At 45.0% G+C, this 115,343-nt stretch carries 86 protein-coding genes (2 of these 86 running past the window's edge); 45 read left to right on the top strand and 41 right to left on the bottom strand.

The annotated features are described in order from the left end of the window. The 4 genes from BLR32_RS25635 to BLR32_RS25620 form a co-directional block, all read right to left on the bottom strand. Nucleotides 1-243, bottom strand: the start of a protein-coding gene (locus BLR32_RS25635; protein ID WP_089835982.1) for a phosphatase PAP2 family protein. 426 nt of this gene lie to the left of the window's left edge; 243 of the gene's 669 nt are visible here — the first part of the coding sequence; it begins with the start codon at nt 241-243; its stop codon lies off the left edge, out of view. Between the two features lie 118 nt (nt 244-361). Then, nucleotides 362-748 (bottom strand): KGG domain-containing protein, encoded by a 387-nt coding sequence (locus tag BLR32_RS34250; protein WP_170117699.1) that lies wholly within the window; start codon nt 746-748, stop codon nt 362-364. 580 nt (nt 749-1,328) lie between these two features. Then, nucleotides 1,329-3,722: a glycoside hydrolase family 31 protein gene (locus BLR32_RS25625; RefSeq protein WP_089835980.1), complete on the bottom strand. Its 2,394-nt coding sequence runs from the start codon at nt 3,720-3,722 to the stop codon at nt 1,329-1,331. Between the two features lie 304 nt (nt 3,723-4,026). Next, nucleotides 4,027-4,932 (bottom strand): WD40/YVTN/BNR-like repeat-containing protein, encoded by a 906-nt coding sequence (locus BLR32_RS25620; RefSeq protein WP_143011588.1) that lies wholly within the window; start codon nt 4,930-4,932, stop codon nt 4,027-4,029. A 366-nt stretch (nt 4,933-5,298) separates the two neighbouring features. Between BLR32_RS25620 and BLR32_RS25615 the strand changes: the two genes are divergently transcribed. Continuing rightward, the gene (locus BLR32_RS25615) at nt 5,299-8,361 is read left to right on the top strand and encodes a sensor histidine kinase (protein WP_176842430.1); all 3,063 of its coding nucleotides are present in this window, start codon (nt 5,299-5,301) and stop codon (nt 8,359-8,361) included. Between the two features lie 105 nt (nt 8,362-8,466). Beyond that, entirely contained in the window at nt 8,467-9,099 is a 633-nt protein-coding gene (locus tag BLR32_RS25610) for a response regulator transcription factor (RefSeq protein ID WP_223233347.1), read from the top strand. Nucleotides 9,100-9,429: 330 nt separating this feature from the next. Here the strand turns inward: BLR32_RS25610 and BLR32_RS34140 are convergent, their stop codons facing one another. Next, nucleotides 9,430-9,585 carry a hypothetical protein gene (locus BLR32_RS34140; RefSeq protein WP_176842429.1) on the bottom strand — a complete coding sequence of 52 codons (156 nt, stop codon included), beginning with the start codon at nt 9,583-9,585 and terminating at the stop codon, nt 9,430-9,432. A 421-nt stretch (nt 9,586-10,006) separates the two neighbouring features. On the opposite strand from BLR32_RS34140, the gene BLR32_RS25605 reads away from it, so the two are divergent. The 5 genes from BLR32_RS25605 to BLR32_RS25585 all read left to right on the top strand — a co-directional run bounded on the left by BLR32_RS25605 (nt 10,007) and on the right by BLR32_RS25585 (nt 18,835). Further along, nucleotides 10,007-11,911 (top strand): DNA topoisomerase IV subunit B, encoded by a 1,905-nt coding sequence (locus BLR32_RS25605; RefSeq protein WP_089835972.1) that lies wholly within the window; start codon nt 10,007-10,009, stop codon nt 11,909-11,911. Between the two features lie 47 nt (nt 11,912-11,958). After that, nucleotides 11,959-12,828, top strand: a complete 870-nt coding sequence (locus BLR32_RS25600; RefSeq protein ID WP_089835971.1) for a DUF1835 domain-containing protein — start codon at nt 11,959-11,961, stop codon at nt 12,826-12,828. 164 nt (nt 12,829-12,992) lie between these two features. Continuing rightward, the gene (locus BLR32_RS25595) at nt 12,993-13,391 is read left to right on the top strand and encodes a cupin domain-containing protein (RefSeq protein WP_089835969.1); all 399 of its coding nucleotides are present in this window, start codon (nt 12,993-12,995) and stop codon (nt 13,389-13,391) included. 4 nt (nt 13,392-13,395) lie between these two features. Continuing rightward, entirely contained in the window at nt 13,396-15,930 is a 2,535-nt protein-coding gene (locus tag BLR32_RS25590) for a DNA gyrase/topoisomerase IV subunit A (protein ID WP_089835967.1), read from the top strand. Between the two features lie 280 nt (nt 15,931-16,210). Next, nucleotides 16,211-18,835 carry a carbohydrate binding domain-containing protein gene (locus BLR32_RS25585; protein WP_089835965.1) on the top strand — a complete coding sequence of 875 codons (2,625 nt, stop codon included), beginning with the start codon at nt 16,211-16,213 and terminating at the stop codon, nt 18,833-18,835. Between the two features lie 93 nt (nt 18,836-18,928). On the opposite strand, the gene BLR32_RS25580 is transcribed toward BLR32_RS25585, so the two are convergent. The 9 genes from BLR32_RS25580 to BLR32_RS25535 all read right to left on the bottom strand — a co-directional run bounded on the left by BLR32_RS25580 (nt 18,929) and on the right by BLR32_RS25535 (nt 27,323). Beyond that, on the bottom strand, nt 18,929-19,906 hold the full coding sequence (locus BLR32_RS25580; RefSeq protein WP_143011587.1) for a hypothetical protein: 978 nt from the start codon (nt 19,904-19,906) through the stop codon (nt 18,929-18,931). A gap of 52 nt (nt 19,907-19,958) precedes the next feature. Beyond that, nucleotides 19,959-20,501, bottom strand: coding sequence for a D-glycero-alpha-D-manno-heptose-1,7-bisphosphate 7-phosphatase (locus BLR32_RS25575; protein ID WP_245705519.1), 543 nt, complete (start codon nt 20,499-20,501; stop codon nt 19,959-19,961). Nucleotides 20,502-20,515: 14 nt separating this feature from the next. Beyond that, nucleotides 20,516-21,211: a nucleotidyltransferase family protein gene (locus tag BLR32_RS25570; protein ID WP_089835961.1), complete on the bottom strand. Its 696-nt coding sequence runs from the start codon at nt 21,209-21,211 to the stop codon at nt 20,516-20,518. Further along, entirely contained in the window at nt 21,208-21,783 is a 576-nt protein-coding gene (locus BLR32_RS25565) for a D-sedoheptulose-7-phosphate isomerase (RefSeq protein WP_089835959.1), read from the bottom strand. Before BLR32_RS25565 ends, BLR32_RS25570 begins: the two co-directional genes overlap by 4 nt. 27 nt (nt 21,784-21,810) lie before the next feature. Continuing rightward, on the bottom strand, nt 21,811-22,830 hold the full coding sequence (locus tag BLR32_RS25560) for a GHMP family kinase ATP-binding protein (RefSeq protein ID WP_089835957.1): 1,020 nt from the start codon (nt 22,828-22,830) through the stop codon (nt 21,811-21,813). Between the two features lie 539 nt (nt 22,831-23,369). Then, on the bottom strand, nt 23,370-24,503 hold the full coding sequence (locus BLR32_RS25550; RefSeq protein ID WP_089835953.1) for a glycosyltransferase: 1,134 nt from the start codon (nt 24,501-24,503) through the stop codon (nt 23,370-23,372). 6 nt (nt 24,504-24,509) lie between these two features. Further along, entirely contained in the window at nt 24,510-25,457 is a 948-nt protein-coding gene (locus BLR32_RS25545) for a glycosyltransferase family 2 protein (protein ID WP_089835951.1), read from the bottom strand. A 50-nt stretch (nt 25,458-25,507) separates the two neighbouring features. After that, a complete protein-coding gene (locus tag BLR32_RS25540; protein ID WP_089835949.1) occupies nt 25,508-26,047 on the bottom strand; it encodes a DUF4199 domain-containing protein in 540 nt (179 codons plus the stop codon). Nucleotides 26,048-26,063: 16 nt separating this feature from the next. Then, on the bottom strand, nt 26,064-27,323 hold the full coding sequence (locus BLR32_RS25535; RefSeq protein ID WP_089835947.1) for a dihydroorotase: 1,260 nt from the start codon (nt 27,321-27,323) through the stop codon (nt 26,064-26,066). Between the two features lie 492 nt (nt 27,324-27,815). On the opposite strand from BLR32_RS25535, the gene BLR32_RS25530 reads away from it, so the two are divergent. The 9 genes from BLR32_RS25530 (at nt 27,816) to BLR32_RS25490 (ending at nt 40,743) form a co-directional block, all read left to right on the top strand. Continuing rightward, nucleotides 27,816-28,472: a hypothetical protein gene (locus tag BLR32_RS25530; protein ID WP_089835945.1), complete on the top strand. Its 657-nt coding sequence runs from the start codon at nt 27,816-27,818 to the stop codon at nt 28,470-28,472. A gap of 160 nt (nt 28,473-28,632) precedes the next feature. Beyond that, nucleotides 28,633-29,028: a SprB repeat-containing protein gene (locus BLR32_RS25525; protein ID WP_089835944.1), complete on the top strand. Its 396-nt coding sequence runs from the start codon at nt 28,633-28,635 to the stop codon at nt 29,026-29,028. Beyond that, nucleotides 29,010-30,290 carry a SprB repeat-containing protein gene (locus tag BLR32_RS25520; RefSeq protein WP_317042848.1) on the top strand — a complete coding sequence of 427 codons (1,281 nt, stop codon included), beginning with the start codon at nt 29,010-29,012 and terminating at the stop codon, nt 30,288-30,290. The genes BLR32_RS25525 and BLR32_RS25520 overlap by 19 nt, the downstream gene beginning before the upstream one ends. 53 nt (nt 30,291-30,343) lie before the next feature. Further along, entirely contained in the window at nt 30,344-30,892 is a 549-nt protein-coding gene (locus BLR32_RS25515) for a sigma-70 family RNA polymerase sigma factor (RefSeq protein ID WP_089835940.1), read from the top strand. A 124-nt stretch (nt 30,893-31,016) separates the two neighbouring features. Then, nucleotides 31,017-31,967, top strand: a complete 951-nt coding sequence (locus BLR32_RS25510; RefSeq protein WP_089835938.1) for a FecR family protein — start codon at nt 31,017-31,019, stop codon at nt 31,965-31,967. Nucleotides 31,968-32,165: 198 nt separating this feature from the next. Further along, complete coding sequence (locus tag BLR32_RS25505) at nt 32,166-35,585, top strand: TonB-dependent receptor (RefSeq protein WP_089835935.1); 3,420 nt, start codon at nt 32,166-32,168, stop codon at nt 35,583-35,585. A 21-nt stretch (nt 35,586-35,606) separates the two neighbouring features. Continuing rightward, on the top strand, nt 35,607-37,076 hold the full coding sequence (locus BLR32_RS25500; RefSeq protein WP_089835933.1) for a RagB/SusD family nutrient uptake outer membrane protein: 1,470 nt from the start codon (nt 35,607-35,609) through the stop codon (nt 37,074-37,076). A gap of 70 nt (nt 37,077-37,146) precedes the next feature. After that, on the top strand, nt 37,147-39,333 hold the full coding sequence (locus BLR32_RS25495) for an alpha-N-acetylglucosaminidase (protein WP_089835931.1): 2,187 nt from the start codon (nt 37,147-37,149) through the stop codon (nt 39,331-39,333). A 564-nt stretch (nt 39,334-39,897) separates the two neighbouring features. After that, nucleotides 39,898-40,743 (top strand): retropepsin-like aspartic protease, encoded by an 846-nt coding sequence (locus tag BLR32_RS25490; RefSeq protein ID WP_089835929.1) that lies wholly within the window; start codon nt 39,898-39,900, stop codon nt 40,741-40,743. Between the two features lie 392 nt (nt 40,744-41,135). Here the strand turns inward: BLR32_RS25490 and BLR32_RS25485 are convergent, their stop codons facing one another. Next, the gene (locus BLR32_RS25485; RefSeq protein WP_218124251.1) at nt 41,136-41,999 is read right to left on the bottom strand and encodes a nuclear transport factor 2 family protein; all 864 of its coding nucleotides are present in this window, start codon (nt 41,997-41,999) and stop codon (nt 41,136-41,138) included. 125 nt (nt 42,000-42,124) lie between these two features. Next, on the bottom strand, nt 42,125-42,949 hold the full coding sequence (locus tag BLR32_RS25480; protein ID WP_245705518.1) for a helix-turn-helix domain-containing protein: 825 nt from the start codon (nt 42,947-42,949) through the stop codon (nt 42,125-42,127). Nucleotides 42,950-43,662: 713 nt separating this feature from the next. On the opposite strand from BLR32_RS25480, the gene BLR32_RS25475 reads away from it, so the two are divergent. From BLR32_RS25475 to BLR32_RS25465, 3 genes are all read left to right on the top strand, one after another. Continuing rightward, nucleotides 43,663-45,177, top strand: a complete 1,515-nt coding sequence (locus BLR32_RS25475) for a family 43 glycosylhydrolase (protein ID WP_176842428.1) — start codon at nt 43,663-43,665, stop codon at nt 45,175-45,177. Nucleotides 45,178-45,337: 160 nt separating this feature from the next. Next, complete coding sequence (locus BLR32_RS25470; protein WP_143011585.1) at nt 45,338-48,190, top strand: hypothetical protein; 2,853 nt, start codon at nt 45,338-45,340, stop codon at nt 48,188-48,190. Between the two features lie 10 nt (nt 48,191-48,200). Further along, nucleotides 48,201-48,992 (top strand): hypothetical protein, encoded by a 792-nt coding sequence (locus tag BLR32_RS25465; RefSeq protein ID WP_089835920.1) that lies wholly within the window; start codon nt 48,201-48,203, stop codon nt 48,990-48,992. 33 nt (nt 48,993-49,025) lie between these two features. On the opposite strand, the gene BLR32_RS25460 is transcribed toward BLR32_RS25465, so the two are convergent. Continuing rightward, nucleotides 49,026-49,772 carry an NUDIX hydrolase gene (locus tag BLR32_RS25460; protein ID WP_089835918.1) on the bottom strand — a complete coding sequence of 249 codons (747 nt, stop codon included), beginning with the start codon at nt 49,770-49,772 and terminating at the stop codon, nt 49,026-49,028. Between the two features lie 128 nt (nt 49,773-49,900). On the opposite strand from BLR32_RS25460, the gene BLR32_RS25455 reads away from it, so the two are divergent. Then, complete coding sequence (locus tag BLR32_RS25455) at nt 49,901-52,234, top strand: glycoside hydrolase family 3 protein (RefSeq protein WP_089835916.1); 2,334 nt, start codon at nt 49,901-49,903, stop codon at nt 52,232-52,234. 4 nt (nt 52,235-52,238) lie between these two features. On the opposite strand, the gene BLR32_RS25450 is transcribed toward BLR32_RS25455, so the two are convergent. Beyond that, on the bottom strand, nt 52,239-53,153 hold the full coding sequence (locus BLR32_RS25450; protein ID WP_089835914.1) for a helix-turn-helix domain-containing protein: 915 nt from the start codon (nt 53,151-53,153) through the stop codon (nt 52,239-52,241). A gap of 14 nt (nt 53,154-53,167) precedes the next feature. Beyond that, nucleotides 53,168-54,058 carry an SDR family oxidoreductase gene (locus BLR32_RS25445; protein WP_089835912.1) on the bottom strand — a complete coding sequence of 297 codons (891 nt, stop codon included), beginning with the start codon at nt 54,056-54,058 and terminating at the stop codon, nt 53,168-53,170. Nucleotides 54,059-54,229: 171 nt separating this feature from the next. Here BLR32_RS25445 and BLR32_RS25440 point away from each other — a divergent pair, with 171 nt between their 5' ends. After that, nucleotides 54,230-54,982: an SDR family NAD(P)-dependent oxidoreductase gene (locus tag BLR32_RS25440; RefSeq protein WP_089835910.1), complete on the top strand. Its 753-nt coding sequence runs from the start codon at nt 54,230-54,232 to the stop codon at nt 54,980-54,982. Here BLR32_RS25440 and BLR32_RS25435 read toward each other — a convergent pair. Together BLR32_RS25435 and BLR32_RS25430 are read right to left on the bottom strand one after the other, a co-directional pair. Continuing rightward, a complete protein-coding gene (locus tag BLR32_RS25435; protein WP_089835908.1) occupies nt 54,979-55,425 on the bottom strand; it encodes an SRPBCC family protein in 447 nt (148 codons plus the stop codon). The two genes, BLR32_RS25440 and BLR32_RS25435, sit on opposite strands and share 4 nt — an antisense overlap. Then, entirely contained in the window at nt 55,415-56,401 is a 987-nt protein-coding gene (locus BLR32_RS25430) for an SDR family oxidoreductase (RefSeq protein ID WP_089835907.1), read from the bottom strand. The genes BLR32_RS25435 and BLR32_RS25430 overlap by 11 nt, the downstream gene beginning before the upstream one ends. A 161-nt stretch (nt 56,402-56,562) precedes the next feature. Here BLR32_RS25430 and BLR32_RS25425 point away from each other — a divergent pair, with 161 nt between their 5' ends. After that, a complete protein-coding gene (locus BLR32_RS25425; protein ID WP_143011584.1) occupies nt 56,563-57,171 on the top strand; it encodes a hypothetical protein in 609 nt (202 codons plus the stop codon). A gap of 3 nt (nt 57,172-57,174) precedes the next feature. On the opposite strand, the gene BLR32_RS25420 is transcribed toward BLR32_RS25425, so the two are convergent. Next, entirely contained in the window at nt 57,175-58,152 is a 978-nt protein-coding gene (locus BLR32_RS25420; protein WP_089835903.1) for a DUF1573 domain-containing protein, read from the bottom strand. A gap of 180 nt (nt 58,153-58,332) precedes the next feature. Between BLR32_RS25420 and BLR32_RS25415 the strand changes: the two genes are divergently transcribed. The 3 genes from BLR32_RS25415 to BLR32_RS25405 all read left to right on the top strand — a co-directional run bounded on the left by BLR32_RS25415 (nt 58,333) and on the right by BLR32_RS25405 (nt 62,079). Continuing rightward, nucleotides 58,333-58,911: a Crp/Fnr family transcriptional regulator gene (locus tag BLR32_RS25415; protein ID WP_089835901.1), complete on the top strand. Its 579-nt coding sequence runs from the start codon at nt 58,333-58,335 to the stop codon at nt 58,909-58,911. 81 nt (nt 58,912-58,992) lie between these two features. Continuing rightward, nucleotides 58,993-59,397 (top strand): VOC family protein, encoded by a 405-nt coding sequence (locus BLR32_RS25410; RefSeq protein WP_089835899.1) that lies wholly within the window; start codon nt 58,993-58,995, stop codon nt 59,395-59,397. Nucleotides 59,398-59,703: 306 nt separating this feature from the next. After that, nucleotides 59,704-62,079 (top strand): ABC transporter permease, encoded by a 2,376-nt coding sequence (locus BLR32_RS25405; protein ID WP_176842427.1) that lies wholly within the window; start codon nt 59,704-59,706, stop codon nt 62,077-62,079. Between the two features lie 107 nt (nt 62,080-62,186). On the opposite strand, the gene BLR32_RS25400 is transcribed toward BLR32_RS25405, so the two are convergent. From BLR32_RS25400 to BLR32_RS25390, 3 genes are all read right to left on the bottom strand, one after another. Continuing rightward, a complete protein-coding gene (locus tag BLR32_RS25400; RefSeq protein ID WP_089835895.1) occupies nt 62,187-64,916 on the bottom strand; it encodes a glycoside hydrolase family 78 protein in 2,730 nt (909 codons plus the stop codon). 195 nt (nt 64,917-65,111) lie between these two features. Then, complete coding sequence (locus tag BLR32_RS25395) at nt 65,112-70,379, bottom strand: PKD domain-containing protein (RefSeq protein ID WP_089835892.1); 5,268 nt, start codon at nt 70,377-70,379, stop codon at nt 65,112-65,114. Nucleotides 70,380-70,851: 472 nt separating this feature from the next. Next, nucleotides 70,852-71,589: a hypothetical protein gene (locus tag BLR32_RS25390; protein ID WP_089835890.1), complete on the bottom strand. Its 738-nt coding sequence runs from the start codon at nt 71,587-71,589 to the stop codon at nt 70,852-70,854. Nucleotides 71,590-71,908: 319 nt separating this feature from the next. On the opposite strand from BLR32_RS25390, the gene BLR32_RS25385 reads away from it, so the two are divergent. Next, nucleotides 71,909-73,861, top strand: coding sequence for a M1 family metallopeptidase (locus tag BLR32_RS25385; protein ID WP_089835888.1), 1,953 nt, complete (start codon nt 71,909-71,911; stop codon nt 73,859-73,861). Between the two features lie 18 nt (nt 73,862-73,879). Here the strand turns inward: BLR32_RS25385 and BLR32_RS25380 are convergent, their stop codons facing one another. The 4 genes from BLR32_RS25380 to BLR32_RS25365 all read right to left on the bottom strand — a co-directional run bounded on the left by BLR32_RS25380 (nt 73,880) and on the right by BLR32_RS25365 (nt 78,288). After that, the gene (locus tag BLR32_RS25380; RefSeq protein WP_089835886.1) at nt 73,880-74,374 is read right to left on the bottom strand and encodes a hypothetical protein; all 495 of its coding nucleotides are present in this window, start codon (nt 74,372-74,374) and stop codon (nt 73,880-73,882) included. Between the two features lie 218 nt (nt 74,375-74,592). Further along, nucleotides 74,593-75,585, bottom strand: coding sequence for a hypothetical protein (locus BLR32_RS25375; RefSeq protein ID WP_089835885.1), 993 nt, complete (start codon nt 75,583-75,585; stop codon nt 74,593-74,595). A gap of 124 nt (nt 75,586-75,709) precedes the next feature. Beyond that, nucleotides 75,710-77,473, bottom strand: coding sequence for an alpha-amylase family glycosyl hydrolase (locus BLR32_RS25370; protein WP_089835882.1), 1,764 nt, complete (start codon nt 77,471-77,473; stop codon nt 75,710-75,712). Nucleotides 77,474-77,526: 53 nt separating this feature from the next. Beyond that, the gene (locus tag BLR32_RS25365; protein WP_089835880.1) at nt 77,527-78,288 is read right to left on the bottom strand and encodes an SDR family oxidoreductase; all 762 of its coding nucleotides are present in this window, start codon (nt 78,286-78,288) and stop codon (nt 77,527-77,529) included. 192 nt (nt 78,289-78,480) lie between these two features. On the opposite strand from BLR32_RS25365, the gene BLR32_RS25360 reads away from it, so the two are divergent. Next, the gene (locus BLR32_RS25360; RefSeq protein WP_089835878.1) at nt 78,481-79,290 is read left to right on the top strand and encodes a 3-keto-disaccharide hydrolase; all 810 of its coding nucleotides are present in this window, start codon (nt 78,481-78,483) and stop codon (nt 79,288-79,290) included. Between the two features lie 11 nt (nt 79,291-79,301). On the opposite strand, the gene BLR32_RS25355 is transcribed toward BLR32_RS25360, so the two are convergent. Beyond that, nucleotides 79,302-79,601, bottom strand: a complete 300-nt coding sequence (locus tag BLR32_RS25355; RefSeq protein WP_089835876.1) for a hypothetical protein — start codon at nt 79,599-79,601, stop codon at nt 79,302-79,304. 88 nt (nt 79,602-79,689) lie between these two features. Here BLR32_RS25355 and BLR32_RS25350 point away from each other — a divergent pair, with 88 nt between their 5' ends. After that, the gene (locus BLR32_RS25350; protein ID WP_143011583.1) at nt 79,690-80,925 is read left to right on the top strand and encodes a vWA domain-containing protein; all 1,236 of its coding nucleotides are present in this window, start codon (nt 79,690-79,692) and stop codon (nt 80,923-80,925) included. Nucleotides 80,926-81,030: 105 nt separating this feature from the next. Here BLR32_RS25350 and BLR32_RS25345 read toward each other — a convergent pair whose 3' ends face one another. Then, complete coding sequence (locus BLR32_RS25345) at nt 81,031-81,666, bottom strand: OmpW/AlkL family protein (RefSeq protein ID WP_089835871.1); 636 nt, start codon at nt 81,664-81,666, stop codon at nt 81,031-81,033. A gap of 332 nt (nt 81,667-81,998) precedes the next feature. Next, nucleotides 81,999-82,394 carry a hypothetical protein gene (locus BLR32_RS25340; protein ID WP_089835869.1) on the bottom strand — a complete coding sequence of 132 codons (396 nt, stop codon included), beginning with the start codon at nt 82,392-82,394 and terminating at the stop codon, nt 81,999-82,001. Between the two features lie 487 nt (nt 82,395-82,881). On the opposite strand from BLR32_RS25340, the gene BLR32_RS25335 reads away from it, so the two are divergent. Together BLR32_RS25335 and BLR32_RS25330 are read left to right on the top strand one after the other, a co-directional pair. Next, on the top strand, nt 82,882-83,694 hold the full coding sequence (locus BLR32_RS25335) for a class I SAM-dependent methyltransferase (RefSeq protein ID WP_089835867.1): 813 nt from the start codon (nt 82,882-82,884) through the stop codon (nt 83,692-83,694). 298 nt (nt 83,695-83,992) lie between these two features. Then, nucleotides 83,993-84,532: a lipid-binding SYLF domain-containing protein gene (locus tag BLR32_RS25330; RefSeq protein WP_089835865.1), complete on the top strand. Its 540-nt coding sequence runs from the start codon at nt 83,993-83,995 to the stop codon at nt 84,530-84,532. A 70-nt stretch (nt 84,533-84,602) separates the two neighbouring features. Here BLR32_RS25330 and BLR32_RS25325 read toward each other — a convergent pair whose 3' ends face one another. From BLR32_RS25325 to BLR32_RS25315, 3 genes are all read right to left on the bottom strand, one after another. Next, nucleotides 84,603-85,487, bottom strand: coding sequence for a right-handed parallel beta-helix repeat-containing protein (locus BLR32_RS25325; RefSeq protein ID WP_089835863.1), 885 nt, complete (start codon nt 85,485-85,487; stop codon nt 84,603-84,605). A gap of 393 nt (nt 85,488-85,880) precedes the next feature. Then, a complete protein-coding gene (locus tag BLR32_RS25320) occupies nt 85,881-86,639 on the bottom strand; it encodes an oxygenase MpaB family protein (protein ID WP_089835861.1) in 759 nt (252 codons plus the stop codon). A 13-nt stretch (nt 86,640-86,652) separates the two neighbouring features. After that, nucleotides 86,653-87,138: a hypothetical protein gene (locus BLR32_RS25315; RefSeq protein ID WP_089835859.1), complete on the bottom strand. Its 486-nt coding sequence runs from the start codon at nt 87,136-87,138 to the stop codon at nt 86,653-86,655. A 554-nt stretch (nt 87,139-87,692) separates the two neighbouring features. On the opposite strand from BLR32_RS25315, the gene BLR32_RS25310 reads away from it, so the two are divergent. Together BLR32_RS25310 and BLR32_RS25305 are read left to right on the top strand one after the other, a co-directional pair. Continuing rightward, nucleotides 87,693-88,667, top strand: a complete 975-nt coding sequence (locus BLR32_RS25310; RefSeq protein WP_089835857.1) for an NADP-dependent oxidoreductase — start codon at nt 87,693-87,695, stop codon at nt 88,665-88,667. 1 nt (nt 88,668) lies between these two features. Next, nucleotides 88,669-89,604: an AraC family transcriptional regulator gene (locus BLR32_RS25305; RefSeq protein ID WP_089835855.1), complete on the top strand. Its 936-nt coding sequence runs from the start codon at nt 88,669-88,671 to the stop codon at nt 89,602-89,604. A gap of 65 nt (nt 89,605-89,669) precedes the next feature. On the opposite strand, the gene BLR32_RS25300 is transcribed toward BLR32_RS25305, so the two are convergent. Together BLR32_RS25300 and BLR32_RS25295 are read right to left on the bottom strand one after the other, a co-directional pair. Then, complete coding sequence (locus BLR32_RS25300; RefSeq protein ID WP_089835853.1) at nt 89,670-91,619, bottom strand: sigma 54-interacting response regulator; 1,950 nt, start codon at nt 91,617-91,619, stop codon at nt 89,670-89,672. 12 nt (nt 91,620-91,631) lie between these two features. Then, nucleotides 91,632-94,106, bottom strand: a complete 2,475-nt coding sequence (locus tag BLR32_RS25295; protein ID WP_089835851.1) for a sensor histidine kinase — start codon at nt 94,104-94,106, stop codon at nt 91,632-91,634. A 214-nt stretch (nt 94,107-94,320) separates the two neighbouring features. On the opposite strand from BLR32_RS25295, the gene BLR32_RS25290 reads away from it, so the two are divergent. The 4 genes from BLR32_RS25290 to BLR32_RS25275 all read left to right on the top strand — a co-directional run bounded on the left by BLR32_RS25290 (nt 94,321) and on the right by BLR32_RS25275 (nt 99,259). Continuing rightward, a complete protein-coding gene (locus BLR32_RS25290; RefSeq protein WP_089835849.1) occupies nt 94,321-95,031 on the top strand; it encodes an antibiotic biosynthesis monooxygenase in 711 nt (236 codons plus the stop codon). A gap of 158 nt (nt 95,032-95,189) precedes the next feature. After that, nucleotides 95,190-97,568 carry an ABC transporter permease gene (locus BLR32_RS25285; protein ID WP_089835847.1) on the top strand — a complete coding sequence of 793 codons (2,379 nt, stop codon included), beginning with the start codon at nt 95,190-95,192 and terminating at the stop codon, nt 97,566-97,568. 104 nt (nt 97,569-97,672) lie between these two features. Next, a complete protein-coding gene (locus BLR32_RS25280) occupies nt 97,673-98,251 on the top strand; it encodes a Crp/Fnr family transcriptional regulator (protein WP_089835845.1) in 579 nt (192 codons plus the stop codon). A 150-nt stretch (nt 98,252-98,401) separates the two neighbouring features. Continuing rightward, a complete protein-coding gene (locus tag BLR32_RS25275) occupies nt 98,402-99,259 on the top strand; it encodes an SDR family oxidoreductase (protein ID WP_089835843.1) in 858 nt (285 codons plus the stop codon). Between the two features lie 119 nt (nt 99,260-99,378). Here BLR32_RS25275 and BLR32_RS25270 read toward each other — a convergent pair whose 3' ends face one another. Together BLR32_RS25270 and BLR32_RS25265 are read right to left on the bottom strand one after the other, a co-directional pair. Next, nucleotides 99,379-100,113, bottom strand: a complete 735-nt coding sequence (locus tag BLR32_RS25270; protein ID WP_089835842.1) for a LytR/AlgR family response regulator transcription factor — start codon at nt 100,111-100,113, stop codon at nt 99,379-99,381. 4 nt (nt 100,114-100,117) lie between these two features. Next, nucleotides 100,118-101,176 (bottom strand): sensor histidine kinase, encoded by a 1,059-nt coding sequence (locus BLR32_RS25265; RefSeq protein WP_089835840.1) that lies wholly within the window; start codon nt 101,174-101,176, stop codon nt 100,118-100,120. 331 nt (nt 101,177-101,507) lie between these two features. Here BLR32_RS25265 and BLR32_RS25260 point away from each other — a divergent pair, with 331 nt between their 5' ends. From BLR32_RS25260 to BLR32_RS25235, 6 genes are all read left to right on the top strand, one after another. Further along, nucleotides 101,508-103,916, top strand: coding sequence for a TonB-dependent receptor (locus BLR32_RS25260; RefSeq protein WP_176842426.1), 2,409 nt, complete (start codon nt 101,508-101,510; stop codon nt 103,914-103,916). A gap of 278 nt (nt 103,917-104,194) precedes the next feature. Next, entirely contained in the window at nt 104,195-104,878 is a 684-nt protein-coding gene (locus BLR32_RS25255; protein ID WP_089835836.1) for a hypothetical protein, read from the top strand. A 533-nt stretch (nt 104,879-105,411) separates the two neighbouring features. Next, nucleotides 105,412-106,080 (top strand): type 1 glutamine amidotransferase domain-containing protein, encoded by a 669-nt coding sequence (locus BLR32_RS25250; RefSeq protein WP_089835835.1) that lies wholly within the window; start codon nt 105,412-105,414, stop codon nt 106,078-106,080. 27 nt (nt 106,081-106,107) lie between these two features. After that, complete coding sequence (locus tag BLR32_RS25245) at nt 106,108-106,410, top strand: putative quinol monooxygenase (protein ID WP_089835833.1); 303 nt, start codon at nt 106,108-106,110, stop codon at nt 106,408-106,410. A gap of 6 nt (nt 106,411-106,416) precedes the next feature. Next, nucleotides 106,417-107,172, top strand: a complete 756-nt coding sequence (locus tag BLR32_RS25240) for an alpha/beta fold hydrolase (RefSeq protein ID WP_089835831.1) — start codon at nt 106,417-106,419, stop codon at nt 107,170-107,172. Between the two features lie 1,053 nt (nt 107,173-108,225). Continuing rightward, entirely contained in the window at nt 108,226-111,078 is a 2,853-nt protein-coding gene (locus BLR32_RS25235) for a LamG-like jellyroll fold domain-containing protein (protein ID WP_089835828.1), read from the top strand. A 303-nt stretch (nt 111,079-111,381) separates the two neighbouring features. Here BLR32_RS25235 and BLR32_RS25225 read toward each other — a convergent pair whose 3' ends face one another. Then, nucleotides 111,382-111,840, bottom strand: coding sequence for a hypothetical protein (locus BLR32_RS25225; protein ID WP_089835824.1), 459 nt, complete (start codon nt 111,838-111,840; stop codon nt 111,382-111,384). A gap of 215 nt (nt 111,841-112,055) precedes the next feature. Here BLR32_RS25225 and BLR32_RS25220 point away from each other — a divergent pair, with 215 nt between their 5' ends. The 3 genes from BLR32_RS25220 to BLR32_RS25210 all read left to right on the top strand — a co-directional run bounded on the left by BLR32_RS25220 (nt 112,056) and on the right by BLR32_RS25210 (nt 114,454). Beyond that, the gene (locus BLR32_RS25220) at nt 112,056-113,069 is read left to right on the top strand and encodes a hypothetical protein (protein ID WP_089835822.1); all 1,014 of its coding nucleotides are present in this window, start codon (nt 112,056-112,058) and stop codon (nt 113,067-113,069) included. Nucleotides 113,070-113,597: 528 nt separating this feature from the next. Beyond that, nucleotides 113,598-113,888: a type II toxin-antitoxin system RelE/ParE family toxin gene (locus BLR32_RS34655; RefSeq protein WP_089835820.1), complete on the top strand. Its 291-nt coding sequence runs from the start codon at nt 113,598-113,600 to the stop codon at nt 113,886-113,888. Nucleotides 113,889-114,157: 269 nt separating this feature from the next. Beyond that, complete coding sequence (locus tag BLR32_RS25210; RefSeq protein WP_089835818.1) at nt 114,158-114,454, top strand: HigA family addiction module antitoxin; 297 nt, start codon at nt 114,158-114,160, stop codon at nt 114,452-114,454. Between the two features lie 53 nt (nt 114,455-114,507). Here the strand turns inward: BLR32_RS25210 and BLR32_RS25205 are convergent, their stop codons facing one another. After that, nucleotides 114,508-115,343, bottom strand: partial view of a tyrosine-type recombinase/integrase gene (locus BLR32_RS25205; protein WP_089835816.1) — the 3' portion only. Its footprint extends 337 nt past the window's final position; the window shows 836 of its 1,173 coding nt (coding positions 338-1,173); its start codon lies beyond the right edge, outside the window; the stop codon is at nt 114,508-114,510.

Below are 115,343 nucleotides of genomic sequence, written 5' to 3'. Positions count from 1 at the left end.
TACACTGCTGCGGTAACTAACGAAAAGCAGGAGCAGACAGGCCACGACAGCGGTAACGGAACTGCCGAATTCAGTCATAAAAGGAAAGAAAACATCTCCTGCGGGGAAATGAAGTCCGTTAATGAAGAAATAAATCTCCTCCTTGGAATAGGTTATTTTGGCGATAAGCACCAGGAGAAGCAGGATGATATATGGAATGAGGAAGGAATAGAGCTGGCGGGTGTTAGCGGTTAGTTTTTGCAAGGATACCTGTTTTAACGATTGAAGTATTTAACAAATATAAAAAAAAGGAACGCCTGGTATACATGAAATGTATGCCAGGCATTCCTTTTTTAAAGGAAAGAGAAATGTGGAATAGCTTTTACACTGACGAATTGGAATTATCCTTCTTCCGCTTGTTGTGAGCAGCCTCACCACCTTTTTTACCTATTTCGGCCATGTGCTGCCTGTTTCTGCTGACAGCTACTCCACCTTTACGCCCGGCCTCCCGGGCTTCAGCAGAGTTAAATTCGTGCGCCACACCCTGAGCATGAGCTGCGCGACCGCCTTTACTGGCTATAGCGCGTTGCATCGCTGCATCCATGGATGCGAAACCACGTTTATCTTTGCGGTTTGTAGTACTCTTTTCTTCGGATGTAGTTGATTGTTTGTTCTCTGCATGTGCTCCTGAATCTCTTGTTTCGTGCTCTTGATCCCTTTCCAGTTTTTCCTGTTCTTGTGTGAATTGATTGCTTTGTTCTGCAGCCATAAGAATGAATTTTGAAAGGTTAAAAAATGGGTTCCATTTAACGGAGGAAATAGACTCGAATCGTGAGAGTAGGCACAACTATTATGCCGCGTATGCCAAATTTGATGTATAACCCATTGTATAACAGCTTTGGCCGGCTGAAATTCTCACAAAAATCATCATAAGCGTGGAGTACTGTTAACAAACTGTAGCATGACTACGACACTAATAAAGTAAGGGATATACAACAACAATAGAGCGGTGTGATATTAATTAAGTGGAATATAAAGTGAATGAGATGTTAAGAAATGAAATTATTAATCATCTGGAAATCATTTTGTAACCTGATATTAACAAAACTCATCTGTTCAGCGATTTTTACTCTGTTCATTTTGTTCATTTTGGCTATACGACGCTCATATGCTTTGTGTATCAGTTATAACATGTTAATTTTGGATAACTCTAAAGTTGGCATAGGTTATGAAAAGGCACTAAGATCTCAATCTAATGTGCCCTTTTTTTTTACGTAGGGTTTAAAACTACAAATCCCAAATTCTCTGAAGAATTTGGGATTTATAATCAGCAGTTAATTAGTGCAGTACTACCTGATGATGATATTATCAAATTTCCTGTCCACCACTATATTTACCACATTCCCCACAAAGTTAGCAGCAGTAAGCTTTACAGCCTTTCCATCAAGAATATATTCCTTTGCTTTGAACGGTAAACCATGTACGTGAATATTGTGTCTTCTGTACGCGGCATTATACTGACCGAAATATTTTTTACGTAGTGCGAAGCGATGTTTTTCTGAAGTCTGTTTAAAACGGATATCGTTATACTGACCGTTTTTATATCCGTAATGATCTCCTGCATCTTCATACAGGAAACTGCTTGTTTCCTGTGTGGAATAATATACATGTAAGATCATCTCTTCTGTGTTGCGTTCATCCACGTGCTGGATCTTCGGATAGTTCGGAATTACTGCCCCCGCTTTTACGAAGAGTGGCATTTCATCTAACGGAGTAGCTATCTTGATTACCTGTCCGCCGTTATACAACTGGTCATTCCAGTAATAGTACCACTGTCCTTCCGGCAGGTATATTTCCTTCTCTTTCATACCCTGTTCAGACACATGGCTGATCAGCAGGGAATCTCCCAGCATGAATTCATGTGAACGATCGTAGGTTTGTTTATCGTGCTGTGCAACGAATGCCAGGGGCCGGATCATCGGTGTGCCCCAGCGGCTGTATTGCCAGAAAGTAGTGTAGAGATAAGGAAGCAAATGATAACGGAGTTGAATAAATTTCCTCGCCACACTTTCATATTCTGTTCCGAAGCTCCATGGTTCCTGGTTAAAGCCGGTTTCATTACTGGCCGAGTGTGTACGCATCAGCGGATGGAATACGGCTAATTGTATCCAGCGTACATAGAGTTCGCCATCTGGTTCACCGATAAAACCACCGATATCACTTCCTGCGAAAGAGATGCCTGATACAGAGAGGCGCTGGCATTGGATAGAGGCCAGCCACAGGTGATCCCAGCTGGACACGTTATCGCCTGTCCAGAAGGAGGTCCACCGTTGTGCGCCTGCATAACAGGAGCGGGATATGACGAAGGGCCTGTTAGGCATGAGGTACTTTCTCATACCGGCGGCCGTTGCTTTACTCATCAGGTGTCCGTATACGTTGTGCGCCTTACGGTGACTCACGGCTTCTCCATCATAGTCGTGACGCACGTCTTCCGGGAAGGTGCCCATTTCAAACACGGCAGGTTCGTTCATGTCATTCCATACACCTCTCACGCCTGCGTCTACCAGTTCTTTGAAGAGGCTTGCCCACCATTTACGTACTTCCGGATTGGTATAGTCAGGGAACACACATTTGCCGGGCCATACATCGCCTTCCATCAGTGCGCCGTCCTGTCTTTTACAGAAGTAGTTATTCTGCATGCCCTGTTTATAGATGCTGTATTCAGGATCTACCTTGATACCCGGGTCAATGATCACTACCACTTTGAAACCCTGCGCAGACAGTTCTTTGATCAGTCCTACGGGATCCGGGAATCCTTCCTTGCTCCAGGTAAAACAGCGGAATCCTTCCATGTAATCAATATCGAGGTGGATCACATCACAGGGGATCTGACGTTTACGGAACTCTGTCGCTATTTCTTTTACTCTTTTATCAGGGTAGTAGCTCCAGCGGCATTGCTGGTAGCCTAAGGCCCATAAAGGCGGCAATTCTGCCGTGCCGGTGATGCTGGTATATCCTTCTGCCACTTTCAGCAATTCAGGGCCGTAAATGAAGTAATAATTCATTTCTCCGCCCCTTGCCCAGAAGCTGGTCACATTCTCTCTTTCCTTACCAAAATCGAAGATGGTGCGGAAGGTATTATCGAAGAAGATCCCATATGCTTTCCCGCGGTGCAGACCATAATAGAAAGGGATGTTACGGTACAGGGGATCGGTGTCTTTCTGGAAACCGTAGGCGTCAGTACCGAAGTTCTCCAGGCGTTTACCGTGCAGGTTCAGGTCGGTCGGTTTATCACCCATGCCGAAGAAGTATTCATCTTCCTGGATCTGTTTGCTGCAGTAGACGATCTTGCCGCCTTTCTGCAGATAATATTGCCAGTGAAAGCCGAGTTCGTCCTGATTGATGATAAAGCCATCGATATCGGTGATCGTAAGGCGCATATCATCCCTGGCGATATAAATGCGCAGTGCTTCAGTATATATTTCGAAATTCTCTTCGAATTCGTGTAATCCAAAGTTAACCGGCGATTCTTCCAGCCGGTCGCTGACAGCATAGGAGAAGTCTCTTTGAAAGTTACCGTCAGCTGCGTAACGGAAGCGAACGATCTTATCTGAAATGATTCTGACTTCCAGTATGGTTTCTGATGTATAAAAATAGAAGTAGTTGCCTTCTTTTTTCCATTCTTTAATAATATCCGGATAATGTTTGGCCGAATATTTACCCGATGAGGTTGTTACTTGCATAATTCGCTTTTAAATTTCCCGAATCAACGTTCCGGTGACAACAGCGGTTGTAACAGTTGTAGCACTGCTTTGAACACCTTGATTCCCATTCCCTTTCAGCAACCAAATTAGATAAAAATATTGTTATAAACTGGTTACGATGGATGCTGTTAATTAATCGTTTACTGGTAAAATTAACACATTCGCTAAAATACCAATGTAACATATTCGTGTATACCTTATCTTGAGAATCAATAATGTACTTTTTGTTTTAACCTATTTTTCTCCGGGGGTGCTTTAGCAGCACCCCTTTTATATGCGGGAACTATAATTTATAGGTGTTAAAGCTTGCCAGCTTCTTACTACCAGCCAGCCATACATATCTGCCTTTAAGGGCAAACCCAGCCACATGATATCCTTCTTTACTGATCTTATACCAGTTGAGACCGCCGTCTTCCGAGATATCCGTGCCCGATGTGCCTGTTGCAACGAATGTATTATAACCTACATATTGTACACAGGAGCGGTAACCGCCGGGAGGTGTGATAACGGGCTGCCAGCTGCGGCCGCCATCTTTCGTGATAAGGCAGTTATTGGCAGTGACCGTGTCTTTCGTATAATCGCCGCCAACAGCCACACCATGCTGTTTATCGGCAAAGGCAACAGAGAATGCGCCCGTACCGGCACTGCCGTGTGTGAAGTTCCATTCTACCGGTGTCCATTTTTCCCACCCGCTGATGAAACGGCTGATGTTTCCGCCGGTTACAAAACAGACTTCTCCATCAGGCCTGGTACGTACGCTGGTACCACTGGCTGCGAAGATGGCTTCACCTTCTTTAGCGATTGGCCGCGCATCAACAGGGTCTTCCTGCCAGGTACTACCACCATCCTTTGTACGGATCACCATAAACCTGCCATCGATGGGGTCGCCGATAGCAATACCTTCCTTTGCATTGCGGAAGGCCATGCCGTCAAAGAAGATACCCTTTGTACGATTGGTATATACTTCTTTCCAGGTAGCGCCTCCATCTGTAGTCTGCAGCAAATGGGCCGGTTCTCCTGCATTGAGCAGCAGCGCCCGCTTATCGCTGAAGGCTACCAGCGAACGCCAGTCGCAGGAATCGTAACCCGGTACTGTGATCCAGTCCCAATGGCCGCCGTAATCGGTACTACGGCCAACCTTTCCTTCTGTTCCTGATATCCAGATAACACCGTTATTGAGCACGCTCATACCCCGTATACTTTTAATGGGAGGGGCATCGTGCTGTTGGATGCTATACCCGGACTGAGCCGTTGTATGTAAAAAAAGCAACGGAAAAAACAGGGTCAAAATGAATGTTTTACAGCTTAAAGCCATGATTGTAGGAGGTGAAGTTTTTCCTGGCATATTGTTTTGTGAGTTTTAATGGGACATGTTGCGGGAAGAAAAATACAAAATCATTAGAAAGTGTGCGGTAGATTTATATATTTGCAAGCACTGCGTTATGGTGGACTCAGTATTTTAATAACCTCTATTACTTTAAAAGAATTGCAATCGCGGGCGCAGATGACGAGGACCTTATTATTTTTTTTCCTATGTACCCTATCCGTATCGGTGTTGAGCGCACAGGACAAGCCCTACATTTTCGATTCTTACGGCGTAAATGAGGGTCTATCCCAGAACTCGGTATACGATATACTGGAAGATAACCAGGGGTTTATGTGGATTGCCACGCATGATGGCATCAACAGATTCGATGGATATGGGTTCAATGAATACAGGTTTAGTCCAAGTTTACAGGAACGTGCTGGTCAGGGGAAGGGAAACCTGGTGGTCAGGAACAACAACGGGGGACGTGCATTGATTAACCGCTTTGCCCTGAAAGGGTACAAGGGGTACTCCCTTTACCGTAACCGCCGGCATCATCTGTTACTGACACATAACTACGGTATCAGCCTGTACGATGAGTATAGGAACTCCTTCGAAAGCGTGCTGGAAGATACTACCTATGAGAATAACGGCGAACGCGACAGCGGTATTAAATTCCGGATACTGGGTGAAGATTCCTTACAGCATAATCTCTGGATATGGCGACCCGCCAAAGGGCTATACGTACTCGACGATTCCACCTATGCCAAGAAGAAGGTGATATTATACCCTAAAGCGATGTTACAGAAGGGTATAGCAGCCAGTGCCGTTTACAAAGACGACAATACCATCTGGATGAACTTCGAACCGGGTGAGCTGCTGGCAATGAATACGCAGAATATGCGGTTGACCACTTACTGTCTGCCCGGTATCACCAGCCACGTCGTACTCCGCAATCTGAACAAGGATACCCTGATCATTGCCAGCAAAGGACATCTGATCATTTTCAATAAAAAACTGAATAAGTACAGTGATCTGTCGTTCGACCAGCGCGATCCTAAAGATGCGAACTTCGTTCCTTTATGTCTTGAGCTGGACCTTAACGGCAATATCTGGATAGGAGGCACTGACGGTGTGATGATCTATAACGTGAAACGTAATGAGATCGTAAACCGCATCGTTTCCTTCAACGGTTCTGAAACACGTTCCTGGAATGTCGTGACCTATCTCTACAGGGATGCTGCGGACAATATGTGGGTAGGCACAGATGGCGATGGTATCAAAAAATATTCTCCCAATAAGAAAGTCTTTAACCTGTACCGTTCTCCAGCCACCACACACAATATGGTAAGGGCCGTGTATAAGCATGATGATGGCAAACTCTATGTGGGTCTGCTGAACGACGGATTGGACATTTATGAGAAGGGAGGAAAGTTCATGGAACGTATTCCCGGTGATGAGGGAAAAAGCATATTTCCTGCGAAGAATCTGAATGCCATCTGCAGAGAAGATTTTGAACACCTCTGGTTCCATTTCTCGGATATGCATATTGGTCTTTTCAACGTACACACACGTAAGTTTGAGGACCTGACAAAGTACGTGAAAGCTATTGGTTTACCATCCTTGGAAGATATTTATCCTTTCGTGTTTAAACGTACGAGCGGAGAAGTATATTTCAACTATGGCAGCTATCTGTTGCAGATCGTAAGAGGAGAACGGGGAGGATATAAAGTGGCGATCGTACATGAGTTTCCTGATGAGATACTGACTACGTATTATGAAGATTTCCTGGGAAACAAATATGTAGGTACGAAAGTGGCGGCTTATGTAAAGAAAGTAGGTAGTACAAGCTGGGAGCTCATCACATTACCGCCGGGCACTATCGTAAAATCTATTGCTAAAAGAGCGGGTAAAGAACTGCTGCTGGCAACGTCTAAAGGCTTGTTTGTACTGGACGATAACAACCTGCGTAAGAAGCATTATAATAGCTATGATTATCCGGCATTGATCAATGATTACCTGTATGGTGTACTGCTGGATGACAAGGACAAGATCTGGGTGAGCCATAACAAGGGATTAACGCAGATCAATCCTGCTAATGATGAGATTACGACGTATAACTACGAAGATGGTTTGCAGTCGAATGAGTTCAATACCGGCGCCTTTTTCAAGTCGGTTGATGGTGAACTTTTCTTTGGCGGTATACGTGGTTCCAATGGTTTTTATCCGAAAGATTTCAGGAACAATCCATCAAAGCCGAAAGTGGTGATCATGCGTATGGAAGTGCTGGACAAACCGTATGAATCGGATACGGCGCTGTCACTGCTTCGCAGGATAGAATTACCGTACAATCATAACACCATTGCTATTGAATTCGTGCCGCTGGAATACACTAATCCGCTGAAGAACAAGGTACAGTACAAGCTGGATGGAGCAGACGAGGACTGGGTACAGGCCGGCGCATTCAGGATGGCGCGTTATACGAACCTGCGGCCGGGCACGTATACATTCAATGTACGTGCGTCCAATAACGATGATATCTGGAACTCAACGCCTACCACGCTGGAAATAACGATACGGATACCGTTCTGGCAGTCATTGTGGTTCAGGTTCCTGTTATTGTTACTACTATTGGGAGTAGCATATTATTTTTCAACGTTGTATCTTGACTATAAGATCCGTCATGAAAAGCTTAAACTGGAGAAAGAACAGGCGGTAGACCAGGAGCGGGCAAGGATTTCCAGTGATATGCATGATGACCTTGGATCGGGGCTGTCTACCATCCGCCTGTTGAGTGAGATTGCGAAGCGGAAGATAACGGACACTTCGCAGACGAAGGAGCTGGAACGCATATCGGAAGCGGCTGGTGAGCTGGTGGATAAGATGAGCGAAATCATCTGGGCGATGAATTCCTCGAATGATTCACTGGAGAACCTGATCGCTTACATGCGAAGCTTTGCAGCTGATTTTCTGGAACATGCGCATATTACCCATCAGTTTTATATCCCGGAATCGATCCCCAATATCAAACTAAGTGGTGGTACCAGGCGTAACATCTACCTTGCGGTAAAAGAATCATTACATAATGTGGTAAAACATGCACAGGCCTCCGAGGTAGTAATACAAATAGAGATGCATAAGAATATGACGATTATGATAAAAGACAATGGCAAAGGCTTTGATCAGGAGAAAGTGAGGTTGTTCGGAAATGGTCTGAAAAACATTCAGAAGAGAATGCAGGCGGTTGGGGGCCATGCTGATATTACATCGCATCACGGTACGATAGTTTTGTTAGATATCCCATTAATTTAGTCTAGATTTGTAAATAACATAAGTGCGGTATTACGTTGACCTCTGTCTAAACATAACAACTGATATTAAATGACTGTATACTCGAAAAAGAAATCTCAGGATAACATGGATATTATTTCTGTGGCGATTGTTGAAGACAACCATGATATCCGTACAGCCATGGAATTACTGATCAATGGCTCGGATGGGTATGCTTGTATAGGAGCGTTCAACAATGCGGAGACAGCGGTGGAGCAGATCCCGAATTTGTTACCGAATGTAGTGCTGATGGACTTTAATCTTCCCGGCGGTATGAATGGGATTGAGTGTATTGCCCGTTTAAAGGGAGAATACCCGGATATGCATTTCATGATGTTGACTGTATACGAGGACGACGATAAAATCTTCCAGGCGCTGGAAGCCGGCGCCAGCGGATATATTCTGAAGAAGACACCTCCGAGTGAGTTGTTGGGCGCTATCCGCGACCTGCATGAAGGCGGTTCTCCCATGAGCTCCCAGATAGCGCGCAGGGTGGTGGCTTACTTCCAGAAGCAGGCAAAACCTAATCCGGCATTAGAGGCATTGACTTCAAGGGAGAAAGAGATCCTGGATCAGTTATCGAAGGGTTTCCTTTACAAGGAGATTGCCAGCAATCTGTTTATCAGCATTGAAACTGTACGCAGGCACGTACACAATATCTACGAGAAGCTGCACGTGAGAAGCCGGACTGACGCAGTGAATAAATATTATAACAGGTAATTTTTGGTTCCCCGGAGCTAACGGAGGCAACAAACATGTAGCCTGTCTATAGCGTGGCTAAATGATGTTCACAGGTATTCAATTAAATCCATAATCGGCTAACTTATAACTTATTGCATAGAAAAGGGCGCAAAGACTGTCTTTTGCGCCCTTTTTAATTTTACTGGATAATGAGTAGTTTACTTTTGTTCATTGCTTGTCCCCAGTTTCCCCAGTGCTTTGCGCATAAAATGTATGGCAAGTGCTATTGAGGCAATCAGTAAACAGGCCAACTTAAATAAGAGACCGGCTTTCATAGGAAAATGTCTTATTAATAATGACGAAATATTGTTACCTCATCATTTGCCAGGAATTAAATCTTTCCAGCAATCTGATGAATTTGTTGCTTAAGCGGTTCATAGAGCTTTGCTCCTTTTTAACCAGGTAAGTAACGAGGAGTGCAATGGTAAGCACCAATAACGAGGTGATAAAGAATGTAGTTTTCATGGCTAGGACATAGGTTTGGTTTCAAAAAGACGATGTTGTAAATATAAAATATTTAATTATATAAATCGTCATTTCTGAGTAACTTTTGTGAATAAATTTTTTAGCCCTTTTGTACAATATCTGAAGAAATTATATTTGTTTTATCGTGGTGAACCGGAAAGCCCTGCCAGAAGTGAAGCCGCTTTTTGGCGCCGCCCTCAAATAATTGTTATTCATTTATTTAAGCATAGTGTATAACTAATACTTGGGATGATACGCTGAAACCTTTATTTTTGCCAGCAACCGGATTTTGCTAAAAGTTTTAGTAAATTTGCCTTCCGGCCAAAATGCCCCATTTGACTGATAGTGAGGAACCTGGCATAAATGGTGCATGGAAAGCCATGGGCATTGTAACAAAGTAAATTGGAATTTCTATATAATTATGGCTACTACGGATAAGAAAGATCTCCTGGGCTCCTATACCGAAGATTCGATACGGTCACTAGACTGGCGTGAGCACATCCGCCTTCGTCCGGGAATGTACATTGGTAAGTTAGGGGATGGTTCCAGCATGGACGATGGTATCTACATTCTGTTAAAGGAGGTAGCTGACAACTGTATTGACGAACATACCATGGGGTTCGGCAAGCAGATCGACATCAAGGTAACTGAGCATAGTGTTACCGTCCGTGATTATGGGCGTGGTATTCCACTGGGAAAAGTGGTGGATGTGGTGAGTAAGATCAATACCGGGGCCAAGTATGACAGCAAAGCTTTCCAGAAATCCGTGGGTTTGAACGGTGTGGGTACCAAGGCAGTGAACGCGTTGTCTAGCTATTTCAAGGTAGAATCAGTGCGCGAAGGCCGCTCTAAAGTAGCAGAATTCGAACGTGGCGTGCTCACAAAAGAACATAAGGAAACCGCCACCAAGGAGCCAAATGGTACCCTGGTGACTTTCACCCCTGATGATACAGTTTTCCGTAACTATAGGTTCATCCCTGAGTTCCTGGAAAACCAGATCTGGAACTATTGCTTCCTGAACGCCGGATTGACTATTAACTTCAACGGCACTAAATACGTCTCCAAAAATGGTTTGCTGGACCTGCTGCAGCGTAAAACCAATGAAGACGAACTGCGTTATCCCATCATCCACCTGAAAGCGGAAGATATAGAAGTGGCGATCACCCATGAGAATCAATATGGTGAGGAGTACTATTCCTTCGTGAATGGTCAGCACACCACTCAGGGCGGTACCCACCTGGCAGCCTTCCGTGAGGCATTTGTAAAGACCATCCGCGATTTCTATAAAAAGGACTATGATGCTACGGATATCCGTGCTTCTATCTGTGCCGCTATCTCAGTAAGGGTACAGGAGCCGGTATTCGAGTCCCAGACAAAGACCAAACTGGGCTCCCTCACCGTATATGAGAACGGTCCGTCAATGAAGGCGTTTGTACTGGACTTCCTGTCCAAACACCTGGATGACTTCCTGCATAAGAATCCAACCACTGCGGAATCCTTAAAGAAACGTATTGAGCAGAGTGAGCGTGAGCGTAAGGAGCTGGCGGGTATCAAGAAGCTGGCGAATGAAAGAGCGAAGAAAGCGAACCTGCACAACCGTAAGTTGCGCGACTGCCGTTTCCACCTGAACGAAGAGGTGAGCGGTAAGGATAAAAATGACCTGGAAACCAAACGTTTGAATACGACGATCTTCATTACGGAAGGTGACTCTGCGAGCGGTTCCATTACCAAGTCCCGTAACGTGGAAACCCAGGCAGTATTCAGTCTGAGAGGTAAACCGCTGAACTGTTTTGGTCTGACCAAAAAGATCGTATACGAAAACGAAGAATTCAACCTGCTGCAACACGCATTGAATATAGAGGAAGGCCTGGAAGGGCTGCGTTATAACAGAATTGTGATAGCTACCGATGCCGACGTGGACGGTATGCACATCCGCCTGTTACTGCTGACCTTCTTCCTGCAGTTCTTCCCCGACCTGGTAAAGAACGGTCACCTGTATATCCTGGAAACACCGTTGTTCCGCGTACGTAACAAACAGCAGACCTTCTATTGCTACAGTGATGAGGAAAGGCAGAAGGCTATCAAAAAGCTGGGTGGCAAGCCTGAAATTACCCGCTTTAAAGGTCTGGGTGAGATCTCTCCACAGGAATTTGGAGCGTTCATCAACGAAGATATGAGGGTGGAACCTGTGATCCTGTCGACAGACACACATATCCAGAAGCTGCTGGAATATTATATGGGTAAGAATACACAGACAAGACAGGAGTTCATTATCAGCAACCTGCGTTATGAGAAGGACCTGGTAGACGAACCGGCGGGGGAATAAACGACAGGTATTAAATCAGCTAAATCAGCATTATTTTAAAAAGATCAATGGCACTGTTACATATCGTTTTTGGTGAATCATCTGCCACAGCACTGAGTGGTGCTTTTGAGCTGGATGAGCAGCTGAAAGGAGACATTATTTATTTTGAAGATGACCTCTCGGTAGGTCCTCTTTTTATCCTTGACACCAAAGATGGTCAGGCTGCCCGCAAACAATGGTGGATGCAGCTGGCCGGCATACAGCCGCAACCTGTAGCTGAAGGAGCTGAAGCCCAGGCAGCAGCGCCAGGCGCCGTTACTGCCCCTGTTGTGGAAGAGGAAGCCGGCGACCAGGAGAAATTCCGGCAGCTGAAAGCCCTGCTGAAATCTGAACCGGAGCAGCAGGTATACTTATGGGCCGGACAGAACGCAAGGGATGTATGCGGATATTACTGGCTGATTAGCCAACTGTACGACTTTGCAGGGCGTATTCATATTATTTATCTCAATAACCTTCCCTTCCTCAACGAAAAGGGAAGCGTATTTTATCCTACCCACCTGCATCAGATCCTGGCAAAAGAATTCCTGAAAGCAAAGAAACTGGCAAGGCCTGTTTCCCTGGCAGAATTTGAAATAGACGGCGATGAATGGAGCAGGATGATGAACGAGAATGCCGGTGTGCGTTTACTGGAAGGCGGTAAAAAGATAAAAGGAGAACCTGCGGTCTTCTATGATAAGGAACTGGTGCAGCAAAGCACTGCAGAATTCCAGAAAGCATCGAAAGTTGTGGGGCTGGTGACCGGTAAACTGAAATATCCTGTGATGGACCAGTTCCTGGGATGGCGGCTGAAAGAACTGATCAAACAGGGGAAGCTGGAAAGCAAGGGAGAGCTGAAAACGATTAAGGATTTTGAAGTGAAACTGCTACCGGCGGAATAAGTGGGAATGCCAATGAAGGATCGGAACTTTGAAAAGAAGCAACTACCTGCAAGTAAGCAGGAATAATGCTACACGATAAAAGATCCTGAAGGGCAACCATCGCCGGGATAAGCGTGAGTGGGTAAGAATAAACAGGAAAGGTAACAACCGTTAATGATAGACACATGATAAAAGTAACGCCTGTACAGCTGGTGGGAGAAGATGAAAGAGGCAGCAACTACGAGTGGAATACCGACCGTAGCGGCGATTTCATCCTGTGTTACCGGAAGGCTGGCAGTAGCAGCGGACAGCATTATCATGAGGGAAAAGCGGATTACAAGAATCCGGAGGTACTGTACCTGGTAAGTGGTAAAGCAGCAATGGACTGGTGCCCACTGGACGGGAATAAGATTGAAAGAGTGGAGATGGAAGCACCGGCAAGAATAGAGGTGCCGGTCAAAGTGTGGCATCAGCTGATAGCCCTGACTGACTGCTGCTTTATAGAACTGAACTCCATGGCTGATGTACGGAAAGATTCCGTACGTATCTGGAGAGATGAATTTGAAAAGATGATCAATAAATAAGATTATGAGCGACATCGATAATACACAACCGACAGACGAATCATTGCATAACATCCTCCACCTGGGGGGCATGTATGAGAACTGGTTCCTGGATTACGCCTCTTACGTGATCCTGGAGCGTGCGGTACCCAGCGTGGAAGACGGTTTAAAGCCCGTACAACGCCGTATCCTGCACGCTATGAAGGAAATGGACGACGGCCGTTTTAATAAAGTGGCCAACGTCATCGGTTCTACCATGCAGTACCATCCGCATGGAGACGCCTCTATCGGGGATGCGATTGTTAACCTTGGACAAAAAGACCTCCTGATCGATACCCAGGGTAACTGGGGCGACGTGCGTACTGGCGATGATGCCGCGGCTGCACGTTATATTGAGGCCCGCCTGTCCAAATTTGCACTGGATGTAGCATTCAATCCCAAGACTACCCAATGGCAGCTGAGTTATGATGGCCGTAAGAACGAGCCATTGTCCCTGCCCATGAAGTTCCCGCTGCTGCTGGCACAGGGAGCGGAAGGTATTGCTGTAGGCTTGTCTACCAAAATATTACCACACAACTTTGTAGAACTGCTGGAAGCTTCCATCAAATTCCTGAGAGGAAAGAAGTTTGAACTGTATCCTGACTTCCCGACCGGAGGTATGATAGACATTGCCAACTATAATGACGGTAAACGTGGTGGTAAGGTACGCGTACGTGCGCATATTGAAGAGAAGGACAAGAAGACCCTGCTCATCAAAGACGTACCGTACGGCGTTACGACAACCGCCCTGATGGAGTCTATCGTAAAAGCGAATGATAACGGCAAGATCAAGGTCAAAAAAGTGGTGGACAACACCGCTAAAGACGTGGAAATAGAAGTGCAGCTGGCGCCGGGTATCTCTCCGGATATTACCATCGATGCCCTGTACGCTTTCACTGATTGTGAGATCTCTATTTCACCGAATGCCTGTGTGATCATCGACGATAAACCACGCTTCCTGACAGTAAGTGAGCTGCTGAAGTACTCTGTGGACTTTACGCAGGAATTGCTGAAGCGGGAGCTGGAAATAAGACTGCAGGAACTGCAGGATAAATGGCACTATACCTCCCTGGAAAAGATCTTCTTTGAAAAGGGGATCTATAAGGAGCTGGAGCAGAAGCACAAAGACTGGGAAGCTGTAATAGTAGCCATCGACAAAGGATTTGCTCCTTATAAGAAAAATCTGAAGAGAGAGATCACCCGTGAAGATATCCTCAAGCTGACAGAAAAGCCGGTACGCCGCATCTACAGGCTGGATATCAATGAATTGAATGAGCAGATCAAAGCGATTGAGGCTGACATGAAACAGGTGAAACATGACCTGGCTAACCTGGTGGATTTCACTGTTACCTATTACGAAGGACTGCTGAAGAAATACGGTAAAGGTCGTGAGCGAATTACCGAGATCAAGACTTTCGATACCATCCAGATACAGCAGGTGGCAATGGCCAATACCAAGATCTATGTGAACAGGGCAGAGGGTTTCATTGGTACATCACTGAAGAAGGATGAATTTGTAGCAGATTGTTCTGATCTGGATAATATCATTGTTTTCCGCAGGGATGGTAAGATGGTTGTTACCAAAGTAGCAGATAAGGTCTTCGTAGGTAAAGACATTATTCATATTGACGTATTCAGAAAGAATGATGAACGTACTACCTATAACATGATCTACGTGGATGGTAAGAGCGGTATGAGTTATGCCAAACGCTTCAATGTAACAGGTATTACGCGCGATAAGGAATATGATCTGACCATCAAGGGAGAAAAGAACTCCAAGGTGCACTATTTCTCCGCTAATCCAAACGGTGAGGCAGAAGTGGTAAGCATCCGCCTGAGTCCTAACTGTGCGGCAAGGAATAAGGAGTTTGACCTGTACTTCGAGACCATCGCCATCAAGGGACGTAACTCTCAGGGTAACCAGGTAACGAAATATCCGATCCGCAGTGTGAAGTTCAAGGAGAAAGGTGTATCTACCCTGTCGGGACAGAAGATCTGGTATGATACAGAAGTCGGTCGTCTGAATACAGAGGAAAGGGGTGTTTATATCGGATCATTTGAAGGAGAGGACAAGATCTTCGTTGCCTTTAAGAACGGTACTTACGAGCTGACCAACTTTGAGCTTACTAACCGTTATGATCCGAATGAGCTTGTTTATATTGAGAAATTCAATCCTGAAAAGATCGTTTCTGCTATCTATTTTGATGCAGACAAGAAACAGTTCAATGCCAAACGTTTCAAGGTTGAAACACAAACACTGAACAACAAGTTTTCGTTCATCAAAGAAGGCGCAGGTAATTACCTCGAGATGGTCACCACACATGCAGAACCTGTAGTACTGCTGAAGACAGGCAAGAAACGGAATCCGGATGAGGAGGAAGTAGACCTGGCTGAGTTTGTGGAAGTGACCAGTTACAGAACGGTAGGTACCCGTATTGCCGGGGAAGAACTGATCAGCGCCGAACTGGCTTCTGAAGAGGAAGAACCAGATGGGGATGGTGTTCAGGGAGAATTGTTCTGATAATATTTTATCAATCTATAGCAAAGGGGTGTATCAAGTCTGATGCATCCCTTTTTATTTGAGCACCTGATGGGCTCAGGCAGCCTTTTAAGCGATTCTCAGCGCCTATTTTACTTTTTACTTTTTAGTTTTCCTCTTTTATTTGGTACCTGATGAGGGCCGTCACCATTTAAACGCTTCCCGGTGCCTTCATGTATTTTTGGTGCATCGTTCTTCAAATTTATTAGGATTAACACCGTGGCTTGTATACCTTGGAAACAGGTCAATATTTACAGGTCCAATGAAACGAATCATGCTATGGCTGCTCCCGCTGTTGGGAGCATTGCCTTCACATGCGCAGGAGCGCAGCAATCACCTATTTAAAGTATTTAGCAGGTATGATTACTATCAGCCATCACAGGCAGGTATTGTTGTCTGCGTGATACCTGATAGTCTGCCGGCAGCGGATTATCAACTTGTGTTATTTCATAAGGCAAAGGAATTGGGACGTAGTACTGCGGCAAGCGGTCACTGGCTGGCAGCGCCGGTTGCATTACAGCAACTGCCGGCAGGGGAGTCTTCTCTGCAATACCGCTTACTGCGTGGTGGAGAACTGGCAGACAGTGGCAGCGTGAATTTCAAACAGTCGCCTGCAAAACGGAATGCTGTGCAGATAGACCGGCTGACGGGTGGCCTGATAGCCGACGGCTTACCATTCTTTCCTTTTGGCTTCTATTGTGTAGGTGTAGGAGATCTGGCAGAGAAAGAGGTTGCTCATAGCTTTAATATGATTGGCACTTATCAGAGCAACCTGGTAGCAACTTTCGGAGAGCGCAAAGCTTATATGGACCGTTGTGCGCAGTTGGGTGTAAAGGTAAATTATGGGGTGAACTCCCTGGTAGGAGGCGGCCATAATGGGGCTAAGGGACTGGACATGACAGAAGATGAGAAGCTTGCTATCCTAAAGAGTGAGGTACTGGCATTCAGGGATCATCCGGCTTTATTAGCCTGGTACATCAACGATGAACCCGATGGACAGGGAAGACCTCCCGCCGTATTGGAAAAGGCATACCAGCTGATTAAGGAACTGGATCCTTATCACCCGATCTCTGTAGTGTTTATGATGCCGCAGAAGATCGATGATTTCCGTAATACGATGGATATTGCTATGACTGATCCTTATCCAATACCGGGAAAGGCAGACAAGGTAGCGGAAGACGTACAGTATCTGAACGACAAGTTGCAATATGAGAAGTCGGTATGGCTGGTGCCACAGGCTTTCGGCGGACAGGAAATGTGGTCGCGGGAGCCGACAGCTAATGAAATACGTTTGATGACCTATATGGGGCTGGTACGTGGCGCAAAAGGCATCCAGTACTATGTACATGCTCCGGGTAATCTGAATCCGCAGTCTGTCTCTGCCTGGTCGGCCTGTAGTGATATGGCGGTAGAAACGGCACAGATGACGCCTTTCCTTTTGTCGGCAGACCCAGCGCCGACGGTGTACAGTGATGACCGCACTATTCTGACGAGGGCATTCCGGTATAAAGGTAACCTGCTGATCCTGGCGGTTAATAATGAGAATAAGCCTAAGACCTTGTCTTTACATGCTGATATCAAAGACGGAGGATTTTCTGCCGAAGCGGAGCTCTGGTTTGAAAACAGGACAGTGCCGTTTACAGAGGGGCATATCTCTGACATCATTGATGCCTATAGTACCCGTGTGTACCTGGTGCGTACATCGGCAGAAAAGCCATCTCCCTTATTATATCCGGGTAACCTGACGCTGAATCCCGGTTTCGAGAAAGTAGTCAGTCCCGGATTGTCAATAGGCTCCAATGTAAAGAGCACAGTGAGAGAGAAGGCTGACCCTGGCGCTACTTTCTTTGCAGATTCCAGGCTGAGTAAGGAAGGTATGTTCAGTCTGCGCCTGACTACGCCTACAGATAGTGGTGGTAATAAAATCAGGTTGGTGCCTATGGTGATCAATGCCGGTAACAGCTATACTGTTTCGGTATGGGCCAGGGCTAAAGAACAGGATAGGATGCCTTCTTTCCGTATGGGATTGGAAGTAGCAGAGCAGGAACATGTGTTCAAGTTGACCAATGACTGGCAGAAATACAGTTTCACTTTCCGGGCAGCCAGTTCTTCGACCAATGCTATCCTTACGCTGGAAGTACCGGATCAGGGTATGGCCTGGTTTGACTTGTTGCAGGTGTGCCCTGATCCGGTGATCCGTTATGAGATCAATGCAGACCATACAGCGACAGTCAATATCAGCAGCAGTAGTAACGACGCTGTATTGAAGTATGCTATAGATCGTCAGCCTGATGCCGGCGCAGCGGAATATCATTCACCGATAAAGATCAATACTGCCAGTATCGTATATGCGGCATTGTTTGACAAGGGAAAACTGATAGCGGGCAGCCAGGCATTCATACCGGTGAATAAGGCACTGGGCAAACCAGTAACGCTGGAAACGCCCTTTCATGCTTCCTATCCAGCGGCTGGAGCGATTACGCTGACAGATGGCATCATGGGTACAACTGCATTTAAAGATGGCCGTTGGCTGGGATTCCTGGGACACGATGTGAGCGCCGTGGTGGATATGCAGACAGTGAGTAGCATTGGCGATGTGAGCGTGAACTTCCTGGCAGATCCCAACAGTGGAATCTTCCTGCCAACGGAAGTATCGGTATATACCTCTGTGGATGGTAAGCAGTATGAACTGGCAGGCACCGAGCGCAATACAAAGGGATCGGTGAGGGGAGAACCTTACCTGCAATCTTTCCGGATCAATGTGAAAAAGAAGAAAGCACGATATATCCGGTTCGTTGCAAAGACAATGGGGACTATTCCGGATGGGTATCTGTTTAAGGGTAGTACTTCCTGGTTGTTTGTGGACGAGGTGCTGGTACAATTATAAATAAATGGGCCTCCTGAGAATTGCATAAAGGGCAGTCAGGTATCCGAATAACAAGAAGCCTGTATCTTACTTGATACAGGCTCCTTGTTTTATTTATTGCTTAGGCTTTTTCGGCTGTGGTTGTAACTCTTCGTTGATCTCTTCCGCCGTTCGCGGTTTTGTCATCTTCTTCTGTTTCTGATTCAACGGCGCCGCTAAAGGTACTTTACCCTGGGGCAGTGCATCATGGAATACTTTTTCGATGTGCACCCATTTGCCAGCTTTCCATTTGAATCCTTCATAATCCAGGTCAGGAACGAAGGTCGATGGTTTGGAAGGCTGGTTACTTTCTGAAATGAGGTGATCGTATACGATCATGTCCATGTCAGGATTGTAGCTCAAACTGATGGTAGCGTCTTTTTTGAATTCCAGTATAAAACGGTTGCGTGTCTTTTTAGGAATGGTATCTTCCATGTAGCTGAAGAATGGTCCACCGAATACAGGCTGACCATCTTTGAATGTCAGCATATCCAGCAGTTTCTTCTGGCTACGGAAATTGTTGGCATCCCAGCCGAAGAGCGTGTAATAATTCTGGTTAAAATAACGGCGCTGCAGGATCTTATAATAAAGGCAACCGTACCAGCCCTTGTTGTTGGCGATGGTGTCGGTATTGTTCATATAATCTGAATAGTCGAAAAGGGGGAACAGCTTTAATTCACCTCCTTCAGTTCTCATCTGGATGGCGCCATAGTGATGATAAAAGCTGGTTTCCTGTTCCAGTCCCCAGGAAAAGATCCGGAAGGTGCTGTCTGCCGGGTACTGGATGGAGATAGTAGTCAGGGAATCGAACTTAAAATCGAAGGAATAAGGCGTTTTCAGGGCTTGTACCAGTTTGGGAATAAAACGGTCATTTGCCTGTTGCCTGGTGGCTTCATCTTTACCTCTCAGGATGGCTTCGGAGAGGAGTTGCAGGGAATCCTGCTGTGAACGCATGGCAGTTTCGTTAGCGGGGCTTATTCTTGTACGCTGGGCCTGGAGGCCGGAATACAGGAAGAAAGTGCAGCATAACAATAGAAGACAGGCTCTGATCATAATTTTATTTGAAAACTTTTACTACAGGCTTATTACGTTATATGACACAAAATTATTGTATGATTTCCGAAAATTCCAGTAGTCCTTTACAGCGGTAGTCCATCAACGGGTGGGGGAACGGCAGATCCGGTTTGGTGGATGGGATGAATACGGTGATCATTCCCTTGTCCTTTCCGAACTTCATGTCGCTCAGCGTGTTACCCACCATTATCGACCGGGAGAAGTCAATATCAGGGAAGTCGGCCTTTGCCTGCAGGGCCATTCCTTCATTCGGTTTACGGCAGGGACTGTCGTTGTCGAGATCCGGGCAGTGGTAGATCTTATCGATCCTGCCGCCCTGATCCCTGATGATGTCCAGCATTTTAGCATGGATATCGTGAAGGCCCTGTTCTGTTAAAAGTCCTTTGCCGATACAGCGTTGATTGGTGACCATCACAATACGACCGAATTTGCCTGCTAAAGCGGGTAAGGCGGAAAGCACACCTTCTTCAAAGCGGAACATATCCCAGTTGAGCACATATCCGTCTTTAATCTCGTTGTTGATCACCCCGTCTCTGTCCAGGAATAATGTCCATGAAGCGTCAATATGTATCATCTTACATTGCAGGTTTATGAACGGAAATCTGTTTGTACCTGCTCGTAATCAGCCGGAATTCCGATATCGATAAAATAAGTGTCACTGATAAAGCCATATAACTGACCGTTCTTCACCTGTGGTTCCAGCACTTCCTTTTCGAAGGAGAACTGTGCAGGAAGCTGAAGGCTTTTCATGTACTGCCTGGAGGTGAGATAAACGCCTCCGTTGATCAGTCCCTCCTCGCAGTATTTCTTCTCCAGGAAGGCGGTGATACGCGCATCTCCATCCAGTTGTACGCTGCCATAGCGTTCAAACTGACGCATAGGTTTCAGTGCAAGTGTAAGCTTGCTATGTGCCTGCTGGTGGAAATTGTAAAATGCAGGAAGGGATACATCAAAGAAGGTGTCTCCGTTGACGATGAAACATTCGTCTTCTTTCAGGTGGGAAACGGCGTTCAGGATGGCGCCGCCGGTACCTAGTGGTTCCGCTTCAATAGCATAGGAGAACTGCAGGGGCAGATCTGCCTGTTCGCACCATTCGATGACCTGTTCTGATTTATATCCCAGCGACAGCACCACATGAGTAATGCCCTGTCTGATCAGGTATTGCAGCAGGTAATACAGGAAGGGCCTGTCATTCACAGGCGCCATACATTTCGGTTTATCGGCCACCACACTGCGTAGACGTGTACCCAGTCCGCCGGCCAGTACTATACATTCCCTGATCATGGGAAGAGATTATTTTCAACGATTTCACAAATGATATGTCCGATGGTAATATGTGATTCCTGGATACGTGGTGTATCGGAAGAAGGCACATTCAGCAGGTAATCGCTGCCATCTTTCATTTTGCCGCCGGAACGACCGGTCATACTTACGACGATCATGCCTTTCCCTTTGGCTACCTTGTAGGCCTCCAGGATGTTGGCGGAGTTGCCGGAAGTAGAGATACCTACCAATACATCGCCTGGCTGACCGATACCCCGCAGGATGCGGGCATATACCTGGTCATAGCCGTAGTCATTGCCTACCGCAGTGAGGTAAGAGCTATTGCAATGCAGGGCTTCTGCATACAGTGGCGTTCTGTCTTTATAAAAACGGCCGGAGAATTCTGCCGCCAGGTGTTGTGCATCTGCTGCACTGCCACCATTACCACAAAAGAGGATCTTATGTCCCTGTTGCAAACTGCCTGTGATAACAGTAGCTACCTGCTGGATAGTATTGATCAGCGTTTCATCCTCGCAGATGGCCTGCTTAACTGCAATGCTTTCCTGTATTGTTTTGATGATATTGTTCGCCATAGTTTGTAAGTCGTTTTGGTTAGAAGATCAGATGCACCAGGTATTGATCCCGTTATGCGTGAAATGATAACGTTTTACATCTCCGCCGAAAGCTTTGAGGGCTTCCACCACATTATAACGGGTGTTGCCCGGGCAGTAGAAGATCATAAAACCACCACCACCGGCGCCGGAGATCTTACCCCCGGAAGCACCAGCGCGTTTAGCTGCTTCGTAGATATCATCCAGCTGGGAGTTGGTAATGCCTTTCGCCATATTCTTTTTGTGCTGGAAACCAAAATCAAGGATCTCGCCAATTTTATCGATGCTGCCACGGAGCAGGGCTTCTTTCATCATTACCGCCTGTTGTTTCAGGTGGTGCATCGCCTCGATACTCGCTTCCTTTTTCTCGTGCACGTTCTTCTGCTGTTCGGAAATGATGCTGCTGGATAAGCGGCTGGTAGAAGTGTAGTATAACACCAGGTTATTCTCCAGTTCATCCAGGTATTTTTCTTTTATACGGAGGGGATTCACGATCACTTTGTCGCCGTCGTAAAATTCCATGAAGTTCACACCGCCGAAAGTAGCTGCGTACTGGTCCTGCTTACCGCCTGCCTGTTTCAGGTCTTCCCTTTCGATTACGTAGGCCAGATGTGCCAGATCATATTCTCCCAGGGGAAGTTTCAGCCATTCCGCAAACGCGCCTAATACCGCCACAACGAGGGTAGAGGAGGTACCTAAACCGGAACCCGCGGGAGCATCTACGAAAGTGGTCAGTTTAAAGCCGGAAGGAATGCCGTAATCTTTTGCCACGCGGTTGATCACCCCTTTGAGGATGTCCAGTTTACCGTCCAGTGGAAGGGGGAAAGTAGCGTCACATTCCAGTGTTTCGCTTCTGTCGGCACATTCGAACAGTACTTTTTTATCAGCGATCGGTTCTATGGCTGCACGCGCATAGAGCGAAATAGTGGCGTTCAGGATGGCGCCCCCATACATATCTGAGTAAGGGCTTACATCTGTTCCGCCGCCGGCCAGGCCAATACGTAAAGGTGCTTTGCTACGATAAATCACAGTATTTCCGTTTTTATAAGTGCTGCAAGATAAAACAATTGCACATGCATATGAGTCTATCTTGTTTAAAAGAAGTTAAAATATATGTATATGTCTTGTGGCGATGTTTTATAGCAAAAAAATAACCGGAATGATCTTTTTGAAGATTTATTCCGGTTATTTTTTTGGATAATGTTTCGTTGGTTTCTATTCCCCTCTGGGGGATCCGTATTGTTCCCGGGGCTGAAAACCCCGGGCTACAAACACAATCGCTCCTGACGGAGCTCAATGCCGTGGATGATCGCGTTATGTTTCATATTCGGACCATCCCCGTCGCAGGGGCGTTCGTTTCGGTCCGGGGATCCGTATTGTTCCCGGGGTTGAAAACCCGTTTCGTTTCCCCGGGGGTGGAAACCCCGGGCTACAAACAATGGACCCCTGACGGGGTCCTATTATGGTTTGTTAATGGCGTTGTTTATAAAAAGTACGCTTTTACTATGCCTTAACCATGCCTTTGATATGCCTTTGACGTGCCTTTAAGGTGGACCTATGCGGACCGTTTATTTCCCCGCCGCCAGTTTGTGGATTTCTCCCGCCAGGCGTTCCCATGAATATTGTTTCTTCTCTACGCGCACTGCTGCGGTCATATCGGCTTCCCGGTTATTGACGTAGTATTTCTCAATAGCGGCAGCAATATCAGCTGGTTCCGGTTCACACTGGAAACCAACGATATTATCAGGTACCATCTCTACCAGGCCGCCTACCCGGGTCACTACCATTGGCTTTTCGAAATGGTAAGCGATCTGGGAAATACCGCTCTGGGTAGCGCTCTTATAGGGCTGTACCACCAGGTCGGCTGCGCAGAAGTAGTTCTTGACAGCGTCGTTCGGGATGAAATCGGTATGCATGAGTACCCTGTCGCCCAGTTGCAGCTGTTCCAGCAACTGGTGGTAAGGCGCGGCATCCTCATAGAATTCTCCTGCTACGATCAGGTGTACATCCAGTTGTTTCATGCGTTCGTCAGCCATAGCGCGGAGCAGGAGGTCCAGGCCTTTGTACTGGCGGATGAAGCCGAAGAAGAGGATATATTTCTTGTCCTGTTGCAGTTTCAGTTGTTCCCTGGCCACGGATTTAGGTACGGAAGGCCCGTAGTTGTCGTAAATCGGGTGGGGGATCAGGGAAGCCGGTTTGCCGGGTTCGAACAGCCGGAGGTCGTCCAGTACAGACTGGCTCATGGCGATGAAGGCGTCTACTGGTTTCAGGAAGTACCGGGTAAAGGGTACGTCTCCGAACCTTTTTTCATGTGGTATTACGTTATCGAGGATAGATACCACACGGGTATTTTTGCCTTTCCCTAAACGAAGCAGACTGCCGAGGCAGGGCCCCATCAACGGTAACCAGTATTTGGTGACGATGAGGTCTGGCTGGTATTTACGGATCATGCGGCCAACTTTCAACCAGTTCAGCGGATTGACAGAGTTGATCAGCCTGCGTATTTTCAGGTGAGGAGGCGCTGGTTCCGTAGCATACTGGCTTTTGCCGGGAAACAGGAAGGAGGGATACTGTACGGTGAAGGTCCAGATCTCAATTTCTGCGTCCTTTTGCAGTTCTTCTGTCAGTCGTTCGTTATATGCGGCGAGGCCACCTCTATAGGGCCAGGCCGGTCCGAGAAAGAGGATTTTCTTTTTGCCCATCAGCGATTATTTGGTACGGTCCAGGATTGATTCCACAAGATATTCATTCCTTTCAGGAGCGTTCCGGGTGACCAGTTCGCCGATGAAGCCGGTAAGGAATAACTGCGACCCTATGATCATCGCCAGCAGGGCGAGAAAGAAAATAGGGCGTTCGGTCATTTTATACTGGGAGTAGATAATTTTCTCAATCGCCAGGTATAATGCAATCCCGAAACCAATGATGAAGGAAAGGGTACCCAAAGCCCCGAAAAGGTGCATAGGGCGTTTCCCGAACTTGCTGATAAACATGATGGAAGCCAGGTCCAGGAAGCCATTAATAAAGCGTTCCAGGCCAAACTTAGAGGTGCCATACTTACGCGCACGGTGTTCCACCACTTTTTCACCGATCTTCCTGAAACCGTTCCATTTGGCGATGACAGGAATATAGCGGTGCATTTCTCCATATACCTCAATGCTTTTGATCACTTTTCTGCGGTAGGATTTGAGTCCGCAGTTCATGTCATGGAGCCTGACCCCGCTCATGCGGGTAGTGGTATAGTTATATAATTTGGAAGGGAGATTCTTGGTAACGGCGTTGTCATGGCGTTTTTTCTTCCAGCCGCTCACGAGGTCATAGCCATCCTCTTTGATCATACGGAAGAGTTCCGGTATTTCGTCAGGGCTATCCTGCAGATCGGCGTCCATGGTTATGACCACATCGCCCTGGGCGGCCCGGAAGCCTTCGTTGAGGGCGGCAGATTTACCGTAGTTACGCTGGAATTTGATGCCTTTCACATTCGGGTTAGCTGCTGCCAGTTGCTGGATAACATCCCAGGAATTATCAGTGCTGCCGTCGTCTATCATCCATACCTCATATGAGTAGTGATGTTCCTGCATGACACGGTCAATCCAGGCGGCCAGTTCGGGCAGTGATTCTTCTTCGTTTTTTAAAGGAACGATAACGGAAATATCCATGTTATATAGCAATGTGTTTAGGATGCTTTTCTATCTAATAAAGTGCCAATCTAAGCAATTCGTTTATTACGGATTACCACCGCCAGAATAGCAGCGATGACGAAATCAAGGAAAAGCCCTGTGAGATAGGACAGGAGGCTTGCCACGAGGGTCAGATTATAATCCTGTTGCTTCAGTATTGTCAGCTGCTCGCTGAGTCTTCTGTCATTAATGCCGGCGGCTTTCTGGTTTGCTTCCATCTGCTCCAGTGCTTTCAGATCTTCAGCTTTCATGCGGGCAGGCAGTCCCGGGTCAACATAGTTGGCTATAATATACATGAACAGGGTGCCCACCAGGGTGCCGATCACAAAGGTGATAAAGATAGGTTTCAGGCCGTCTTTAAAACTGCTATATCCGCCAGCCTTCTTTTTCTGTTCAAGACCAGCCAGTAAGCCGGTTACTGCGCAGATGAAAAGCTGGATAAAGTTAAATTTCAGGCTGAAAAGCGTTTGCTGGTCAGTATAATACAGGGCAAGACCGGTCAGAACGATCACCGCACTGGCTATCAGTCCCCATTTTATACCGGGATTAGGATATGATGCATTACTCATAGTACACGAATGACTTTTAAAGTTGGGCGTATTGGCCGTTGATGGTCCCTTTCACACTTCCTTTTAATTCCGCGCCAATATACGCTGAATTTTTTGACCTGCTGGCCAGGTGATCTGTCGTGAGTACCCAATCCTCTTCAGGATCGAATATCGTCAGGTTGGCTGCTGCACCTTCAGTGAGGCTAAGTTCAGGAAGGTTGAATATTTTGCGGGGCTGTGCAGAGAGCATCTCTACCAGTCTTTCCACAGATACTTCCGGCAGATGTTTGCGGAATACGCCGAAAGCGCTTTCCAGTCCTATCATGCCATTCTTTGCATATTCAAACTCTACCTGTTTGGCATCCCAGTCCTGCGGCAGGTGATGGGTGGCGAAGCAGTCGATCACACCTGTCTTTACAGCATCCTGCAGTGCTTTCACGTCTTCTGCGCTACGCAGCGGCGGATTGAGCTTCAGATGGGTATCATAGGTCATGAGGTGTGCATCGGTAAGGGACAGGTGATAGGGCGTTACAGAGCAGGTTACTTTGATGCCCTTGCCTTTGGCATTGGCAATGAGTTCTGCTGATTTACGTGTACTGATGCCTGTGAAGTGGATACGTGAGTCTGTATATTGAGCCAGCTCCAGATCGCGCTGGATGATCAGTTCTTCTGCAATGGCAGGTTTACCCGGCATACCCAGCTGGGTGCTGTAAATGCCTTCATGCATCAGACCATGTGCAGAGATGCTCAGATCGTCGGGGAGCTGGATAATGGTACCGTTAACAGCTTTTACATATTGCAGGGCCTTCAGCATGATACCGGGCGACTGAATCGGTTTCAGTCCGTCGGAGAATGCTACAGCCCCTGCCTGCTGCATTTCGTACATCTCAGCGAGGGAGGCGCCTTCCAGGTTTTTGGTCACCGCTCCTATAGGTAGTACCTGTACAACACTGTTACGTGTGCGGCTGAGCACATACTCGATCTGCGGTTTGGTGTGAAGCGCCGGCTGCGTATTGGGCACGATCAGCACTGTGGTATATCCACCCCTGGCTGCTGCAGTAACCCCACTCTGAAGGTCTTCCTTATATTCCTGGCCAGGATCGCAGAAGTGCGCGAAGATATCCGTCCATCCCAATGAAACATGCAGGTTGTTGCCTGTCACCACCCGGGCCTGAGCGGAAGAAATGTCCTTCCCGATCTGGCGGATGATGCCATTCTCAATCAGAATATCCTGCTGTTGCCCGTGAAAAGGGGACGATGGTGCGACTATCTGTACGCTTTTGAGTAATATATGCATGCTTTAATACTAACTGTGTCTATACCTTGTCTGAGAAAAAATACCGGCAGCAAAAGTAATAGAAATTCAGATTAGGGGATGCAACCGGGGGGATTTTACTTTCTTATTATTATTTTTTATTTATATATTTGCGCCAATTTGAACCATTTTCTTTAATGGGGGACCTGCATTCGTAAATAGAAAACCCGAAGTATTGTCAAAGTTATACCCGACCTATGATCGTTTCGTAACGTATTTACGGCCATTAACCCTGTTAATCGCTGTCATTTGTTGTTCGTCTTATAAGCTGCATGCACAAAGGTTGGATGCTATCGGAAAAGAGAAACCAATAAAAATTACGGGAGGCATTGGCTTGAACAAATTGCTTACTGGTCGTCAGGATTAGGCGAGGGGCGCAGAGATCCCTACAATTTCTTCCTGAACGGTAACCTGAATATTGACCTGTATGGATGGTCCGTACCATTCAGTTTCACTTACTCCAACCAGAGTAATGTGGCATTTTCCCAGCCCTTTAATCAATATGGACTGACGCCCACCTATAAGTGGATCACAGGACATATCGGTTATTCCAGCATGAACTTTTCCAGTTATACATTGGCAGGGCACCTTTTTAATGGGATTGGCGTTGACCTGGCGCCACCCGGTCGCTTTAAGTTCAGTGTGATGTATGGCCGCCTGCAGAAAGCCGTAGAGGCAGATACCTCACGTCCTGAGATCATTCCTGCCTACAAACGTATGGGATATGGCTTTAAGGCCGGATACAGTACCGGCAAGGATAATATTGAATTAATACTATTCAGGGGGAAGGACGACGAAAACTCTATTGCTCCGCTACCACAGGGATATACCTTAACGCCGCAGGAGAATGTGGCCATAGGACTGAATGTATCCAAACAGTTCTTCGACCGCTTATTGTTCAACGCAGAAGTAGCGGTGAGTGCCTTAACAAGAGATATCCGTGCCGTTTCCGACAGTTCAATTGATATCAAGGCGCCTACTGCGGGCTTGATTGATAAGAACAGTACTACTGCCATGTATACGGCCTATAAGACAGGCCTGAGCTATAACGGAGGCAATTATACGATAGGTCTTGGTTATGAATGGATAGCTCCGGAGTATAAGACCCTGGGCGCCTGTAACTGGTGGTAATGGCGGATATACATACGCTATTGACAACATTACGTTTGGTACATCACCACAGTTTGACAACCTGCCTGCAAATAACTATTCCATTTATATCAAAGATCAGAAAGGCTGTAGGGGGCAGGAAACAGCAGTAGTATCACAGCTGTCTGCCGTTGATTTCACCATGACCGGATCGGATGCCTTATGTAATGGTGGCGCAACCGGTGAACTCAGGATCACAGCGAGCGGTGGTACGAACACTTATACCTATTCTGTTGATGGTGGTGTATTTAGTACATCCTCAATTATAACAGGACTTACAGCCGGTACCAGGACAATTACCGTGAAAGATGGTAACAGTTGCCAGCTGTCTAAATCATGGTTGACTGAAGAGCCTACTGCACTGTTGTTATCTACTACCAGTATCGGTAAAGTGAGTTGCTTCGGTGGAAATAATGGTAGTATTACGGTGAAAGCAACGGGTGGAACAGCGCCTTATACGTATGCGCTGAATAGTGGTGCATTCCAATCTTCAGGCTTGTTTGAAAATCTTAAAGCGGTATTTACAACCTTACTGTAAAAGATGGTCATGGTTGTACCACTACCATCCAGGATACAGTTACTGAATTCAGCAAAATAGCTATCGATATAACAACGAAGAAAGATGTGCTTTGTGCAGGCGCTTCTACAGGTGCTATCAGCCTTACAGCAAAAGGTGGGGCGGGTACATATGCATATAACTTTAACAACGCGGGTTATCAGTCAGAAAGCAACTGGGTAGGATTGCCGGCAGGTAATTATCCACTGGTGGTGAAGGATGCAAATGGTTGTGAAGAGCCCTTCTCATTGCCTATAGTTGACCTGTATGCGCCATTGTCGGTAGACCTGGTATCCAATCCACCTGCCAGCTGCGATGATAAAGGTTCCATCGTGGTAAGAGCTACCAATGGAGGTTTAGCTCCTTATGCATACAGCCTCGACGATGTGAACTATACATCAGCCACTACTTTTGATCAGCTATTAAACGGTGATTATACCGTGTACATCAAAGACGCCAATGGTTGTTTCATTACAAGAGTATTGTCGCCTTATGGTCCTGTTACACTCAGAGGGGTTGTTACACCATCTGTAGTATCTAAGAATGGTACTAATGGCAGCCTGACGGTATCAGGAGTAACAGGCGGTAACAACAATTATGAATATTCCCTGGATGGTATCACCTTCCAGTCATCACCGGTATTTAATGGTCTTAAAGCCGGGGCATACGCGGTGCATGTGCGAGATATTCCTTACAGCTGCCATATCGTAATCAGCAGCAGTCTCACTGAGCCTGCATTGTTGGAACCTGTATTGACAGACAGAAAACTGGTTAAATGTTTCGGTGAGAAAAATGGCGCACTGACATTGAGTGCCAGAGGAGGTGTGGGGACTTATGAATGGTCTATTGATGGTGTAAATTATCAAACTACAGGGGTGTTTAACCAGTTAGGTGCTGGTAATTACACCGGTTATGTAAAAGACGATAATAACTGTATCAGTCAGGTGCCGGTGGTGATCAGTCAGCCGGATGCCTTAACTGCAAAAGTGAGCACACAAGAGCCTCCGGGCTGTTATGGTGAAAGTAATGGTAAGATTAACCTGGTGGCAAGCGGTGGTACGCTGCCATATAGTTACCAGTTAAACAACAGTGTGCAAACATTGCCTGCCTTTACAGGTTTAGCGGATGGACATTATGCAATGACAGTCACAAATGAAAGAGCCCCCTTTTTTATGTCTGGACGCAATTCTTTGAATGTATTCCCAAAAAATACTGCACCTTTGCGCCGCCCTCCGAAAAAATGAAGGGTTGGAATTAAAGATTATTATTGCTACCTTAAGGCACTTTATAGGCGCATATGTCGTACAGCATATTGGAGGACAATGAATTAATGGACAAGGTCAGGCTTTCTGACGAGAGGGCCTTTGACGAGATTTACCGTCGCTATTGGCGTAAATTGTACGCTTTATCCTTGTACCACCTGAGAGACAGCAACGCTGCTGAAGATATAGTACAGGAGATCTTTGTGAGCCTGTGGGCTGCCCGCGAAAGATCTGAGATCAAACATCTGTATACTTACCTGGCTACTGCCACCAAATATTCCATTTTCCACTACTTTGCACAGCCGGCCAGGAACACAGATTCCCTGGAAGAGCTACATGTCCAGGCAGCAGAACAGAGCACTGCCGACACCCGTTTGCTGGAAGAAGAGATCCGGCGGGAAATAGACCGCCTGCCTGAAAAATGCCGGCTGGTATTTCGCTATAGCCGGGAAGAGGGACTTGCCAACAAAATGATTTCTGAGAAACTGAATATCTCCACCAAAGCCGTAGAAAAGCATATGACCCGGGCACTCCGCCAGTTAAGAGTACAATTTAAACATATGCTGATGTTATTTTTACTTTGATCTTCCCCGGAAAAATATTTTTATCATGAGGTAGGGTAGCCTGCTTTTTTCTACACTATTATATCGGATACAGTTTGCTGTGATCTGGTCACGTGAATTTTTTATCTGCATTTACTATCAAATTATGACTAAAGAGCAGCTGGCTGACTTAACTGCAAAATACCTGGATGGCACCGCGACAGCGACAGAAAGGAAACTACTGGAACAGTGGTATTATTCCTTTGAGGGCAGGGAGCTGGTGGTTGAACTACCGGAAGGAGAAGAGGAGCATGAGCTGGCAGGTAGAATGAAAGCGAAGATTGACGAGCGGAAGGCAGAAGGAAGTCGCCGGAAGCGCATCGTTATGCAGGTAAGACCTTACCGGATGGCAGCTGCTATTTTCCTGGTCGTTACTGCTGCGTTACTGTCTGTATTTTTTAGTAGTCGCCAGGTATACAATGCACAACAGCAGCCCCGGTTTGTTGTACTGAAAGATGGCAGCAAGGTGTGGCTGAATTCGGCTACGAAACTGGTGTACACCGACTTCCCATTTATGGGAGAACGCCGGCTTAGCCTGACAGGAGAGGCCTATTTTGATGTAGCCAGGAATCCGGATAAACCATTTATTATCCAGTCGGGTACTATGGAGACACAGGTGCTGGGCACCGCCTTTAATATAAAGGCATATCCCGGCGAACCCTTCGCCATCACAGTGACCAATGGAAAAATAAAGCTGGAAGATAAAAAGACCAAAACAGTTACCTTTTTAACACCTAATAAGCAGGTAAAATATGCGAACCAGCAGCCACCGGTATTAGTAGCTGTAAAAGCCGATGTGGCCTATGCCTGGACGAAGGGACAACTGGAATTTTCCGATCAGTCATTTGGAGAGATTGCCAGAACTATCAACCGGAAGTACAATGTGAATATCGTTTTTGCCAACAAGTCATTAGAACAGTGCATGATCACCGCCACGTTTGAAAAGGAATCGTCCGTTTCGCGTGTGATGGAATTGTTATGTAAGATCAACAATGCGACCTATACCTTTAGTGCGGACAGCAGTACTATTACTTTGGACGGAAAAGGTTGTCAGTAAACGGGGAAATTATCACAGAAATTAAGGAAGTGTACCAAATATCAGGACATCATATGCTAAAAATGACAAACAGCACGTAGCATAAATAAAACGTCCCTGCCAACATGTACAGGGAGCGTTTTATAGCAGGGTATTTCATGTCGCCAAACCTGCATACCCTGGATCCATCATTTTATAACAACAAATCGTATTAAAGTTATGAAAAAAACAGCGTATACACGGGAGACGTGTATTCAATACTTATTATTCCTCATGCGATGTTCGGCTTATATATTGGTATTTTTCTATACCTTTTCGCTTTCGTTGTTCGCCAAGAGCACTGAAGGTCAGGATATTAGAGAGGTAAAGATCAATCTCGCAGCCAGCAAAATGAAGCTGGAAACGGTCCTTGAAAGGATCCAGCAGGTTACGCCTTTCCGTTTTGTCTATAATTCGTCCCAGATCAAAGCTGCGGGACCTGTAAGTATCAATGTCAGCAATACTTCTGTTGATAAGATACTGCAGCAGTTGCTGGAGCCTAATGATCTGAACTTTGAACAGAATAAGACACAGATCATTATTACCCGCAAATTTGAAACAGCAGCTCATGCTCTTACACTGACAGGCGTAATACCTGCAGCGGTGGCAGATACCATGATTACAATCCGTGGGAAGGTGAAAGATGATAAGGGAGCGCCACTGATTGGTGTTACCGTAAGTGTAAAAGGAAAGAACCGGGGTATTGCAACAGATGCCAACGGTAACTTTGTGCTCAGAGCTGATCATACAGACTCCCTGGTGTTTAAAACCATCGGCTTTACCAGCGTAACAGTGAGCGCTGGCGGCAACCTGGATAACATCACCATGATGCCCGCCACTACCAGTCTGACCGACGTTGTAGTAGTGGGTTATGGTGTGCAGACCCGCCGCGACCTCACCGGTGCTATCTCTACCGTAAAAGGTGCTGATATCAAAAACCTGCCTGTAAGTGATGCGGCCCAGGCTATACAGGGTCGTGTAGCTGGTGTGGACATCGTTCGTTCCGATGGATCTCCCGGTACTACCCCCAGCATCCGCGTACGTGGTACTGGTACGATCAACAACGCGGAACCACTGATCATCATCGATGGTGTGCCTGCTCCAAACCTCAGCGGTCTCAGTGATATCAACAACAATGATATCGCCTCCATGGAAGTACTGAAAGATGCATCTTCCTCCGCAATCTATGGTACCCGTGCAGCAAATGGTGTGATCATCATTACAACCAAGAAAGGATCTTACAATGAGAAATTAAATACCAACGTAAACATCTACCGCGGTATTTCCAATGTAAATCGCTATATACCATTACTGACTGCTCCTGATCTGGTAAAGCTGAAACAGGAACGTTATACCAATGATGGCCTGAGTGTGCCTGCGTTCTGGCAGGATCCATACTATGCCGTACAGCGCACAGACTGGCAGAAGGCTTTGTTCAATACCGGTCATGTAACCAATGCGGACGTTTCTATCAAAGGTGGTAGCGCTTCATCCAATTACCTGTTCTCCATGGGTTATTATGATGAAAAAGGTCTGATCACCAATACCTATTTCAAGAGATATACTGTGCGCATCAATTCTGAGCACCGTATCAACAGTCGTCTGAAAGTAGGAGAGAACCTGCAGCTGACTGCCCGTAAAGGTAACTCGCTGGATACCTACTCTTCCCAGACAGGTCTGATCTTCAGCGCACTGCGTTTCAACCCTGCTATACCTGTGAAGGATGATATGGGTAATTATGGCTCGGCACAGGCAAACAATGAACTGGGCGACATCAACAACCCTGTGTATACAGCAGAAACTACAGAAGCATGGACAAAGAACTATCGTATACTGGCCAATGCTTTTGCTGAAATAGAGATCATCCGCGACCTGAAACTGCGTTTGAACTATGCATTTGATGGTACACTGAGCAACTCTTTCAGCTTCCTGCCTAAAACGTTAACACAGGTTCGTACCCGTGACGATGCGGAATTAACACAGGGTAATACCAGCACCAGCACTCACCTGGGCGAGGCATTCCTGTCTTATAATAAAACACTGAACAGGGTACACCAACTCAGCCTGACCGGTGGTATTTCCTATCAAAAGTACAGCGGCAGTTATTTCACCGCACAGCGTAATGGTTTCGATGATGAATCACCTTACGTACTGGTGCTGGACAACGGTAGCATTGTTTACAACGCTGCCGGTAACTACTATGCTACCAATATCCTGGCATCAGGATTTGCAAGAGGTTTCTACAGCTATAAGGGTAAATACCTGCTGACCGCTACTATGCGTGCGGATGGTTCCTCCAGGTTTGCAGAAGGCAACCGCTGGGGTTACTTCCCGGCTGTATCTGTGGGCTGGCGTATATCTGATGAGAACTTCTTCAAGGATAATGTACACTTCATCAACAACCTGAAAGTAACCGGTGGTTGGGGTGTACTGGGTAACCAGAACGTTACTGAATTCCAGTACCTGGCTACTATCATCAAGAACCGTAAATACAATTTCGGTGATCAGCCGTTTACCGGTATCTGGAACTCCAGCCTGGCCAATCCTAACATCACCTGGGAAAAGGCTCATATGACCAACATCAGTGCAGAACTCGGATTCCTGAATAACGCACTGAATGCAACCGTTTCTTACTTCGATAAGAATACGATCGACATGCTGGTACCTGCTGCAAAACCTGATCTGCATGGTACTTCAATTGTGCCTGATGAAAATATCGGTAAACTGAACAACCACGGATGGGAATTTGAAGTGTCTTACCAGGGCGGTAAAAAAGCATTTACCTACAACATTGCGGCAAATGCTACCGTTATCAAAAACAAGGTAACCAAACTGTATTCCGCTAATACTTACATCGGTTCCAGCAGCTACGGTCGCCAGAATCAGGAGATTTCCCGTACTTATGAAGGACAGCCTATCGCTTCTTTCTATGGCTGGAAAACAGCGGGCATCTACCAGAACCAGGCACAGATCGACAGCGATCCTTATATCTCTAAAGATGGCAGAAAAGATAACATTAAACCAGGCGATGTACGCTTTGTAGATGTGAATGGCGATGGTGCTATCACTGAAGCAGACAGGGTATACCTGGGCGATCCTAATCCACGTCTCCAGTACGGTTTGCAGGCGGGTGCCAACTACAAAGGATTTGACCTTAGCCTGTCATTTACCGGTGTAGCAGGTGTGAAATTGTATAATGCTGATAAAATGCAGGGTCTGGATCCAACCTATTCCTATAACTACTATGCAGAGGAACTGCAGCGCTGGCATGGTGAAGGTACCAGCAATAGCGTACCACGTATGACGTTAAGTGATAACAACGGTAACTACCGTACGTCAGACAGGTTTATTGAAAGCGGTAATTACTTTACGCTCCGTAATGCAGCATTGGGATATACTATTCCTTCGCACTTATGGGGTAGCAAGTCTTCTACAAACATCCGTGTATATGTAGCAGGCCAGAACATGTTCATCATCACCAATTATTCCGGTCTGAATCCTGCACTGGGTTATACAGACGGTAATAAACAGAGAGGTGTGGACGTTGCCACTTACCCACAGGCGAGAAGTTTCACCGTAGGTGCTTCAATGAATTTCTAAGTTTCATTTAACTATCGGATCATGACAACACGTATTCACAATAAGTTTATAATAATAGCTGCGGGCCTGTTACTGTCCATGTCTTCATGCGACAAGATACTGGACGTAACGCCGAAAGGCACTTATACAACCGCCACTTACTGGCGTAATCAATCTGATGCAGTCAATGGTGTGACGGGTATTTACAATGTGCTGCTGGAAGAAGATTTCACCGGCCACGCTGAATTCACTTTCGACGATCCTTCTGATGATCAGTACCGTGCAGGTGACCACTCTGAAGATGTGGCCATTGAGAACCTTACCTATGATGCCGCAAATGCACAGGTGAGATTTGGATGGAGATGGAAATATGAAATGATCAACCGTGCGAACAGTGCGCTGATGTATATTCCGAAGATCGAGGGTATGGATGAAACCATCAAGAACCGTTGCCTGGGTGAAGCGCGTTTCCTGCGTGCATTCGCTTACTGGCGCCTCTTGCTGGTATATGGTGAAGCACCTGTGGTTACTGAAGATGATGTGGCACAAAGTAACTATGTGAAACCTAAAGTAAGTGCAGACAGTCTCCGTGCTATCATTCAGTCAGACCTACTGGCTGCTGCAGATCTTTTGCCTGCTAAATATGAAGGCGCTGACAGAGGTCGTGCATCCAAAGGTTCTGCCTGGGGCCTGCTGTGTAAACTGTACATGTACTGGGAGAAACTGGATCAGGCGCTCATCTATGGTGAGAAGGTGCTGAACAGTGGTGACTATAATCTGGCAGCTACTTATGTAGCAAACTTTACGCCTGAGACCAGCAACAATGACGAAATGCTGTTTGCTGTACAGACCAGCGATACCTGGGGTTATTCCGACTTTACCACCTACTATACACCGCGCGAATGGAACGGATGGAATTTCCACCAGCCATTACAAAGCCTGGTTGATGAGTTTGAACCTGGTGACGTACGTAAAGCAGTATCTATTATGTCGCCTGGTGATAAGATCAATATCGGTTCCAGCATTGCTACCTATAGTGCAGATATGTCTGAAACCGGCTATCACTTCCATAAGTTCTCTTACTGGAAACCAAACGGTGGTCTGAACTATTCACTGAAAACGCCGCTGTTAAGAACTGCTGATATTGCCCTGCTGGTAGCAGAAGCTAAGATCCGTACACAGGGTCTCGGTGCTGGTGATGCAGAGATCAATATGGTACGCAAAAGAACAGGACTGGGAAATGTAAGCGGTGCTGGTATGCCTGCTATCATCCACGAACGCCGTTGCGAACTGAGTGGTGAAAATGAGCGCCATCAGGATCTGATGCGTTGGGACAAAGCTGGCCTGATCGATATCACGACCTATTATAATAAACCCAAGTACGGAAAAGGCGGTAACATACTCGTACCTGCACGAACCTTTATCCGTCCTAAACACTATTACTTCCCGCTGCCACAGTCTGAAATAGACAGAAGCAATGGTGTACTGATCCAGAATGAAAACTATAAATAACATTTTATAAATTTTTATCTTGGGGCGATGGCTGATGTATCTCAGCCATCGCCTTTAATTCATTTTCTTCATGCAATTGAAAAAGATCATTGTTGCCTTATTGTTGGGTAGCCTGAGTGTACCAGCCATGGCGCAGTTGAATAAAACCGCCACGGAAGCTTTTCTGAAAAGGATCGTGAAAGACAGGGCTGCTGCTTTTACCTTTGAATACCTGGCTGCAGATAGCGGTAAGGATGTATTTGAGATCGAAAGTAAAGCCGGAAAGATTGTATTACGGGGTAACAATGGCGTCAGCATTGCATCTGCATTGAACTATTACCTGAAGAATTATTGTAACAGCAGCATTACCTGGAATGGTACCAACCTGCAATTGCCGGCTAAGTTACCCGCAGTGACACAGAAAGAGCATCATGCTACTCCTTACAAATACCGCTACTATATCAACTACTGTACATTCAATTACAGTATGTGTTGGTGGAACTGGGAAAGATGGCAACAGGAAATTGACTGGATGGCGATGAATGGTATTAACATGCCATTGGCGCTTACCGGTGAAGAAGCCATCTGGCAGGAAGTATACAAGGAGATGGGCTTTACAGATGCCGAGCTGGATAAATTCTTCAGTGGTCCGGCTTATTTCTCCTGGTTGTGGATGGGGAATATCGATGCCTGGGGCGGTCCTCTTCCAAAGCATTGGAAAGACAGCCATAAGGCCTTGCAGCAACAGATACTGGCGGCAGAGCGTAATATGGGCATGATGCCGGTATTACCTGCTTTTACAGGACATGTGCCACCGGCTTTCAAAGATAAATTCCCTGCTGAGACGGTGAAGAAGACCAACTGGGATGCAGGTTTCCCGGATGTTTACATCCTCGATCCCGGCAGTCCGATGTTTGATAAGATAGGTAAACGTTTCATTGAAGTACAGACGAAGGCATTTGGCACAGACCATTTTTATTCTGCGGATACTTTTAATGAAAACGTACCTCCCTCCAACGATTCCAGCTTCCTGGATGCGATGAGCAAAAAGGTATTTGCTTCCATGGCATCAGCGGATCCGAAAGCAGTATGGGTAATGCAGGGATGGATGTTCCACTACAATGCCAGCTACTGGCATCCAACACAGATCAGCGCGTTGCTAAAAGCGGTTCCTGACGATCATATGATCGTGCTGGACCTGTATAGTGAGAGTCACCCGGTATGGTATAATACAGAAGCATATTATGGAAAGCCGTGGATATGGAATATGTTACATAACTTTGGGGGCAATACCGGTATGTGGGGTGGAATGGATTCAGTCGCGCACAACCCGGCGGCAGCGTTACACAATCCTGCGGCTAAGCAATTGGCGGGTATTGGTCTGACGCCTGAAGGCATAGAGCAGAACCCGGCTTTATATCACCTGATGCTGGACAATATATGGCGCGATCAGCCGTTGAATGTGGATGAGTGGTTAAAGTCGTATGCGAGCCAACGTTATAATATGCATAACGAGCTGATTGACCAGGCCTGGCAGATCATGTATCATACGGTATATAGTGGGGGGCCTACAGAAGGCGCTCCGGAGTCTATCATCGTTGCCCGTCCCACATTGGACATAGCGGCAGACAGGGTGAAGACTAAACTCAACTACGATCCTGCGAAGTTAATACCAGCCTGGGACCTGTTCGTAAAAGCCATCCCTCGGGTAAAGCCAACCGCAGGATTCAGGTATGACCTGGTAGATCTTACAAGACAGGTATTGGGCAACTATGCCAGTCCATTACAACAGAAGATCGCTACTGCCTATCAGCAGAAAGATCTGGCAGCGTTCAGGCTGTACAGCAATCAGTTCTTAACATTACTGGATGATATGGATACTTTGCTGGGCACCCAGGAAGGTTTTCTACTGGGCAAATGGGTAAGCGATGCGCGGGCCAATGGTATCACCGAAGCAGAGCGTAACCTGTATGAGTTCAATGCAAAAGACCTGGTAACGCTGTGGGGTGATAAGGACAGTCCGCTGCACGAGTATTCCAACCGTCAGTGGAACGGTCTCATTAAAGGCTTTTATAAGCCTCGTTGGGCGCAGTTCTTTAAATTACTTGAGTCCAGCTTACAAAGCGGTAAAACAGCCGATTTAGCAGCTTTTGAGACCCAGGTAAGGGCATTTGAGTGGAAATGGGTGAACAGCCATGATAAATATGCTGCACAGCCTAAAGGTGATGCGGTGAAGACAGTTACAAGGCTGTATGAGAAATATAGAAAGATGATATAGTTATAAGTTATTGTAGTCGGTCGATAGTGAGACGTTGACTGGCTGCATGTTGGGCCTCCCTACTCCGGGGGCCCTTTTTTATTTGTATGGCTCCGTTTGTAACGCGAAGGGATGGTATCCCGGAAAAATAATAACCGGGATCACAATAAACCGGGTAACAAAATGCCGATGGATTCCGTAGGAGTATTGTTGTTTGTAGCGCGGGGTGATAACCCCGGGGGACGTTTGTTGCAGGGTGCAACCCTGGGAAAATAATAACCGGGATCACAATAAACCGGGTAACAAAATGCCGATAGACTCCGTAGGAGTCTCGTTGTTTGTAGCGCGGGGTGATAACCCCGGGGGACGTTTGTTGCAGGGTGCAACCCTGGGAAAATAATAACCGGGATCACAATAAACCGGGTAACAAAATGCCGATAGACTCCGTAGGAGTCCCGTTGTTTGTAGCGCGGGGTGATAACCCCGGGGACCGCGTGATTCCCCCGGGAACGTGTATCTCGCCGGAGGTGCGTAGCCGTACGTAACAAAACAAATTGTATATTACCCATTATAAACAACCCTGCTATGAAGAAATTGCTAACTCTATTTTTCCTTTTCACAAGTTTTCATTTGTATGCCCAACATTCAATCCCTTTTACCCTGTTAGGTTCCGGACATATCCTTATCAAGGCTAAAGTAGATGGTGTAGAAGGAAATTTCATCTTTGACACAGGCGCCGGCCTGAATCTCCTGTTCGATAAGTTTGCGAAGAAACTGAAGTCGAGAGAAAGCTATCATTTCTTTACCGGACACAGAGCAACAGGAGAACCGCTCGACATACCTATTTTCCATTCAGATGATCTGCAAATCGGAGAGGTAGCGCTTAAGAACCAGATATACAGCACTTTCGATCTGGATATCCCCGGTATTGATGGTTTGATATCTCTGCTGCCATTCCAGCATACACCGGTGACCATCGACTACGATAAAAAAGAGATCACTATCGGGCAGTTAAGTGCAGCTGATAAGAAGAAATACATTGACATTGCCGTTGCTGATTATGCCGGTAACTCGATTGATATTTTTACCAATGTGAAGGTGAACGATAAAATCACCTTGCAGGTATCGCTGGATGCAGGCGCAGGGCAGAAATCGTTCTGGCTGAGCGACCGTTTTATGAAAACGTTGGGATTGGATAAGTCTGCGTTTAAAATGATAGAGAAGAAGAGTGAGTTTGATAGTACTAAAGTGAACCGCATTTATACGGGTAACATCTCCGGCATTGCTACTGAGAATAATCTGGCAGGTGTGGAGAATCCTCCGGTGTTTTTTGTGGAGGGGTTGATTTATGAAGGGAAGACGAGTATTGAATGGTTGGGCAGGAAGATAGCGATTAGTCTTCCGGATAAGAGGATATACATTATTAAATAGGTCATTTCCCGCAAAATGACCTGCGTTTCTATTAGGAGATGTGGTAGTCAGCACCTTTCAGGATCCAAAGTAACGAAAATTGTTTGCGGAAAAGATCAAACAGAAATATAATCATATCGATGTGCTTCTGAACAATGCCGGTGCACAGTTTACTGAGACAAGAGATGCACACAGAATGTCAATAATGAGCTTTTTATCGTCATAAGCAGCTGTTCTCATCAGGATAAGGTTATTGGTTATCTGAGTCTAAATTACAAGACGATGATCGTATTTCACAAATTTTTTAGGACGGATTTTATTTTCCGTCCATTTGATAAAATCGTTGTTAAAAGAAAATATCAAAGAAGCAGCCGCCCCGGGATGCTTCTTTGATATTTGAATACAAAACGTTATTAGAAGTTAAATTTACCGTTCTGGTTTTTCCATTCACTTTGAGGGGTAATGGTTTCAATCACATCCCAATGTTCGGCTATCTTACCATTTTCTATACGAAAGAGATCATAGAAAGAAGTGTGTTTACCTCCCAGCTGTCCTTCGCTCACCACCAGTACAAAGTTTCCTTCGCCCAGTACAATATGAATTTTATCGTACTTCATTGTAATACCTTGTTTAGCCCATTCCTGTAAGGCTTTGCCTAAGCCGGACAAACCATCTCCGATGTTGGGATTGTGTTGGATATAATTATCGCCATCGAAATAGCTGCTGAGCCTTTCCATTTTTCCATTGACAAGAATGTCATCTACAAAATTGCTTACCAATGTTTTATTGACCTCAGTTTTGTCCAGGTCTTTCACTTCCGTAGCACCATCAATCATTGTATGGCCGCTTGGATTGGGCTTTTGCGTTTCCTGCAGATTATCCCAGTGTTCAACAATCTTTCCATCTTCAAAACGGAATATGTCAAAGCCGATTTTAGGTCCAAAGAAGTTATAGTCTGTTTGAGCAAAAACATAATTGCCGTCCTGAAACACACGTACCGTATTTACTTTAGCAGAACCTTTGGGCAATGCCTGTAATAGAGCGCCGAATCCTGCCAGGCCATCGGCAACTGCCAGGTTATGTTGTTTATAACTATTGGCATTGATGACTGCTACCGGTGCAGCCTCACCTGTTTCAATAGCTTTTAAAAGCTTTACTGTTGCTTGTTTCTGTTCCATTGTAGTCTTTTTTTGTGTTTTGTTATGCTGTTGTGCATCAGCATAAGTGAATGATAATACAGCCAGGAGTACAGCTGCGCTATGCTTTAAGTAAATCATTTGTCTCTGTTTGTGGATACAAAGTTCCCATTAATGCGGCTGCAAGGAAAGGTAGAAAACGGTCAATAAATGATATTTTTACGCCGGGAAAGGTGAGGGGCTGATAGATAAGTGGTAGGATTGAATTATCTGTTCGGATAACATTCCCTGAACTCTATGGGTGTTTTTTCAGCATGTTTTCTAAAGTACTTAATAAAGTTAGTCGGCTCTTCAAAGCCCAGTCTGTAACCAATTTCTTTAATCGCGAAATTTGTATGAACCAATAAACGTTTCGCTTCCAACATCACTCTTTCATCAATGACGGATTTAGGTGATTTGCCAAGCGTTTTAGAAATGGCCTGCGCAAGCCGTTTTTCAGACACATTCATTTGGCTCGCATAAATATTGACAGATTTTGTTTTTACAAACTGATCTTCTACCAGGTCTTTAAACAGTACGGTGTAATCAAGATCAGCCCCTTTAGCTGCTTCTGTATACCCCTGCTTCCGTCTTTCTCTTTCAGCAAGTAACAACAAGTTGTGAAGCATGTTTCGTAATATGTCGTAATGATACTGGTCTTTCTCTTCCGAAAGTTCACTTTCTATTTCCAGGAACACCTTCTTCGCTGATGTCGCTTCCTTTACACTTATGACCGGTATGTTCAGGAAGTCATTAAACAAAATGCTGCTCCGAAGGAATCTTGCATCCGCCCCATTTTTAGCAAAAAAGTTGTCGGTGAATAACAACAATTTCCCGTCGTGCCGGCTTTTATGATCCAATACCTGTACTCTGTCTTTACTCACAAACAAAAAGGAATCAGCTTTCACCTGTACTGGCTGGAAATCTATCAGATATTCCGCTGTTCCCTTCTGAATCCAGAAAATATGATAAAATTCTGCTCTGTGCGCAGTGGTAGTGACTTCTTTATGTTTTGCGATAGTATCTGCAACCGGAATAATTTCAATCTCCAAAGGAAGACCTGGTTTAAATTTAACTTGCTTAATGGCCGGTTGCATATGTTATTTTTTAGGTCAATGTTACAATATTATTCAATTTGATTGCTTTTTCTATTAAATCGGGTACTTGTTGAGTTCCGAATACTTCCCCTTAGTCTCCGGAACTACTTTATTACCTCTGGTATCAGATACAGATGGCTTACAGACGGCTTCGAGATGGCCTAATCCTCCCTTAATCTTCCCTTCAGAAGGGAGGATTAAGGGAGGATTAGGCCATCTCGAAGCCGTCTGTAACGAATCTCTATCGAATTCAACACACCTGGTATCTGTATAGTATGTATTCGGTACCTATTCGGTGCGACTATAGTGGGACCTATAACCTATAGGCTCTCTACTATAGCATTATAGGCACTGTTCTATAGCGATGGCTATAGAACGGTAGGCCTAATGTAGGACTACAGAGCCTATAGATTAAGGATCGTAGTATAGTCGAAGTATAGTCGGATGCTATCTGTACCCGGGGAGATCTGACCTGGAATTGTCACAGGTCCAACTTAAAGGCATGGTAAAGGCAGGGTAAAAGCGTATCAACAATACGGCAATCATTCGCGGCATTAGACCCCGGTAGGGGTCTTAGTGGGCCAAAAATGGCCCACATATCAGAATCTTTCCTAACATTGCATTACACAGCGGAACCTACCGCATTTATTCACTCTCAAAATAACCATATGAAAAGCAACTATCTGTTACTCTTCTGTGTGCTTGCCTGCGCCTCCATAACAGGCTGCAGGAAACCCCTGGCAGATACACTACCGGTTACCGGTACCCTGGCAGAAAACACAGCCTTAAGCGCTTCAGCGATCTTCACAAATGCATTGCCCTCATCGAACAATGGCAGTTATTACGACCCCTGGGTCATTACAGTAGGTGGATTTTACTACTACTGTGGTTCCGACGGTGGCCGTTTATGGATTACGAAATCGACGACCTTACAGGATATCCTGATGCAACCCAAGACCTACATTTTCACACCGCCTTCCGGTACCGGATATTCATCGGAGTTGTGGGCGCCGGAGTTGCATTACCGTAATGGAAGGTGGTATGTTTACTTTGCAGCGGATGATGGCAACAATGCCAATCACCGGATGTTCGTGCTGGAAGGCGGCAGCAATGCCAATGACCCGCTTGACGGAGGGTATGCCTATAAGGCCAGGCTGAGTGCTACTACTGACAGATGGGCCATAGACGGGTCTGTTTTTGACTTTAACGGACAGTTGTATTTCATCTGGTCCGGCTGGGAAGGGACGAGCAATGTCTCCCAGTACATTTACATTGCCAAAATGAGCAACCCTTATACCATTTCCGGGGAAAGGGTGGAGATATCAAGGCCGGATTATTCCTGGGAAAAGGTAGGTAATCCCACCGTCAATGAGGGCCCTACAGCCCTTATCAGCGGCAATACCGTCAATATTATCTACTCGGCAAGCGGCAGCTGGACGAACGATTACTGCCTGGGAAGGTTAACCTGCACCAATGGTAACCTGATGTCAAAAAGCTCCTGGACCAAGCCTTCTACGCCCGCATTCTCCCGGTTTGGTAATGTGTTTGGCCCGGGACATGCTTCATTTGTAAAATCTCCGGACAATATCCAGTGGTGGGTCGTTTATCATGCCGCCAATACGGACGGTTCAGGCTGGGACCGGAGAGTGATGACGCAACAGTTTTCCTGGGACGGAGATATCCCTTATTTCGGCTATCCCATAGAAAAGGGTATTCCGATAGCCGCGCCGTCTATCGGGCCGAATTATGCCATGCCAATTGCGAATGGCGTGTATAGGATCAAGTCAAAGGTGACGGGACAATGTGTGGACGTCCCCGACGGCGCCCCAACACCCGGATTACAGATCCAGCAATGGACGGATAACGGGCATGCAGCGCAGAAGTGGAATTTCACCAGCCTGGGTAACGGCTATTACAAGATAACTTGCGTAGCCTCCGGTTTGAATCTTGACGATGCCGGTGGATTGCTGAACGCCGGAAATATCCTGATCCAGTGGACGGACAACCAGAACATCGCGCAGCACTGGCGGGTGCAGGATATGGGTAATGGTTATTTCAAACTGATCAACCGAAGGAGCCTTCTGGCCCTGAATGTACCATACAGTAATCAGACGCCGGGCACTAAACTGGAACAATGGTTTGAAAACCAGTATGATGCCGAACTATGGCAGATCATCCCTTAGAAAGATATATGCTTTTACGTATCCGGAAATGCAAATTGCGGGAAATACGCATTTCCGGATACTTACCTGTTGCCTGCATGTTTGAAGTCGATTATTTAGTATCTTCAATGCCGTTTTTGACCCCAATTATGACCGAGATTGTTTTATGACCCAGAGATATTTGAAAACCCCCAAAATTCCTGTACGTAATCAGCAAAGCGATTCCCAAGAACCATTCTTCTCCAGGCAGAGAGACGAACATACCGAACCGCAGGATACACCTACTTTTTTTTCTCCGAAAGTGCAGCGCAAACCAGTGGAACTGGAAACAGATGATCCGCTGGAGAAGGAAGCAGACCAGGTGGCAGATAAAGTAGCCGGTACTAAAACGCCTGTTGCAGCTGCACCGGGCGACACAATACAGCGCAAGGGCACAGGTCTGCAGGCAAGTATTCAACGGAAACCAGGAGACGGAGAAGACTGGAAGAGCTATCCCATACAGATTCCTCCGGGAACAGCGTCGAAGCAGGAATTCCACCGCTATGCAGAGCTGATCATCTTCCATAAAGTGTTGAACCTGGACTGGCAGGGCACAGGCACGGCAGAGATCTATCAGCACATTAGTCAGCATATCGGTAGAACGATCCTGTTCAAAGTGCCGAAGTCAATGCTTACACAATACGGTGTTGCGGAAAAAAGAGATGGCACCGGAGATGCGGAATACAAGCAACTGGATAAAGATAGCAAGGATGCTATCAACGAAGAGACGGACAAGCAGTATTATCAGAGTACCGGCATCGCACCTGGTACGAAAATAAAGCCTGGTGAGAAAGGCAGGACGGCTGTATGGAATGATCTGCGGAATCAGTTGATGCAGCAACGGAAAACCCTGAATGATCTGCCTCCTGCTATCAAGGCATTCCTGCAATCAGATCAGACCTTCATTCCTGCTAATTATGCGAAGCTGAGCGAAATAGCTGCTTTACTGAGCCAGTTCACCGCAGCCGATTTCGAGGACTATCAGAGCAAGGTGAATCTCAATACGACCGACCTTGATGCACTAAAGCAATCTATCGCTGCGTATATGGCAGCAAGACAGGAGCGGCGCAAGGCAGGAGAGGAGCGGGAATCCCTTAAAACGAAATTATTCGGACTGGAGGAATTGTATAAAAGATACAAACAGTTCCAGAAGAGAGGATCCTTGCCTCCATCCAGAGACGAATTTGGTGTACATGATCCGAATCATGATTATTTCAGAGAGGCCGAAGAAAAGGAAAGAACGGGATTAACGGCTTCTCTTAAAGCCTACGGTTTTAATAGCCTTGACGAGTTCGGGAAATATGTAGATAGTTATGAAGCTGCTTTCCGCAAAGAGACGATTGCTATTGCCGGTGATCACTTGCAGCGTTACAGGCATGTATTGTTTGAAGAAGAGAAAAAGATAGCCGATGATGCTTATATCACCAGGTTATTTACAGAGATCTCGAATTCTGGCGCCGGCAGACATTATGAAGAGGCAAGTAGCAAAGGAATGCAGGCCGTGATGGCAATTGGAACAAAGGATTATGTTTCTCAGGCGCAACTGGATAGGCAAATGGCGCTGAACGAAGAGTCCAATGCCGCACATGCAACAGGCGACCGGTTGATGCAGCAATTGCCCTCTGCAAGTCCACTGATGAAGGAAGACACGTTCAGCAATGAATCACTGGCGCGCGTGAAGAGCAAGGAAGAGCTGAGGAAATTTTTGCAGAATTATATCGATAAGAAGAAGGAGAGCATTGATGAAACATGGACGGATATAAATGCCAATCCTGAACGTGTATATGAACTGGACGGGCTGGTCGCAGCTTCTGTTCAGATGCAGGGCATTACTGACGGCAGCATCTATGACCTGATCATCAAAGATAAGATCAAAGATCTGGGCAGCGCTAAGATATTGAAAGCTGTTTGTTTCGTAGTGATCGGCATTGCATTGGCAGTTGCTTCCTTTGGTACCGGCATACCGGCTTTACTGGCAGCAGGCGGTTCATTAGCCTTAAGTGCGTATGCGGTTAAGGAAGAGATTGAGAAATATAAACTGGATGTCAGCGCGCATGATGTAGAACTGCTGACAAAGGAACCTTCACTGACCTGGGTCGTATTGGCGATTGTTGGCGCAGGCGCTGATGCCGCAGCACTGGCAGCAGCCTTTAAGGCAGCAGGTCCTATTGCCAAAGCAACAGCTGCCTTCAATGAAAGCAAGGATGTGGTCACACTTGAGAAGTCGCTGGCCCAACTGGCAGAACTGGACGCGAGGATTAAGCAGAATATCATCCGCGCAGCGAAAGCCGATGCTGCACTACAAGAATCTGTAGATAAATTCATGGCGATAGGCGCTCGCCTGAATGATATCACCAGCACAGTGGAGGCGGTACCGCGACTGACAGTCATGGCTTATAACGCAATTAAAAAGGGCGCTAACAGCTTTGAAAAATTCCTGCTGGACCTGAAGCTTAAAAGGCTGATAAAGGATGCGAAGGATCTGTCGCCAAAAGAATTGAATGTATTCAAGGAAGCATTTGAAAAGGCTGGCAAAGCAACCGAGGAGGAAATAAAAGCCATGGATAAGCTGGTAGGGCGGGCAGACCTCACGGTAGCAAATAAGCAGACAGCGAAAGAAATGATGGATGAGGTACTCACACAAGGCAAATTTAATAAGGCTTCCAACTATCATGGCGACAGTATGCATAAGATGAAAGATGATGTAGTGCAGAAAATAATCTCGAATCCGGATGCGATATATGAGACTAGAAATGGTGAAAGGTTGATATATCTGAAAGATGGTGATATCGTAGTCATGGAAGCCACGAAGAGCGCCAGAGGGAATGTGATAACCGCATATGGTAAGTCGGGCGTAAAAGGAGAGAGCGGAGCCGCGGCCTTAGGTGGTAAAGCAGAAGATGCTGGAGAAGCAGTAACAGACCTGATAATAACGGAAGGAAAAATACCGGCGAAAAAAGGATTTATTCCTCCGGCAAAGAAAATATATCCATAATTTTATTGACATGTTTAGTATTACAGAAGATATTCCAATAACATTCATAAATGGGCAGCAAATACCTGCCAGGGCAAGAATATTACCCGATAGCCTGATGATGCTGCTAAGTACACAGCAAAGCATTGAGGCTATGGAAAAAGAGATGATGGACGCCATCGGCAGTGTGGAAGACTGGCTGCATATGTCGAGAACAGATTCACTGGCATTTGATGCGGGCACAGGGCTGCTGAAAGCCGTATCTTTTTACTATCCTGAGCTGAACAGAACGCCGGACAATTTACATCTGCTGGCAAGTGCCGGGAAAACAGTGGCTATTCCACAGTTGGATAAGGATGCGCCACCTTTTGAGCTGATCCCTTTTGACTACCGGTATTATCATGAAGAAAAAGATCTGCTGTTATGCTTTGGCGAAGCATTCACCGAAGTGGAGCAACTGCACGAAATAACTATTTCTGCGGAAGTATCCTTGTTCTTTAGCGAGGGGCAATATTGTGCCTGGGGTGTATATCATCCTGAAGTGTTGTTGACAAACCGTATCGGTGCAACAACGGTGTATGCTACTGATGATTTTCTTAAAATATGTTTCCAGGATGCATATGCACTTATTACTGATGAAACAGTGGAGCAAATGCGTGATCATGATGCAGATGTATTGCGTAAGATTGCAGCATTGTATAACCGGATAGTGAAGCATAATGTAGCAGTGGATAGTCCGGCGGATGTGTTGAAGAATTGGTTGTTCAGTCTTGCAGATAAGTTTTATAAGGAGAAGGAACTGGAAGGATTGTTTACAAGATAAAGAAAAGAGGCTGGTCGCTGATCAGCCTTTTTTTTACCATGCTTCTTTTAATCCTGTTTTCAATGCGGCCTGGTACTTTACCTGGTCAAAACTATACAAAATAGGGCTGCGATGAGCCCCTCCCTTTCGTTCTTTATCATGTTTGATGAAAATATCGTACCCCAGCATTTTGCGCTGGAAATTGCCCCTGCTTAATGGTTTACCCAGGATGGTCTCATATAGTTTCTGCAGATCCGGCATGGTAAATTCCTCCGGTAGCAGATTATAGCCAATGGGCTTGTAGTTTAACTGGAAACGCATAGTCTCCAGCGCTGCTTCATAAATCTGCCGGTGGTCCATCATCATGTCCGGTAGTTCATGCACGTTTTTCCATTCACAGGCCGTGGAGATGTCGTCTACTACAGGAATGATCTGTTCATAGTCCACTAATGCGTAATAGCCTACGGATAAAAAACGCTGTCTGAACCATATTGATTCCGGCAGGTAGCTGAGATCTTTTTCTGATCTCCCCGTATTGCCGAAGGTCTTAAACTGCTCAAGAAAGACTTTTTCCGCTCCGGTACGGGTCTTCAGAATCCTTATGGCCGCATCGTCAATGTTTTCATCCTTGCCCACATATCCTCCGGGTAATCCCCAGTGTTCCTGACCGATCATCCTGATCAACAATACTTTTAAGGTGTTGGAATGAAACCCGAAAACCACGCAATCAATTGATATATGAGGTAAACAATCCCTGTAAAACTCCTGGCTCCGTTCTTCAAACAGTGAAATATCATCCATACCCAAAAATATAATATTTGGCGTCCAGGGAGAATATTTTTATTATTGTATCAGAATGAGACAATGGGCCATGTGTGCCGGATTGTTTCGATATGCCACATATTTCTCACCGTTATGAAACATCAGGAATGAAAGCCACACTTTTTATTGCCTGCGCTATTGCATGTACCGGCATAAGGGTATCAGCGCAAACCCAATTCACCATCGTTAATAATAAAAATGGAGCCACATTAGGGTACTCGCCTGCATCGGGAGTGAAAATACTGACAGTAGGCGGACTAAAATTCAAGGATCTGAACAGGAATGGTAAGCTGGACAGGTATGAAGACTGGCGGCTTCCGGTGGACGAGAGAGCGAAAGACCTGGTGAAAAAGATGTCTGTAGAGGAGATTGCAGGCCTGATGCTGTATAGTATTCATCAGTCCATTCCCGCAGCGGAAGCAGGTTTCCGTTCAGGTACCTACAACGGGAAAACCTTCCTGCACAGCGGCGCACGGCCTTCTGATCTGACGGATCAGCAGAAAGCATTTCTGAAGAATGATCACTTGAGACATGTACTGGTTACGTCTTTACAGTCGCCGGCTGTGGCTGCGGAGTGGAATAATAATGTGCAGGCTTATGCCGAGGGACTGGACCTGGGTATTCCTGCCAATAACAGCAGTGACCCCAGGCATACGGCAACAGCCACCACTGAATTCAATGAGGGCGCCGGAGGGCAGATATCTTTATGGCCTGACGGATTAGCCATGGCGGCCACATTTGACCCATCTGTAGTGCATGCGTTCGGAGAGATAGCCGGGCAAGAATATCGTGCTTTAGGGATCACTACCGCCTTGTCTCCACAGATCGACCTTGGAACGGAACCCCGCTGGTACCGTATCAATATGACCTTTGGCGAGAGCAGCCGGCTGACCACCGACATGGCGAGGGCTTATATTGACGGTTTCCAGACTTCTGCAGGACCTGCGGAGATCAAAGATGGCTGGGGATACCATAGTGTGAATGCAATGGTAAAACACTGGCCTGGAGGTGGTCCGGAAGAAGGTGGGAGAGACGCGCACTGGGCATATGGAAAGTTTGCGGTTTACCCGGGAAATAACCTGCAGGAACATATTGCTCCTTTCGTGAATGGTGCGTTGAAGCTGAATGAAAAAACGCTGAAGGCGGCGGCTGTAATGCCCTATTATACCATTTCCTATCAACAGGATACAGAGAACGGCGAAAACGTCGGAAATGGATTTAGTAAGTACCTTATAACGGATCTTTTGAGAACTCAATACAAGTATGACGGCGTGGTTTGTACTGATTGGTTAATTACAGCGGATGAAGGAAAAACGCCAGATCAGTTTGCGGGGAAATCATGGGGCGTTGAAAAGCTGTCTGTTGCTGAAAGACATTATAAAGTACTGCTGGCCGGTGTAGATCAGTTTGGGGGAAACAATGATATAAAACCTATTGTTGAGGCTTATCAGATGGGCGTGAAAACTTTCGGGGAACAGGCTTTCAGGGAACGTTTCGAGCAATCGGGTATTCGTTTGCTGAGGAACATTTTCCGTACCGGACTCTTTGAGAATCCTTATCTCGATGTTGCAAAGAGTGAGCAGACGGTGGGAAACAAAGACTTTATGAAAGCAGGTTATGAAGCGCAGGTAAAATCAGTGATCCTGCTGAAGAATCATCAGTCCGCATTGCCTGTACAACAAAAGAAAACGGTGTATGTGCCTAAGATGTACACAGCTGCGGCAAGGGACTGGTGGGGCAATTTTATTCCTGCGAAATTTGATTACACGGTAGATACGAATACTATAAAGAAATACTACAATTTAACGGCTGATCCTAATGCTGCTGATTTTGCGATTGTATTTGTGAGCAGTCCGCAAAGCCCTTCGGGAGGTTATGATAGTAACGACCGCAGGAAGGGGGGCAATGGCTACGTGCCTGTTACGTTACAATATGAAACCTATACTGCTACTGATGCCCGTGAAAAGAGCATTGCAGCCGGCGACCCTGTGGTAGATCCTACTGTGCTTGACCGCTCTTACAGGAATAAGACTGTCACCGCAGCCAACTTCACAGATCTGCAAACGATACTCGATACAAAGGAAATGATGAGAGGAAAGCCGGTGATCGTATCGGTGACAGCTTCAAAGCCGATGGTGTTCAAAGAATTTGAATCACAGGTAGATGGTATTGTATTAAACTTTGGCATATCTACACAGGCTGTATTGGATATCATCTCCGGAAAGCAGGCGCCTTCAGGTCTCCTGCCCGTACAGATGCCGGCCAATATGCATACTGTGGAAATGCAGAAGGAAGATGTGCCTTTTGATATGGAGTGCCATGTGGATGCTGACGGGCATCGTTATGACTTCGGTTTTGGACTGGATTGGAAAGGCGTTATCAGCGATGAACGTACAAAGCGTTATGGTCATGAATCATCAGCCCTGGCGGGTACGAAATGATCAGTCAATTGAATGTTTGTCTGAATTCCAGGGGCGAAAGGTTCGTCTTTGTCTTGAATAACTTGCTGAATGACTGAGGATGTTCGAAGCCTAATTCGTAAGCGATCTCGCTTACCGAAAGTGCTGTGGTAGAGAGCTTCTCCTTGGCTATTTCAATCAGTTTACTGTGAATGTGCTGCTGGGTATTCTGCCCGGTCAGCACTTTCAGTAAGCTGCTTAAATAATTAGGAGATACATTTAATTCACTGGCAATATACTGGACAGTAGGAAGTCCTTTTTTTACCAGATCATCACTGTTAAAGTATGCCGTGAGAATAGCTTCCAGCCGGGTAAGTATCTTATGATTGTTTATTTTTCGCGTGATGAACTGACGGTGATAAAACCGCTCCGCATAGGTGAGCAGTAATTCCAGCTGGGCAATGATCACGCTCTGACTGAATTTATCGATGTTGGAGTGGTATTCCTGCTCTATCTGTTGTATAATACCTGTGATGACAGCTTCTTCCTTTTCAGAAAGGTGCAAAGCTTCATTGGCAGCATAACTAAAGTATTCATACTGTTTGATTGTTTTGGCCAGGGGTGTATTCCAGAGAAAATCGGGATGGAAGAACAACAACCATCCCGAATGTTCCAGTGCTTTATCTGATTCAATGGAATAAACCTGTCCGGGGGAAATAAAGAACATCACACCTTCGTCGAAATCATATTCCTGCTGACCGTATTTCAACTTGCCATGGAAGTTTCTTTTCAATGCAATGGAATAGAAATTCTGTGTAAGACTTTTCGGTTCATTATCCCGGAGTTGTCTTATTGCTTCTAAATTTACTACGCTCACCAGGGGATGTTCAGGTTTCGGTAATCCCCTGAAATGGTGATAGTCACTGATTGTTTTGAGTTGATGTGGTTCTTTGTTCTTCATTCCCTAAAGCATTATCATCCTTTATTAAAAGCAGCAGCAAATTCTTTTACAAAATCTTCCAGTTTTACCTTTCCCAGGGGAATAGGTTTGCGCCGTTCGTAATCTTCTGCAAAAGCGCCGCTGTGAACGCAGCTATACATCTCAACAAGACTGCCTGCAATAACTGGCCGTACACCTGCTTTTTCCAGGCCGTCCTGCATTTCTTCATTCGTGCATACTTCCCATTTCAGGTCAGGCTTGCCGATAGCCGTACCTAACAGATGTACAATCTCGTTAACCGTACGTTCATCGCTTGCAATATACCGCACTTTTTTGGCAGGAGCAGTAGTAGTTATTTCTTCTGCAGCAACAGTGGCTATGTCTGCCGGTGATACCAGTACGATCTTATCCTCTCCGCCATAATTCGCACGGATAAGACCAGCTCCTTTTATCATGGGTACATAGTTGTAAAGATTGTAGTAGAAGTAACCGGGGCGCAGGCTGGTGAGTGCGATACCTGGTACCTGGCTCAGTACCTGCTCTACATCATGAGCGCCGAGTAAGAGGCCGGTACCTTCGCCCAGATGGGCGCCCATCGTACTCAGGTGGACAACTCTTTTTACACCTGACTGCCGGATGGCCTGCGCATAAGTGTGGCCTGTTTCCCGGTAGTAAGCCCTCGGATCATCTTTCGTTGCGTGGTTCGGAGGCGTCATAACATATACAGCGTCCGCACCGCTGAATGCCTTCGTGAGAAAATCGGCATCTTCCACTGAGCCGATAGCTGCGGTTGCGCCTAAAGCTTCGATGTCCTGTTGTTTTTCCGGATTGCTGCTGATAACAGTAACCGTATGACCTTTCTGTATTAATTCTTTCGTGAGCGGCTTGCTGATATTGCCCAGGGAACCTGTTACGATCACTTTCATGTTGTTGGATTTTATGCTACAAAGGTCAGCCGCCATTGAAAAACAGATATAACCAGATCTAATATTGTTGTAGTCAAAACCACGGTACTTATCTAGCAGTACTAACAAATTTGTAGGTGCCCTGTGTTCAGACATAATCAAATACCTTTGATCGAAATATTTCGATAGGATATGGACTTGTATTTAAAAGGAAAGACAGCAGTCGTGAGCGGCGCCAGCCAGGGTATCGGTCGCGCCATAGCAAAGGAATTAGCAGCAGAGGGGGTGAAAGTTTTCGCCACAGCAAGGAATGAAGAGTTGCTGCATAGCTTAAGAGAGGAAATAGTTGCTGTAGGTGGAAAGGAGCCTGTTATTTTCGTGCAGGATTTCATTGCAGCCGATGCTCCGCAGAAGATAGCAGCTGCGGCCTTGTCCAGCCTGGGACATGTAGACATTCTTGTGAATAATACCGGCCGTAGTGCCCCGATGGATGTTGTTGGGCCGGAGGATGAATGGGAAGGGGCTATGACCCTGGACTTTAATCGTCACCGGCAACTGACACAGGCCTTGTTACCTCATTTTATGGAGCGTAAACAGGGTGCTATCCTGAATATTATCAGTACTTATGAATTACGTTCAGTGAATGGTTCTGCAGTGGCAAAGGCAGCGATAGTTGTATGGTCCAAGCAGCTGGCAGGACAACTGGGTAAGTATGGTATCAGGATTAATTGTCTGCAGCCGGGACTGATTGATACGGAGAATATCCGTCGTTTCTTTTCCGGTGATGAACGGAAACAGTTTGCAGAAAGAGAGATACCGCTAGGCGATTTCGGCGAGCCACAGGATCTCGCTGATATGGCAGTGTTTCTTGTATCGCCCAGGGCGCGGTATGTAACAGGATCAGTGGCTGTCGTGGATGGAGGTATGCGGCATTATCCGTTTTAAGATAATACGTCCGTCAGCACGTCCAGCATTTTTCCCCATGCCTGTTTGGACTGCTCGATAAAATCCTCCGATCCGGGTGGCATCTGATGTGTCAATGTCAGCTCGCATCCTTCCAGGATGGGAGCGATATCGATCACCACCCTTGATTGGGCGCCGTTGGGGTCCTGTTTCACAGACCAGGTGAATGCCAGGTGATGTGGCCTGTCAATGGCAAGGTATTCACCCACATGATCGAACTGGTTATCCTGTCTACGTACTGAATAGGTAAATTTTCCACCAACAATAGGTTCGTTGGTAAGGCTGACGATCTCTTCATCCCTTACGCACGGGCCGAACATAAACTGCCCGATCTGCCGGGTATCAAGAAATGCGCTGAAAGCCTGGTCCGGTGTTGCTGAAAATATACCGGTAATTACTGCGTGAACGGGGAATTTATCTGACATGTCTGCTGGTTTTTCTTCCTGCCATCAAATATACGGCAATACCTGCACCGGCGAGCAGGACCCCTGCTTTTAGGAGGCTGCCCGGTTTAATGTGTGGCTTTGAATTGCCTTTGGTACTCATGGCGAAGTTGACCGTGTTGAAGAGGTTGCCGTCCGTATTGGACGCGATGGCCGCTCTTTTTAGATATAGTTTCATGAGCAGTCCGCTAAACTTTACCGTCAGTTCAGGAGCGATAGCATGACCGAGTTTGAAGAGCAGGGATGCGCCACCGGGATACCGGGTAGATGTTGGATGCAGGATAGATGCTTTAACAGCCTGGGCCATTATTATCGGGTCGTGTACAGGGGGCGCTGGTTTTAATACCTTGCCTGTATAGTTACTCGCGTGATGTATGCCTGGTGTGTCCAGGAAGCCCGAAAAAAGGTCGACCACATGAATGTGGGGCCATGAGGTCAACTCGGCTTTAAGTGCCTGAAAAAAGCCTCTTAATGTGAATTTACTGGCAGTGTAAGCGCCGCCAAAAGGAACGGGCAGGAAACCGCCTATTGAGATGTTGTTGATGAGGATACCTCTCTTCTGGTGTTTGAAGTAGGGAAGCACCGCGTGTGCTCCGCTCATATAACCGAGCAGATTGGTAGCAATAACGCGCTGGTGATTTTCCCAGGGCATGTCTTCGAATGTACCTGCAGCAAGAACGCCTGCATTATTCACCCATACATCGATCCTGCCTTTCCATTCGAAAGCAGTCCGTGCCAGTTGCCATACAGATTTGTTGTCAGTCACATCTGTTCGGACAACAATAGCCTGTGTGCCTAAATCCCTGCATTCTGTGGCTACTTCTTCCAACACTGTTTCATTCCTGGATGCCAGTACAAGAAATGCCCCATCCTGTGCAAGATGAAGGGCGATAGTACGGCCCGCGCCGCTGGAGGCGCCTGTTATTACGACGACTTTACCTGTGATCTGATTTTCCATAAAATGTAGGAAATCAAAACCTGCGCCAATTGATGTGTGTTGCCTGCTGTAGGAAGAGGGTAGTAGTTGTAAATCATCCGTAGAAAAGCCCAATCGGAAACAGGAACATATTTTGAGCCCTCTTACCTGTAAACAGTAACAGCAATTTAAAATCGTACATCATGAAAACGGTATTATTTATTGCCATGACCGGTATCCTGCTAATGCCAGCGCTCAGCTGTAATAATAACAGCCGTACTGATAATAATGCAGACAGTACAGGCGCTGCTGCAGTATCGGATAAGGGGGAGAAAACGGCAGATCCTGATGAGTATAATCAGCAACTGACCTACAAACAATATTCATTTTCTGTTAACGCCAAAGGACAGGGGCACTTACGGAAAGTGACCATTACAGGAAGGGATAGTGCCAATGATCTTGCTACGGTGAACGCACCACTGGAAGGAAATATATATTATGCTTCCTCCGCCGATCTCAATAAGGATGGCAGACCGGAAGTATATCTTTTTACGAGAGGGACAGACAGCGCCGGTTACAGTAAGGTGTACGCTTATGCGTATGACAGTAAAACAGGGCGACAGATCAACTTCCCAGATCTTTCACCTGCGCAGCAAAAGGAATATCAGGGACATGATTCTATCTATATAGATAACGAATATGTTGTACGTAGTTTTTCAACAAGCGACAGTAAGGCGCAGGCTAGCCGGAAGATGATAAGGTATGTGTTAAGACCGGTGGATACAGCTTTTACGATTCAACAGGCGCAATAATCTTTAAAAACGCTTGTACCGGGAGAAGCCGATGGTGGTTGTTCTTCCCGATGAGTTAACTGCCGTTCCGGAAATGATCAGGGTATGCGGACTACCAGGAGTATTGCTGTATACCCTGATCTCATTACGGAATAATCCGCTCTGCCTTGGCCTGTAATAGACCCTGATACGATCCCGCTCTCCCGGTTGTACCGGTTTAGCCGGTACATACACTTCGCATCCTGTGCAGCCCCAGTTATTTGATGTTTTGTAGATCACCAGCGGTTCTCTTCCTGTATTACGGAAATAAAAATCTTCATAGTACCTGGTATAGATATTACGAGGTCCTACCTTAACAAAACGGTCACTCAGGTAGATATCTGTATTTGAGCTACCAGAACGATAATATGAGTTTTTACGCATTCCTTTGGTATGAACCAGTAGGGAATTCACCTGGGTACGACCCATAACGAGGCCTGCCTGTTCGAAATAGCTGTCGGTTTTCGATCCATATAAGGAATCAGGTACATACACTTTACTGGCGTGTAGCTGTTTGTTGAGATAAAAAAGATACGCCCGTTGCTGTTGTTCCAGGGCAGGAGGGAGCAGACTACTGTCAATCTGGAATACTCTTACTTTAAAGGATGCAGTTTTCAGTAATTGTCCCCAACCGGTATCTGCCGGCAACCTGTCGGCGAGTATGATGATATTCTTTGTAGGAGGATATTCGTCTGTAATGAAGCGGAGCCTATAGAGGGCGATATGTTTACTTTCGTCAGGATGATTGTCCGTTACTCTAACGACTAGTGTGCTGCTATCTTTCACAAGAACGTCAGACAGTTTTTCCTTTTTACCTTGCTGGTTTGTTACTGTAACTTCCGGGGATAGCAGGAAGGAGTCAGCAGGACAAGTAGGGATGTTATCTTTCGCTTGCTTAGTTACTGGCTGGCAGGCAAATAAGCAGACCGTGATGATGAGTATGGGATACAGGGATGGTTTCATTCATATAAAGATAGTAAGTCGCTTTAGTAAATGTTCAGGTCCTCTTATTTATTTTTTGATGGTATGCTGGAGGTATAATCAAATGGCTCGAAACTAAGGGGACATTTTCTGTTTAGTAGGATTGCGGGATATACATTTAGTAACTTTATTGTAATTTTTGAAAAGTTAATCAAGGAAAAGATGAGTATTGATGTTTTCTTCCAGAGAATAAATAGCTATACATCCCTGACAAAGGAAGCGGAGCTTGCATGGTCGGCTTTATTAAAAGAAAAAGTGTATGCTAAAGGTGAACATTTCATTGCTGTAGGACAGATACCAAGAAAAGTAGCGTTTGTTGTCAAAGGGCTTTTTTCTCAATACTATATAGCTGACAATGGCACAGCTATTATTAAATATTTTTTCCCGGAAGGACGAATTGCCGGCTCCATTCCTGCTACACTTACAAAAACAGCGAGTTTATTTGCTATTGAGGCTTTGGAAGATACGACCGTTCTTGAATACGATTATAATGAATTCAAAAAGCTGACATCGGCATTTAGTGATATTGCCGGCTTTTATATCAAATACATAGAACAACATTGGATAATAGATAAGGAACCATTGGAAATTGTGATGAAAAATGATTCCGCAGCGAAACAGTATAGTGACTTCCTTAAAAAGTACCCCGATTTGGTTAAGCGATTGAAGAAACACCACATCGCATCTTACCTCGGAATTACTCCTACTCAGTTAAGCCGCATTTTCGGGTACAGTAAATAGGATTCTGTTTCTCAACATATGTAAAGGTTTTTCGAAAAATTGCATTCGATCTTTGTGTCATAATCAAAAAAAGCAATTCCAATGAAGCAAGTATTTATTAATCTGGCAGTAAACGATGTTGACAAATCAATGGAGTTCTACAACCAATTAGGGTTCACCAACAATCCTCAGTTTTCTGATGCTCAATCAAAGTGTATGGTTTGGAGCGAAACCATCTTTGTAATGATGATGACACATGAAAAGTTCAAAACCTTTACAAAGAAGCCGATTGCTGATACAAAAAGTAATATCGCCGGCATCTTTGCGCTCTCCGTGGACAGTGTTGAGCAGATGAACGAGATCGTTGAAAATGGTTTAAAAGCGGGCGGCGCAGAGCCGACGCCTATGACTGATTATGGCTTTATGCAATCAAGAAGCATTGAAGACTACGATGGCCATACCTGGGAGGTGTTTTTTATGGATATGAGCAAGTTACCTAAAGAATAAGGCCCCTAAGTATCGGGAATCGTGAGGAAAGCCCAAAGCTCAGGCTGTAAACCTGAGGTTTGGGCTTAAAGATGTCCTGGCATCCGGTTTATGGCAACAGCTATCGCGTATCCTAAATGTGATGAGAATACTTGTTGACAGAGGGGCGGTACAGCAGGCAACGCTCCGTCGGCGTTGGCTGAGATTGAACATCCAGTGTTCGTTTCCGGACATTTTATTCCGGTAGATATTTTTGAAACTGTTGTCCCATATAGCTTTTATAATTGGCATGGCAGTTGAAAAATGTTTTGCATAAACAGTACGTGGATGTTTAAAAGCTATTTCAAGATCGCCTTCCGTAACCTGCTTCGCCAGAAGCTTTTTACCGGTTTGAATGTTTTCGGACTGGCTATAGGAATGACCTGCAGTTTGCTTATTTTTCTGTGGGTACAGGATGAACTGAGTTTTGACCGTTTCAACAAGGATGCGGGCAATATATACAGGCTTACAGCCCACGTAGCGAATGTTGATGCTGCCACTGTTCCTCCCGCGATGGCCAACGCTATAAAAACGGAAATTCCGGGTGTAAAGAATGCGACGAGGATTGCTCCGTTTCATAGAATAGTGACAGTAGGCACTACAAAATTTGATGAGAAAAATATCTATTTCGCTGATAATAACTTCCTGCAGATCTTCAGCTATCCTTTACTCAGTGGAAATGTGAATACGGTACTTACTGCACCTGATGCAGTAGTGCTTACAGCTGCTGCTGCTATCAGATATTTTGGTGCCACAGATGGCGCCATTGGAAAGACTATCTACATCGATAATGATATAAAGGGGACGACCCTGACTGTAACAGGTGTTTTAAAGGATATTCCAGCCAATTCGCATCTGCAGTTTGATATGCTGCTGCCTATGCAGCTGTATGATAAAATAAATAATCCTGATGGGGCCTGGACCAATTTCGATGTCTATACCTATTTTCAACTGGCGGATCATTTTGCTGCTACGCCGGAGGCACTCAGGAAGATTGCGCGACAGGCAGAAGATATACGTAAGCGGAATGATAAAGCGCCGGTCCCTGTTTCTTTCTTTGTACAACCACTCACTGATATTCACCTGTATTCGCACTACATGCTGGATGTACCTGGTCAGGGGAATAAAGACTATGTCATGATCTTTTCACTGGTGGCGGTTTTTATCCTGCTCATTGCCTGTATTAATTTCATGAACCTGTCAACCGCACTTTCTTCACAGCGGGCAAAGGAAGTGGGACTCCGTAAAACGCTAGGCGCAGAACGTTTTCAGCTTATCCTGCAGTTTATGGGCGAGTCTTTGTTGATTGCAGGTGTTTCATTGATAATAGCGATTGTATTGGCCGCATTACTGTTACCCCTGTTTAACGATCTGTCTGCGAAAAGCATTTCCATTAATCTGTTAAATATAAAGGTGGTGGCCCTGCTTTTAGCTATTGCAATATTGGTAGGTGCGGTATCCGGCAGTTATCCTGCATTCTTCCTGTCATCCTTTAAGCCGGTGACGGTATTAAAAGGCGCAGCAGTTTTACATGGTAAAAAATCCGTTTTAAGGAATGGTTTAGTGATTGTGCAATTTGCCATAGCTGTTATTTTAATGATCTGCACCCTGGTAGTATATAATCAGCTGCAGTTTATTAAGGATAAAAACATAGGCTTTGACAAGGAGAACCTGCTATATGTAAAAATGCCTGAAATAGGAGACCTGCATGATCACAAAGAGGCGCTTACAACAATGCTTGATCAATATTCAGGTATATCCTCCTATACAATTACTGACAACCTGCCGACCTATATCACCAATGGTATGGAACTTCGGACACCTGCAATGAGCCCAACAGACTATCTGATGGGGTATCGCCTGCGTACTGATGAGAACTTCCTGAAAACCTTTAACATGCAGCTGCTCACCGGTAGGTTCTTTTCCAAAGACGTGAAAGGCGATGATACTACTTATGTGGTGAACGAAACTGCCTTGAAAGCCATGCATATTAACCTTTCTAATGCAGTGGGACAAAAGATCATCTTTAATGATGGAGAAGGTACGATCATCGGTGTTGTGAAAGATTTCAACTTCAAACCTGTTCAGCAACCTGTGGAGCCATTGGTAATGAAGAAAAACTTTGGAGGTGGATATATGGTGATGCGCACTACGCCGGGCAATCTGCAGGCTGTTATAACATCTGTCAGGAAGGTATTTGAGAATGTGTACGGAGATTATCCTTTCTCTTATGGCTTTGTAGATGAAGATCTGCAAAAGTTGTATCTCGCGGAACAGCGTATGGGCAAGCTGTTTAATATCTTTTCTGTTTTGTCGATCATCATCTCCTGCCTGGGTCTTTTCGGACTGGCCACCTTTACTACGCAAAGACGTGTCAAGGAAATAGGCGTACGGAAGGTAATGGGCGCAAGTGAAGCCGGTATAGTCGCCATGCTGACGAAAGAATTCATCCGGCTGGTGGTATTTGCACTGGTGATTGCTTTTCCTGTGGCTTGGTGGGCGATGAATAAATGGCTGGACAACTTCTTCTATCGTATTAATATCGGATGGTGGGTGTTTGCTATAGCGGGGTGTGTCGCGCTGTTAATAGCATTTCTGACGGTGAGCTATCAGTCGGTAAAGGCGGCGATGGCTAATCCGATAAGGAGTTTGAGGACAGAGTAAAATAGCGGATATGATAGTGCGATTGCAGTATTTAAGTAACAATGCCCGTAATTTACGGGCATTGTTACTTAAATACTGTCTGAAGTTTGACTCAACAAAGAAAACATTTACAATGCTGTAGTGAAGTGGTATTGACCAGAACCGATTTGAAGCGTGATCTGATCCTTGTCATTACCGAGGACCCGTATATCTTTCCCTTCAGTAATTGGCTTCCCGCTCTCCATTACCGCACCACCACCTTTCACCGGCACATAAACCGTCGCCGTCGTATTAGCCGGTATCTCCACATCCAGCACAAATTGCCCATTCTGCAACTGCCAGGATGATTTTACCTGTCCATAATAGGTCTGTAAAGTACCTGTTGCCTCTGTAAGTGAACCACCCGGATTTGGCTTGATAATAATCTGACGATACCCCGGAGCATCTTCCTTCGTATCAATCCCTGCAATAACCCTGTACATCCAGTCACCTATCGCACCATAAGCATAGTGGTTAAACGAATTCATACCTGCATTTTCAAAGGTATGATCAGGCTTCTCTCCATCCCATCTCTCCCAAATCGTCGTAGCACCCATTTTAACAGGATATAACCAGGAAGGATAAGTATCCTGAAGCAATAGTGTATAAGCCATATCCAGGTGTCCAAAACGGCTTAAAACGTGACATAAATACGGTGTGCCCAGGAAACCCGTAGTAAGATGGTTGTTATAGCTTTTGATATTCTCTACTAAACGGTTCGCCGCCTGTTCCCGCAGGTTTTCCGGTAACATATCGAAGTTCAGGGCCAGCACATAAGCTGTCTGTGAGCTGGATACTAATCGACCGTTAGGTGTAACATATTCTTTCATGAATGCCGCCTTGATACGTTGCAGCAGGGCAGTATACTCAGTTACATCCGCAGTATTACCCAATACCTGTGCTGCATTGATGAGCAACTGTGTGGAATGGGCATAGAAACATTGTGCAATGAGATATTTATCGGTAATAGCAGCTCTGCCATCCAGGTCATCATCCGGGTGATAGAACAGCCAGTCGCCGAAGTGAAAACCGGTATTCCAGAGGTCCTGCGGACTTTGTTTATGCATATATTCCACCCAGGCTTTCATGCTGGGATATTGCTGCTCCAGCAATCGCTTGTCGGCATAAGCCAGGTACATGTTCCAGGGAACAATAGTGGCTACGTCTGACCATCCGGCGGAGCCCATAGACCCTTGCCCGAGCACATTCGGCACTACAAAAGGAACGCTGCCATCTGCTCTTTGATCAGCCGCTACGTCTTTCAACCATTTGGCGAAGAAGTTATTCACCTGGCGATTGTATGCTGCTGTTCTGGAGAAAGCCTGTGCGTCGCCGGTCCAGCCTAAACGTTCGTCACGTTGAGGGCAATCGGTAGGAACATCGAGGAAGTTGCCGCGTTGACCCCATTGGATATTGTGCTGCAATTGGTTGATCAGTTGGTTAGAGCAACTGAAATTGCCGGTAGCCGGCATGTCAGAATAGATAGCGAAGGCGGTAAAGTTATCGGGGCTTATTTCGCCGTTAAAGCCGGTTATTTTAACATAACGGAAGCCCTGGAAGGTGAAGTGAGGCTCAAAGATCTCCGTACCATTTCCTTTAAATATGTAGGTGTCTTTTTGTTTGGCCCGGCGAAGGTTTTCTGTATAGAAATTCCCTTTTTTATCCAATACTTCTGCATGTTGCAGTACAATGCTGTCGCCGGCATGGCCTTTAAGCTGTACCTGTACCCAGCCTACCAGGTTCTGGCCAAAATCCATTACTTTCTCACCGGCAGGAGTAGTAAATATCCGTGCAGGTTTGAATTGTTCATGCTTTCTCACTGGCTCGTTTACGGTGGTAATCAGGTTGCTTTTATTATTGTCGCTGCTTAGCTGAACACCTGACCAGCCCTGGTCATTGTAGCCGGGATCAGACCAGCCTTCTTTTTCTTTCCTGGCGTCTATGGTCTCGCCATTGTAGATCTCCGAATAAAGAATGCTGCCGGTGGATGATTTCCAGCTGTTGTCGGAAGTGATCACTTCTTCAGTGCCATCGGTATATTGGATGTGTAACTGGAACAGGAGCCCTATTTTGGATCCGAAATGGTTTTTACTGTCTTCCCACGCCAGATAACCGCTGTACCATCCTACGCCTAATGTTACCCCAATAGCATTGGCTCCCTGGCGAAGCAGATTAGTTACGTCATATTGCTGGTATTGCAGCCTTTTACGGTAGCTGGTCCATCCGGGAGTGAGGAGAGCGTCGCCTACCCGCTGACCGTTGATATGCGCCTCGTACATACCACGGGCTGTGATATAGGCGGTGGCTGATTGTATTTTTTTCCCGGCCTGGAATGTTTTGCGGAACAGGGGGCTTGGTCGTAAAATGCTATCCTGGACGAAACCAGGTTCTATCCAGCTGGCTTTCCAGTCGCCGGCTTGCAGGAGGCCCATTTGCCATTCTGCTACAGGACTCCAGCCGGAAGCCTGTCCCTTGTCGTCCCAGATCCTGACCTGCCAGTAATACTTTTTACCGGAGCTCAGCAGAGCGCCTCCATAGGGCACGTGAACAGATTGGTCAGTGCTTACTTTACCACTGTTCCATGCCAGTTCCTTACCTTGGCTGAGCAGTTTTGAAGAGGTACCGACACGTACTTCATAGGCTGATTGATGGATATTCCTCCGGTTGCCCGATAACTGCCAGCTAAACAGTGGCCGGGGCACATCGACACCCATTGGATTGACACGATTCTCGCAGAGCAGAGATGCAACCTGGGTCTGACCCAATGCATCTACACAAAAAGCATAGATCAGCAGAAAGAAAAAGACCTGTTTTTTCATTACGCGGAAATTTGTTGTTTACGTTTAGATCGTTAAATATAAGGAATGGCTGCTTTTAACTGTCCTGTACTTTCATAGTGAGGGCGGAACATTAATGGGTTAGAAAAGAAGGCGGAAGAGATGGTAATAATTTATCAAATAAAAAAACTGCCGGTCCATCGCCGGCAGTTTTTGTTGTTGTAGATAGATTGTTTTTTAGTACAACATCAGAGATAATACTTTTTTCGTACCGTATCCCATCAGTTCTACCATGTAATACCCCTTTGGCAATGCAGAGAGATATAATATATGCTGCCGTTGCGATGTTGTTGTGTTATAAACAACGCGTCCCTGCAGATTATGGACGTTGACGACCACTGGTTTTAACAACGGCTTTTCAAACTTGAGGTATACTTCACCTTCTGATGGATTTGGGAATGCCTTTACCTTATTGGTGCCGAGAGTGACCTCGCCGACCGCGGTAATAACAACCGCGACCGATGACGATCTGCTTCTGCAGTCGCCTCCGTTGTACGCTTCTACCGTGTAACTGGCATTAGCTCTTGCGCGGTAATAAGAGGCCATAGCACCCGGGATAGCGATATCATTTTTATACCACTGTAACTGATAGTTGCTATTTGTAAACAGGCTGTCGCCACGTTGCGTGATAATCGGCTTTTCCGGCTGGTTAATGATTGTAACAGGTACTGACCATATGGTTGTATCCGCCGGTGAGCTGGAGACGATGCGTATGGCATAATTAGAGGAACATGCCAGTGAATCGGGGAGGGGGGCTGTCAATGTTACTGACTGCATGTCGCTTTGTAATGTGGTCAGTGTGATCACTTGCCCTGGCTCCAGTCCATTCATTCGTCCTTCGGGATTACTTAAGGTAAGTTGCAGCGTATAGACGTTATCTGGATTTCTGGGCCAGTGGAATCTACCCGCTACTGACAGATCATCCTGGATGTCGAAAACCGGCGTCTGGTTGCCAAACGTCACCGTATCAGGCCATGCTTCCGTTTCTGGAACACTGTAGATGCTGGTAAGACCCGGGCAGCCGTTAGGTTGTACCACCTTTACCTGGTAATTGCCCGGTGTGATAGGCGTAATATAAGAGGCATGAGTGGGCAGCTCCTTATCGTTAAAATACCAGGTGAAGGTATAGCCCGGTAATGCATCGCTCAGCGGAAAGATAGCACTGTTGCCAACTGCCTGATAGATGGCTAATGTATCTTCTATTAATCCGTAAGCCAGCTCCGGCTGAAAACCAGCACTGAGTTCGAGGTGTATAGTGTCTGCCGCACGGATATTGTGGCAACTGTCAAATACAGTGACAGTATAGTTGCCGGAACTGGTAACCTGTATGTCTCTCGTAGTAGCGCCGGTGTTCCACTCGATATAAGCTGCTTCGGCTGGGGCATCAACAGATAGTGTGGCTTTATCCCCGCAAAGGGCTGGATTGCTGTTGATCTTCGCCGTCCATTCTTCTCCTGTGGATTTTATAACCAGTTGTCGTCTGGCCAGACCTTGTTTACCAGACGCAGTTACCACACGCATGAAGACATTGTAAGTGCCGGGCCTGTACGAATGCACAGGCTCTTGTGTGCTGCCGGCATTGAGATCGCCAAAGTCCCAGGTATAACGAAGAATAGAATCGCCGGGAACAGATGCCGGACCATGGAAAGAGACCTGAGTAAGGCACGCAGATCCCAGCGTATCATAGGTAAATGAGACAGGGTCAGGCAATGGTGGTAAATAACCAACATTGAGAATAGCATCTACATAGTTGCCGCAACCGCCTTTAATCTCAACAAGTCCTTTGTAGTCTCCGTCCAATGGGTCCACGAAATATGGCTCATGACTAACCCTGACGATCTCGCCGTCTCTCCACCAGGTGAATGTGATATCCGGTGACGGATTGTCAATAGAGAATACATAATCATCTCTGTTTGATAGAATGACTATTGTATCATGCTCGCCCTTTCTCAAGAAGTCCCAACTAGGTATAAAATATGGCTTGAGGTCTACATCTACAAACGCAGTTCCCCGTACATTGTGACAGGTGTCTCTAACTGTCAGTGTATATCTGCCTGATGATGTGACGAGTGTAGAGTCATCCCATCCATAGTTACTCCAGTCAAGAACAGGAACCTTTAAAGTAGTATTGGCTATTAGCCAGGCGCCGTCTCCGCATGGTGTCTTTCTTACGGTGATAGTAGGAGTATAGTCGATCAGCTCCACCGTTATTTCCCGGCTGGTAAAGCCTTTCAGACCTGATTTTGTTCTTGTTGAGAGAGAGACAGTGTATGTTTTACCCGGTTTAAATTCATGTAGCGGGTTTTGCAGAACGGAGGTGGCATTATCTCCGAAATTCCATGAATACGCTACCATAGAGTCTTCAGGGAAGCCGGGTCCATTGAACTGTAGTATGTAATTGAGGCAAGGATCAGTAGTATAAGTAAAACTGAGATTAGCTGCCTTGCCCTCATAGAAAAATGGAATCGATCTGCTTTTACAACCGTTCTGGTTTTGTACCTCTACTACATAGCTCCCTCGTATCGGTCTTATGTTGAGCGGCGTAGTGACAGTGGGGAGTAGGGTGTCGTTCCTGTACCATTTATAGGAAAATCCGCTGGAGTCCGGGAGTGCTGCGAGCGTATCACCGGAAGGAGCGCTACGAAGTGTAATGCTGGCTTCGAGCGGCCTGATGAGGGTGACCTGAACGGTATCTCTCGCGCGTATATTACCTTGTTTGTCTATCAGGCGTACGATATATGTACCGGAGCTCCTGACATAGGTTGTATCTTTGTTTTCACCGTTGTTCCATGTCAGGCTATAACCATTTAAAGGACCTTTAGCGTTGGCTATAAGCATCGCACTGTCCTGACAAGCGAAGATCTTACTAATTAGTGCATCTAATGACCAGGTAGTTATTGAAGACGCTTTTACTTCGAGACTGTCGGTATATAGAATACTACTGCAGGTGTCTTTTACTGTTGCTTTATAGTAACCTGCTTTCAGCACATGTATCGTATCCCTACGAACGCCGGTGCTCCATAGCACCTGTTGGCCGGCAGGTGTGACAGTTGCCTTCAGGATGTGTACACCCGGCAGGGATGTTACATCGTCGGTGATCTTCACTGAATAATTGGGAATCGGATCGATTGTTACTGCTCCTGATACAGTGATCTGACGACCCGATACAGTCCGTGCGGTCATTTTAACAGTATATATGCCGGCTGTTGCATATAGGTGCTGGGGCATACGGTCGGACGTAAGCGTTTCGGACGTACCGTCACCATAGTTCCAGATGATTGATCTTACGGTATCTGTGCTCGATGAAGCAGTATAGATGCCTGCTTTGAAAGTAACTTTCAGCGAGTCACAATGCTCGCGTGAAAAGCTGAAAGAGGCAATAATGCTGTCTTTAGGCATGTGGTACTCAAAAGGCATTGAGGTGTTATAGCATCCGGTGGCGCCTTCTATTCCCAAAAAGTAAATCCCCCTGATAAGCGCCCCATAGCTATTCTGATTGCCGGAACCATATCCTACCAGGGAATCATTTCTATACCAGTAATATTGTTGATTGGGCATAACCGGAGTTGGTATGAGATAATCTCTGCCGCTAATATTCTGGAGTGTAATGGTGGGCACAATAGGTTGTTCAATGGTAACATCGCGGTTGGCCGTACGTGTTTTGCCGGTATTATCTTTGAAAACCGCGGAGTAGTTGCCACCTGTTGTTACATGAATAGAATCGGATACAATACCTGTGTTCCATGTAACGGTATATGTGCCTGCCGGGGCATCGGTAACTGCCTTTAGCCATGCCCCGGTCATACAGTTGTCTTTGTATACTGTTTTGATACCAAAATTCCACTGACTGGAGCCGGGAGCCAGTATTTCTATCGTGTCTCTGGCGCGCTCCAAACCGCAACTGTCCTTAATAAAAGCAGAATAACTACCGTAGGCAGTGACATGTAAGGACGCTGTAGGCTGGTTGTATCCCTCGAAATATACGGGGATGCCCGCAGGGGTGGTAGTGGCAGTCAGTATGTGCACACCGGGTATCGACAGTGTGTCATCTTTGAGAACGATGGCCCAGTCTCTGGTTTCCCGGGGCACATTAATCTGTTTGGCGACAGTATATGTAACACCGGATTGTGTAAATGCCACCAATTCAACCGTATGCATGCCATAGGCGCCGAAATTATAGATGAAGGTAGCCGCAGTATTAACACTTTCATCATCAATACGCCATAGCCATGCGATCACTCTATCCTGACTATCCTCTGGAAATGCCATCGCACCGTTGAAACTTACGGATTGTTCATGGCAGGGAGTTATCGTATATAAGAAATCTGCGGTTGGCCTGGTGACAGTTGTAACGCGAATGGAGTCTGTGACAGCATCAGCGTATTCGGCGTTTTCTTTGATATCAACCCAGTATTTCCCCGCTTTTGTGATTGCAAGGGTCTGACCATAGTAGCTGAAAGAAGGATCTTCACTTCTCCAGTTAAAGCTTGCGCCGGTATTGCCCGCAGATAGTGTGAGTGGTGTTGCGGTAATGGACAGAATGGTGTCCCTGCCGTTCCAGCTATTATGTTTAACCCTGTTCTCACGGATAATTGCCGGCATTTCCAGTGCAGCCTCGCTACAAAACAGGGTATTATTACCATATTCATAGTACGGTTTAACGGAAATCCTATACTGCCCGGGGTTAGTATAATAGTGTGTTATCCTGTTTGAGCGGGTGCTTGTAGAAGTTGTTCCATCGCCCCAATACCACATCAATTTGTTAAAGGTGCTAAGATGGGAAGGGGCATCGACCCAGGCGCTTATTGCGAAACCATTGCTGGTCCAGGTCATGGCGCTACCATAATTGGCTGCCACGTCCGGGCCAATGAGTGGTCCTACAAGGGTAGTATCATACAGTGTAGTACCGCATGCCGTATAGGCTACTGTATAAGTACCCTCCGAATTGATCTGAAGATCTTTTGCTGTACCGACCTGCGTCTCATTCCTGAACCAGCGGTAAGTACCGAGGCTGTCGAAATTGGCCGGGGCCAGTTCATTTTTTAGTGTGAAAGGAAAAAGGGTATTACTGCAGAAAGCATAGGCGGGTAGTAGCTGAAGGGCGGCACCTATCCTGACAGGACCGTTATACTGGTTGCCATTTATAGTGGCTGAGTTGCCAAACTGATCTCTCACAGTAAGTTTTACGGTGAAGATGCCTTTTTGTGTATACGTGTGTGTTACATTAGGTCCCGAGCTGTCAATTGTTCCATCACCGAATTCCCATTTCCATGCCACCAGGGCGGCATTGATGGGAGACCTGCTGTTATCTTTGAATGAGACACTGAAAGGGGCAGCACACGATTGTGTCCCTGATTGTACGTAATCTGCATCAGGGTTTCTTTGCTGGGCTGAAACTATCTGAGACAGCAATAGTAACAGAAACAATTGTAATGTTTCTTTCATAAAGGTATAAGGGATTAGTAAGAATATAAGGTACAAATATATGTTAAAACATTTATTTGTGTTAGCGAGCCTTCCAATAAGTTCCGAAGTACCCTAGCTGTTGGGGCGAATGATTGGAAGAAATTCTGCCAATATTCATCTTCGTCTTTTTTGTTGTTTTTGTTCTCTCTTTTCTCTTTCTCTTACGCCATTATCAACACATCTTCCTTCGGGCATAGGATTATTTTACAGGGAATGTCATGGAAGAAAGTAACTTGGCCATTATCCGTGAGAGAATGATAAGTGTTCTTGTTGGCCACCAGGCATAGAAGGTATCAAAGGAAATCAGATCAAAGACTAAAGCCGCTTGTAAATAAGAGGCTTTAGTCTTTATAATTTATGGTGCCAACCTGCCTTATGTGTGTGCAAATCACCCAGGTATACAGTTTGCTCAGGGGGGGCTGACATTATGAGCGAAGCTCGACGGCTGTTTTTAATAACGCTTTACTACCCGGAATACAAACCGTTTAGGTTCACCTTCAACTCCTGCATCTTTCATTTTCGTTTTAAGCATATCTGATTTCCAATAGGCTTGCGCTTTGGCTGTATCCGTCAGGGCTACTACCACGAATACTTTGTGGTTATCATCTACATCATGACCATAAGCCCTTGTTGCTAAGCCATTTTCCATTCTGCTTTGTTTACCTTCTTCGAATGCTTTCTGCCAGGTATCCCAGTCTTTCACGGTAAACATTACACTGGCCCGGATGTCTGTGCTAACCTGGGCGGTGTCCTGAAATACCATGGTAACAAAATTGAAAGTCGGAGTGCCCATTACGCCACCTTTTTTCATGGCTTCTTTCAGGCTGGCGTCTTTGCTAAATGCCTTTGCTTTATCCATATCATCCACTTTGACGGCCACCATTACCGTGTTTGAATCCTGCACGCCACGGCCAATTACATAACTGTGTATCTGATTCGCCAGGCGTATAGAATCATGCTCTTCGTATGAGGTCATCCATTTTGCAAAGTTGGCAACCTTGTGTGTTGCTACCAACATACTTTGCGGTGTTGTCACTACAGTGCTAGTTACAGGGGTAACTTCGGCTGTGGAAGAAGTGTCCATAGCAGTGGTGTCTGCATCGCTTTTTTTACCTCCACCGCCGCAGGAGGTCAGGAAAATAATCACAGTTGCATAAACGAGGACACATGAGAATCTTAATTGCTTCATCGACTTTGGTTTTAAAAATTAAAAAATAGGTAGAAAGGAGGGAGGGGTAATATGTTGATAATGAGCAATAAAGTTAAAGGATATTCATTTAATGGCCGAATTTTTATTTGCTAATTTGACAATGCTATGATACCTGTTTAAATAACAGATAGAGTAAAATTATTGTAGTTTACCTATATTGGGCATCCGGAATCGGTTGCGTGATCAAAGGCCGTCATAGAAATACGCAGGCAGGTGAACAATGAAATGATGAACTGTTTTTTATGCAGATAAAAAGGGAATGGCTGTTTTCCGATAATCATCGTAACCTAATTACAACATGGATAAGAGTTTTGTAAAAATTGCGGCCATTATTATCATCGTTTTTACCGGTCATATATCATTTAGTCAATCAAGGTACAATCCTTCAGCACTATTTCCGGCACTTCCATTGTTGCCACCCGGTAATGAGTACCGCACTGCCACCGGCGAGCCCGGCCCCGCCTATTGGCAAAACCAATCCGATTATGTAATAGATGCAACACTTGATGATCAGCGAAATGTTATTGAAGGCGTAGTAACAATTACTTATACAAATAATAGCCCGGGCGCGCTTTCCTCATTATGGCTGCAACTGGATCAGAATGTCTATAAGCATTATTCCAGGGGAATTGTGTCGGGATTATTTCAATATAAAAATGCTGCTGAAAAAGTGGAGGATGGCGGATTTGAGATTGCGGATGTAAAGCTTACAGACAATGCGGAAACCAGTATTGCCTATGATATTTATGATACCCGAATGAAATTATCTCTGCCCGGGCCATTACAAAAAGGACAGCAAGTGACCTTTCGTATACAATACAGTTACCTGTTTCCTGTCAACTATAAGAATGCGGATTTCCAGGTGAACAGAACGGATATCATGCCGTCCGGGAACGGTAATATCTATGCGGTGGCACAATGGTATCCAAGGATGTGTGTATTGGATGATGTAGAGGGTTGGAACACCTTGCCATATCTTGGCAATGGAGAGTTTTATCTTGACTTCGGTAATTTTCAGGTAAATATTACAGTGCCTTCATCTTACCTCGTAGAAGCGTCCGGCGATTTGATGAATCCAGAAGAAGTGCTGACGCCTGTTCAGCTTAAGCGGTGGCAATCTGCCAGAGAGGGGACTGACCGGGTATTTATCAGAACAGCAAAAGAGGTATTGGAGGCATCTTCCAGGCCAGCAAAACCAACATGCACCTGGAAGTTTAAGATGGATCGTACAAGGGATTTTGCATGGACCGCGTCTAAATCATTTATCTGGGAAGCGTCATCATTCCGTTTGAGTGATGGAAAAAAGGTGATGGGGAGTTCGTTATATCCGGTTGAATCTGATAAATCTAACAGCTGGGGAAGATCAGGCGAGTACATCAGATTTACACTACAGCATTTTTCCGAAAAGTGGTTTACCTATCCGTTTAACAAGGCTGTGAATGTTGCATCCAATCTCGATGGCATGGAATATCCAGGTATAGTATTTTGTTCTGCCAGAGATACCGGTAATATTTATTGGGCGGTGGTGAATCATGAATTGGGACATACCTGGTTTCCTATGGTAGTAGGTAGTAATGAGCGGAAGTATGCCTGGATGGATGAGGGTTTTAACCTCTTTATAGATAATATAGCAACGAAGGAATTTAATAAAGGGGAATTTAAAGGTTATGCCGAGATTGATATGCCTGTCACCACCCTCTTTGCGGACACGCTATTACCTATTTTAAGTCGCCCTGACATCATACCCGGTAACCAGGTATACAGCATCCAGTACCAGAAAGTAGCTTATCTGCTGGCCTTGCTGCGCAATGAAATAGTAGGAGCTAAACGTTTTGATGCTGCCTTTAGGAAATATATCAATGACTGGGCGTACAAACATCCTACTCCATGGGATTTTTTCAGAAGTATGAATGCTTCTGTTGGCGAAGATCTTACCTGGTTCTGGAAATCCATGTTTATAGAGAATTTTAAGCTGGACCAGAAGATTACTAAAGTGGAAAATGCTGAGAAGGAAAGCGCCTTTGTGACGGTCGAAAATACTGAGAGAGGAGCAATGCCACTTGTCGTTGATATAACATATGTCAGCGGCATACATGAACGAAGATCCTTTCCCGTCGAGATATGGCAATATAATACGGTGTATACCTTTGCGGCATCCAGGAGAGAGGTTGTTTCCAGGGTGGTTATTGATCCGGAGCAGGTTTATCCGGACGTGGACAGGAGCAATAATATCTATGACTTAAAAAAATAGCCGAAGCTTATAAAGCTATTAATGCCATTGATCAAGGATTTTCCTTTTCATTTGCCAGTCAGCAGTATTTCCATTTATGGTGATCGTACTCCTATTTTGAGTTACTGAAATAATAGTGCCTACGGCAGCACCGACTACGACACCGACGAGCGCACCTGCAGCAACGTCATTGCCGGGTGAAGTCTCATATCCGAAACCGCCATATACGTCTTCGTTTGCCTGGCCTGTTGCTAATCCCAGAAGTGCACCTGAGACCACTCCTATGGTTGCCCCTATCGCGATTGCATGACCAAATGTTCTTTTTGTTTTGATGGTGCCAATTTGTCTCACGGGAATCTCAAGCTGTGTCTTGTGGCTCTGAATGATGATAGAGGTGTCTGTGGTGGCCGTAAAATCTCCCTTGGCAATCATTTGACCCTGTTCGTCATATAATCTTATAAACCGTTTTTGTGCCTCAAGGGGACTAATACTACAGAACAGAAGGGGCAGAAGTAGGTAATAAATCTTTTTCATAACAAGAATTTATAGGTTGATCCGATAATTGCTGCAAAGCGTTGTTATGCTAATATGGGGTTTAGATAAGATTGGATGGTCAATTTGGGGTGGTGTTTGAGGAAGAAAAGTTGTATCAAAGGTACGGGAGTTCCGGCACCTGTCCATATTTAATTACGTACGATATCTCAATTTAGAGCTCCCCTAAACGTATTTCTCTTGATGGGGTGTGTTATTTTTTAGTAAGGGGGGAAGGCCGGTTCTTTCTTTATAGTCAGTAACGCTCCCCGTTTTCCATTTTCCTTTTCAATATGCTCAGTGACAAGCATGTCCCCGCAATTTAATCTGAGGTTATTGCATTGTACTATCATGCCATTGCCTAATCTATACCATCTGGCAAGATAAGGCACTTTCCTGTTTTGCCTCCATGCTTCCAATACTTCGCAGACAGTAGTGCTTGTCCTTATCCGGGAATGATGTGTTGAAATTTCCCGCAGTCTTTTCTGTTGCGTGAAAAAAGCACTTAACAGTAATATGACGGTTAAGAGTTCGAGGAGAAATATTGCTGCTTCCACATCTATTAAAAAGCCAACAGGCGTAGAAATAACAAGCAGGAGGCCAAACATTTTGAGCAGCTTCAGGAAGAGCTTCCATAGCACTTGTTTCTTCTCTGTGCTGTTAAAAGCAAGTACGGTAGCTTCATGGATTGCAGATTCATACGATGCTTCCAGCAACACAATTACACCTGGTTTAATTGTTACCATATGTAATGATACTTTCGTGTTGGTCGCTGTTTTAATTGTTGCCAGTTCTCTTCTGTAGTTATATAATTTACTGCGATATGTTGCCAACGGTACATAAACCTGAGCAGTATAACCCTCCAATGTGTAGCTCACGTATTGTTTGTACACTATATCAACGCGCCGCAGGAAACCAGAAAGGATAAGCTTTTCCTTATTCAGGAGGTCAGTATAAAGGTTGTCAATTTTACGCGTCTTTAACTTAGCTCTGTAGCCAATAAAGATACCCATTGCAACCAATGCCAGGAACATCAGTACAGGTGCAATGTCGATGATAGATTCAGTGATGAAATAATCAATAAGCCAGATGCAGGGGAGGATAATCAACAGGATGCCGATCAGGTAAAAGTATAGTGCATTGAGTTTATCCTGCCTTTTCATCTGCTGTATTATGCGGCGGTTTTCTTCTGTTAATGGAGCTGTTGTCTGCATCAATAGTCAGGGATAGTTTAATATAATCATTCGCGATCAAAAGTAGTGACTTTTTTTTAATACTTTCCCATCTCTCAGTAGTCTGCACGTGCTGAAAGAATATGGAAGTAACTTTAGATAAGCGTCAGCTGAGAATTAAAAACTCCATTGGTAACAGATGCACCTGTATCGTTCTGAAAACACCCTGTGACCTGCTATATGCGGGCAGTGTTCCCCGCCTTGCCAAAGGAAACAGCACTTCCCATTCGCTACCTTCCGGATGAAGATTTCTATCTACCACTACATCTATCAGTACATCTCCTTCGGTATCGGTATTTGCCAGGATCAACACCTCTTTGTCGTTTAATATGCGGGAAAAAGCAATAGCACCGCCTTTATAGGGAGAATGACCAAAATTGACACCATCACCACTGATGGGACGGAAATATTGTCGGCCATATCGTAATGCCGGTACGGCAGCACGTAAGGCGCTTAATTCAGCGATGAACTTGTATAGGTCTTCCTTGTCGTTAAAGGCATTTGTTTGTCCCCATAAGGCTTCTCTGGCGTACTCGCGCATGTTGCCGGCACCGTCAAGTCCCTGCTCGGTACCATAGTATATACAGGGAACGCCCTGCATACACAATAGACAGGTTAGCGCCAGTTTTGTCTGTCCGGGGAATTGCTTATTGTGAAAGCGGCGGTCGAGATCGTGGTTGTCGAGGAAGGTGACATAGTTTTTACCTGCATCACCGTGCGAGCTTACTATCTGCCGGAGTATCCTGAGCCGGTAATCAAAGTGGTCAGCAAGTTCTTTGGGAGCTGAAAAACCTTTGCAAACATCTACCAGGCGTTTGCGCATAGGGAAGTCTATCGCCGCGTCCACACCAATAAATTCTTCATCTTTTTCGGTATTGCGGCCAATGAATTCGGCAATCCTTGCCTCGTCATCGTCCTGCCACACTTCACCAAAGGTGAAGAAATTCTTTTTGCCGATAGACAAAGCAAACTCGCGCATGGCATTGCCAAACACGCGGGCAAAATCGGCTTCTACGTATTGCAGGGTATCGATGCGGTAACCGTCGAGGTCAAACCTGGCCATCAGGTATTGATAGGCTTTAATCAGGTGATTACGCACAGGGTAGATGCTCGTACCCGGAATGAGGTACTCGGTGACCAGTTCTTTCATACGGGAAAAATCGCCGCGGAAACCATCGTTCCCTCGCCGCCGGAAGAAGTCGTTCTGTTGCAATTGTTCCGGCCAGATAACACCATTGCCGGGAGGGTTTGGAATATTATCAATATCTGTCCATTCACCCTTTGCCTGGCCTTGTCCGTCACGCCAGTAGATGGTATATTCTCTGGCGTCGTTCCATGGGGCTTCATCACGCATGCCTTCATAGTTAAATACATCACCGGTATGGTTGAGTACAATATCCAGGATCACATACATGCCATGGGCATGGATCTCATCTACCAGGCTGCGGAATTCAGCATCGGCGGCGGCAGGATCCTTTAATGCAGCATCAGGATCATCACAAAAACGAGGCTCTATACGCAGGAAATCAAGCGTTCCATAGCCTCCCCAATAGTTATGGAACCACTGGGGATTCATCAGCACCGGCGAAAGCCATATGGCGCCCACTCCCAGCTTTCTAAGGTAGGGCAGCTGTTGTTTGATGCCAGAAAACTTGCCGCCCTGGTATTCAGAGCAGGGATACACGTTGGGAGATGGCGGGCGGACAGGATTGTTGAACCGGTCTACCAGTAAAAAATAGATCCAGTGGTCTCGCCAGTCTGCAGGCGATGGGAACGGATAAGGAATAGCGCTTCCTGATGAAGTGAGTATGGTAGACTGTTGTGCATTCAACACGTCCTGCATGATGGGGTCTTCTAATGAGCGGGGCATTTGATGTGTATTGTACAGTAAACAAATCAGCAGCTACAAAGTCAGCGCCTTTATCAGCCTGCCACCTGGTGGGCCTGTTTGTCCAGCCATTGTTTCAGGGTAATTTTCCCCAGGCGGACTTCTCCCAGCGGAACCAGGGATCTGGCATCTATTACACTTCCGAAATAAGGCGCTTGCGGATCAGGAATCACTTTCCGCTTATCTCCCATGGCTGCAAGGTATTGACCTACAAATTCGGCCATACTAAAACGCTCAGGTCCTGCAACTTCGGTGTCGGCATTCACAGGCGCAGCTTCCGCCGCATCCGCTAGTGCCTCGGATACTTCCGCTGCAGCAATTGGCTGGATGGCGCCGGTAGACAGGTAAACATTACCTTCTTTTGTGGAGAAGTCGGCAATTCCACCTGCAAACTCCATGAACTGGGTAGCGTGTACAATAGTATAAGGTATCCCGGAATCCCGGATCAGTTTTTCCTGGGCTACTTTTGCCCGGAAATAACCGTTATCCGGCAGGCGGTCAGTACCAATGATAGAAAGGGCCACGTGATGTTTTACACCTGCCGCAATTTCCGCTGCGGCAATATTTTTCTGCGAGGTCTGAAAGAAGTTAAGAACAGCATTATCTTCAAAAGAGGGAGAGTTTGAAACATCTATTACAACATCTGTTCCGTCAAATGCTTCGTCTAAGCCTTCACCTGTAACAGCGTTAACTCCTGAAGACGGAGAGGCCGCATTTACCTGGTGGCCGCGTTCGCTTAATATTTCAACAAGTTTTCTACCAATGAGGCCGGTGCCTCCTATTACTACTGCTTTCATGATGATGTGTTTTGCGGTTTGGGGACCGGTTAAGAAAATGTGTACGTTTTAATTAATGAATGACAAAGTTGACAGTAATCCCAGCCGGAATATTAATCTATAACAAGAAATAGGAGGCGGGGTTCACCAGTAAACGGAAATGAAAAAGAAATAATTTCTGACTATATTTAAGCTTACCACTTATTAACCGTTATGATAAACAAACTACGAATACTAACCTTTCTGCTGCCTGCTGTTATCTTTCAATATGCTGCCCGGGCGCAGGAGCAATGGACGCCGCTATTTAATGGTAAGGATATTAATGACTGGATCGTGAAGATCCACCATCATGAAACCGGGGATAATTTCGGCAATACCTTCCGGGTGCAGGATAGTACTATCCAGGTGCGTTATGACCAATACGGCAATTTTAATGAGCAATTTGGGCATCTGTACTATAAAGCACCTTTCTCTTATTATCATCTCAAATTCGAGTACCGCTTTACAGGAGAATGGGTTAAAACCGCCCCTTCTTACACCATACTTAACAGCGGGGTGATGTATCATTCACAAGACCCTCGTACGATGCCGAAAGAGCAGGATTGGCCTATTTCTATTGAAATGCAGTTACTGGCAGGCCTGGGAGATGGGCAACCAAGACCAACCGGGAATATGTGTTCTCCCGGTACACATATCGTTTACGAAGGAAAACTGGATACCCGGCATTGTATTAACTCCAGTTCTAAAACCTATGATAAAGACGAATGGATACAAGCGGAACTGATCGTGCTGGGCGATTCGCTGATCACGCATATCATCAATGGTGATACGGTATTACGATATTCCAAACCGCAGATTGGCGGTCCGGTAGTAAACAGGTATGATCCTAAACAGAAGCAGGACGGGAAGTTGCTGAATTCAGGATTTATTGCATTGCAGAGCGAGGGGCAGCCGATTGATTTCAGGAATATCAGGATTATGAACCTGGAGTGGCTGTTCCGGAAGGAAGGGATTGAACTCTAGATAGATATAATTTAATGCAGTTTTTGGGCCTCATTAATTAATTCAGCTACTGATTTGTTCGAACAAGTCAAAATCTCCTGTTCAATGTTGGCCTGTTTCATGGTCGTTTTTCTTTTCTGTAATTCCTGTTCCCGGATAACATGCAGTTGAGCTTTTAAAAAGCTTAATTGAGCCTGCCGGTATTTCTCAGCAAGTTTTTCCAGTTTGTTAACCGGTAGTTGATTCTTTAAGGCAAGAACCAATTCTTTCTCTCTTTGAGTTACCTGTTCCCGTTTTTTGATTGGTTCTGACCGTGGGGCGAAAGTTGGCATAACGTCTTTTATGATATTCTTAACAAATGTACTTATGGAAATCTGATTTTGGAAGAATCCTGTAGGGTATCACCTAAATCAATCACCCATGAGCCAAAAAATTCTCTTTCCTATTCTGACTATTGTTGGAGCCTCATTGTTTATCAGTTATTTATATCCTCTTACAACAAAGGACAGCATCGAAGAACCGCGACCTTTGACAATACGGCCGGATACTGTTTTGAACAAAACTCCGGAAAAACCGAATCCTGCTCAGTCGAGAATCCAGATTGTATTTGCTTTAGACGCTACCGGTAGTATGAGCGGTCTTATAGGCGCAGCAAAAGAAAAGATATGGTCCATTGCAGGAAGCCTTGCGCAGGCAGATCCGGCCCCGGTAATTGAAATAGGATTACTGTTTTACCGGGACAAAGGAGATGTGTTTGTAACCAGGAAAGTTGCTTTATCGAGCGATATCGACGATGTATACGGAAAACTGATGCAGATAGCCGCAGAAGGTGGGGGAGATGAGCCGGAAAGTGTTAACCAGGCCTTATATGAGGCCGTGACAAAATTCAGCTGGGATACTTCTTACAATACATATAAAACCGTATTCCTGGTAGGGGACCGCCCTCCGCATATGGATTACCAGGACGATATAAAATATCCGGTGAGCTGTGGATTGGCTAAGCAGAAAGATATTGTATTAAATACGATTCTGATGGGGAATGACAGCAAAGCGGCGCGTATATGGAGGGAGATTGCATTATGTAACCAGGGCAGTTATGCTCAGGTTGGGATGGACGCCAATGATATAGCCGTAAATACGCCTTATGATGCAGCAATAGCTGATTTATCAGACAAGCTGGATGATACAAGGATCTATTACGGCGATGCAAGTGAAAAGTCTGCTTCCTTTAAAAAAGTTGCCAATAGTAAGATGATCACTGGTGCTGCCAAGGCAAATGTGAAGGCGCAACGGGCAGAGTATAATTCGACGAAAGCGGGTAAGGCCGCCTATTATGGTCAGCAGGAATTGCTGGAGAGCTATAGGGATAAGTCAGTGAACCTTGAGACTATCAAGGAAGAAGAATTGCCTGATGTAATGAAAAATATGACTGCTGCTCAGAGGAAGGTATTCGTTGAACAAAAGATTATGGAGAGGGATAGTTTAAACAGGGAGTTGATCAGATTTACTAAACAGCGGCAGGAGTTCATAGAAAAGGATCTTAAGAGCCGTAAATCAGCAGAAGTAGATAGCTCTTTTACAAACAGGATATATAAGAGCATCCAGAAGCAAACTGAAAAGAAGAATATCCATTTAAAAGCCGATGCGAAGTATTAAGAAGTTGCATCGATGCAGGTATGAAACTTTTAAGAACAAACATAAAAAAGGAGCTGCTCTTAAGGGCAGCTCTCTTTATATATGCCGGTCTTTTATGTACCGCTCTCAAAACTTCAATCCCACACCTACACTTAATAGCCAGGGATTGATCTTTGTATCGGCATATACGGTTGCGCCTCCTGCTACTTCAGGAACTGTGGTGGCCGTATTCTCTGTTTTCAGCCAGATCTTCTTTGCGTCTATGTTGATGAACCATTTTTTACTGATATCTATATCAAGCCCTAGTTGGGTAGCAAAGCCGAATTTGTTCTTATAGGAGATATCCGCAATAGCGGGACCTTCTTTGATACCATAGAATATGGTGTAGTTAACGCCTGCGCCAATATAAGGCAGTATTCCTTTCGCAACAGGCTGATGATACAGGAAAGTCAGGGTAGGAGGAAGCAGCCATACTTTTCCCAGATCTACATCGCCAAGAGTGGTGCCCGTAGCCCTTACCTTATGCCTGGTAGTTCCGAGGATGAGGTTTGCAGATACACGGTTAAAAAGGAAATAGGTAAAGTCCAGTTCAGGGATCACAGTATTGGAGATATCAGCACTGCCGCCTATTGTACTGATGTTAGCACTGGCGTCTGGAATTACAGCAGTGGCTCTCAGGCGTGCACGCCATTCTCCCTTCTGTTGGGCAAATCCTAATAAACTGAGGCAGCATAGAACATTGAATAATAGTAACTTTTTCATAATGACATTGGTTTCTTGTTGATGCAAACCTAGAGCAGATGCAGTATGAAAAAGGTGATGGAGAGCAGGGTAAATACTGATTCTGAGGATTTGAGCGACTGATGTTGCTCAGGAGGTGGAATGAAAAGTTGATATACAATGAATTTAGTCTTTAAGAGGGTTCGTACCTGAGTGTTGTTACTATGATTTAGTGCCGCTGGATCATTAGAATAGTTTTTGCGTGCAGTGAATTGAAACAGGTAGATGTGAAGAAGGTAAAAAGACCTTCCCGACGTACCGGGAAGGTCTTTTTATTTTGAAAAACTTGTAGGATCAGAATGGGTATCAAATCATCAAACTCCACCAATGAACTCTAAGCAATATCCGGCACCGCAAGCGTTGCTGATATGAAAATACACACCTGAAATGGATGTTTGTGCTTTCATAGCCAGACCTCCTGCGAGGTAGTTGTTCGGAGAACTCAGGCTAAAAGGATAAGTTCCCAGCGAAGTACCGGACAATGTTCTGAATGTGATAGAAGACGGGATGGTTCCACTGCCATTTACTTCGTATGCAATGGTACCCGCTGGCTGGCCGGCTCCCGGTGTACCATCAGTAGTGCCGGTGATTGGAAAGGAGTACGTACGTGCACTCTTTTTGATCACAGGGGCATCAGAGCGTACAGGAGCAAAACTGGATAAGGAAAAGAATGCGCATAACATTAATGCGATAGGGAACAATTTCTTCATAGATAATGGTTCTTTTTTGTGTCTGGGTTAAAAAATTATCATAACGAATATAAGTGTTTTTAGGACAGGAATCGATGCTAAACATTTGCTAATGTGAAATAAAGTTTCTACCTGTATTGACCATAGATTGTGGCTGTTGACAGGTGTTCTGAGTAGCCCAAAATCACTATTTCTGCAGCAGAATTATGCTGTTTGTTATGCATTAGCTGCATTTGCAAATCATCCACATGAAGCTATTAATATCCATTGAAATTAGACCAATGTTCATGTTCAATGCCAGTTATCAGTTCACACCCCCTGTAATTATATATTATCCATAAAGACGTTACAAGATAAATTAAACAATAGGAGAAAATCTGACAGGAGTGTTGAACCAGTCGCGGCTGGCTTTTGTTACTTTGTTACCAGCGGATGTTTCCGGATGCCTGTCCGACTGCCTGTCCCAAAAAGGGGAATTACAATTTTTGATCATTTAAAATAAAACAGTATGAATCCAAACAAAGCATTGTGGGAAAAGGGAGACTTTACACGTATTGCTCAGACCATGCGTGAGAGCGGCGAGGAACTGGTGTCGAAAATAGGGGTTGCCAAAGGAATGAAAGTACTTGATCTGGGCTGTGGCGATGGCACTACGGCATTGCCGGAGGCAAGGCTTGGTGCTGAGGTATCAGGTGTTGATATCGCAGGAAATCTTGTAGAAGCCGGAAACCGGCGGGCGAAAGAAGAGGGCCTTACTAATTGCACATTCCAGGAAGGGGATGCAGGCAATCTGAGTGAGTTAAAAGACAAAACCTTTGACATGGTGATTAGCATCTTCGGAGCCATGTTTGCGCCTAAGCCTTTTGATGTTGCGAAAGAAATGGTTCGTGTAACAAAACCAGGTGGGAAAATAGTGATGGGCAATTGGATACCCGGCGATCCAACACTGGTAGCCCAGATATTGAAGATCAGTTCAGCGTATACACCACCTCAACCGGAAGGTTTCATCAGTCCGATGACCTGGGGCGTAGAGAGTAACGTGATTGAGCGTTTTGGTAATGCTGGTATCGAGAAAGAGAATATATCCTTTGAAAGGGATACTTATACTTTTATTGCACCGTATTCCCCTTCTGAGTTTGTTACGGTGTTTAGAAATTTCTATGGGCCTACGATGAACGCTTTTGAAGCTGCAGAGAAGAATGGCAAATCAGAAGAATTACAAAATGAGCTGAATGATCTTTTTAACAGGGAGAATAAAAGCGGATCAGATAATAGTACCGTAATCCCCGCCACTTATTTAAGGGTTACTGTGAATTGTTGAAACATTATCATACCCCAAAATGATGCGATATTGATGTATCCATATTGCGAAATTATTTAAGCAGACTCCTCAGGATGCCAGCGAAAGGAACATACAATACCCCAGCTTAATAGATTAACGTTACCAGCAAAAAATGTAAATTAATTCCATGTATAAGATATAGATAGCTTGTCCTTTCAGACGTGATAACTTCCCATGGCATGTTACTTGTTACCATTCAGTATAAGTACAGATCGTGCCGGTAACTTAAGAGAATTTGCCGCGCCCGGTCATCATTTTCTAACCAAAAGGTATTGCTATGAAAAAGTATCTTATGGGCCTTGCTGTCATCCTGTTAGCAGGATCATTACTCCCGATGATGGTTAGAGGCCAGGACAAAGAAAGGATCATTGCTGATAGTAAAAAGGCGAAAGCTGAATTTGTCAAGACTGACAAACTTATGGATCCTCTTTTTGATCACAGTTACGGGTATGTTATTTTTCCTAATGTAGGTAAAGGTGCTGCCGGTGTTGGCGGAGCCGCAGGTAGAGGTGCTGTATATGAAAAAGGAAAATTTATCGGCCTCGCGAAAATGGTACAGGTAACCGCCGGTTTCCAGTTTGGTGGTCAGGCGTACAGGGAAGTCGTATTTTTTGAAGATAAAGCAGCTTTGGATCACTTTAAGGATAACAAACTTGAATTCTCCGGACAGGCTTCAGCGATTGCTGCCAAGGAAGGTGCAGCAGCCAATGTTAAATACCGGGATGGTGTGCTGGTGTTTAGTCAGGAAAAAGGTGGGTTAATGCTTGAGGCAGCCCTTGGCGGACAGAAGTTTACTTATCAGCCGAATGCGAAGTAAGGTAGGCAGCAGCTGTAACTCTTTACATTTTAGGGTGAATGGGCAGTTGTTTGCCCATTCACCCTACGTTTTAATATATCCTGTAAAACAGCGTTTTTCCATTACCAGTACCAGTACTTCCGGTAGTAGTAATATGACCGGTATTTCCGTTTCCATCATAACCAGAAGCCATATTATAACTTGATGTGCAGTTTGTAACGGTGTGAGCCACGTTCTGTCCGGAACTACCTAATTTGAAGCCATTGCCATCCCCATTGCCGCCATAGCCGTTATTGGTGGCTGTACAATTGGTGATGGTAACTGTATAAGGTTGTCCGTACAGGTCCCAGCCATCATCTGAATTGTGGTTGGCCTTACAGTGATCAAATTTGTTACCTTGTCCGGCTGATAGCTTGCAGGCAAAGCCATCCGCATTTTCACCGCCGTTCTGTGTATCATAATTGTCATTGGAATTGCAATAACTGATGTTGTTGTGATGCGACTGATTGTAGATCTGTAAACCGGAATCATGATTGCCGGAAGTCGTAACATTATACACATAATTATAACCTCCATACTGGAATACAAGACCGCAATCAGGAGCATTCTTAATAGTCATGTTTGTAATGTTCCAGTAACTTCCATTACATTTTACACCCCAGCCGGATGATATGCCCGAACAATCCAGCACACCGCCAGTTAGATTGATCTTGGAGCTGGATGTGCCGCTGTTTAGTAATTGTAAAGTACTGGTAAGTTTGATAGTACCGCTGATGGTGATGATATCGCCAGCCTTCGCAGTACTAACGGCCGACTTGAGGGCTGATTCTGTATTCACTGTTACACTACTGGCAGCTGCAGTAACAACAGCTAAAGAGAAGTGGTTTTCGTCAGTAAGGACAGGGGATACTGAATTGTTCTTCTGACAACTGGCAAGGGCCAGATAAAGCAAGATAATGAGGGAGTTGTTTTTCATAATGTGGGTTTTAATTGTTGAAAGATAGTAATGAGGGGGTAGGCTGAATTTCAGCAATTAATTGATAGGTTGATCAGGCTTCCGATGATTTTTTTACGCAATCGTTATCGGCAACGATTGCGTGAAGGGGGTGAGGTTAGCTGTTTAGAGGCGTCTTTCCAATTCTTTCAGTAAATCCATATTCCCTTTCCGGATCCAACGACATGAAGTCTTGAACCCCAAACCTGTTCCATTTGTACATTGGTTGGATCAATGTATGTATCCTGCTGCGCGCCCAGATAATTAGGATTATGAGAGAGGAAAGGCACTCCCGGAGCGCTATCAGGATTGACTGTCGTTGGCACCTGCGTTCTCTTTTCGGTGGCAAAAGTACCCAGATTGGTGGTACTGACTTTATCTTTGGTCCATAGCCTTCACCTGTTCTTTAAACTTAGTGGGTACCATCATTACTATTAGCTCCTTATGCCATTTGTATTTGCGTATCAGTCTGTAAACCGGAATCAGCAGCTGAACAAGTCGTGGACGTCCCAGGTCGAGTAGATGGTTCACTTGTCTGGATACCAGTATCCTTTGAATATCCAACAACAGAAAATAACGGAAAGCGCCTAGATGTTTTCTATACTGTTTGAAAAGGTCCCCGGTAAATGAACTATTCTGAAGGTTGTGGGCCAACTGGTATTCATACTTTTTTTTCCACTCCTTATAATCAAAAGGAAGATCGTGGATCTGCATATGATGACCTATTCTGGCAAAGGTGCTTACAATGTCATCTTTCTCTTCAGTCGTTAATCTTCTCTCAAATAGTTCAAAAGAGACGATCGAATAATAGATCAGCATGTATAATACGCTCTGGTAGCCTTCATCGGATATTTTATAACCACGTGCAGACTCAACATTCTGATGTACTGCATTTATTTTTCCGATCGAAGCAATCGCTTCTTTTTCTTCTTTGAAGATAATGTACTGTGCGTATTTCACCGTTGAGAACAAGCGTCCGATAGGATCGCCGGGTAATCTACCTGTAAAGTATAACCAGTCAACCTGCTTATTCAGGGCGAATTCAGCACTGGCGCCGGCAAATATAAAAAGTGTAATATCTGTCGTGCTCCATATTTTCTTTACAATTGATGTATCCTCCACAAATGTCTTCATCTCAATTGCTTTTTTAAGCTACTGCTTTTTCCAATTGTTTTATTTTTCTATGACATATTAGCAAGGGAATTATACCAATAATGCCGAACGAACAATCAATCAATCGCCAGAGAACAGGAATCTGCCTGACAGGTCCCGCTATAAAGGCGAGAGGAATAACCAGAATACAGGCTATGCAGCCGAATTCGATGATCCATATATTTTTTACAGGATCCTTAAGAGGGCCGATGAAAGCGATCGCAATTACGATATGGGCAAATGCCAGCCAGTCGTATCCATAGGCCAGATAAGGATATTGAGCATTGGTATGCCTTATTGCCTGGTAACAGGTGAATAGCCATTTATAGAAGGCGGAATATTGCTCAGGCCACCAGGAGCAAACCCATTGCAACTCAGTCTCTACGGGGAAGGCGGTGATACCACTCAGCAGGAGCGCTATGATAAAAAAGATAAGCCAGGCCTTTATTTCCCTCCTGAATTTCTCAATATTTGATGACATAGAAGTACTTTGTAATACAAAGTAAGTAAACTTATTTCATACTGCCAATACTACAAAGGTATTTTTGCTTTTTGTTGTTATTTCTTTTTTAGCTGCTATAGTCGTGTTTTTTTAACAGACAATAGGAGGATTAGTTCCCATTAGCTAGTCCGCCGTTGTTAATTGACGATATTTAAAAGGTCAGAGTAGAAGAAAAATCTTGTCATGATGGGTTGGGAACAGACTTACTGAAGATTATGAGATTTATATAAATATAATATATTTAATGCAGTAAAAACTATATGATAGACCTATGAAATTACGCAGCCGCTGATCGCATCTCTTTCCTTCTTTACATTTTCTTTATCGGTGAATGCACAATCCAACAATTCAGAGGAGTATAAGTATGTTGTTAAAGATAGTGCGTCTGGGAAATATGTAAGTTCGAAGGTAGTTGAGACAAGTCTGCCTACCCGGTTTATACCGTACTTCATTTTCGGCTACCAGAAAGTCAAATTAGGTTACTTCTGTTTTTTAATACGAGTGCAACTTTGTACTAACAAAAACAATTAAAAATGAAAGCAGCAATAATTAACGAATTTGGCGGAACGGAAGTCCTGAAAATACAGGAAGTGGAACGTCCTGTTCCTGCAGCGGATGAAATTTTGGTGAAATGTTACGCAAGTGGCGTAAATCCTGTAGATTGGGTAATTCGTAACGGCGGAAATGATTTTTTAAGACCCATATTAAAATTGCCTTTGATATTGGGTTGGGACGCGGCAGGTATTGTAGAGGAAGTTGGTAGCGACGTAACAGACTTCAAAAAAGGGGATGAAGTGTTTGGCGTTCCAAATTTTCCCGGCAATGGAAGTTATGCTGAATACTTTTCAGCAAAAGCAAATCAGTTTGCCTTGAAGCCTAAAAGCATTTCATTTAACGAGGCAGCGGGGGTACCCCTGGCAGGATTGGTTGCCTGGGCGGGTAACTTCCAACTGGGACAGTTGCAGGCAGGTCAGCAGATTCTCATTCACGGCGCTTCTGGTGGCGTTGGCAGTTTGGCTGTGCAGTTTGCAAAAGCAAAAGGCGCGTATGTTATCGCGACAGCTTCGGCAGGAAATCTAGAATTTTTGAAGCAAATTGGAGCTGATGAAGTGATTGATTACAGGAACCAAAGGTTTGAAGAATTGTTGCAGAACATTGACGTAGTGTTTGACGCCTCACCACTTCGTGATGAGAATGAACGATTAAAATGTATAAGTGTATTGAAAGAAGGCGGTATCTATGTGAGCGTAAACGTCGACTTTCCATTTAGTGATGAAATTAAAGAAGCACTTGCAAAAAAGAAGGCCAAAGGTGAACTCGTTGGGGCTAGTGGTAGCTATGTTTCTGCAGAATACTTAAAAGAAATGGCCCAATTGATCGATGAAAGTAAAGTGAAGGTTGTTGTAAGCAAAGTCTATTCATTGGAACAAGTAGCCGAGGCGCATAAAGAGAGTGAAACTTGGCACGTTCGTGGTAAACTTGTATTGGAAGTCAGAAAAGCAAACTAAAATGGCAAACAAGAAAGTTCACAGGATAAAAACGATAAGTGAATTTCACAAATTCAGGGACTTGCCTAAACCTGAACATCCGTTGATTAGTGTGATAAATGTTGAAACCGCTAAACATTTACACAGCGATGAACCAGTGAATTTGCTTTTGGATTTTTATATGATTGCCCTGAAGAGAAATCTCAATGAGAAAGGCACTGTCAGATTGAAGTACGGGCAACAGCAATACGATTTTGATGAGGGAACCATGTCATTTATGGCGCCTAATCAGCTTTTTAGTATCGCACTTGACAAAGAAGAAAAAGAATTAAAACAATCGGGATGGGTGCTGCTCATCCATCCCGATTTTATTTGGAATACATCTTTAGCAAAAAGTATAAAGCAATACGATTTTTTTAATTATGCTGTGAACGAAGCACTTTTTCTTTCAGAAAAAGAAGAAGTAATTATTACCGGTATCATCCGGGATATTCAGCAGGAATACCACTCAAATATTGATGATCACAGTCAAAACGTCATTATTGCACAAATAGAGCTATTGCTTACTTATGCCGAGAGATTTTACCACAGACAATTTAACACCAGGAAAATAGGAAATCATCAGATCCTGAGCCGTTTGGATAATTTACTTACTGATTATTTCAACAGCGATGATTTGATTCAAAAAGGTTTACCTACAGTTCAATCTATTTCTGAAAATCTGAATGTATCCGTAAGTTATCTGAGCCGCGTGCTTAAACGGTTGACAGGACAAAGCACACAGCAACACATTCACGACAAGCTGATTGAAAAAGCAAAGGAAAAATTATCTACAACAGATTTATCTGTTAGTGAAATTGCTTATGAACTGGGATTTGAGCACCCACAATCTTTCAGCAAGCTGTTCAAAGCTAAAACGAAGCTTTTACCCCTGGAGTTCAGACAGTCGTTTAACTGATGGCGAAAAGCGACGACAGCTGCCGCGGATTGGGAACGCGTAGATGGTGTTATTCAGGCAAAAGTCTATTGATTACCTCCTGAACTCATGAAATCATCCCTTTTGATATTCAACTTATCTATTTTTGATTCCAGCGTGGTGGGTTTGATATTCAACAATTCTGCAGCACCATTCACGCCCCGGATGCGGCCGAATGTTTTTTTGAGAACAGAAATTATATAGTTCCTTTCTGTTTCTCTTTGAATGCGCTTTACGTCTTCCAGATTTTTAATACTCACCTCCGGAGTAGATGCGGTTGCTGTTCCCGTTAGATTCCGCTTCAGTGTTAATGCAGACTTTCCGTCGTTGAGAATGGCAGATTGCTCTATTACATTTTCGAGTTCACGAATATTGCCGGGCCAATGATAAGCCATCATGTCTTCCATCGCGGATGTCGCAATGCCCATGAACGGCTTATTGAATTCCCGGCAGAACTTTTCTGCAAAATAAGTGGCCAGACCTTCTATATCGCTTTTTCGTTCGCGCAGCGGTGGCAATGTAATGGGAAATACATTGAGGCGATAATACAGGTCAAGCCGGAAATTGCCTGCAGCTACTTCTTTCTCCAGGTTCCGGTTAGTGGCAGCAATGATGCGAACATTGACGTTGACAGGAGAGCCGCCGCCGACGTATTCAATTTCCTTTTCCTGCAAAACGCGCAATATCTTCACCTGCATGTCAGTTGGAAGTTCGCCGATTTCGTCTAAAAAGATGGTGCCACCATCGGCCAGCTCAAACCGGCCTTTTCTTTTCTCCAGCGCGCCGGTAAAAGCGCCTTTCTCATGGCCAAATAGTTCCGATTCCATAAGCGTAGCCGGAATGGCCGCGCAATTTACCTTGATGAATGGTCCATTTTTACGGGGCGAGAGTAAGTGAATGGAATGGGCCACTTTTTCTTTACCCGTGCCACTCTCTCCGAGGATCAGCACTGATGTGTTGTACGGTGCTACCTGTGTAGTGAGGTCGAGTGCCGCTAATAGGAGATGGTGGTTTCCGATAATATTGCTGAATGCGGGGAGTCCCGACGGTGCTGCCATCGCTCTTCCCAGTGGGCCTGCTGAAGGGACCAGTGTTTCGGCTACGGTTACCAGACACTGGCGTAGCCGGTTCAGTAAGGAAATATGGCGATGATTATAAGTATCCCGCCGCCGACTGTAGAAAAAGTAGTGAAACGACTGTCCATTACCAAGTGTAACGGGAAATACCAGGTATGATTCTATCGCAAATGTTTCGATCAGTGTTTTTTGAAGTGAAGGAACATTCGGTTTTACGCCAGGTGTTTCATGATTATAAATGACCGTGCTGATATCGGTATGGCTGTTGGCAAGAATTACAGACAGTGCAGTTTTCTTTAAGTTGGTAATGGTTAATAATTCTTTTTCACCTATGAACTGGTATTCGTCGAACCCGACACGCAAATACGCTTTGTCGTCGAATGCGTCCATAGTAAGTGGTCTGAGGCCACTCGCAATAAGATCGAATGGCAGATGTGATTGCAGGATCCTGGCAATCTTCAGCAATTTTTGCTCGCTTTGCAGGTTTTCAAGGCTCACTTCCACTATTTGTTGCTGTAAGAGGCTTTCCTGGTGCATGATCGATTCGAGGCCCTGCTTATGACGATACCATGCAATATCCAGCATGACCAGTAAGTCCTTTTTCCTGAAAGGTTTCACCAAAAAGCCATAAGGCTCTGTTGTCTTGGCTTCCTCCAGTATCTTTTGATTGGAATTGGCCGACAGATAGATAAAGGCTATGTTTTCAGACCTTAATTTCCGGGCTATATCGATACCCGAGCGTTCTCCCTGCAGTCGGATATCAAGCAGGGCGATATCCGGTTTTTGTTTTTGGAGATATGCTTCCGCTTCTTCGGCAGAAGCTGCAATACCGGTTATGGCATAGCCAAACCGCTCTAAAATCTGCCGGAGATTATTAGCTACAATAAATTCGTCTTCGACAATGAGCACATTCTTTTCCATTCAAAAAGTAACTTAAAGGTTGATCAAGGTTTTGGGTGAATAGTGACTGTTAAATTCCATAAATCTGATCGTTATGTGCAGGCCGTTATTGCTTTCAAAAAGGAAGCTGCCATTCAATTGTTTGGTAAGCCCCTGCATCAGGTCAAATCCCAGAGATGTATGCGCCTTTGTGTCGAACCCCGGCGGCAGGCCTGTGCCATTGTCTGCTATCTTCAGTACTAAATGACGTGTTCCATCCCTGTAAAAATGTATACGAACAACCCCTTTTCGTCCATGAGGAAATGCATACTTGATGGCATTGACGATGCTTTCGTTGATGATCAGCCCCAGCGGAACGGTCTGCGATACATCCAGGTTCAGCGGCTCAATCTTCTGCTCAAAAACGATCCGGTTGTTCGTGTCGAAGCTCTCCCGCGCATAGTTCACCAGTTCATTGATGTAACCCGGCATGGCAATGGTGGCAATATCTTCCGACTGATAAAGTTTCTGGTGTATGAGCGCCATCGCATGTACCCGGCGCATGTTGTCTTCAATGGCCGCAAGCGCAGCATCATTGTTAATGTATTCTGACTGTGAATCCAACAGGCTCATGATGATCTGAAGATTATTTTTAACGCGATGGTGTATTTCCTTTAACAGCCATTCCTTATCCGCAAGTAACTGTTGTAGTTGTTCATTCTTCGCTACGATCACCTCATTGTTCTTCTTCCTTAGGCGGCTTTGCCGGTATAGTAAAGCGGCGATGATAAGGGCCGCAAAAATGCCGGCTATCGTCAGGTCCCTTACAAGGGCTGCCTTCTCCGAATTGGCTTTCTCAAGCTTTGTCTGCTGTGTCAGGGAGCTTATTTCGTTCTCTTTCTCCTTCATCTGGTAGATGACCTGGAGCTCTTCTGCCTGTCTTAATTTAGATATCTGAAAGCCGGAATCGCGTAACTGCGTATACCTCCTGTAATGCGCTACCGCAGCGGTATTGTCGCCGAGTATCGAGTCGATAAAGATCAGTTGCCGGTATGCCTGAAGATTAGGTGCCAGGTAGCTATCCATAAGCCCGGGGGAAACGAATCGCTTATTAAGAAATTCCCTCGCTTTCCTGTATTGTTTCCGTTCCATCAATAAGTAGGCATACTGCCCATCAACTTCAGATCGTCTCATCGGCCCTCTGACAGTTTCAGCTTTGGTTTCCAGTTTATCAAGTTTGTTGATATGCACTTCTGCCTGATCTGGCTGGTGGAGTCCTATATAACAGTCGGAGAATACCGTGTGGTAGGAGAATTGGTCCGAAAAAGTGGTGGGATAGCCCACTTTGTTCGAGATGTCCAGTGCAAGGTCCAGCGCTTCTCTCGCCTGGCCATTCTCCTGCATGTAGAGCACCACATTATCTAACATACGGTATACCGATGTATTACGTTCGGCCACGAAACGGTTGACCGACTTTCGCGACCATTCAATGCTTTCTTTTGTTCTGCCTTCCCATCCATACAATTGCGCCAGGTTAGTATAAAAATAGCCCCAGGCGAGACTGTCACGGGTCTCCTCAGCAGTTCTGATCAGCTGATAGGTATACCGTAGCGGTTCGCCAAACTTTCCCTGAAAGAGCGTGACGGTAACAAGCGCCTGCGTATTATAATGGGTATAAGGATAATGAATCGCTTCAGCCAGTTCGAATGCTTTCAGATGATTTTCATACGCGGTCTGTTTTTGTCCGATAATCATCTGTAAATAGCCCAGGTCTGTCAAAGCATTTACCTCGCCTTCAACGTTACCCACGCTGTGATAGAGTGCCGCCGCCTGCTGCGCATCATCGATCTTTCTCTTTAGCGTGGAAGCCAGGGGAGGCGTAAATTTGCTCCGGTAGGCTAATGCTCTTGCTGCTGTTTCTTTATCACCTGCCTGTCTGCATTGCACGATCAATGTCTGGCAAACCGAATCGGCCTTTTCATCGTTACCCAGGGCATATACTTTTACAAGCAGGCAAAGCGCCAGCCTGCCCAGCTTGTCTTCTTTGAGTGATTTGCTCTCCTGTATGGCCCTCGTCAGAAAATACTCGACACTGTCTTTGTGCTTGTAGTAATTATGAGGCTGAAAAGCATAATAAGCGCCCAGCAGCAGTAATAATTGCGCATGTCTTTTACCAGAGGTCTCCGAAAGCAGACTTACACCCTGTGCCGGCTCATACCGGTCGATCCACTTTGATTGTGCTGCGAGCTCCGGATCGTCGATTCCTTCTGCCAGCAGGGTAAACCGGCTTATTCCCATGGAACGGCTGGCCGCATGCAGACAACTATCCAGGTCCACCTGTCCTTCCTTGGCAACCACTAGAAAAGTGGCGCCCATCAGGAGGCTTAACCGCTGCCAGGAGGCCTTGTCCTCACGCATCGGGTGATAAGAATAGCCGGGAATGGCCGACGACGACGGAAGTTGTGATAAGCCCGTAAAGGGTGTCAGCAACAGCCAGAATAGGAGGTAAGCAATAATTCCCCTTGACATATTTTTCTTTTACGGGTTGATATAAAACGGACGATTCCAAAGGGTCTTTGCGGGAAAGCTAATAAAAAAAAGGCAAAGCCGTTTCTTTTTCCTGCACGACCGGTGCTGTAGCTATTAGAATAATGAGAGCATCTATTACGCAGGTTATTTGTCTGGAGGAGGGGTTCTTACCATATTTACCTGCTAAACCAATTGCTTTTTCAATATCTATCAAATGAAAATGTTCGAAAGATGGAGGAGCCCCGTTTTATCCTTTATCGCCATAGTTAGGAAGTTGATATCGGCCCGGCCCTCAGACAACGCTGTAGCTGTATTGAAACTATATCAGTTGAAACCTTCCTCGCAGAATGAATTCGGAGAAGTACTGAGTGAGTATGTACTCAGTTCGGGAACGGCACCTGGTAATATATTGGCAGAAGCTTATTATGAAAAGGGAGACGGTTCCATTATATGGGTCATTGAGCGATGGCGCAATGAGGCTTTTTATAAAATGAACAGGAGTAGTGCCGCCGCAAAAATGGTTAATAAATTGGCCAGGGTTGGGCTGGCAAAGCGGGTTGGGACTATCTTCCTGGAAGACCTGGAAGGGATTTCACGGGAGGCGCCAAAAGACAATGACCAGCCCCTGATCATCCTGTTGCTGGCAGACCTGAAAGCGGGTATGGAAGATCATTTCAGATCGATCAATCAGGCGATGATGTCCACGTTCCGGTACGAACCGGGCTTGCTGGTCTTTACATTGAGCAGGGTAGTGTATCATAAGACGAGGTTCGTTATCTACAAGAAATTCCTTAACCTGAATGCATTCCAACGTCATTTACAGGATCCCGCCGTGCGACCTGTGATGGAATTCCTGCAAACGGCTGTTAAAGAACCTCCCTTTGAGAAAGGATATCATCATCTCATTCAATTAGCGCCTTTATGACATGAATTGCTATTATGACCACATTCTTTCCCGGTTGACCATCACCATAAATGAACACCTGGCGTATCAAAAATGAACAGTTAACATTTTGGCGCAAAATATATCTAATTGATTGTAATGCCAATAGTAAACCGGCACTAATAATGTGCGTGTAAGTAATGCTTAAAAATTACCTTACTATTGCTATCAGGAACCTTTGGAAGAACAAGGTGTATTCCGCCGTCAATATTACCGGTATGGCCATTGGCCTCGCCTGCTGTTTGACTATTGGATTATTTATTCTGGAGGAATTAAGCTACGACCGGTTTCATTCACATGGTAAACATATTTACCGGGTGGTAGAGAAGAATGTGCAGGCCGGTAAAGTATATGATGTGGCAGTAACGCCTTCCCCGCTGGCCTCCTCGCTGAGGAGAGATTTTGCAGGGATTGAGCAAACCTGCCGCATCGGCGACCGTTCTGGCTTTTTTCAATATGGTAATACTACCGTTGAATCACGCAACGTGCTGGTTGTTGATCACTCTTTTTTTAGTTTATTTGATTTTAGATTGGTGAAGGGGGATGTGCGAAAGGTGTTGCTGGGACCTGATGAGGTGGTGATCACGGAGAGCCTTGCTGACGGCATGTTTGGAACTGCCTGGCGTACCTCGGGAAACCTGCTAGGAAGACCCATTCAGTTCAATGATAAACGGACATTGACACTGACAGGTATTGCTAAAGATCCGCCCACAAATTCACATATTCAGTTCAATGCATTGCTGTCCTTTAGCTATGATGAGCTAAAGCCTGAACGAAACCGCTGGGATAATAATGATTATCATACTTACATACAATTGGGGAAGGATGCAGATGTTGCCGGTATAAGCGAACAATTATATAAGTACCTCAACAGGTTCATGCCCGAATCAAAAGACGCCTTATCCCTGCAGCCATTATATGATATTTATCTGCATTCTGATTTCGCATTTCAGACAGATTGGAGTAAAACCAGCAATATCGTTTACATCAACATCTTTAGTGTTGTAGGGCTTATTGTTTTACTGATCGCCATATTCAATTTTATTAACCTGTCAACGGCACGCGCTATACAAAGGGCCAGGGAAGTAGGTGTGCGTAAAGCTATTGGCGCCTTTCGCATACAGCTTATAGTTCAGTTTATAGGTGAATCACTGGTTATGACGCTGCTTGCCGTATGCATGGCGCAGGCATTATTGACTGTCTTTTTGCCGTTGATGAACCACATTGCAGACAAACAAATATCCATTCCGGTTTATAATTGGATGTACTGGTTGGCTATTGCCGTTTTTACTTTACTGGTTAGTGTGCTGGCAGGCATTTACCCTGCATTTTATTTGTCGGGCTTCAAGCCTGATAAGGTGTTGAAAGGTGTTTTTAATGTGCAGGGGGGCCGGCTTTTCAGGCGAACCCTGGTAACGGGACAGTTTATATTTTCCATTGTGCTTATTATAGGCGCTATTGTCATTTATAAGCAATTGGCTTTTTTACAGGAGAAAGACCTGGGGTTTGACCAATCTCAATTACTGGTGGTGAATATGAAGAATGAGCTGCGTAAAAATCCAGCATTGCTGAAGGCTGACCTGCAAAAGCAACATAGTATTGCCCACGTATCAGGCTCATCGAATAACCTTGTGGACGTGGTCAATTCAACCTATGCCATACAATGGGAAGGACAATTACCGGACGATAAATTTTTGATGACACAGGCAAATATCGACCCTGATTATTTGAATACTACCGGTATGAGATTAATAGCAGGGAGAAATTTTGATACACGTTTTACTTCCGACACTTCTTCGGCTTACCTCATTAACGAAACAGCTGCCAAACGCATGGGATGGACTCCTGAGCAGGCCCTTGGTAAATCGGTTACTTTATGGGACAAGCCCGGCAAAGTGATCGGTGTGGTGAAAGACTTTCATTTTCGCCCACTTACGGCTACCATAGAGCCATTTCTATTTCGTTACTGCCCCCGGGAATCCTATAGTAATCTGTTGGTGAAAACAAATCCGGGTCAACTGCACAAAGCTATTTCAGCCATTGAACAATTATACAGGAAATATGAAAAGCAAACGGTACCCGAATACCAGTTTGTTGATCAGATACTCAACAACCAATACCGCGCTCAACAACGTACCGGCAGCGTAGTGTTGTATTTTTCTATACTCGCTATCCTGGTTTCCTGTCTCGGTTTGTTTGGTTTAGCCGCGTTTACGGCCACCCAACGCGTGAAAGAGATTGGCATTCGCAAAATAGTGGGCGCCTCTGTAAGCCAGATAGTGCTGCTGCTCTCAAAAGATTTTTTAAAGCTGGTAGTGCTGGCTATTGTCATTGCCTCTCCGCTTGCATGGTATTTCACCAATCGATGGCTGGAGGACTTTGCCTACCGCATTACCATAAGCTGGTGGGTGTTTGCCCTCGCCGGATCAGCAGTGATTTGCATTACAATAGTTACAGTGAGCCTTCAGTCGGTCAGAGCTGCATTGATGAATCCCGTAAAGAGTTTAAGAACCGAATAGCTAAAATTGGGTCATAACCCCAAAGGAGGAAAGTCTAACACAAAAGACGGGAACAAAGGAGTTAGGGCAGTTCTCTGATCTTTGCTTACTTTTATAAAAAAAACGTGTACGATACTTTTCAGCAGTACCTTGATCGAAAGATCGAATTGACCAATGAGGAAAAGGAATTGATACGCTCCGTATCAATTCTGAAGAAATTACGAAAAAAACAATACTTGCTGCAAGAGGGTGATGTGTGGAAATATCATGCCTTCATTTCCAAAGGTTGCATGCGTATGTATGCGGTAGATGATAAAGGCCTTGAACATATTATTTATTTCGGCGTAGAAAACTGGTGGATCGGCGACCGGGAAAGCCTGCTGAACCAGACGCCGTCGCGACTGAACATAGATGCGATTGAAGACTGTGAAGTGGTATTATTTACCGACACGAACTTTGAAATGATCTGTTCTAAAATTCCGGCTTTCGGGAATATGGTTAATGCGATTATTTCGAAGAGCTTCAATGTCAATCAAAACCGTATTTTATCCAGCATTAGTAAATCCGCTGAAGAGAAATACCTGGATTTTATTCAAAAGTATGCTGACTTTGCTATGCGTATCCCACAGGCTATGATAGCTTCTTACCTGGGCATTAAACCCGAAACACTTAGCCGCATCAGAAGTGGCATAACAAAAAAGTAAAGAAGCACTACAAAGCTTCTTTTACTGTACTTATGTCAATTCAGTATTTTTCCGCTTGATGTAGATCAATTTATTTCTTGTCCTACCTCATTTACCAGGGTTTATGGTTGTAGCAACTTTGTGTTATCACAATAACAAAAAATTACAATCATGTCAAAGACAATTTTTATCACAGGCACCAGTACCGGTTTTGGCAAGCTTACTACTATTACATTAGCCAATGCGGGTCACACCGTAATTGCCGGGATGCGTAATATAGATGGAAAGAATGCCGCCGTAGCAAAGGAACTGTCGGCCTTGCCCAACGTAGAAGTAGTAGAAATAGATATAACCAGCGACGAATCAGTAAAGGCAGCATTCGACAAAGTGCTGGTGAAATATGGTAGCATAGACGTACTTGTTAACAACGCCGCAGTTGCTGGCTTTGGTTTACTGGAAGGCTATACACTGGAACAGATCAGAAGAATATTTGAAGTGAATTTTTATGGCGTCCTGCGCACTTATAACGCTGTGCTACCCTCCATGCGAGCGGCTAAAAATGGCTTGATCATCAACATTACTACCGGTGCCAGCGGGCACACATTGCCCTTTATGATCCCTTACATGGCTTCCAAATATGTAGTGGAAAGTATTACCGAAGGCATGCAGGATGAACTGGCTGATTACGGTATCGAAAACGTAAGTATCCAGCCCGGAGTGTATCCAACAGAGATGAACGATGGCTCCAAAACCGGACTGAACGCAGATAAAGAAAATATCATCGCGGAATATGGTGAAGCGGCTGCACAAAAATTCGCAGCATTAGGAAATTCATTATTTGGCAAAATGACGAAGTTCAATATGAATCCCCAAACAATAGCAGATGGTATCCTGGAGTTGATAAATATGAAAAAAGGCAGTCGTCCGCTGCGTTTTCCGCTGGATGCCATTGCACAGGGAACTGACAAAGAATTTATAAAAGCCCGTGCTGATATTAAGGCAAAATGGCTGAATGCGTACAATGGCTAAGCAGACTGATTTCAAAGAACACTTCGAACAAAAAATCCCCTTCAAATCGAAAGACTTGAAGGGGATTGTAAATTAAGTAGTTTAATAACTGACATTTCTTAGCCTCAGACATTACGCTGTCATTCCCGCATCCCCAGGGCTTTCATGACCTCTGTTTTATATTGGCGGCCAATCGGAAGCTCAAGGTCTCCCACCTCAATAACAGAGGTACTGAATGATTTGATTTTATCTGTTGCAATGATATATGCCCGATGGATACGCAGGAATTGTATGTCAGGCAACTTTTCCTCCAGGTAACCGATCCGCTGGTAGGTAATTATTTCCTGAGCAGATGTTTTTACTTTGATATAATCTTTCAGGCTTTCAATGTAAAGGATGTCTTTCAAAAAGACCTTAACCATCTTCTTATCTGACTTAAGATAAATAAACTGTTCGCCAGGTATTCTGCTATCCTGAGGAATTAGAATTTGCGGTAAAGGATTTAAAGACTCACTTGCGGAATGGTATTTGTTAATTGCTGCCAGGAACCGTTCGAAAGGAATAGGTTTGAGCAGATAATCCAGGACATTAAGCTCAAAACCTTCCAGCGCATACTCCCGGAATGCGGTAGTGAAAATTACTTTGGGCCTGTTGGATAGCGTTTTCAGGAAATCGATACCTGTCAGTTTCGGCATCTGGATATCAAGGAACAATAAGTCCACTTTATTCTTTTGCAGGAATTGTAATGCCTCAATGGCATTATTGCATTTGCCCACCAGGGCTAAAGTTTCCAATTGGCCGATATAATCCTCCAGGATAGCTATTGCCAGTGGTTCATCATCTACAACCAGGCACCTGATTTTGCTTACTGCCATCGAATTATTGCAATTTTATTTTAAGGTCAACAGTATAATGTTCCGGTTCCTTTTGTAAGATCAATTTATGCGTTTCAGGATATAGCAGATCAAGCCTTCGCTTTACATTAAGCAGGCCAATCCCGCCCCCATGAGTAACGTTGTCGGCCTGGCTGCTATCCGTCCCTGTATGACTGTTCTCGACCTTTACGCTTAACCACTCATCTTTTACTTTGAGATCAATAGTAACCCATACGTTATCTGTTTCATGACTTACTCCATGTTTAAAGGCATTTTCCACGAATGGGATCAGGAGCAAAGGTGCTATTTTTTTACCTTCAATTTCACCCGATACATTAAGTGAAACATCCAGCCTGTTGCCATAACGCAGTTTTTCCAATTCGATATAATTGCTGATATGTGCGATCTCTTTATCAAGCGAGATGTCTTCCGATTGTGAATCATAAAGCATATAGCTCATCAGGCCCGATAATTTCAGCACTACTTTCGGCGCATCGGTGGAAGATTGGAGCGTAAGGGCATAAAGATTGTTCAGGGTATTAAACAGGAAATGTGGATGTACCTGGGCTTTCAGATAATTCAATTCTGCTTCCAGTTTTTCATGTAGCGTATCCTGGTGGATCCGTTCCTGGTCAAACCAATGTTCCAGCATTTTAACCAGGAGAGTAAACAAAAGTACAGGCGCCAGAAACCAAAGCATCACTTTGAAGATCAGATACCATACAAAGATGGCCTCATAGTAGGTTGTATCCGGAAAAAAGGTAGGCTCGATAAACCGTTCCACTAATATGCGGTCCAACAGAGAAGCCACAAACAGGAGCGCTATCGCAGATGTAGCATAAGCGATATATCTTTTTTGTTTAAAAAGGCGGGGAAACAATACATAAATGTTAATATAGGGTACCAGCATTGCTGCCGGCAACCTTTGTAATTCAATCAGGAAATAATTGAAAAGGCTGCCTTCCCCATCCGCATGTACGCTGGTGTACACCAAAAGATAACTGATCCAGAAAAGGATATGGGTAAGTAGCCGGTTCCCCGCTATATAAAAACGTTTCGTCATAACTGTATTAGTCTGTTCGCGTAACTTTTTTATCAAACCAAAATTAGTGTTTTGACATTTTACATGGCAACTTTTCGACGAACAACCGTTTTTGAACCGTTTTCAGCACATTTTCATACTGTATTCAAAAAAGAGGTTCAACCAGGCTTTATAGGGTTTGCAATTTGTGGTTTGGCAAAATGCTGTGAAGCGGCTGTTTTAATGGTGTTCATTTGCATTGAAACATTTCAGAACTACTATGGCCATTCTATACGATGCAAACAAGTGTTCCCGGATCGGGCAAAAGCTTTATCCATCGTTGCTGCTCCCTGCAATTATATCCGGAAAGACAATGCAGACTTTCCTTTTGATAGGTATGACCACATCCATTTATCCCTTTACCCTTTATGGGCAGCAGCCATCAATCACAGGCCAGAGCAACCTGAATAAGAGTGCTATATCAGGTAAAGTGATGAACGAAAAGACAAGAGCGCCTGTGATTTATGCTCCGGTGATAGTTAAAGACAGTGTAGGAAAAACAATAGTGGGCGCATTGACCGGCCAGAACGGGTATTTTAGAATCGATTCATTGCTACCGGGCAATTATGTATTGGAAATTACTTACATGGGGTATCAGGCGTATACCCACTCATTAACGGTGACGGGCAAAACGGCAAAGTTGGAATTGGGCACGCTGGCTATGAAAGAAGGTACTACCTCGCTCAACGAGGTGGTAGTGACCGGGGAAAAACCCGGACTGGAGCTGAGGCCTGACAAGAAAGTATATTTGATTGGTAAAGACATACTGTTCCAAAGTGGCTCAGCTGGCGACGTTTTGAACGGCATACCTTCAGTTGCGGTTGAACCAGGCGGCGCTGTCCGGCTGAGGGGCAACAGCAACGTAACAGTCCTGATAAACGGCAGACGCTCGGGACTTACGCTCGCCAATGTGATGACGCAAATTCCAGCTGCCAGTATTGCAAAGATAGAAATTATAACCAGCCCCTCTGCCCGTTATGATGCTGCCGGCGCTGCCGGGATTATCAATATTGTGCTCAAAAAAAATATACAAGAAGGGCTTAGCGGCCAGGCCAGGTTGGTATTGGGTGTTCCCAATGATTATAACCTGAATACTAACCTGAACTACAGAACAGGCAAACTGAACCTGTTTGCTACCTTAGGCGGCCGCTATTCGGATTATGTAGGGTTGTATACCATGAAACAAACGACAACAGGTATTACGGCTGCCTCACTCAGCAAGGTACAGCATGAAAACAGGCATGATGATGGCAGGCTTGTTTATTTCGGAGGCGACTACTTCATTGATCCACGGAACACCTTCACATTGGCCTTCTTTAGAAATGCCACAAAAGATATAGACGGGACGACCCTGGATTATGATTTTGGGAGTACAGGCATCGACAGCAGCATAGCCCGGAACGGGAGATCCAAAGAAGTTCGCAGTTATAATCAATTGGAATCAAACTATACGAGGACTTTTGATAAAGAGGGCAAAAAGTTCACGATTGATCTGCAATACGACTTCTGGAACAGTGATAAAACCTGGGACCTGCTGACCCAAAAAACATTTCCCGCAGTGACCGATTTGTATCCCATTAGAACAACTTCTATCGGGGGCAGCAAAGACCTGGTCATACAGTCGGATATGATGAACCCTTTAAAAAATAAATCGATTTTGGAATTAGGCCTTAAAGGGGAAAACAGATCTGTGTCAAGCGATTTCAGGGCGGAGCAACGTCTTGACAAGGATTGGGTAACATTAGATAATATCGACAATAAGCTGAATTATAATGAAAGTATCTGGAGCGCCTATGCGCAATACAGGAGCAAACCTGGCAAGTTCAATTACCTTTTGGGCTTGAGATACGAATGGACGCAAATCGGAATCCGGGACAGGGGAGGCGTTTTTAATAAAAGGAAGTATTATGGCAGGATATTCCCAACCATCAATCTGAGCTATGCAATGGGTAAAGAATCGACTCTTCAAATGAGTTATGCAAAACGGATCAACCGGCCTGAATTATGGTATTTATACCCCTTCAATGAACTAACGGATTTCAATGCACAATTTGTCGGGAACCCTGACTTAAACCCCGCTTATACCAACGTCATTGAACTGGCATTGCTGAGGCAATGGGATAAGTTTACTTTTAATCCGACGGTATATGCACATTTCACAACGGCGGCCATTGAGCAGTACACCTACCATAATGATAAAGGCACCTTTATAACAATGCCGTTCAATCTGGACAGGGAAAACCGTTACGGTGTTGAGTTATCCGCTATTTATGATCCTGTACAATGGTTAGCCCTTAACGGACAGTTTGGCGTTTACGGGTTCAGGCAAACTGGTTACTATAAAGAAACTGATTTTGACTTTACAAACACTTCCTGGAATGGGAGGATCAATATACATGTTAAGCTACCCTGGAGATTGGCGTTTCAGGGCAGGTATGATTTGCAGGGTCCTGGCAACAATGCGCAAAGACATACAAGACCTTACCACTACCTCTCATCAGGGTTAAGCAAAAACGTGCTTAAAGATAAGGGGACGCTAACCCTGGACGGAACCAACGTTTTGAACTCCCGCAAAATAAGGTCGGTGACTAGCGGGGAAAATTACATCATAGACCAAACCGACAATTTTAATGCTGCAAGGTTCAGGCTTAGCTTTAATTACAAGTTTACCAGGAAGGAAGGCCAGGTTTTCAGAAGCCGGAAAGAGGGAAATCGCGATTGATAGAGAATAAGAGGCCGCTGCCACGATCCCCCTAATAGGTGCAGTATCGCTGTTAACATGTATGAGGGTGAGGCCATCAATATCATATCCATACATTGTTCTGACATCCTTGCCCTGCGATTTCATATTGTCGTTATATTCTAGTTACAAAAAAAAGTAAAAATTGAGATAGAGTTTTTTGAACCTGGTATACGTACTGTAGCAGACTTTTCAGATTAACCCGTATTAATTAGCCCTTTTGATCTGGTTTATTTCATTCATTACACAAACTAAATTCTATGAGAAAAAATCGGCTTTTGCCCCTTATTACTATCTGTCTGGTGATTTTATCCGTCTCGTGTAAAAAAAGCACTGATATTACACCGGAAACCCCGGAGTCTTTAAAAACAGCTACGACGGCTGATTCTAATACTCCGGCAGTTGAAGCAAGTCTTTTGCAGTATTATTTTGACTATGCTTTGTACGTCAGGAATATTGCGGGTACAAAGAAGGCTTTTAATTATTCAAAAGAGGAAATAGCTAAGTTTAGAGCAGAGAAGTTTGACAAGATGATTGATAATTATCTCTTGTATGAAAAGAATCTTTTGATCCAAAAAGGGACTCTTAAAACAGAAAGTATTCAACCCTTTGGTGCCGGAGACCCGCCAAAGAAAATATTTTCAGGAACTGCTTCCCTAACTGGTGCAGCAGGCAACATGTATGTTTTGACGCAAATGACGACCAACAGCAATGCATCGAGTATCACAGATGCCAATTTTTCCTGGGGCGGCGTTCATGGTACTATGCAATCCGTTGGAAACCTTGAGCAAAGCTATTATCAGGGGGTATTAACTTATAAGCAGTATTATTCTGAAACGGTAATAGGCCCAGGAGGAGTTAGTCGCACATCAAATTTAGCTGTTTATGGAAATATATATGGAGGGTCAATGACAGTCAATGTTATGTCAATTTCTCCCCCATGATATTTTCTAAATATTTTTAAGTATTAGGAAACTACCAGATTTGAATGGGTTACTTTTTGCTCTTTAGCCATACCTGACTTGTTGGGCTGGTGCTACAGCTATGGCTTAGTGTGAAATTGTTTAAAAAATTATTAGGGTTAATCTGCACTGTATTAACCTAAGGTGTAATAGCTCTTGCAAAGTTATTTTGTGAGATGCTATTACACTTAGGTTTAAGTTCAGGGGCAATTGTCGTTCAACCCATTTTTATCAACACCCACAAAAAATTGTTTGTTCCCCTTCATTTTTCCGGTATTATTCAGTTTAACGGTGGCGTTCAGCAAATCCTTAGCTTTTCGTCGAGTCCCATTCCTGCCAGCACAAACTAAGCGGACAAGTGAAAAAACATTCTCAGATAGTTATAACCTATTAATATTCTAATATCATCTATTAATAGGGTTATTTCCAAATGCTCGTCGAGCGTTCTAATTTTGGGTTAAGTCAGTACTGCTACCATATATCTCCTAATCCATCACTAATCAATTTGTCAAATTATGAAGAAGAATATCTTATTCATTGTCTCCAGCACCAATGTAATTGGGCCTAAAAAGCGTCGCACAGGAAATTTGCTGCCTGAGGTGGCCCACCCCTACGAAGTTTTTAAAAAAGAGGGATATGAGATCGACGTCTATAGCGTTAAAGGCGGCGAGGCCCCTATCGAAATGGTTGAGCCGGAAGATCCGGTCAATCAAGCTTTTCTAAAAGGTGATGGGCCGGGTAAGTTTAAGAATAGCGGCAGAATTGAAGATGTTATCACAGATAAATACGATGCTGTATTTGTACCCGGCGGTCTTGCTCCTGTGGCCGACCTGCCGGATAATCCGACGGTTCAGAAAATATTGTCCACGATGTATGAGAATGGCAAAGTAGTGAGCGCCGTATGTCACGGGCCGGTGTGCCTGATCAACGTCAAATTGAACGACGGCTCTTATTTGGTCAAAGGAAAAAAAGTAACCGGCTTCAGTATTACAGAGGAATTCGACTATGCAAGGGAAGACGTTCCATTCGAGCTGGAAGACGCTTTGAAGGAGCGTGGTGCCGACTATAGCTGTATCACTCCCTGGAAAGCGTACAGCATTACGGATGGAAGGCTGGTGACCGGCCAGAACCCGGCTTCCGCACAGGGGGTGGCCCAAAGGGTCGTTACTATTTTAGAAGCCTGAGTTCTTACGGCATAAAAATGAATAACTATGGCGACATCACCTGTTTACGTATTTGCGCGTTGGAAAGTCAAAGAAGGCAAAATGCAGGAGCTACTACAGCTGCTGACATCGCTCCATACGCAAACGCGAGCTGAAGAAGGCAATCTCTTTTACACCGTGTGCCAGGACAATTCCGATGCCAACACATTGCTGCTGTCTGAAGGTTACACAAGTGCCACAGCGCAGCAGGCGCATGTAAGCTCGGATCATTATAAAAAATTAGCGGCCGGCGGGATCATTCCCCTGCTCGATGAACGCGAAGTGTTTTTAACAACCCCATTTATAAAATAAAAAGTCATGAAAACAGTATATACACTCTTACTTTTAAGTTCTATGTTTGCCACCGAAGCTTCGGGACAGTCGGACAATGGCGAAAAGCCAACGATCATTTTTGTACATGGCATATGGGCCGACGGCTCATGCTTTACCCACCAGATAGAACAACTGCAGGCAAAAGGCTATCATGTAATGTCTATTCAAAATGGGGTAACCAGTCTGGCGGATGATGTAGCTGAAACACAAAAGGCCATCGATCTGGCTAAAGGTAAGGTAATACTTGTCGGTCATTCCTGGGGAGGCATGGTGATTACACAGGCGGGCAACGATCCTAAAGTGGTTGGTCTGGTCTACCTGGCCGCCTATGGTCCCGACAACGGGGAATCAGTGCTGGCCCTATCGGCAAACGCGCCCCAGACCGAACTGACCAGGTACCTCATATCGTCGGGGGGATCTGTTTTCATTTCAGAAGAAGGGGTAAAAAGGGTGTTCGCGGACGACCAGAGTCCCCAAAAGCAGGCACTGTTATACGCAACACAGGTACCAGCCGCGCACACCGTGTTTGACGATAAAGGCGGAGAGCCTGCATGGAAGACTAAGCCTAATTGGTTCATAGTAGCGAAGAACGATAAGACGATCCATCCGGACCTTGAGCGTTTTATGGCCAAAAGGATGAATGCCAGGGTCGTCGAGCTACCTTCTTCTCATGTCATGATGCTGTCGCATCCGATGGAAGTGCTTAAAGTCATCGAAGAAGCCGCTAACTATAAGTATTAATGTCGCCGGTCATGGGAATGCCGGCGTCCATGACCTTCGAAATCTGATTCAATTGATGAGGGAATAGGTGAAATTTCATTCAGCAAATATGCTGGCTAATTCAATCGATAAATAGCCGGGGCGACTGGACAAATTTCTAACCTGTTTATTACGGATTTAAGGAAATTGGAGAGGTGATCAGTCAGACAAAAAGGATATTAATCTTATGAATAATCGATTAGTCTAACTGTCAAAACGAGAAAAACCATGACGCATATTGAATATTAATAGCATAAGAATGCCGGGGCCTATTTATTTGGCCTGCGTGAAAGCTTGCTTTCACGCAGGCCAAATAAATAGGCCCCGACATTCAAAGCGTGCTGGCTAACACTACTATAATATAATAGATCTTTTCATTTATAGCGCGTTTAGTTTAATCCATTCATTCAGCGGGATAAACGGTTCTGTTGAAATTTCTTTAGCCATTTGAATTTGGACGAATATTGTCTTTAACAACGGCCATAAAAAGGTTTTTTGAGGTTATAGATAGCTTACTTGTCGTATCCGACTAAGGTACCAATAATAATACTTATTGACATCAAAATAGTATTTAAAGGGCACTTCAATATCCCATGGATATATAGATACCCATTAAATAGCCTCTTAATACCATTTTAGCATTCTAATGGTAAGCCGATTCCAGGCAGATGGTAAGCCGACAGTAAGCTATCCGAACACTGCGGAAAGATTATTTATCTCGTGTGGTCTATCATTCTGATGTGTGATAAAGCCGGAGTATACAATAGAAGTTTACCAGTAGTGTTTACATGATAGACACTTTTTTTTATTATAAAAAAGCACAGGATATTGGTATTTATAGTATAATAATCATAACTTAGGTTAACTAAAGACAATCCCTTTAAGATCGGAGCATAGTATTGTAGTTCAACCCATTTTATCAACACCCCAAAAATCGTTTGTTCCTCTTCGTTTTTCCGGTATCATTCAGTTTAGCGGTAAAATGTCCCAAGCAACAAGGTTTTAAGGAATACCTTAACATTAAACATTTATGCCATGAAAAAAATTACAAAGCAGGTTGGGCGATGCCTTACCTTCTGTATACTTCTTTCAAGCCTAACCACTTTTGTAAATGCACAAGTTATTGCCAAAAAGGTAACGGCTAGTACAGGACAAGTAGTGCCTTTCCTCCAATCTAAACCCTCTACACATGACGCCTCGCTCCCTACGAGGAAATATCCACTAATTATATTTCTGCATGGGGGAGGCGCATTACAGAGCAACGACACATCCCTTTTGCCAGGTGCACCCGTTTGGAATCTGACGGGTTGGGGGCCGATGCGCGAAGTTGGTTGGCAAAATAACAACCTGAGAGCTACCTGGAATAACAAAACAGACACCTTCATAGTCTTACAGCCTTTGGGGCCGACGACAACTACCTGGCCCACCGCATATATCGATGCGATGGTTAAATATGGAATAGATTCGCTGAAGGTTGACACTTGTAAAATTTATCTTAGTGGTCATAGTTGGGGTGGCGCCGGTGTTTTTAATTATTTAAATAGTTCGAGTGCCAATGCAAAGAAACTAGCTGCCGTAGTCCCAATCTCTGCATGGAACACAGCACTGAACTCAACGGGAGCAGCCAATGTTTCGGCTGCTAAGCTGCCTGTATGGGCTTTTCATGCGTATGATGATGTCACTACCAGTCGCGACACAACCATTAATTCTATCAACAGGCTTAATGCTGTTAATCCCCAGGTAAAACCACTTCTTACAATATGGCCTGCCGGCACAGTGACACCGCATCCACATAATACCGCACCAGAATATGTATTTTCCATTCATGCGTACCCTTTTCTTGAGGATGGCGTGCTCAATATTTATGAGTGGTTTCTCGGGCAGAATAAGTGTCTTGCCGTAAATACACTTCCTGTAGCCCACGCGGGTAACGATACAACGATTTCCGCAAGTTCGGGTACCGCCACGCTAAACGGCAGCACTTCCACTGATGCAGACGGCACAATCGTGCGGTATGTATGGAAGAAATATTCCGGCCCGGCTGGAGGATCTATTGCTACCCCATCAGGGACTGGCAGTTCTACAACCGTTTCAGGACTTACGACAGCCGGCATATATAAATATCAATTGAGCGTTGTTGACGACAGGGCGGCGATAGCCAGGGATTCGATGACTGTCACTGTTACCAGCGGCAGTCCGGGCAACGCGGTGACCTTTTCGTCGCTCGGCAGGATAACAACAGGAGACGTCACGCAGCTTAAAAACGTGTCTACATTTACCCTGGAGGCGCATTTCAAATATGATGCGACTGTCAGCACCTGGACGACTATCATGCGTAAAGGTATTTCCCTTACAGACAGGATCATGCTTCATATCGGGCCAAACGATAATTCTATCTACGTTATGGTAGGAAATGGCGCCAATTCATATGGTTATACAGCCGCCAATGCCGTAAGTCCTGGCAACTGGTACCACGTTGCCGCTGTCTATGATGGCACGCAAACGGGCGATGCCAACCGTCTGAAATTATACATCGACGGTGTTCAGCAAATACTTAGCTTTTCGTCGAGTCCCATTCCTGCAAGCACAAGCAACACCAATACAGCTCCTTTTATGGCAGGTGGGGAGCCTAGTTGTTGCTATTTGAATGGTACTATTGATGAGGTGCGTGTTTGGAGCACACCTCTGTCAGCCGGCACTATCACCGCCTGGAAAGATAAATTACTCACCAGCTGTCATCCTAATGTTGCTAATCTCGTTGTATACTGGCCATTGGATAATGACGCAACCGCGACAACGGCTACAGCTGCACTGGGAACGGCTTATACAGGCACTATAAGTAACGGAAGTTATGTTGAGAGTGATCAGGTTATTGATACCAGCGGTTGCGGTAATGCGGTAACGGTTTCGTCATCCGGGCGGATAACGACGGGGAATGTAACGCAACTTAACAATGCGTCCAAGTTCACATTGGAAGCGCATTTTAAATATGACGCAACGGTGAGTACCTGGACAACTATCATGCGTAAAGCCACTTCCCTTACAGACAGAATCATGCTTCATATTGGGCCCAATAACAATTCCATCTATTTTATGGTGGGCAACGGCAGTAATACTTATGGTTTTACCGGCGCAAATGCAGTAAGTCCAGGGGGCTGGTATCATATAGCCGCCGTATTCGATGGGACACAAACCGGCGATGCGAACCGCCTGAAAGTGTACATAGATGGCGTTCAGCAAACCCTCAGCTTCTCAGCAACCGCTATACCTGCCAATACAAGCACTACTAACACGGCTCCTTTTATGGCAGGTGGGGAACCAAGTTGTTGTTATGTCAATGGTACAATAGATGAGGTGCGTGTTTGGAATACGGCGCTTTCTGCCGGCACGATAGATGCCTGGAAGGATAAATTATTGGGTAGTTGTCATCCTAATGCTGCAAATCTCATTGTATACTGGCCGCTGGATAATAACGCCAACCCGGGAATAGCTACCGCTGAGTTAGGAACGGCTTATACGGGTACTATTACCAACAGCAGTTATGTTAGTAGTGATCAGGTGATAGCTCCTGATGGCTGCAGTGGAGCCAGACCGGTCTTTGTACCGCCTTTGGAAGAAATAAAACAATATAAACCTGTTACTGGAAAAGTATACCCCAACCCAACTGAGGGCTTTATACAACTTGAATTAAATTCCTCCATTTTCAAACCAGTAACAGTCAATGTTCATGATATGTTCGGACGAAGTTTATACAGTCACAAAACATCAATTGTAAAAGGCTTTAACAGGATATCATTAAATATTAGGTCATTGCCAGCCGGCGTATATATTGTGGAGGTGAAAGATGGTAATGTAATCATGGAAAAATATAAGGTTTTGAAGCAATAAACAATAATGAGCTGCTTTAAGCAAATGAGGCCGACCGAATATGTTGGCCTCATTGTTTTTTCTTAGGTCTGCGTTTGAAGAGGATAGATGGGATGGAGCTACATATAGCACCACTGCTGTCTGTCATATTGAAGAAGCAGTTGGATCTTTAGATATTAAGCTTTCCGATGATGAAATAAAAGCGCTCGAAGAACCATATGTCCCTCATCCGGTATTGGATATGATGTAAGCCGAAAAAGCCTTACGACAAGGTCTATTATCTGTAATAGGCCAGATCACCGGGATGGTAGTTGGATAAATGCGCTATTCCTCCCCCTCGTCATCTTCATCATCTTCATCATCCATATCCTCAGTAGATAAATAAAACCAGTTTATATCTAAATGATCTAACATATTATTAAACCGGTCGCGGTCATTGGTACCGATAAAAATACCAGAACAGTTTTGGTCTTTGTCAAATGACAGGCTAATCATTTCGGCATAGTCCCTGGTATAGATCCGTTGGGAGCTATTAGAAATATCTTCCAACTCCTGCCAGTTATCTTTAATATAATTAACCACTTCCGGTTTAACTGCATCCAGACAGTTGCCATTAAACAGCAATCCGCCTAAAACGCCATTATGCACCGCTAACATTAACAAACCAGCTTCTGAGGGCAACTCCAAATGCCAATCAGGATTCGCTTCATCATTAGAATAGTTGGCATATACAGGCGGATCCGGATGTAAGAGGTCCTCCTTTTTTATACCCCAGGAAACCACGCCCTACTGAGCCTTGCAGTACGGGGCTGCGCAAACGGGTTGTCGCTTCAATGGCTTATTGGAGACGAGGCAAAATTTTTTAAACAAAGGGTCTTTAAAGAGATCCTTAAAGCGTTAGAGGGCTGAGAAAGGAATTCGGTCATCTACCAGAATATCAGTCCTATTGGTTCGCCACTGATAAGTGGACAGACGATCTTTCCGAGATACAGTGGATATTGGATTATAAGAAGAAGGTAAATGCTGATGCTGTGGAGGTAGCACTGGATCTTCAATTGGAGATTAACAGGCTGAAAGACGGCTATGAAAAGATGACAGATAATCAGCAGAGAGAAGTTGACTTAAAGGTTGCTGAAATCGAAAGTGTTCTAACTCCATTGCGCAAAACGATGATCAACGTGACGGAAGCGTCATCAGCAGATAATCTCCAGGTGCTCGGGCAGGAATATCTGGACTCACAGAGGCAAGATCTTGGAGAGGAGGAGTATGATATCGCAATAGGCAACCATGATCCTAAAAGAAGCCGAAAAGGGTTTTATCCTGAAATCAAAGACGATGTTCATTTCTATGAAATGGACACTGATATTGATCCCGACTTACCCTTGATCATTGCAGCGGATTACCAGGCCAGTATATCCCCGATATGCGTCACGCAGTTTGCAAAGTTACCTGGACAGAGTTTTGAGACTTTGAACTTTGTTCGACAAGTATATGAGGAACAGCCCAAAGGGCTTGAAGATGCTTGTAACAGCTTCATTATGAAAATGTCAGGGCACAGAGACAAAACAGTATACTATGTGCATGATTCAACAGCTATCGGTAAGAATCCGTTTGGGAAAACTTATGCACAACTTGTAATTGAAACGCTGACAGCTGGCGGTTGGTGTGTCATTCCTATCTACACATTTAAACCCCCAAGTCACGGTGTGAAGTTTGAGCGCATAAAGAAATTGCATAAAAATACCGATCCCGTAGAAGCACCGTTGATCCGGTTCAACAGAAAGTACAACGACTGTCTTATAACCAGCATGGACCGCTCCCTAGCAATTACTACTGGTGGCGAGACAAAGAAAGATAAACATCTCGAATACACAAACCGGTATCCAGACTATCCACAACGGTACGCAACCCACTTCAGTGATGTGCATGATCAGATTGTTTGGGGAACTCATGTTCTTAAATCTGTTCCTATTACAACCAGAGGTAGTCGGTTTGTTGGTGCAATTCGCTGATACATCCATTGGTCTAGTACTACAACGCCATCCAGGCTTATGTTGAGGGGAACAGGTCAACTACAATACCGCTAGTCCATCTAATCTATTAAAGTTCCCAGCTGGCGAGCAATCATTTGCCCTCATATCCGTGTAACTCTTTATATATGTCTATACGACGTAATATTACAGTATAAACAATTAATATTCAATTATATATAATGAGAGTAACAGTAACGCTCCTGTGTAACGGTACTCCAGCAACGCGCTCTACCCTTGTGCCGCAACCTCAGTCATATATCCCGGAAAATTTCAAAAGCGTATCGAGCCACCGACAGGGACGGCGCGGGTTCGGGAGCAAGTTTTCTTAATTGGCTATCCCTTTGCCCTCCTAAACTGTTAACATACAAACAAATACATATATTTATCGTCTTGCCGGGTAGAAGGTAGTGGATTGGCAGAAAATCTCGTGTTTTAGTAGGAACATATTTGGTGAATAAGATAAGAGTACTTACCTTTGACGTTACTAACGAGAAACGGTATTAATGTATGATTTTATCCTTTGATTGTAAAGACACCAAAAAAGTATTTGAAGGTACCAGAGTTAGAAAATGGTCTGTAGAGATTCAAGTGGTTGCCAGACGAAAACTTTTTATGCTAAATAACGCTCAAGATTATCAGGATCTAATTGTTCCTCCTTCAAACCACTTCGAGAAATTGAAAGGAAAGAAATATAAGGGACTTTGTAGTATCCGTATCAATGATCAATGGAGAATTGTCTTCAAATGGAAGGACGGAAATGCGAGCAATGTTCGTATTGAGGACTACCACATCAGCTAGTTTATACCGTTATTGTATGTGTCTCTTATCCCTTGCTGTGAAGTTATCATTCGTGTTCTATATCCCTTAACTATAAATTTATACTATGTCTCTTGTCCCTTTTCTATGAAGTTTCTGCTTTTATTTAATTCCCGTTTTGATTAACAATTATTGTACGAAGTCATTAAACAGTCCTACATATTGTAGACCATTTTAAACCGCGTTTCTATCACAGTTTTCCTGCAAGAAATCGTCCCATTGTGATAGAGCTACACACAAATCCGTCAGTTATGCAACAGTTGCCAAACATCCATCCAGGTGAAGTTCTGCTTGAGGAATTTCTGAAACCCCTTAACATAACAGCCTATCGTTTAGCCAAAGAGACTAATATTCCTCAAACAAGAATTGCAGAGATTATTAAAGGTAAACGTAGTATCACAGCAGATACTGCGCTTCGGCTTAGCCATTTTTTTGGAACAACAGCAAAATTTTGGTTAGGCCTTCAAGATGATTATGATATCGAAAATGAAGAAACCCATAAAAAGGAAGAACTACGCAGTATCAGGCCGTACAGCCAGCTAGTTTAAATTAAAATATGTTCCAAACGGTATTAAAGCCTCGGCAGTTGCCGGGGCTTTCTTTAGCATCCAAAAAGGCTGACATTTACATTGGATTCAATCAGCCTCCGAATTGGCAAATCACGAATATATGCTTGTGTTTGTTCTAAACTGGCATGTCCATTTTGTTGCTTCAACCAAAGGAGGTCATAGTTAGGGTTCATTATGATGTGATCACAATTTCCAGTGTGCTTCAGGGCATAAAGATTATTGTCTATCCCGAGTCCTTCGATTATCAATCTGTGCCATTGATAGGTAACTGCCTTTCTTTGTAGCTCAGGTATATGGCTATCTCCAACGATATCGGCAAAAATTCTTCGGTTCATCGGATACCTATCAATTCCCATTTCCAAAAGCAAATTGTACAGTGGTGTCATTACCTGATGGTAGGATGTACGATTATTCTTAATCGTGCTGTGTTTAAGTATAAGATATTTTGTGTCCTTACTGAAGTCGAAATCAGCTCTTGTGAGCGAACATATTTCCTTCGGACGGGCAAAGAAGCTATATATAATTTGTGATAATAGATACAGGGATGGGCTGTCCCGCTTTAGCTTTTTTGCGATTGCCTTTTTTTCATCCTCGCTATAAGGCACATATTTAAAGCTCCTGCGTTCAGGAAGAGAGTCTACATCCTGAAATGGGTTTACGATAACCATTCTCTTCTTGCGAAGCGTGTCAAAGTAATTTCTCATTCTGCCAACGTTAGCGTTTACCGTGGGATTCGCTAGCTCTTTGTCTTCCTGAAAATAGAGTTGAAAGTCCTGGGCTAAATTGGCGTCGAAATCCTCTGGAGATACAGTCATCATTTCCTTGTCGTCCAAAAAATCACGGAACCTGTTGATATGTGTTTTATATG

It is taken from the genome of Chitinophaga filiformis (genome assembly GCF_900102545.1).
GTDB classification, from domain to species: domain Bacteria; phylum Bacteroidota; class Bacteroidia; order Chitinophagales; family Chitinophagaceae; genus Chitinophaga; species Chitinophaga filiformis.
Note: the sequence above shows the minus strand (reverse complement) of the source record. Positions and strands in the feature narration are given on the sequence as shown.

What these genes read in the sequence shown, in the direction of transcription:
- BLR32_RS25505 (WP_089835935.1), top strand. Translation starts at nt 32,166, where the DNA reads ATGAAAAAAACAGCGTATACACGGGAGACGTGTATTCAATACTTATTA.
- BLR32_RS25380 (WP_089835886.1), bottom strand. Translation starts at nt 74,374, where the DNA reads ATGAAAAAGATTTATTACCTACTTCTGCCCCTTCTGTTCTGTAGTATT.
- BLR32_RS25210 (WP_089835818.1), top strand. Translation starts at nt 114,158, where the DNA reads ATGCAACAGTTGCCAAACATCCATCCAGGTGAAGTTCTGCTTGAGGAA.
- BLR32_RS25550 (WP_089835953.1), bottom strand. Translation starts at nt 24,503, where the DNA reads ATGGGCAAAAAGAAAATCCTCTTTCTCGGACCGGCCTGGCCCTATAGA.
- BLR32_RS25515 (WP_089835940.1), top strand. Translation starts at nt 30,344, where the DNA reads ATGTCGTACAGCATATTGGAGGACAATGAATTAATGGACAAGGTCAGG.
- BLR32_RS25460 (WP_089835918.1), bottom strand. Translation starts at nt 49,772, where the DNA reads ATGGATGATATTTCACTGTTTGAAGAACGGAGCCAGGAGTTTTACAGG.
- BLR32_RS25605 (WP_089835972.1), top strand. Translation starts at nt 10,007, where the DNA reads ATGGCTACTACGGATAAGAAAGATCTCCTGGGCTCCTATACCGAAGAT.
- BLR32_RS25320 (WP_089835861.1), bottom strand. Translation starts at nt 86,639, where the DNA reads ATGAAGACATTTGTGGAGGATACATCAATTGTAAAGAAAATATGGAGC.
- BLR32_RS25340 (WP_089835869.1), bottom strand. Translation starts at nt 82,394, where the DNA reads ATGAAGAAATTGTTCCCTATCGCATTAATGTTATGCGCATTCTTTTCC.
- BLR32_RS25355 (WP_089835876.1), bottom strand. Translation starts at nt 79,601, where the DNA reads ATGCCAACTTTCGCCCCACGGTCAGAACCAATCAAAAAACGGGAACAG.
- BLR32_RS25475 (WP_176842428.1), top strand. Translation starts at nt 43,663, where the DNA reads ATGAAAAGCAACTATCTGTTACTCTTCTGTGTGCTTGCCTGCGCCTCC.
- BLR32_RS25425 (WP_143011584.1), top strand. Translation starts at nt 56,563, where the DNA reads ATGAAAACGGTATTATTTATTGCCATGACCGGTATCCTGCTAATGCCA.
- BLR32_RS25300 (WP_089835853.1), bottom strand. Translation starts at nt 91,619, where the DNA reads ATGGAAAAGAATGTGCTCATTGTCGAAGACGAATTTATTGTAGCTAAT.
- BLR32_RS25350 (WP_143011583.1), top strand. Translation starts at nt 79,690, where the DNA reads ATGAGCCAAAAAATTCTCTTTCCTATTCTGACTATTGTTGGAGCCTCA.
- BLR32_RS25565 (WP_089835959.1), bottom strand. Translation starts at nt 21,783, where the DNA reads ATGGCGAACAATATCATCAAAACAATACAGGAAAGCATTGCAGTTAAG.
- BLR32_RS25625 (WP_089835980.1), bottom strand. Translation starts at nt 3,722, where the DNA reads ATGCAAGTAACAACCTCATCGGGTAAATATTCGGCCAAACATTATCCG.
- BLR32_RS25275 (WP_089835843.1), top strand. Translation starts at nt 98,402, where the DNA reads ATGTCAAAGACAATTTTTATCACAGGCACCAGTACCGGTTTTGGCAAG.
- BLR32_RS25455 (WP_089835916.1), top strand. Translation starts at nt 49,901, where the DNA reads ATGAAAGCCACACTTTTTATTGCCTGCGCTATTGCATGTACCGGCATA.
- BLR32_RS25235 (WP_089835828.1), top strand. Translation starts at nt 108,226, where the DNA reads ATGAAAAAAATTACAAAGCAGGTTGGGCGATGCCTTACCTTCTGTATA.
- BLR32_RS25325 (WP_089835863.1), bottom strand. Translation starts at nt 85,487, where the DNA reads ATGAAAAACAACTCCCTCATTATCTTGCTTTATCTGGCCCTTGCCAGT.
- BLR32_RS25245 (WP_089835833.1), top strand. Translation starts at nt 106,108, where the DNA reads ATGGCGACATCACCTGTTTACGTATTTGCGCGTTGGAAAGTCAAAGAA.
- BLR32_RS25610 (WP_223233347.1), top strand. Translation starts at nt 8,467, where the DNA reads ATGGATATTATTTCTGTGGCGATTGTTGAAGACAACCATGATATCCGT.
- BLR32_RS25305 (WP_089835855.1), top strand. Translation starts at nt 88,669, where the DNA reads ATGGCAAACAAGAAAGTTCACAGGATAAAAACGATAAGTGAATTTCAC.
- BLR32_RS34250 (WP_170117699.1), bottom strand. Translation starts at nt 748, where the DNA reads ATGGCTGCAGAACAAAGCAATCAATTCACACAAGAACAGGAAAAACTG.
- BLR32_RS25335 (WP_089835867.1), top strand. Translation starts at nt 82,882, where the DNA reads ATGAATCCAAACAAAGCATTGTGGGAAAAGGGAGACTTTACACGTATT.
- BLR32_RS25310 (WP_089835857.1), top strand. Translation starts at nt 87,693, where the DNA reads ATGAAAGCAGCAATAATTAACGAATTTGGCGGAACGGAAGTCCTGAAA.
- BLR32_RS25440 (WP_089835910.1), top strand. Translation starts at nt 54,230, where the DNA reads ATGGACTTGTATTTAAAAGGAAAGACAGCAGTCGTGAGCGGCGCCAGC.
- BLR32_RS25465 (WP_089835920.1), top strand. Translation starts at nt 48,201, where the DNA reads ATGTTTAGTATTACAGAAGATATTCCAATAACATTCATAAATGGGCAG.
- BLR32_RS25620 (WP_143011588.1), bottom strand. Translation starts at nt 4,932, where the DNA reads ATGAGCGTGCTCAATAACGGTGTTATCTGGATATCAGGAACAGAAGGA.
- BLR32_RS25255 (WP_089835836.1), top strand. Translation starts at nt 104,195, where the DNA reads ATGAGAAAAAATCGGCTTTTGCCCCTTATTACTATCTGTCTGGTGATT.
- BLR32_RS25500 (WP_089835933.1), top strand. Translation starts at nt 35,607, where the DNA reads ATGACAACACGTATTCACAATAAGTTTATAATAATAGCTGCGGGCCTG.
- BLR32_RS25315 (WP_089835859.1), bottom strand. Translation starts at nt 87,138, where the DNA reads ATGTCATCAAATATTGAGAAATTCAGGAGGGAAATAAAGGCCTGGCTT.
- BLR32_RS25585 (WP_089835965.1), top strand. Translation starts at nt 16,211, where the DNA reads ATGAAACGAATCATGCTATGGCTGCTCCCGCTGTTGGGAGCATTGCCT.
- BLR32_RS25250 (WP_089835835.1), top strand. Translation starts at nt 105,412, where the DNA reads ATGAAGAAGAATATCTTATTCATTGTCTCCAGCACCAATGTAATTGGG.
- BLR32_RS25240 (WP_089835831.1), top strand. Translation starts at nt 106,417, where the DNA reads ATGAAAACAGTATATACACTCTTACTTTTAAGTTCTATGTTTGCCACC.
- BLR32_RS25490 (WP_089835929.1), top strand. Translation starts at nt 39,898, where the DNA reads ATGAAGAAATTGCTAACTCTATTTTTCCTTTTCACAAGTTTTCATTTG.
- BLR32_RS25535 (WP_089835947.1), bottom strand. Translation starts at nt 27,323, where the DNA reads ATGCATATATTACTCAAAAGCGTACAGATAGTCGCACCATCGTCCCCT.
- BLR32_RS34655 (WP_089835820.1), top strand. Translation starts at nt 113,598, where the DNA reads ATGATTTTATCCTTTGATTGTAAAGACACCAAAAAAGTATTTGAAGGT.
- BLR32_RS25435 (WP_089835908.1), bottom strand. Translation starts at nt 55,425, where the DNA reads ATGTCAGATAAATTCCCCGTTCACGCAGTAATTACCGGTATATTTTCA.
- BLR32_RS25510 (WP_089835938.1), top strand. Translation starts at nt 31,017, where the DNA reads ATGACTAAAGAGCAGCTGGCTGACTTAACTGCAAAATACCTGGATGGC.
- BLR32_RS25265 (WP_089835840.1), bottom strand. Translation starts at nt 101,176, where the DNA reads ATGACGAAACGTTTTTATATAGCGGGGAACCGGCTACTTACCCATATC.
- BLR32_RS25405 (WP_176842427.1), top strand. Translation starts at nt 59,704, where the DNA reads ATGTTTAAAAGCTATTTCAAGATCGCCTTCCGTAACCTGCTTCGCCAG.
- BLR32_RS25415 (WP_089835901.1), top strand. Translation starts at nt 58,333, where the DNA reads ATGAGTATTGATGTTTTCTTCCAGAGAATAAATAGCTATACATCCCTG.
- BLR32_RS25370 (WP_089835882.1), bottom strand. Translation starts at nt 77,473, where the DNA reads ATGCCCCGCTCATTAGAAGACCCCATCATGCAGGACGTGTTGAATGCA.
- BLR32_RS25295 (WP_089835851.1), bottom strand. Translation starts at nt 94,106, where the DNA reads ATGTCAAGGGGAATTATTGCTTACCTCCTATTCTGGCTGTTGCTGACA.
- BLR32_RS25430 (WP_089835907.1), bottom strand. Translation starts at nt 56,401, where the DNA reads ATGGAAAATCAGATCACAGGTAAAGTCGTCGTAATAACAGGCGCCTCC.
- BLR32_RS25525 (WP_089835944.1), top strand. Translation starts at nt 28,633, where the DNA reads ATGACCGGATCGGATGCCTTATGTAATGGTGGCGCAACCGGTGAACTC.
- BLR32_RS25600 (WP_089835971.1), top strand. Translation starts at nt 11,959, where the DNA reads ATGGCACTGTTACATATCGTTTTTGGTGAATCATCTGCCACAGCACTG.
- BLR32_RS25260 (WP_176842426.1), top strand. Translation starts at nt 101,508, where the DNA reads ATGCAGACTTTCCTTTTGATAGGTATGACCACATCCATTTATCCCTTT.
- BLR32_RS25385 (WP_089835888.1), top strand. Translation starts at nt 71,909, where the DNA reads ATGGATAAGAGTTTTGTAAAAATTGCGGCCATTATTATCATCGTTTTT.
- BLR32_RS25575 (WP_245705519.1), bottom strand. Translation starts at nt 20,501, where the DNA reads ATGATACATATTGACGCTTCATGGACATTATTCCTGGACAGAGACGGG.
- BLR32_RS25540 (WP_089835949.1), bottom strand. Translation starts at nt 26,047, where the DNA reads ATGAGTAATGCATCATATCCTAATCCCGGTATAAAATGGGGACTGATA.
- BLR32_RS25290 (WP_089835849.1), top strand. Translation starts at nt 94,321, where the DNA reads ATGAAAATGTTCGAAAGATGGAGGAGCCCCGTTTTATCCTTTATCGCC.
- BLR32_RS25360 (WP_089835878.1), top strand. Translation starts at nt 78,481, where the DNA reads ATGATAAACAAACTACGAATACTAACCTTTCTGCTGCCTGCTGTTATC.
- BLR32_RS34140 (WP_176842429.1), bottom strand. Translation starts at nt 9,585, where the DNA reads ATGAAAACTACATTCTTTATCACCTCGTTATTGGTGCTTACCATTGCA.
- BLR32_RS25390 (WP_089835890.1), bottom strand. Translation starts at nt 71,589, where the DNA reads ATGAAGCAATTAAGATTCTCATGTGTCCTCGTTTATGCAACTGTGATT.
- BLR32_RS25285 (WP_089835847.1), top strand. Translation starts at nt 95,190, where the DNA reads ATGCTTAAAAATTACCTTACTATTGCTATCAGGAACCTTTGGAAGAAC.
- BLR32_RS25345 (WP_089835871.1), bottom strand. Translation starts at nt 81,666, where the DNA reads ATGAAAAAGTTACTATTATTCAATGTTCTATGCTGCCTCAGTTTATTA.
- BLR32_RS25595 (WP_089835969.1), top strand. Translation starts at nt 12,993, where the DNA reads ATGATAAAAGTAACGCCTGTACAGCTGGTGGGAGAAGATGAAAGAGGC.
- BLR32_RS25330 (WP_089835865.1), top strand. Translation starts at nt 83,993, where the DNA reads ATGAAAAAGTATCTTATGGGCCTTGCTGTCATCCTGTTAGCAGGATCA.
- BLR32_RS25365 (WP_089835880.1), bottom strand. Translation starts at nt 78,288, where the DNA reads ATGAAAGCAGTAGTAATAGGAGGCACCGGCCTCATTGGTAGAAAACTT.
- BLR32_RS25400 (WP_089835895.1), bottom strand. Translation starts at nt 64,916, where the DNA reads ATGAAAAAACAGGTCTTTTTCTTTCTGCTGATCTATGCTTTTTGTGTA.
- BLR32_RS25270 (WP_089835842.1), bottom strand. Translation starts at nt 100,113, where the DNA reads ATGGCAGTAAGCAAAATCAGGTGCCTGGTTGTAGATGATGAACCACTG.
- BLR32_RS25410 (WP_089835899.1), top strand. Translation starts at nt 58,993, where the DNA reads ATGAAGCAAGTATTTATTAATCTGGCAGTAAACGATGTTGACAAATCA.
- BLR32_RS25450 (WP_089835914.1), bottom strand. Translation starts at nt 53,153, where the DNA reads ATGAAGAACAAAGAACCACATCAACTCAAAACAATCAGTGACTATCAC.
- BLR32_RS25570 (WP_089835961.1), bottom strand. Translation starts at nt 21,211, where the DNA reads ATGATCAGGGAATGTATAGTACTGGCCGGCGGACTGGGTACACGTCTA.
- BLR32_RS25495 (WP_089835931.1), top strand. Translation starts at nt 37,147, where the DNA reads ATGCAATTGAAAAAGATCATTGTTGCCTTATTGTTGGGTAGCCTGAGT.
- BLR32_RS25445 (WP_089835912.1), bottom strand. Translation starts at nt 54,058, where the DNA reads ATGAAAGTGATCGTAACAGGTTCCCTGGGCAATATCAGCAAGCCGCTC.
- BLR32_RS25395 (WP_089835892.1), bottom strand. Translation starts at nt 70,379, where the DNA reads ATGAAAGAAACATTACAATTGTTTCTGTTACTATTGCTGTCTCAGATA.
- BLR32_RS25580 (WP_143011587.1), bottom strand. Translation starts at nt 19,906, where the DNA reads ATGATCAGAGCCTGTCTTCTATTGTTATGCTGCACTTTCTTCCTGTAT.
- BLR32_RS25375 (WP_089835885.1), bottom strand. Translation starts at nt 75,585, where the DNA reads ATGCAGACAACAGCTCCATTAACAGAAGAAAACCGCCGCATAATACAG.
- BLR32_RS25590 (WP_089835967.1), top strand. Translation starts at nt 13,396, where the DNA reads ATGAGCGACATCGATAATACACAACCGACAGACGAATCATTGCATAAC.
- BLR32_RS25485 (WP_218124251.1), bottom strand. Translation starts at nt 41,999, where the DNA reads ATGATTTACTTAAAGCATAGCGCAGCTGTACTCCTGGCTGTATTATCA.
- BLR32_RS25545 (WP_089835951.1), bottom strand. Translation starts at nt 25,457, where the DNA reads ATGGATATTTCCGTTATCGTTCCTTTAAAAAACGAAGAAGAATCACTG.
- BLR32_RS25420 (WP_089835903.1), bottom strand. Translation starts at nt 58,152, where the DNA reads ATGAAACCATCCCTGTATCCCATACTCATCATCACGGTCTGCTTATTT.